General features: G+C 59.9%; 116 protein-coding genes and 1 other RNA gene (1 of these 117 running past the window's edge). 63 read left to right on the plus strand and 54 right to left on the minus strand.

Features of this window, described 5'->3' with window-relative positions:
* The 4 genes from Q0837_RS08645 to smc form a co-directional block, all read left to right on the plus strand.
* Positions 1-146, plus strand: partial view of a DUF721 domain-containing protein gene (locus Q0837_RS08645; protein WP_298467661.1) — the 3' portion only. Its footprint begins 415 nt before the window's first position; the window shows 146 of its 561 coding nt (coding positions 416-561); its start codon lies beyond the left edge, outside the window; its stop codon occupies positions 144-146.
* Positions 143-910 (plus strand): thioredoxin domain-containing protein, encoded by a 768-nt coding sequence (locus Q0837_RS08650; RefSeq protein WP_298467664.1) that lies wholly within the window; start codon positions 143-145, stop codon positions 908-910. The genes Q0837_RS08645 and Q0837_RS08650 overlap by 4 nt, the downstream gene beginning before the upstream one ends.
* Before the next feature lie 114 nt (positions 911-1,024).
* Positions 1,025-1,789, plus strand: coding sequence for a thioredoxin domain-containing protein (locus Q0837_RS08655; RefSeq protein ID WP_298467667.1), 765 nt, complete (start codon positions 1,025-1,027; stop codon positions 1,787-1,789).
* A 28-nt stretch (positions 1,790-1,817) separates the two neighbouring features.
* Positions 1,818-5,240, plus strand: coding sequence for a chromosome segregation protein SMC (smc, locus tag Q0837_RS08660; protein WP_298467670.1), 3,423 nt, complete (start codon positions 1,818-1,820; stop codon positions 5,238-5,240).
* 6 nt (positions 5,241-5,246) lie between these two features.
* Here smc and Q0837_RS08665 read toward each other — a convergent pair whose 3' ends face one another.
* The 5 genes from Q0837_RS08665 to rpmF all read right to left on the minus strand — a co-directional run bounded on the left by Q0837_RS08665 (position 5,247) and on the right by rpmF (position 8,389).
* Positions 5,247-5,675: a MerR family transcriptional regulator gene (locus Q0837_RS08665; RefSeq protein ID WP_298467674.1), complete on the minus strand. Its 429-nt coding sequence runs from the start codon at positions 5,673-5,675 to the stop codon at positions 5,247-5,249.
* A gap of 5 nt (positions 5,676-5,680) precedes the next feature.
* Positions 5,681-5,983, minus strand: a complete 303-nt coding sequence (locus tag Q0837_RS08670; RefSeq protein WP_298469865.1) for an integration host factor subunit alpha — start codon at positions 5,981-5,983, stop codon at positions 5,681-5,683.
* 122 nt (positions 5,984-6,105) lie between these two features.
* Complete coding sequence (locus Q0837_RS08675; RefSeq protein WP_298467677.1) at positions 6,106-7,083, minus strand: beta-ketoacyl-ACP synthase III; 978 nt, start codon at positions 7,081-7,083, stop codon at positions 6,106-6,108.
* Positions 7,080-8,177 carry a phosphate acyltransferase PlsX gene (gene plsX, locus Q0837_RS08680; RefSeq protein WP_298467679.1) on the minus strand — a complete coding sequence of 366 codons (1,098 nt, stop codon included), beginning with the start codon at positions 8,175-8,177 and terminating at the stop codon, positions 7,080-7,082. Before plsX ends, Q0837_RS08675 begins: the two co-directional genes overlap by 4 nt.
* A 32-nt stretch (positions 8,178-8,209) precedes the next feature.
* On the minus strand, positions 8,210-8,389 hold the full coding sequence (gene rpmF / locus Q0837_RS08685) for a 50S ribosomal protein L32 (protein WP_160753059.1): 180 nt from the start codon (positions 8,387-8,389) through the stop codon (positions 8,210-8,212).
* Between the two features lie 223 nt (positions 8,390-8,612).
* On the opposite strand from rpmF, the gene Q0837_RS08690 reads away from it, so the two are divergent.
* Positions 8,613-9,008 carry an MAPEG family protein gene (locus Q0837_RS08690; protein WP_298467686.1) on the plus strand — a complete coding sequence of 132 codons (396 nt, stop codon included), beginning with the start codon at positions 8,613-8,615 and terminating at the stop codon, positions 9,006-9,008.
* Here the strand turns inward: Q0837_RS08690 and Q0837_RS08695 are convergent.
* The gene (locus Q0837_RS08695; protein ID WP_298467688.1) at positions 8,953-9,921 is read right to left on the minus strand and encodes an acyl-CoA desaturase; all 969 of its coding nucleotides are present in this window, start codon (positions 9,919-9,921) and stop codon (positions 8,953-8,955) included. The two genes, Q0837_RS08690 and Q0837_RS08695, sit on opposite strands and share 56 nt — an antisense overlap.
* 84 nt (positions 9,922-10,005) lie before the next feature.
* Here Q0837_RS08695 and Q0837_RS08700 point away from each other — a divergent pair, with 84 nt between their 5' ends.
* Entirely contained in the window at positions 10,006-10,320 is a 315-nt protein-coding gene (locus tag Q0837_RS08700; protein WP_298467691.1) for a metalloregulator ArsR/SmtB family transcription factor, read from the plus strand.
* Positions 10,321-10,407: 87 nt separating this feature from the next.
* On the opposite strand, the gene Q0837_RS08705 is transcribed toward Q0837_RS08700, so the two are convergent.
* Complete coding sequence (locus Q0837_RS08705) at positions 10,408-11,076, minus strand: MBL fold metallo-hydrolase (RefSeq protein ID WP_298467693.1); 669 nt, start codon at positions 11,074-11,076, stop codon at positions 10,408-10,410.
* A 127-nt stretch (positions 11,077-11,203) separates the two neighbouring features.
* On the opposite strand from Q0837_RS08705, the gene Q0837_RS08710 reads away from it, so the two are divergent.
* Complete coding sequence (locus tag Q0837_RS08710) at positions 11,204-11,992, plus strand: phytanoyl-CoA dioxygenase family protein (RefSeq protein WP_298467696.1); 789 nt, start codon at positions 11,204-11,206, stop codon at positions 11,990-11,992.
* 19 nt (positions 11,993-12,011) lie between these two features.
* Here the strand turns inward: Q0837_RS08710 and Q0837_RS08715 are convergent, their stop codons facing one another.
* A complete protein-coding gene (locus Q0837_RS08715) occupies positions 12,012-12,686 on the minus strand; it encodes a LexA family transcriptional regulator (RefSeq protein ID WP_298467698.1) in 675 nt (224 codons plus the stop codon).
* Positions 12,687-12,797: 111 nt separating this feature from the next.
* On the opposite strand from Q0837_RS08715, the gene Q0837_RS08720 reads away from it, so the two are divergent.
* Both Q0837_RS08720 and Q0837_RS08725 read left to right on the plus strand, forming a co-directional pair.
* A complete protein-coding gene (locus Q0837_RS08720; protein WP_298467701.1) occupies positions 12,798-13,007 on the plus strand; it encodes a hypothetical protein in 210 nt (69 codons plus the stop codon).
* Complete coding sequence (locus tag Q0837_RS08725) at positions 13,001-13,402, plus strand: hypothetical protein (protein WP_298467703.1); 402 nt, start codon at positions 13,001-13,003, stop codon at positions 13,400-13,402. Before Q0837_RS08720 ends, Q0837_RS08725 begins: the two co-directional genes overlap by 7 nt.
* 102 nt (positions 13,403-13,504) lie before the next feature.
* Here Q0837_RS08725 and Q0837_RS08730 read toward each other — a convergent pair whose 3' ends face one another.
* The 3 genes from Q0837_RS08730 to Q0837_RS08740 form a co-directional block, all read right to left on the minus strand.
* On the minus strand, positions 13,505-14,938 hold the full coding sequence (locus tag Q0837_RS08730; RefSeq protein ID WP_298467706.1) for an aldehyde dehydrogenase family protein: 1,434 nt from the start codon (positions 14,936-14,938) through the stop codon (positions 13,505-13,507).
* Between the two features lie 85 nt (positions 14,939-15,023).
* Positions 15,024-16,676, minus strand: coding sequence for an acetolactate synthase large subunit (locus Q0837_RS08735; RefSeq protein ID WP_298467708.1), 1,653 nt, complete (start codon positions 16,674-16,676; stop codon positions 15,024-15,026).
* 94 nt (positions 16,677-16,770) lie between these two features.
* Positions 16,771-17,721, minus strand: a complete 951-nt coding sequence (locus tag Q0837_RS08740; protein WP_298467710.1) for a D-2-hydroxyacid dehydrogenase — start codon at positions 17,719-17,721, stop codon at positions 16,771-16,773.
* A 62-nt stretch (positions 17,722-17,783) separates the two neighbouring features.
* On the opposite strand from Q0837_RS08740, the gene Q0837_RS08745 reads away from it, so the two are divergent.
* The gene (locus tag Q0837_RS08745; RefSeq protein ID WP_298467713.1) at positions 17,784-18,380 is read left to right on the plus strand and encodes a 2OG-Fe(II) oxygenase; all 597 of its coding nucleotides are present in this window, start codon (positions 17,784-17,786) and stop codon (positions 18,378-18,380) included.
* 2 nt (positions 18,381-18,382) lie between these two features.
* Here the strand turns inward: Q0837_RS08745 and cysS are convergent, their stop codons facing one another.
* The 4 genes from cysS to fsa form a co-directional block, all read right to left on the minus strand.
* Complete coding sequence (gene cysS / locus Q0837_RS08750; protein ID WP_298467715.1) at positions 18,383-19,879, minus strand: cysteine--tRNA ligase; 1,497 nt, start codon at positions 19,877-19,879, stop codon at positions 18,383-18,385.
* Between the two features lie 133 nt (positions 19,880-20,012).
* Entirely contained in the window at positions 20,013-20,672 is a 660-nt protein-coding gene (locus tag Q0837_RS08755; RefSeq protein ID WP_298467717.1) for a nitroreductase, read from the minus strand.
* A 104-nt stretch (positions 20,673-20,776) separates the two neighbouring features.
* Positions 20,777-22,615 (minus strand): cobaltochelatase subunit CobT, encoded by a 1,839-nt coding sequence (gene cobT, locus Q0837_RS08760; RefSeq protein WP_298467719.1) that lies wholly within the window; start codon positions 22,613-22,615, stop codon positions 20,777-20,779.
* A 33-nt stretch (positions 22,616-22,648) separates the two neighbouring features.
* Positions 22,649-23,302 (minus strand): fructose-6-phosphate aldolase, encoded by a 654-nt coding sequence (gene fsa / locus Q0837_RS08765; protein WP_298467721.1) that lies wholly within the window; start codon positions 23,300-23,302, stop codon positions 22,649-22,651.
* A 180-nt stretch (positions 23,303-23,482) separates the two neighbouring features.
* Here fsa and Q0837_RS08770 point away from each other — a divergent pair, with 180 nt between their 5' ends.
* Positions 23,483-24,157, plus strand: coding sequence for a DUF2490 domain-containing protein (locus Q0837_RS08770; RefSeq protein WP_298467722.1), 675 nt, complete (start codon positions 23,483-23,485; stop codon positions 24,155-24,157).
* 9 nt (positions 24,158-24,166) lie between these two features.
* Here Q0837_RS08770 and Q0837_RS08775 read toward each other — a convergent pair whose 3' ends face one another.
* Positions 24,167-24,874 (minus strand): DUF4197 domain-containing protein, encoded by a 708-nt coding sequence (locus Q0837_RS08775; RefSeq protein WP_298467723.1) that lies wholly within the window; start codon positions 24,872-24,874, stop codon positions 24,167-24,169.
* A 58-nt stretch (positions 24,875-24,932) separates the two neighbouring features.
* Here Q0837_RS08775 and Q0837_RS08780 point away from each other — a divergent pair, with 58 nt between their 5' ends.
* The 6 genes from Q0837_RS08780 (at position 24,933) to Q0837_RS08805 (ending at position 32,840) form a co-directional block, all read left to right on the plus strand.
* Positions 24,933-27,098, plus strand: coding sequence for a primosomal protein N' (locus Q0837_RS08780; protein WP_298467724.1), 2,166 nt, complete (start codon positions 24,933-24,935; stop codon positions 27,096-27,098).
* Positions 27,095-28,600, plus strand: coding sequence for a tetratricopeptide repeat protein (locus Q0837_RS08785; RefSeq protein ID WP_298467725.1), 1,506 nt, complete (start codon positions 27,095-27,097; stop codon positions 28,598-28,600). Before Q0837_RS08780 ends, Q0837_RS08785 begins: the two co-directional genes overlap by 4 nt.
* Before the next feature lie 45 nt (positions 28,601-28,645).
* Entirely contained in the window at positions 28,646-30,214 is a 1,569-nt protein-coding gene (locus tag Q0837_RS08790; RefSeq protein ID WP_298467726.1) for a cryptochrome/photolyase family protein, read from the plus strand.
* 12 nt (positions 30,215-30,226) lie between these two features.
* Positions 30,227-30,859 (plus strand): glutathione S-transferase family protein, encoded by a 633-nt coding sequence (locus Q0837_RS08795; RefSeq protein ID WP_298467729.1) that lies wholly within the window; start codon positions 30,227-30,229, stop codon positions 30,857-30,859.
* Entirely contained in the window at positions 30,856-31,656 is an 801-nt protein-coding gene (locus tag Q0837_RS08800; RefSeq protein WP_298467731.1) for a hypothetical protein, read from the plus strand. Before Q0837_RS08795 ends, Q0837_RS08800 begins: the two co-directional genes overlap by 4 nt.
* A 158-nt stretch (positions 31,657-31,814) precedes the next feature.
* Complete coding sequence (locus Q0837_RS08805; RefSeq protein WP_298467733.1) at positions 31,815-32,840, plus strand: fatty acid desaturase; 1,026 nt, start codon at positions 31,815-31,817, stop codon at positions 32,838-32,840.
* Here Q0837_RS08805 and Q0837_RS08810 read toward each other — a convergent pair.
* From Q0837_RS08810 to Q0837_RS08820, 3 genes are read right to left on the minus strand one after another with little or no spacing between them, the layout of a single operon-like run.
* Entirely contained in the window at positions 32,837-33,583 is a 747-nt protein-coding gene (locus Q0837_RS08810) for an isocitrate lyase/phosphoenolpyruvate mutase family protein (protein WP_298467735.1), read from the minus strand. The genes Q0837_RS08805 and Q0837_RS08810 overlap by 4 nt on opposite strands.
* 1 nt (position 33,584) lies before the next feature.
* Positions 33,585-34,622: a bifunctional transcriptional activator/DNA repair enzyme AdaA gene (locus Q0837_RS08815; protein WP_298467737.1), complete on the minus strand. Its 1,038-nt coding sequence runs from the start codon at positions 34,620-34,622 to the stop codon at positions 33,585-33,587.
* A complete protein-coding gene (locus Q0837_RS08820; RefSeq protein ID WP_298467739.1) occupies positions 34,619-35,095 on the minus strand; it encodes a DUF1203 domain-containing protein in 477 nt (158 codons plus the stop codon). The genes Q0837_RS08815 and Q0837_RS08820 overlap by 4 nt, the downstream gene beginning before the upstream one ends.
* Before the next feature lie 103 nt (positions 35,096-35,198).
* Between Q0837_RS08820 and Q0837_RS08825 the strand changes: the two genes are divergently transcribed.
* Together Q0837_RS08825 and Q0837_RS08830 are read left to right on the plus strand one after the other, a co-directional pair.
* Positions 35,199-36,770 (plus strand): trypsin-like peptidase domain-containing protein, encoded by a 1,572-nt coding sequence (locus Q0837_RS08825; RefSeq protein ID WP_298467741.1) that lies wholly within the window; start codon positions 35,199-35,201, stop codon positions 36,768-36,770.
* 87 nt (positions 36,771-36,857) lie between these two features.
* Positions 36,858-38,384, plus strand: a complete 1,527-nt coding sequence (locus Q0837_RS08830) for a serine protease (RefSeq protein ID WP_298467743.1) — start codon at positions 36,858-36,860, stop codon at positions 38,382-38,384.
* A 193-nt stretch (positions 38,385-38,577) separates the two neighbouring features.
* On the opposite strand, the gene Q0837_RS08835 is transcribed toward Q0837_RS08830, so the two are convergent.
* A complete protein-coding gene (locus Q0837_RS08835) occupies positions 38,578-39,405 on the minus strand; it encodes a TauD/TfdA family dioxygenase (RefSeq protein ID WP_298467745.1) in 828 nt (275 codons plus the stop codon).
* A gap of 165 nt (positions 39,406-39,570) precedes the next feature.
* On the opposite strand from Q0837_RS08835, the gene Q0837_RS08840 reads away from it, so the two are divergent.
* The 7 genes from Q0837_RS08840 to Q0837_RS08870 all read left to right on the plus strand — a co-directional run bounded on the left by Q0837_RS08840 (position 39,571) and on the right by Q0837_RS08870 (position 45,444).
* Positions 39,571-39,963: a DUF1304 domain-containing protein gene (locus Q0837_RS08840; RefSeq protein WP_298467747.1), complete on the plus strand. Its 393-nt coding sequence runs from the start codon at positions 39,571-39,573 to the stop codon at positions 39,961-39,963.
* Between the two features lie 174 nt (positions 39,964-40,137).
* Positions 40,138-40,692: a F0F1 ATP synthase subunit delta gene (locus Q0837_RS08845; RefSeq protein WP_298467749.1), complete on the plus strand. Its 555-nt coding sequence runs from the start codon at positions 40,138-40,140 to the stop codon at positions 40,690-40,692.
* A 12-nt stretch (positions 40,693-40,704) separates the two neighbouring features.
* Positions 40,705-42,234 carry a F0F1 ATP synthase subunit alpha gene (atpA, locus tag Q0837_RS08850; protein ID WP_298467750.1) on the plus strand — a complete coding sequence of 510 codons (1,530 nt, stop codon included), beginning with the start codon at positions 40,705-40,707 and terminating at the stop codon, positions 42,232-42,234.
* 7 nt (positions 42,235-42,241) lie between these two features.
* Entirely contained in the window at positions 42,242-42,511 is a 270-nt protein-coding gene (locus Q0837_RS08855) for a hypothetical protein (protein ID WP_298467751.1), read from the plus strand.
* Complete coding sequence (locus tag Q0837_RS08860; RefSeq protein WP_298467753.1) at positions 42,512-43,381, plus strand: F0F1 ATP synthase subunit gamma; 870 nt, start codon at positions 42,512-42,514, stop codon at positions 43,379-43,381. It begins immediately after the preceding gene.
* 342 nt (positions 43,382-43,723) lie between these two features.
* The gene (gene atpD / locus Q0837_RS08865) at positions 43,724-45,181 is read left to right on the plus strand and encodes a F0F1 ATP synthase subunit beta (RefSeq protein ID WP_298467755.1); all 1,458 of its coding nucleotides are present in this window, start codon (positions 43,724-43,726) and stop codon (positions 45,179-45,181) included.
* Positions 45,182-45,186: 5 nt separating this feature from the next.
* Positions 45,187-45,444, plus strand: coding sequence for an ATP synthase F1 subunit epsilon (locus Q0837_RS08870; protein WP_298467756.1), 258 nt, complete (start codon positions 45,187-45,189; stop codon positions 45,442-45,444).
* A 75-nt stretch (positions 45,445-45,519) separates the two neighbouring features.
* On the opposite strand, the gene Q0837_RS08875 is transcribed toward Q0837_RS08870, so the two are convergent.
* The gene (locus tag Q0837_RS08875; RefSeq protein ID WP_298467758.1) at positions 45,520-45,876 is read right to left on the minus strand and encodes a hypothetical protein; all 357 of its coding nucleotides are present in this window, start codon (positions 45,874-45,876) and stop codon (positions 45,520-45,522) included.
* A 224-nt stretch (positions 45,877-46,100) separates the two neighbouring features.
* Positions 46,101-46,589, minus strand: a complete 489-nt coding sequence (locus tag Q0837_RS08880) for an Rrf2 family transcriptional regulator (protein ID WP_298467760.1) — start codon at positions 46,587-46,589, stop codon at positions 46,101-46,103.
* A 63-nt stretch (positions 46,590-46,652) separates the two neighbouring features.
* On the opposite strand from Q0837_RS08880, the gene Q0837_RS08885 reads away from it, so the two are divergent.
* A complete protein-coding gene (locus Q0837_RS08885) occupies positions 46,653-47,279 on the plus strand; it encodes a hypothetical protein (RefSeq protein ID WP_298467763.1) in 627 nt (208 codons plus the stop codon).
* Between the two features lie 68 nt (positions 47,280-47,347).
* Positions 47,348-49,522, plus strand: coding sequence for a prolyl oligopeptidase family serine peptidase (locus Q0837_RS08890; RefSeq protein WP_298467765.1), 2,175 nt, complete (start codon positions 47,348-47,350; stop codon positions 49,520-49,522).
* A gap of 70 nt (positions 49,523-49,592) precedes the next feature.
* On the opposite strand, the gene Q0837_RS08895 is transcribed toward Q0837_RS08890, so the two are convergent.
* On the minus strand, positions 49,593-50,894 hold the full coding sequence (locus tag Q0837_RS08895; RefSeq protein WP_298467768.1) for a hypothetical protein: 1,302 nt from the start codon (positions 50,892-50,894) through the stop codon (positions 49,593-49,595).
* Between the two features lie 252 nt (positions 50,895-51,146).
* Here Q0837_RS08895 and Q0837_RS08900 point away from each other — a divergent pair, with 252 nt between their 5' ends.
* The gene (locus tag Q0837_RS08900; protein WP_298467770.1) at positions 51,147-51,395 is read left to right on the plus strand and encodes a DUF1153 domain-containing protein; all 249 of its coding nucleotides are present in this window, start codon (positions 51,147-51,149) and stop codon (positions 51,393-51,395) included.
* Positions 51,396-51,420: 25 nt separating this feature from the next.
* Here Q0837_RS08900 and Q0837_RS08905 read toward each other — a convergent pair whose 3' ends face one another.
* From Q0837_RS08905 to glmU, 4 genes are all read right to left on the minus strand, one after another.
* Entirely contained in the window at positions 51,421-52,068 is a 648-nt protein-coding gene (locus Q0837_RS08905; protein WP_298467772.1) for a heme-binding protein, read from the minus strand.
* Positions 52,069-52,138: 70 nt separating this feature from the next.
* Positions 52,139-52,411, minus strand: coding sequence for an HNH endonuclease (locus tag Q0837_RS08910; protein ID WP_298467775.1), 273 nt, complete (start codon positions 52,409-52,411; stop codon positions 52,139-52,141).
* Positions 52,408-53,034 carry a hypothetical protein gene (locus Q0837_RS08915; RefSeq protein ID WP_298467778.1) on the minus strand — a complete coding sequence of 209 codons (627 nt, stop codon included), beginning with the start codon at positions 53,032-53,034 and terminating at the stop codon, positions 52,408-52,410. The genes Q0837_RS08910 and Q0837_RS08915 overlap by 4 nt, the downstream gene beginning before the upstream one ends.
* Positions 53,031-54,380, minus strand: a complete 1,350-nt coding sequence (gene glmU / locus Q0837_RS08920) for a bifunctional UDP-N-acetylglucosamine diphosphorylase/glucosamine-1-phosphate N-acetyltransferase GlmU (RefSeq protein WP_298467780.1) — start codon at positions 54,378-54,380, stop codon at positions 53,031-53,033. The genes Q0837_RS08915 and glmU overlap by 4 nt, the downstream gene beginning before the upstream one ends.
* A gap of 88 nt (positions 54,381-54,468) precedes the next feature.
* On the opposite strand from glmU, the gene Q0837_RS08925 reads away from it, so the two are divergent.
* Positions 54,469-55,164, plus strand: a complete 696-nt coding sequence (locus Q0837_RS08925; protein WP_298467784.1) for an HAD-IA family hydrolase — start codon at positions 54,469-54,471, stop codon at positions 55,162-55,164.
* Here the strand turns inward: Q0837_RS08925 and Q0837_RS08930 are convergent.
* Entirely contained in the window at positions 55,122-55,619 is a 498-nt protein-coding gene (locus tag Q0837_RS08930) for a VOC family protein (protein ID WP_298467787.1), read from the minus strand. The two genes, Q0837_RS08925 and Q0837_RS08930, sit on opposite strands and share 43 nt — an antisense overlap.
* Positions 55,620-55,828: 209 nt before the next feature.
* Between Q0837_RS08930 and Q0837_RS08935 the strand changes: the two genes are divergently transcribed.
* From Q0837_RS08935 to Q0837_RS08945, 3 genes are all read left to right on the plus strand, one after another.
* Positions 55,829-56,758 carry an SDR family NAD(P)-dependent oxidoreductase gene (locus Q0837_RS08935; protein WP_298467790.1) on the plus strand — a complete coding sequence of 310 codons (930 nt, stop codon included), beginning with the start codon at positions 55,829-55,831 and terminating at the stop codon, positions 56,756-56,758.
* A 187-nt stretch (positions 56,759-56,945) separates the two neighbouring features.
* A complete protein-coding gene (locus Q0837_RS08940; protein ID WP_298467793.1) occupies positions 56,946-57,455 on the plus strand; it encodes a DUF4328 domain-containing protein in 510 nt (169 codons plus the stop codon).
* Between the two features lie 84 nt (positions 57,456-57,539).
* A complete protein-coding gene (locus tag Q0837_RS08945) occupies positions 57,540-58,712 on the plus strand; it encodes a hypothetical protein (RefSeq protein WP_298467795.1) in 1,173 nt (390 codons plus the stop codon).
* On the opposite strand, the gene Q0837_RS08950 is transcribed toward Q0837_RS08945, so the two are convergent.
* From Q0837_RS08950 to Q0837_RS08965, 4 genes are read right to left on the minus strand one after another with little or no spacing between them, the layout of a single operon-like run.
* Positions 58,709-59,077: a DUF2794 domain-containing protein gene (locus tag Q0837_RS08950; protein ID WP_298467798.1), complete on the minus strand. Its 369-nt coding sequence runs from the start codon at positions 59,075-59,077 to the stop codon at positions 58,709-58,711. The genes Q0837_RS08945 and Q0837_RS08950 overlap by 4 nt on opposite strands.
* Entirely contained in the window at positions 59,077-59,793 is a 717-nt protein-coding gene (epsC, locus tag Q0837_RS08955; protein WP_298467801.1) for a serine O-acetyltransferase EpsC, read from the minus strand. Before epsC ends, Q0837_RS08950 begins: the two co-directional genes overlap by 1 nt.
* A gap of 54 nt (positions 59,794-59,847) precedes the next feature.
* Positions 59,848-60,501 carry a DnaA/Hda family protein gene (locus Q0837_RS08960; RefSeq protein WP_298467804.1) on the minus strand — a complete coding sequence of 218 codons (654 nt, stop codon included), beginning with the start codon at positions 60,499-60,501 and terminating at the stop codon, positions 59,848-59,850.
* Positions 60,502-60,516: 15 nt separating this feature from the next.
* Positions 60,517-61,770 (minus strand): heavy-metal-associated domain-containing protein, encoded by a 1,254-nt coding sequence (locus Q0837_RS08965; protein WP_298467807.1) that lies wholly within the window; start codon positions 61,768-61,770, stop codon positions 60,517-60,519.
* 137 nt (positions 61,771-61,907) lie between these two features.
* Between Q0837_RS08965 and purM the strand changes: the two genes are divergently transcribed.
* From purM to Q0837_RS08990, 5 genes are all read left to right on the plus strand, one after another.
* Entirely contained in the window at positions 61,908-63,005 is a 1,098-nt protein-coding gene (purM, locus tag Q0837_RS08970; RefSeq protein WP_298467810.1) for a phosphoribosylformylglycinamidine cyclo-ligase, read from the plus strand.
* The gene (purN, locus tag Q0837_RS08975) at positions 62,998-63,963 is read left to right on the plus strand and encodes a phosphoribosylglycinamide formyltransferase (RefSeq protein WP_298467812.1); all 966 of its coding nucleotides are present in this window, start codon (positions 62,998-63,000) and stop codon (positions 63,961-63,963) included. Before purM ends, purN begins: the two co-directional genes overlap by 8 nt.
* Complete coding sequence (locus Q0837_RS08980) at positions 63,963-65,165, plus strand: sulfotransferase (protein ID WP_298467815.1); 1,203 nt, start codon at positions 63,963-63,965, stop codon at positions 65,163-65,165. The genes purN and Q0837_RS08980 overlap by 1 nt, the downstream gene beginning before the upstream one ends.
* Positions 65,166-65,240: 75 nt before the next feature.
* The gene (locus Q0837_RS08985; RefSeq protein WP_298467818.1) at positions 65,241-66,656 is read left to right on the plus strand and encodes a metallophosphoesterase; all 1,416 of its coding nucleotides are present in this window, start codon (positions 65,241-65,243) and stop codon (positions 66,654-66,656) included.
* A gap of 10 nt (positions 66,657-66,666) precedes the next feature.
* A complete protein-coding gene (locus Q0837_RS08990) occupies positions 66,667-67,404 on the plus strand; it encodes a hypothetical protein (protein ID WP_298467823.1) in 738 nt (245 codons plus the stop codon).
* Between the two features lie 54 nt (positions 67,405-67,458).
* Here the strand turns inward: Q0837_RS08990 and ndk are convergent, their stop codons facing one another.
* From ndk to Q0837_RS09015, 5 genes are all read right to left on the minus strand, one after another.
* On the minus strand, positions 67,459-67,881 hold the full coding sequence (gene ndk / locus Q0837_RS08995) for a nucleoside-diphosphate kinase (RefSeq protein ID WP_298467825.1): 423 nt from the start codon (positions 67,879-67,881) through the stop codon (positions 67,459-67,461).
* Positions 67,882-68,002: 121 nt separating this feature from the next.
* Positions 68,003-68,530, minus strand: a complete 528-nt coding sequence (locus Q0837_RS09000) for a hypothetical protein (RefSeq protein ID WP_298467828.1) — start codon at positions 68,528-68,530, stop codon at positions 68,003-68,005.
* Between the two features lie 71 nt (positions 68,531-68,601).
* On the minus strand, positions 68,602-69,033 hold the full coding sequence (locus tag Q0837_RS09005) for a DNA polymerase III subunit chi (protein WP_298467831.1): 432 nt from the start codon (positions 69,031-69,033) through the stop codon (positions 68,602-68,604).
* A 100-nt stretch (positions 69,034-69,133) separates the two neighbouring features.
* Entirely contained in the window at positions 69,134-69,280 is a 147-nt protein-coding gene (locus Q0837_RS09010; RefSeq protein ID WP_298467832.1) for a DUF2256 domain-containing protein, read from the minus strand.
* A gap of 11 nt (positions 69,281-69,291) precedes the next feature.
* A complete protein-coding gene (locus Q0837_RS09015) occupies positions 69,292-70,752 on the minus strand; it encodes a leucyl aminopeptidase (protein WP_298467834.1) in 1,461 nt (486 codons plus the stop codon).
* 139 nt (positions 70,753-70,891) lie between these two features.
* Here Q0837_RS09015 and Q0837_RS09020 point away from each other — a divergent pair, with 139 nt between their 5' ends.
* The 5 genes from Q0837_RS09020 to Q0837_RS09040 all read left to right on the plus strand — a co-directional run bounded on the left by Q0837_RS09020 (position 70,892) and on the right by Q0837_RS09040 (position 77,326).
* Positions 70,892-73,273 (plus strand): LPS assembly protein LptD, encoded by a 2,382-nt coding sequence (locus Q0837_RS09020; RefSeq protein ID WP_298467837.1) that lies wholly within the window; start codon positions 70,892-70,894, stop codon positions 73,271-73,273.
* Positions 73,274-73,598: 325 nt separating this feature from the next.
* A complete protein-coding gene (locus Q0837_RS09025) occupies positions 73,599-74,909 on the plus strand; it encodes a peptidylprolyl isomerase (protein ID WP_298467838.1) in 1,311 nt (436 codons plus the stop codon).
* Positions 74,906-75,940, plus strand: coding sequence for a 4-hydroxythreonine-4-phosphate dehydrogenase PdxA (gene pdxA, locus Q0837_RS09030; RefSeq protein WP_298467840.1), 1,035 nt, complete (start codon positions 74,906-74,908; stop codon positions 75,938-75,940). The genes Q0837_RS09025 and pdxA overlap by 4 nt, the downstream gene beginning before the upstream one ends.
* Positions 75,933-76,760 carry a 16S rRNA (adenine(1518)-N(6)/adenine(1519)-N(6))-dimethyltransferase RsmA gene (gene rsmA / locus Q0837_RS09035; RefSeq protein ID WP_298467844.1) on the plus strand — a complete coding sequence of 276 codons (828 nt, stop codon included), beginning with the start codon at positions 75,933-75,935 and terminating at the stop codon, positions 76,758-76,760. Before pdxA ends, rsmA begins: the two co-directional genes overlap by 8 nt.
* 95 nt (positions 76,761-76,855) lie before the next feature.
* Positions 76,856-77,326 (plus strand): SRPBCC family protein, encoded by a 471-nt coding sequence (locus tag Q0837_RS09040; RefSeq protein ID WP_298467846.1) that lies wholly within the window; start codon positions 76,856-76,858, stop codon positions 77,324-77,326.
* Positions 77,327-77,375: 49 nt separating this feature from the next.
* Here Q0837_RS09040 and Q0837_RS09045 read toward each other — a convergent pair whose 3' ends face one another.
* The 3 genes from Q0837_RS09045 to Q0837_RS09055 form a co-directional block, all read right to left on the minus strand.
* Positions 77,376-78,407 (minus strand): bacteriocin class II family protein, encoded by a 1,032-nt coding sequence (locus Q0837_RS09045; protein WP_298467848.1) that lies wholly within the window; start codon positions 78,405-78,407, stop codon positions 77,376-77,378.
* Complete coding sequence (locus Q0837_RS09050; RefSeq protein ID WP_298467851.1) at positions 78,404-78,784, minus strand: hypothetical protein; 381 nt, start codon at positions 78,782-78,784, stop codon at positions 78,404-78,406. Before Q0837_RS09050 ends, Q0837_RS09045 begins: the two co-directional genes overlap by 4 nt.
* A gap of 137 nt (positions 78,785-78,921) precedes the next feature.
* Positions 78,922-81,018, minus strand: a complete 2,097-nt coding sequence (locus Q0837_RS09055; RefSeq protein ID WP_298467853.1) for a malate synthase G — start codon at positions 81,016-81,018, stop codon at positions 78,922-78,924.
* A 122-nt stretch (positions 81,019-81,140) separates the two neighbouring features.
* Between Q0837_RS09055 and Q0837_RS09060 the strand changes: the two genes are divergently transcribed.
* The 4 genes from Q0837_RS09060 (at position 81,141) to Q0837_RS09075 (ending at position 84,975) form a co-directional block, all read left to right on the plus strand.
* Positions 81,141-82,334: a hydrolase gene (locus Q0837_RS09060; RefSeq protein ID WP_298467856.1), complete on the plus strand. Its 1,194-nt coding sequence runs from the start codon at positions 81,141-81,143 to the stop codon at positions 82,332-82,334.
* Complete coding sequence (locus tag Q0837_RS09065) at positions 82,331-83,347, plus strand: arginine N-succinyltransferase (protein ID WP_298467858.1); 1,017 nt, start codon at positions 82,331-82,333, stop codon at positions 83,345-83,347. Before Q0837_RS09060 ends, Q0837_RS09065 begins: the two co-directional genes overlap by 4 nt.
* On the plus strand, positions 83,344-84,594 hold the full coding sequence (locus Q0837_RS09070) for an N-succinylarginine dihydrolase (RefSeq protein WP_298467861.1): 1,251 nt from the start codon (positions 83,344-83,346) through the stop codon (positions 84,592-84,594). The genes Q0837_RS09065 and Q0837_RS09070 overlap by 4 nt, the downstream gene beginning before the upstream one ends.
* Positions 84,595-84,714: 120 nt before the next feature.
* Positions 84,715-84,975, plus strand: coding sequence for a hypothetical protein (locus Q0837_RS09075; RefSeq protein ID WP_298467862.1), 261 nt, complete (start codon positions 84,715-84,717; stop codon positions 84,973-84,975).
* Between the two features lie 203 nt (positions 84,976-85,178).
* On the opposite strand, the gene Q0837_RS09080 is transcribed toward Q0837_RS09075, so the two are convergent.
* From Q0837_RS09080 to mscL, 4 genes are all read right to left on the minus strand, one after another.
* Positions 85,179-85,652, minus strand: coding sequence for a hypothetical protein (locus tag Q0837_RS09080; protein ID WP_298467866.1), 474 nt, complete (start codon positions 85,650-85,652; stop codon positions 85,179-85,181).
* A gap of 100 nt (positions 85,653-85,752) precedes the next feature.
* Positions 85,753-86,220 (minus strand): GNAT family N-acetyltransferase, encoded by a 468-nt coding sequence (locus tag Q0837_RS09085; RefSeq protein ID WP_298467869.1) that lies wholly within the window; start codon positions 86,218-86,220, stop codon positions 85,753-85,755.
* 175 nt (positions 86,221-86,395) lie between these two features.
* Positions 86,396-86,740: a transfer-messenger RNA gene (ssrA, locus tag Q0837_RS09090) on the minus strand.
* A 359-nt stretch (positions 86,741-87,099) separates the two neighbouring features.
* Positions 87,100-87,528 (minus strand): large conductance mechanosensitive channel protein MscL, encoded by a 429-nt coding sequence (gene mscL / locus Q0837_RS09095; protein WP_298467872.1) that lies wholly within the window; start codon positions 87,526-87,528, stop codon positions 87,100-87,102.
* A 179-nt stretch (positions 87,529-87,707) separates the two neighbouring features.
* On the opposite strand from mscL, the gene Q0837_RS09100 reads away from it, so the two are divergent.
* From Q0837_RS09100 to Q0837_RS09140, 9 genes are all read left to right on the plus strand, one after another.
* Positions 87,708-88,310 (plus strand): LemA family protein, encoded by a 603-nt coding sequence (locus Q0837_RS09100; RefSeq protein WP_298467875.1) that lies wholly within the window; start codon positions 87,708-87,710, stop codon positions 88,308-88,310.
* Positions 88,311-88,315: 5 nt separating this feature from the next.
* Positions 88,316-88,837, plus strand: coding sequence for a TPM domain-containing protein (locus Q0837_RS09105; RefSeq protein ID WP_298467877.1), 522 nt, complete (start codon positions 88,316-88,318; stop codon positions 88,835-88,837).
* Positions 88,834-89,616 carry a TPM domain-containing protein gene (locus Q0837_RS09110; RefSeq protein WP_298467879.1) on the plus strand — a complete coding sequence of 261 codons (783 nt, stop codon included), beginning with the start codon at positions 88,834-88,836 and terminating at the stop codon, positions 89,614-89,616. The genes Q0837_RS09105 and Q0837_RS09110 overlap by 4 nt, the downstream gene beginning before the upstream one ends.
* Complete coding sequence (locus Q0837_RS09115) at positions 89,616-90,485, plus strand: TPM domain-containing protein (protein WP_298467881.1); 870 nt, start codon at positions 89,616-89,618, stop codon at positions 90,483-90,485. Before Q0837_RS09110 ends, Q0837_RS09115 begins: the two co-directional genes overlap by 1 nt.
* 8 nt (positions 90,486-90,493) lie before the next feature.
* Positions 90,494-91,426: a TPM domain-containing protein gene (locus Q0837_RS09120; RefSeq protein ID WP_298467883.1), complete on the plus strand. Its 933-nt coding sequence runs from the start codon at positions 90,494-90,496 to the stop codon at positions 91,424-91,426.
* Positions 91,426-92,223 (plus strand): TPM domain-containing protein, encoded by a 798-nt coding sequence (locus tag Q0837_RS09125; RefSeq protein WP_298467886.1) that lies wholly within the window; start codon positions 91,426-91,428, stop codon positions 92,221-92,223. Before Q0837_RS09120 ends, Q0837_RS09125 begins: the two co-directional genes overlap by 1 nt.
* A gap of 4 nt (positions 92,224-92,227) precedes the next feature.
* Positions 92,228-92,902 carry a hypothetical protein gene (locus Q0837_RS09130; protein WP_298467888.1) on the plus strand — a complete coding sequence of 225 codons (675 nt, stop codon included), beginning with the start codon at positions 92,228-92,230 and terminating at the stop codon, positions 92,900-92,902.
* Between the two features lie 153 nt (positions 92,903-93,055).
* On the plus strand, positions 93,056-93,577 hold the full coding sequence (locus Q0837_RS09135; protein ID WP_298469867.1) for an NUDIX hydrolase: 522 nt from the start codon (positions 93,056-93,058) through the stop codon (positions 93,575-93,577).
* A gap of 2 nt (positions 93,578-93,579) precedes the next feature.
* Positions 93,580-94,362, plus strand: a complete 783-nt coding sequence (locus Q0837_RS09140; RefSeq protein ID WP_298467891.1) for an SDR family oxidoreductase — start codon at positions 93,580-93,582, stop codon at positions 94,360-94,362.
* A 208-nt stretch (positions 94,363-94,570) separates the two neighbouring features.
* Here Q0837_RS09140 and Q0837_RS09145 read toward each other — a convergent pair whose 3' ends face one another.
* The 4 genes from Q0837_RS09145 to Q0837_RS09160 are packed head-to-tail and all read right to left on the minus strand — an operon-like array spanning position 94,571 to position 95,227.
* Positions 94,571-94,786: a PspC domain-containing protein gene (locus Q0837_RS09145; RefSeq protein ID WP_298467894.1), complete on the minus strand. Its 216-nt coding sequence runs from the start codon at positions 94,784-94,786 to the stop codon at positions 94,571-94,573.
* Complete coding sequence (locus Q0837_RS09150) at positions 94,783-94,917, minus strand: hypothetical protein (RefSeq protein ID WP_298467897.1); 135 nt, start codon at positions 94,915-94,917, stop codon at positions 94,783-94,785. Before Q0837_RS09150 ends, Q0837_RS09145 begins: the two co-directional genes overlap by 4 nt.
* A 45-nt stretch (positions 94,918-94,962) precedes the next feature.
* The gene (locus Q0837_RS09155) at positions 94,963-95,076 is read right to left on the minus strand and encodes an enoyl-CoA hydratase (protein ID WP_298467900.1); all 114 of its coding nucleotides are present in this window, start codon (positions 95,074-95,076) and stop codon (positions 94,963-94,965) included.
* Between the two features lie 37 nt (positions 95,077-95,113).
* A complete protein-coding gene (locus tag Q0837_RS09160) occupies positions 95,114-95,227 on the minus strand; it encodes an enoyl-CoA hydratase (protein WP_298467904.1) in 114 nt (37 codons plus the stop codon).
* Positions 95,228-95,458: 231 nt separating this feature from the next.
* On the opposite strand from Q0837_RS09160, the gene recF reads away from it, so the two are divergent.
* Positions 95,459-96,547: a DNA replication/repair protein RecF gene (gene recF / locus Q0837_RS09165; RefSeq protein ID WP_298467907.1), complete on the plus strand. Its 1,089-nt coding sequence runs from the start codon at positions 95,459-95,461 to the stop codon at positions 96,545-96,547.
* Here recF and Q0837_RS09170 read toward each other — a convergent pair.
* Entirely contained in the window at positions 96,544-97,281 is a 738-nt protein-coding gene (locus tag Q0837_RS09170) for an arylesterase (protein WP_298467909.1), read from the minus strand. The genes recF and Q0837_RS09170 overlap by 4 nt on opposite strands.
* Before the next feature lie 58 nt (positions 97,282-97,339).
* Here Q0837_RS09170 and Q0837_RS09175 point away from each other — a divergent pair, with 58 nt between their 5' ends.
* Together Q0837_RS09175 and Q0837_RS09180 are read left to right on the plus strand one after the other, a co-directional pair.
* Positions 97,340-98,056 carry an ABC transporter ATP-binding protein gene (locus tag Q0837_RS09175; protein WP_298467913.1) on the plus strand — a complete coding sequence of 239 codons (717 nt, stop codon included), beginning with the start codon at positions 97,340-97,342 and terminating at the stop codon, positions 98,054-98,056.
* Between the two features lie 17 nt (positions 98,057-98,073).
* Positions 98,074-100,602 carry an FtsX-like permease family protein gene (locus Q0837_RS09180; protein ID WP_298469869.1) on the plus strand — a complete coding sequence of 843 codons (2,529 nt, stop codon included), beginning with the start codon at positions 98,074-98,076 and terminating at the stop codon, positions 100,600-100,602.
* Positions 100,603-100,605: 3 nt separating this feature from the next.
* Here the strand turns inward: Q0837_RS09180 and Q0837_RS09185 are convergent, their stop codons facing one another.
* Together Q0837_RS09185 and Q0837_RS09190 are read right to left on the minus strand one after the other, a co-directional pair.
* Complete coding sequence (locus Q0837_RS09185; RefSeq protein ID WP_298467916.1) at positions 100,606-101,451, minus strand: hypothetical protein; 846 nt, start codon at positions 101,449-101,451, stop codon at positions 100,606-100,608.
* A gap of 218 nt (positions 101,452-101,669) precedes the next feature.
* On the minus strand, positions 101,670-104,282 hold the full coding sequence (locus Q0837_RS09190) for a TonB-dependent receptor (protein ID WP_298467919.1): 2,613 nt from the start codon (positions 104,280-104,282) through the stop codon (positions 101,670-101,672).
* Between the two features lie 390 nt (positions 104,283-104,672).
* Here Q0837_RS09190 and typA point away from each other — a divergent pair, with 390 nt between their 5' ends.
* On the plus strand, positions 104,673-106,505 hold the full coding sequence (gene typA / locus Q0837_RS09195; protein ID WP_298467922.1) for a translational GTPase TypA: 1,833 nt from the start codon (positions 104,673-104,675) through the stop codon (positions 106,503-106,505).
* Positions 106,506-106,541: 36 nt separating this feature from the next.
* On the opposite strand, the gene Q0837_RS09200 is transcribed toward typA, so the two are convergent.
* The 3 genes from Q0837_RS09200 to Q0837_RS09210 form a co-directional block, all read right to left on the minus strand.
* Positions 106,542-106,832 carry a DUF3303 family protein gene (locus tag Q0837_RS09200; protein ID WP_298467925.1) on the minus strand — a complete coding sequence of 97 codons (291 nt, stop codon included), beginning with the start codon at positions 106,830-106,832 and terminating at the stop codon, positions 106,542-106,544.
* Between the two features lie 93 nt (positions 106,833-106,925).
* On the minus strand, positions 106,926-107,411 hold the full coding sequence (locus tag Q0837_RS09205; protein WP_298467928.1) for a hypothetical protein: 486 nt from the start codon (positions 107,409-107,411) through the stop codon (positions 106,926-106,928).
* A 60-nt stretch (positions 107,412-107,471) separates the two neighbouring features.
* Positions 107,472-107,810, minus strand: a complete 339-nt coding sequence (locus Q0837_RS09210; protein WP_298467931.1) for a hypothetical protein — start codon at positions 107,808-107,810, stop codon at positions 107,472-107,474.
* A gap of 199 nt (positions 107,811-108,009) precedes the next feature.
* Here Q0837_RS09210 and Q0837_RS09215 point away from each other — a divergent pair, with 199 nt between their 5' ends.
* The 3 genes from Q0837_RS09215 to Q0837_RS09225 all read left to right on the plus strand — a co-directional run bounded on the left by Q0837_RS09215 (position 108,010) and on the right by Q0837_RS09225 (position 111,215).
* Positions 108,010-109,575: a winged helix-turn-helix domain-containing protein gene (locus Q0837_RS09215; protein ID WP_298467934.1), complete on the plus strand. Its 1,566-nt coding sequence runs from the start codon at positions 108,010-108,012 to the stop codon at positions 109,573-109,575.
* Positions 109,576-110,060: 485 nt separating this feature from the next.
* Positions 110,061-110,462 (plus strand): thioredoxin family protein, encoded by a 402-nt coding sequence (locus Q0837_RS09220; protein WP_298467936.1) that lies wholly within the window; start codon positions 110,061-110,063, stop codon positions 110,460-110,462.
* A 33-nt stretch (positions 110,463-110,495) separates the two neighbouring features.
* The gene (locus tag Q0837_RS09225) at positions 110,496-111,215 is read left to right on the plus strand and encodes a cytochrome c biogenesis CcdA family protein (protein WP_298467938.1); all 720 of its coding nucleotides are present in this window, start codon (positions 110,496-110,498) and stop codon (positions 111,213-111,215) included.
* The last annotated feature ends 96 nt before the right edge of the window (positions 111,216-111,311 follow it).

Below are 111,311 nucleotides of genomic sequence, written 5' to 3' on the forward strand. Positions count from 1 at the left end.
AAGCTCCGCCTTCGCTCAAACCGATCCCAATGGAATTGGGAGACAGCTTGCGCGATATCGGCGATCCGGAGCTGCGCACGGTGCTGGAATCGCTGGCGCGCAGTTTTGATGATGCTGATTCCAAAAAGGACGACACGACCAAGTGATTTCGAAATTCGCCAAGACCACCGCGCTCGCCGCGGCGATTTTGTTCGCTCCGCCGATCGCGGCGCAGGAGCGTGAGCAGGATCTCAGCAATCCTGACAGCGCGTTTGTGGACACTACCCGCAAAGGCAATTGGCAATCGGTGATCGAGCCGACCGAACGCGGCCATCTGATCGGCAATCCCCGCGCCGATGTGCAGTTGATCGAATTCGTGAGCTACACTTGCGGCCATTGCGCGAACTTTGCTGTCGAAGGGGAGCCTGCGCTCGATCTTGTTTTGCTGATGCCCGGTAAGATGACGCTGGAAGTCCGCCCCGTCATCCGCAACGCTCTCGATCTGATCGTGTCAATGCTTGCCGCCTGCGGCGATCCGGCACGGTTCAAGGATCGTCACCGCGCATTCATGACCACCCAGTCGAAATGGCTGGAAAAGGCGCGGCAAGCTCCGGCCAGCCAGCAGGCGATTTGGGGGCGCGGCGACCGCAATGCGAGGATCAACGCCGCCCAGGCGCTGGACCTTGACGATGTCCTGACCGATCGCGGTCAATCGATCGCAGAAGTGACTGCCTGCTTGATGGACGACAAGGCTGCACAGGCCCTGATCGATAATGGCAGAGCCGATTCCGCCGAGTTCAAGGTTCCGGGCACGCCCAGCTTCGCGCTCGACGGGGAATTGCTGGACCGTGTGCACACGTGGGACGCGCTATATGCCGTCCTGTCAGAGCGCTTCAAAACTAGCAATTCGAGCGGAAATGCAGGCGAATAGCCGCCATACCGCAACCTTATTGACACATTTGTGCACAAGCAGGGCGAATACGGTTTTGCCACGCCCTTTCCTCCCCGTATAAACCGATCAACACGACCAAAGGATCACTCCGAGATGAATGCTTCACGCAATCCTCTGACTTCACGCTTCGCAGCCTTCGCTGTGGCCGCTCCACTTGCTCTGACGCTGGCTGCGTGCGGCGATTCCAACGGTGAAGACGGCCCGCCTGCTGGCGAGCCGATCGCTGCAATCCCGGCTCCCGAAGGCACGTCGTGGGCTGACACGGTCACGATCACCGAAGAAGACGGCTACAAGATCGGTAATCCCGATGCGCCGCTGAAGCTGATAGAGTTTGCGTCACACACTTGCGGCGCCTGCGCCAACTTCTCGGCGACTGGCAAACAGCCGCTGAAGGATCAGTATGTTGCCAGCGGCGTCGTCAGTTTCGAACAGCGCAATCTCGTGCGTGACCCGATCGACCTTAGCATCGCTGCATTGGTGCGCTGCGGTCAGAAGGAAAACATGCAGCCTCTGTCAGATCAGGCATGGGTCGCGCTCAATGACTTTTTCGGCAACGTCCAAACCAATGCAGCGCAATACGAAGCATCAGCGGAACTCCCGGTTGATCAACGCTTTGTCGCAATCGCAGAGGCTGCTGGCTTGATCGAGTTCTTCTCCGCGCGGGGTCTCTCTGCGGATCAGGCACGCAGCTGCCTCGCCGACACGGAAAAGATGGAGTCGATCAGCGAAAACTCGACGACGCAAGCCGACGAACTCAATGTGACCGGCACGCCGACCTTCTTCCTCAACGGTGCCCGGATCGAAGGCATCACGTGGAACGAGATCGAGCCCGCTCTGCAGCGCGCAGGCGCTCGCTAAGCGGACCTCGGCAGGAACACGCGCGCCCATGCAGATCAGCAGGCTAAAGCTCAGCGGTTTCAAGAGCTTTGTCGAGCCTGCTGAATTGCGCATTGAGCCCGGACTAACCGGGGTTGTCGGGCCGAATGGCTGCGGAAAATCCAACCTTCTCGAAGCGATCCGCTGGGTGATGGGCGAAAACTCGCCCAAATCGATGCGGTCGGGCGGGATGGAAGACGTGATCTTCGCGGGCACTTCAACCCGGCCGTCTCGCGGCTTTGCCGAGGTTGTGCTGCACGCTGCCGATGATGAAGGCGAAGAGCTGGTGGTTACCCGCCGGATCGAACGCGGGGCGGGCAGCGCCTACCGCGTGAATGGCCGCGATGTTCGGGCCAAAGATGTGGCGCTGACCTTTGCTGACGCCGCCACAGGCGCGCATTCCCCGGCGCTCGTAAGCCAGGGGAAGATCGCCCAAGTCATCGCCGCCAAGCCCACCGAACGCCGCCAAATGCTCGAAGAGGCAGCGGGCATCGCTGGCCTGCACGTCCGCCGCAAAGACGCTGAGAGCAAGCTCCGCTCGACCGAAGCGAACCTTTCACGGCTCGAGGACTTGATGGCGGGGTTGGACTCGCAAATGGCTTCGCTCAAGCGGCAGGCCAAGCAGGCCGAGCGCTACACCAAGCTCACCGAGCAGATCCAGCTGGCCGAAGCACGTCTGGTTTTCGCGCGTTGGCGCGATGCGGCCCACGCGGCCAAGGAAGCGCGGGCTGCGGCAGAGGGTGCCGAGGCCAAGGTCGCGACGGCAAAGCAGGCCGTTGATGCGGCGCAAAAGGAACAGGCGGCGCTTGCTGCTAAGCTAGCCGAAGCGCGCGAAGAACTCGCCGACCGGCGCGACGATGCCAGCGCGCACGGCCACCGGATGGCGGCTTTATCGGAAAAACTGGAAGCGGCAGAAACACGGCTTGCCGATCTGACGCGTCAGCAAACGCGGCTCGAAGAAGACCGAATCGCAGCGGACCGGCTGACTTCGGATGCAGCGGATGCGCTCGCCAAGCTTGAAAGCGAGCTCGCGAACAATCAGGAAGCTCTGAGCAAGGCCGAGGCCGCGCGCCCGGCCCTTGCTGACCGCAGCGAAGACAGCGAACGCGCCAGCCGCACGGCCGAACTTGCCCTGGCCAAAGCCACCGCCGACCATGCCGGGGTCGAAGCTGAATGGCGCGTTGCCGAAGCAGCCATCGAGCAGGCTGAAGCGCGCCTTGAACGGCTGAACCGAGAGCAGGACCGGATTGCTCAAATCCGCCGCGAACTTGAAGGCGGCGAAGATGCCGAACAGGCAGTGATTGCTGCGCGCGAAGCCGCCGATGACGCCGCAAGCGAATTGGCACGCCTCCGCACGAAACTGGAACAGGATCAGGCGCGCAAAGCCGAGCTGCAATCGGCGCGCGACGATGCTTCCTCCGCATTCGCCACTGCTAAGGCAGAGCTCGCCGGGATCGAGCGTGAGTATTCGGCCCTAGTCCGCGACCGCGATGCGCGGGCGAAAAGTGCTTCTGCACGTCAAGGTCTGCCAACAGCGTTGGATAAGGTTCGTGTTGCCAAGGGCTATGAGCGCGCCCTCGCAGCGGTGCTTGGACGAGACGCCAAATCGCCGCTGGGCGCTCCGTCTGCGCCAACCGACGGCCGATTCTGGACCGGCAGCAGCACTCCGAACACGGTCGCCGACAGCCTGCTCGATCACATCACCCATTGCCCAGAAGAACTGCGCGCTCGCCTGGCACTGGTGCATTGCGCGGATGAAGACGATGGCCGCAAGCTTGGTCCGGGCGAATGGCTGGTAACCCTTGGCGGCCACCTCCGGCGCTGGGACGGTTTCATTGCGCGCGGCGAAGGATCGGCGGAAGCGGCCAAACTCGAAGCAGCGAACCGCCTGACCGAACTTGAAGGCGTGCTGCCCGATCTGCGCGGTGCCGCAGAACTGGCCGAGAGCAAGGAACGCGCTGCCCGCGAAGAACTCTCCGCGCTGCAATCGGCATTGGTGGCGCAGGAACGCGACATCGCTGGTGCGATCGAAGCCGAACGCCATGCGCTGCGTAGCCTTGATCAGGCGGAGGCCGCCAAGGAGAGGTTGGCTTCACGGCTCGAAGAATTGGCTCAATCGACTGAGGAGTTGGGTGAGCAACTTACGACGGCAGAAGCTGAGCTGGCTTCGGCAAAGGAAGCCCGCGCTGCCCTCCCCGCACCCGACGCCGGGCGAGCCTCACTTGAGGCCGCGCAAGCAAAACACGAAGCCGCCAAGTCCGCCGTGCAAGCGGCGCTGGCCGAACTCGCTGCGCATGATCAGGGACTGGCCGTCACTCGTGAGCGTTTCGCCGCGCAACAGGCCGACCGCAACAATTGGCAGGCCCGCTCCAGCGAAGCGACCCAGCGCATGGCGGAAGCCGCACGGCGGCTCGAGGAGATCGAGGAAGAGCGTTCTGTCGTCGCGGCCAAGCCCGCCGGCCTGATTGCCGAGATCGAGCAAGGCGACGCGATGCGTGCGCGGCTCACCGAAGAATTGGAAGCCGCTCAGAAGGTTGTCACCGAGTGCGAGGCCGAGATGCGCACGGCAGAGCGCACGCTGGCAGATGCCGGGGAAGCGCTCGCGCAAGCCCGCGAAGGCCGCGCGACGCTCGCCGCCCGCGCCGAGAACGAAGAGGAACGTCGCGGCGAGATGGCACGCATCTCCGGTGAGCGCTTCCAATGCCCACCGCCGCTGCTCGCCGAACGGTTCGAATTCGACGAAGAAAGCGTCAAACCGGCCACTCAGGAATCCGAAGAGATGGACCGGTTGACCGCCAGCCGTGAACGGATCGGACCGGTCAACCTTGTCGCCGCAGAAGAACTTGCGCGGATCGAGGAAGAGCACGGCACCAATGCAAGCGAACAGGCCGAACTCGCCGAAGCGGTAAACCGGCTGCGCGGATCGATCGGCAATCTCAACCGCGAAGGCCGCGAACGGCTTCGCGCAGCATTCGAAGAGGTCGACGGCCATTTCCGTGTGCTCTTCACCCGGCTATTCGAAGGCGGGCAAGCACATCTGGCGCTAGTCGACAGCGACGATCCACTCGAAGCGGGCCTTGAGATTTACGCCCAGCCGCCAGGCAAGCGTTTGCAATCATTGTCGCTGCTGTCGGGCGGCGAGCAGGCGCTGACAGCTACCGCGCTAATCTTTGCGCTGTTCCTGACAAATCCCGCGCCAATCTGTGTGCTCGACGAGGTCGATGCACCGCTCGATGATGCGAATGTCGAACGGTTCTGCGACCTGCTCGATTCGATGATCCGCACCACCAAAACGCGCTACCTGATTGTCACGCATAATGCGGTGACGATGAGCCGGATGCACCGATTGTTCGGTGTGACAATGGCGGAAAAAGGTGTTTCGCGGCTGGTCAGCGTGGACCTGGGCGAAGCCGAATTGCTGGCGGCGGAATAACGCCGATCAGGCTTCGATCGCTCGCGCCAACCGTGCGCGGATCGACTTCAACTGGACCAGCGCTTCTTCCACCTTCGGCCTTAGATCAGGCACCGGTGCTGCGATGCCACCTTCAGGCTCAGCAGCTGCACGGCGATCACCTTCACGGCGATCATCCTTGCGCCGGTCGGCGCCAGATGCGCCCGAAGAGCGCAGAACTGCCTCCGCGCCCTTGAGCGTGTAGCCTTCCTGATTGACGAGCTGATTGATCCGTTCGACCAAGATCACATCGTCCGGGCGATAATAGCGTCGCCCACCGCTGCGTTTGAGAGGCTTCAGCAGCGAAAACTGCTGCTCCCAATAACGCAGCACGTGCGGTTTGATCTTCAACGCTTCGCTGACTTCCCCGATCGTGCGCAGAGCGCCGTCTTCTTTTCCGTCTTCGAATTCAGCCATCGCGTTCAGTCACCCTTGGCAATCCGTTCCTTGAGCAATTGGCTCGCGCGGAATGTCATCACCCGGCGGGGGGTAATCGGCACTTCGATTCCCGTTTTCGGGTTACGGCCAATGCGTTCGTTCTTGTCGCGCAGGACAAAGCTGCCGAAGCCTGAGATTTTGACATTCTCACCATCGGCGAGCGCATCGCACATCTTATCCAGAATGGCCTCGACCAAGTCGAGCGACTCAGCCCTGCTGAATCCCATCTTGCGGTTGATCGTCTCTGCGAGATCGGCTCTCGTGAGTGTGCCCACCGAACGCATCATGTGCATTTCTCCCATGTCGGCGCGACCCTTCGCCAAAGACAGTAGTCTACGGTTTTCAAATGACTTTCGCAAACGGCTGTAATCATCATGTGCATTTTTTGCACATGAGCGCGCTGAGCTGGTTAAATTCGTAACAGGCTCGCGCCCCAGGTAAAGCCGCCGCCCATCGCCTCCAGCATGACGAGATCACCGGGTTTGATCCGCCCATCGCGGCGCGCGACATCGAGCGCGAGCGGCACCGAGGCCGCCGACGTATTCGCATGCTGATCGACAGTAACGACCACTTTTTCAGCCGGAATTCCAAGCTTGCGCGCGGTCGCGTCGAGGATGCGAGCGTTTGCCTGATGCGGCACAACCCAGTCAATTTCGGCGGCTGAAATACCAGCATCTTCAATCACTTCGTTAAGCACGCTTGCAAGGTTCACCACAGCATGGCGGAACACTTCGCGCCCTTTCATGCGCAAATGACCGACTGTCTGCGTCGTCGACGGCCCACCATCGACATAGAGCAGATCGTGCTGCGCTCCGTCGGCATGGAGCCGTGTCGCGAGGATACCTGGCGCAACGGATGAAGTGGGTGCGCCAGCCTCGGGCGCTTCGAGCACAACTGCGCCTGCGCCATCGCCAAACAGCACACAGGTTGTGCGATCTTCCCAATCGAGAATTCGGCTGAAAGTTTCGGCACCTATCACCAGTGCACGCTTGGCCATGCCGGTCCTGAGCAGCGAATCGGCAGTCGCAATCGCGTAGAGAAAGCCCGAACACACCGCCGCAACATCAAATGCGACGCCGCCATTGCAGCCCAAGGCATTCTGAACCTTGGTTGCGGTCGCAGGGAAGGTATTATCGGGGGTCGCGGTCGCAACGATGATGAGCCCGATATCGGCAGGTGTCAGGCCTGCGTCCTCAAGCGCCGCGCGTGCTGCGGCTGTCGCCAGCGATGCAGTGGTTTCACCCTCGCCCGCAATATGCCTTTGCCGGATGCCTGTGCGTTCGACGATCCATTCATCGCTGGTGTCGATTTTCGCCGCCAGTTCGTCGTTCGACAAAACCCTTTCAGGCAGCGCCGATCCGGTCCCCAGCAAGCGCGAACCTGTCACTCTGCCGCCTCGCAGCTCGGCGTAGCGGCTGGTGCCGACTTTCCGTTGTCGCGCAGTGCACCCTCACCGAGTTCGGCGAGGTCATTGGCAATGCGCTCCGTCAGCTTGTTCTTGAGCAGGCTTGCCGTGACGGCCACGGCATTCGCAACACCAGCGGCCGTGGCGCTACCATGGCTTTTCACGACTACGCCATTGAGTCCGAGAAACACTGCCCCGTTGTGATTGTTGGGGTCGAGATGGTGGCGCAGCAACTCGGTCGCAGGACGCGACACGAGGAAGCCGATTTTGGATCGGATCGAGCTGGTAAAGGCCTGTTTGAGCAGATCGGTTACGAACCGAGCCGATCCTTCAATCGCTTTCAACGCGATGTTGCCTGAGAAACCATCGGTCACCACGACATGCGTTTCGCCGCGGTTGATCTTGTCGGATTCGACAAAGCCCGCGAAATCGAGCGCCAGGCCGCCCTCTTCCTTGCTGGATGCTGCTTGCAACATTGCAGCGGCATCCCGCAGCGCATCGGTGCCCTTGATCTGCTCGGTGCCGATGTTCAGGAGGCGGACGGTCGGGCGTTCGAAGCCATTCACGATCCGCGAATAGGCCGCGCCCATCACGGCAAACTGCACAAGGTTGCGCGCATTGGCTTCGGTGTTTGCGCCGAGATCAAGCATCACAACGTCATGCGGCTCGAGCGTCGGCATCAGTGCCGCGAGTGCCGGACGATCAATGCCGGGCATGGTGCGCAGGGCCAGCTTGCTCATCGCCATGAGGGCACCGGTATTACCCGCGCTCACAGCGGCGCCAGCGGCGCCTTCTTTGACGGCGTTGACCGTCAGCCCCATCGAGGTGGTCTTTGCGCGGCGGATAGCCTTGCTGGGCTGCTCGTCACCGGCGATTACATCATCGCAGTGAAGGATTTCCGACGCTTCGCGCATGCCAGGATGGCTTTCAAGAGCGCTTTCAATGCGCTTCTGATCACCCACCAGCAGGAACTTGAAGCCTTCGTGACGGCGGCGGGCCAGCGCCGCGCCTTCGACCATGACTCGTACGCCATCGTCACCGCCCATCGCGTCAACTGCGATACGCGGCAGGTCCATCACACTCTCTCCAATTGCGGTCGCTTCACGCCTTACAGGCCGACTGCGACAACCTCACGCCCGTTGTAATAGCCGCAATGGGGGCAAAGGTTATGCGGACGCTTCAATTCACCGCAATTGTTGCATTCGTGGAATGCCTCAACCTTCAGCGAATCATGCGCCCGGCGATTGCCGCGACGATGCGGGGATACTTTTCTCTTTGGGACAGCCATGGCGGCACCATTTCCTCGAATAAATACGTGTATTTGCGCCGTTAGACGCATGATCTCGGAGCCGCCCTTAAGCCAAGGCCCGTCCCCGCACAAGCTTTTGCCTGCGCGCGCGTCCTGGCCCGAAGTGGCGGGAAGCCGCGCGCTATAGCGAAAAAATCGTCCGTTGCAAGGCAATCTGGGTGCGACTAGCAGTGCGCGCAAGGATAATTCGAGGGGATCCAGCATGACACTTCTTCCGGTAACGCTCGCAGCGGCGGCTGCGGCGGCCATTCTCAACGTGTGGTTGATGATCAGGATCGGACAGGTTCGGGCGGCTGAGAAGATCTTTGTCGGTGATGAAGACAATGAAAATGTCATCCGCCGGATGCGCGCTCAGGCGAACTTTGTCGAGAACGCTCCATTCGTGCTGATCCTGCTAGCGGTGATCGAGCTTTCCGGCAAAGGCGAACCTTGGCTGGCCTATGTCGCTGGGCTGTTCATCCTCGGACGTGTTGCGCATGCATTCGGCATGGATGGCGGCTCGCTCAGCAAAGGGCGGATGATTGGCACGATTATCTCGATGCTCACTCTGCTGGGCCTGGCTGTGGTGGCTGCATTGATTGCCGGGCGGGTGCTTTGAAGGTTTCTGGAGCGACTTTTTGAAGGTGCCTCGACCGCGCAACCACATGCGCTGGTAGGCAGATATCCCAAGCAAACCCTGCCCGTTCGAGTAGCTGAATGAAGCGATAGCCCCAGTCGCTTTGGCCCGGCTGCAACCCGATGCGCGCGCTGCCTGGGTAGGCGTGGTGGTTGTTGTGCCACGCCTCTCCCATCGTGATCAGGCCGGCCCATGGAACGTCATGCGCCTGCACGCCAGCATCGCGAACCAGCCAGCTTTGCGGGCCACGCCGATGGGCCAGATGCCCGACCAGCCAATGTCCGTGGACGGTAAGCGCAACACGGACGAAAACGCCCCACACCACGAAAGGCCATCCGCCCAGCCAGAATAGAAGCGCAGCAACCGGCAATTGTTGAAGCATCCAAGTGCGTTCCAGCCAGCGGATGAAGCCGCTTTGCTCTAGCTTTGAAAGGTCAAATTGCGGCGGGTGATCAAGCTCGAGCGTGCAGTGGAGCTGCCACCACGCATCGTGCATCATTCGACGGCGATGCGCGAGATAGTCATGGCAGTCGCTTTGCCGCTGCGCCCAATCGCGCAAATCATGGGTGCGCACAATCCAGATCGGACCACTCATCCCGGCAACCGTGCCGCACCAGATGAGAAAATCCCGCAGCCATGGCGTGGTCTGGAAGCTTCCATGGATCAGCAGACGGTGGAAGCCGACCGAGTGGCCGAGAAGCAGCATCGCTCCAGTCAAGAGCAAGCCCACCGCAACCGCCGCAGGTGTGGTGAAGAACGGCACAAGGATAAGCGATGCGGCCAGCATTCCGCCATTCCAAAGACTGTGCGCCGGGTCCCATCGCACTTGGCCCTGTGCGGGGTCCGCTTCTGGGGTTTCGACGATCCAGTTTACTTCACAGCGGTCGCGACTCATAATGCACCTCATAGGTAATTAATGAATGCCTTAATTATTCATGCCCACTGGTAAGCGATTAAGCAAGTGCTTATATAGCCCAGCATGCAGAAAGTGTTCGAAGCCCTCGCCTCTACGGTGCGCAGAAGGATCCTTGCCTATCTATCGGAGTCCGAACTGACCGCCGGGCAAATTGCCGAACGGTTCGACATCTCCAAGCCAGCGGTGTCGCAACATCTGAGTGTGCTTCAGAATGCTGGTTTGGTCGAAAGCGAAAAGCGCGGGCAATATGTGCACTACCGGTTGGTGCGCGAAAACCTGACCAACACGCTCAATGGCTATGTGCAGGAAGTGTGCCCCGTCTCACGCCCACTAAAGCGCGAAAGCAAGGCGATGGGTGAGGCGAAGGACGACGCTTGAAATCGTCATTGCGAGCGAAGCGGAGCAATCCAATCCGGCTCTATCTGGATTGCCGCGTCGCTTCGCTCGTCAAAATGACGAAATAGGTCAGCTCAGCGCATAGTCCGAGACAAACGCGTTGGTCTTGCGCTCTTGGCCAAAGGTGCTGGTCGGGCCGTGGCCGGGGATGAACATGACGTCCTCGCCGAGCGGCCAGAGGCGCTGGGTGATGGCATCGATCAAATCCTGATGATTGCCGCGCGGGAAATCGGTTCGCCCGATTGAACCCTGGAACAGCACATCGCCGACAATCGCAAAGCGGCTCGGTTCGTGGAAGAACACGACATGGCCGGGTGTGTGACCGGGGCAATGGATCACATCGAGCGTCAGTTCGCCCACTGTCACTGTATCGCCATGCTCGAGCCAGCGGGTCGGCTCGAAGCTCTTCGCTTCCATCCCGTAACGCGCGCCGTCATTGTCGAGTTGCTCGATCCAGAACAAGTCGTCCTTGTGCGGCCCCTCGATCGGCAGGCCAAGCTCTTCCGCTAGCATCCCTGCCTGACCGCAATGATCCAGATGACCGTGGGTAATGAGGATCTTCTCAAGCGTCACACCCGCCTTCGCGACGCCGTCTTTCAGCTTGTCGAGATCACCGCCCGGATCGGTCAGTGCAGCCTTCATGGTCTTGGTGCACCAGATAAGCGAGCAATTCTGCTGCAGCGGCGTCACCGGAATGATGGCAGCGCGCATTGGAGGTGTTGGTTTGACTTCGGTCATAAGCGGGAAATGGCGCGCATGAGCGATGAATGCAAGCAGCGCGAACACAGGTCGATCCTGCCTTTGCGATTTGATTGGCGCGCTGCCAATTGCGACTCATTGGTTTCAACTATACCGACGTATCGGAATGGTAAGTCTGAGCGATCATGCGCATGAATTTGAGCAGAGGGGCATAGTCAAGCTCGAGGGAGTTATCGCGCGCGACCAAGCCATAGCGGCGCGCGACATAGTTAGAAGCTTAGCAAAAGAGTACGGGCTTTTGACCTCTGGGAGGTGGATGCATTCTCCAAGTCGATTTGGTTATCCGAAGCCATTTCGAAACGCACTCAACAATTTGAACCGTTCAGAGTGCTTTCCCGACTTGTTGAATGAAGAATTGGTCGCTTTTGCACAGAACTTGGTCGGCCAGCCGTTGGCACCAATGCCGCCGGGACAGCAAATCCTGTTTTCGCTCCCGAGTAAGGAACCTTGGTCAGTCCCGAACGATCTCTGGCATATCGATCTACCGAAACTGGGGGAACAAGCCAGTCCGGGGCTGCAATTGTTCACTTTTCTTGATGGTGTTGAGCCACAAGGCGGGGCGACGCTGGTAGTTGCAGGTTCGCATCGATTGTCGAACAGCATTGCGGGCCAGTCATCAAAACTGCTCAAGCAAAGACTGAAGAAGGAAGGCTACTTTCGATCGTTATTCGATCCCTCTCGATCCGCAATCGTTTGCCTCGAAGAAACCAAAGGCCAAGTAAACGATGTTGATCTGGAGATCGTCGAACTCACAGGTCGTGTTGGCGACGCATACCTGATGGATTTGCGAGTCCTTCATTCGCTGGCACCGAACAGCTCTGACAACGCTCGCATGATGCTTACCTGCAGACTTCCCCGCTCAACGATCGCTGCAAAATACAGCAATCCGGCTTAGTGCCAGCGAAAAGCTACGGTCATATCCGCCCTCCCTTCCAGATCACGCGCCCGACAATCTCAATATCCTCCGCCTCCACATTCACAGGCGGATAGGCGAGGTTTTGCGACAGCAGAGAGAACCGCCCTCCCCCAGCACTCGCAACGCGTTTTACCACCAGCGTGTCACCCATGCGGACGACATGCACACCGTCGCGAAACGGCCTCGGCGCGCGGTCGACCAGGATCTCATCGCCGTTGTTAAGCAGCGGCTCCATCGAATCGCCTTCCACGGTGATTGCCGAAAGCTGCGCGCCTTCGAAGCCCTGCTCCACCAGCCAGCGGCGTGAGAAACGAAACGCATCGAAGGCCGCTTCGCTGTCCGGCAGCGCGCCGGGCCCTGCCGATGCGCCAATGTCGAGGCGCGGAACTTCCACCCAGTCACCCTCGCGACTCGGCGGCGGTGTGGGGTCAATATAGGATTTTTCCTTAGGCGCTCCAAGCTCATCCTCCGACACGCCAAAGAACCGCGCAAGCGTGCGGCGGTCCTGCTCCTCGAGCTTCTTCGGCGAGCCTTTACGAATGAATTGCTGGAGATAGCTCGGGTTTCGCCCAAGCAGTTCCGACAGGCTGGCAAGGCTGGCACCACGCTCCTGTGACAGTGCAAGCAGCCGCTTACGCGGGTCTTCGAGTGAGTTTTCTGCGGGTTTCGTCATATTTCCTTCCTACATGAAAGATATTTCCTAGACAAGTAGGATTTCGCATGGAACATTTCAGGAACACCGGGCGATTCGCTGGCCCGGCAAACCGGACAACAGGGAGTTCACATGCTGATCCGAGATGTCGAAAAATTCATGCGGGAACACGAAATGCCCGCGACCAAGTTCGGGCGACTGGCCGCGCACGATCCGCGCTTTGTGCTCGATTTGCGCATGGGCCGCATTCCCCGCCCGTCAACCGAAGCGCGCACGCGGCGCTGGATGAGCGACTTCGTCCAGAGCCTTCAGTCCAAACAAGGGGAGCCAAATCCATGCTGACCAACACCATGCTCGAAACCAAATCCGCTGACCCGGTCGACGCCCCCTCACCTGCGCTGCGCGGCCGTCGCTATCGGCCCAAGCGGACGACCGCCGATCGCGTGCGTGAAGCGCTGCTCATGCTCGCCGAAGGGCGCGCAAGCCTGCTCTCACACGAAGAGAAGGCATGGTCCTCGATAACCTTCACCGGCACGCGGCATGAAATGATGCTCGACTTCGACGGGGCCGAAGCAGTGGCAGTGGGGGAAGAGTTCATCGCAAACCTACCCGACCACGAATTCCGCATCCCCGGGCAACTGGTCGCAGACGCGACCGTGCGCGAAGTGGAACACCGATTTGGCGAAGATGAGAGGATGGTCGTGACGGCGGAGCTGCTCCTGTTGGAGGAGAGCTAGTTGGATCATCCGTCATTGCGAGCCGCAAAGCGGCGCCGCAATCCAGAGCGGCTTCGCGCTAGGCTCTGGATTGCTTCGCTTCGCTCGCAATGACGAGCGGGATCACGTCCGCCGCACCACCAGGTTCCGGATCTCGCTCATGTCCTCCATCGCAAAGCGGATGCCTTCGCGGCCAAGGCCCGAATCCTTCACGCCGCCATAGGGCATGTTGTCCACGCGGTAGCTCGGGACATCGTTGATCACGATCCCGCCAACATCGAGCCGGTCCCAGGCATCGTACATCTGGAACAGGTCGCGGGTGAAGATGCCCGCCTGCAAACCGAAGGTGGAGCGGTTCACTTCGTCCAGTGCCTCATCGAAGCTGGCGAACTTTTGCAGGATTGCCAGCGGGCCGAATGCTTCTTCGTTCAGCGCTTTGGCATCGGGGTGGACATTCTCCAGCAATGTTGCCTCAAGCATGTTGCCGTTTGTCAGTGCTCCGCCGGTCAGCAGGTCCGCCCCGCCCTCCACGGCCTCATCGATCCAGTCCTTGAGCCGGGTCGCCTCGCCTTCTGAAATCATCGGGCCAACGAACGTGTCGCGGTCCTTGGGGTCGCCCGCGATCAAAGTCTTGGTCTTCTCGACCAGCATCGGCTTGAACGCGTCGTAGACATCCTGGTGGATCAGGATGCGCTGCACGCCGATGCAGGACTGGCCTGACTGGTAGAACGCGCCGAAGATGATCCGCTCCAGCGCGTCTTCGAGATCAGCGTCCTTGTCGACGATCACCGCCGCGTTGCCGCCGAGTTCGAGCACAACCTTTTTCTTGCCCGCCTTGGCCTTCAGCGCCCAGCCGACACCGGGCGATCCTGTAAAGCTCAGCAGTTTGAGCCGCTCATCCTCAGTGAACAGGTCGGCCCCGTCACGGCTGGCGGGCAGGATCGAGAACGCGCCTTCGGGCAGCACGTCACATTCCGACAGCACCTCACCCATGATCAGTGCACCGAGCGGGGTCTTGCTGGCGGGCTTCATGACGAACGGACAGCCCATCGCGATGGCGGGCGCGATCTTGTGCGCCGCCAGATTGAGCGGGAAGTTGAACGGCGAGATGAAGCTGCACGGACCGATTGGCACGCGCTTCCACATGGCCGAATATCCCCGCGCGCGCTCAGATATGTCGAGCGGCATGACTTCACCGTAATTACGCACCGCCTCTTCGGCAGCAATCCGGAACGTGTCGATCAGGCGGGTGACCTCGCCTTCGCTGTCATTGATAGGCTTCCCCGCCTCGACGCACAGGGCATAGGCGAGCTCGTCGAACCGCTCCTTGAAGCGGCTGACGCAGTGCATCAGCACATCCTGCTTTTCGAAACTGGCAAGCTTCGCCATCGGTTCCGCTGCACTGACAGCGCCTGCAATAGCCTTGTCGATGGTTTCAGCATCCGCCTTGGCAGTGCGGAATGCGACCTCGCCGGTGTACTTGTCCGTCACCTCCAGATCGGTGTTCGGCTGATATGCTTTGTTGTTGAGATAGAGCGGGTAGGTGTCTTTTAGCATGGGTTCGTCATCCCGGCGAAGGCCGGGATCCAGGCCCGGCAGTTGACTGGACCCCGGCCTTCGCAGGGGTGACGGCAAAGTTTCTCTAGAGCTTCGCGCTCAGTTCCTTGATGTCGTGGTTCAGGATCTGATCGTTCTCGGTGTAATCGACCGGGCAATCGATCACGTGGACACCGGGCGTGTTGCCGGTCTCGGCAAGCACATCGGTGAGGTGTTCGCTGCTGGTGATACGGTGACCGATCGCGCCATAGCTTTCGGCGTATTTCACGAAGTCGGGATTGCCATAGGTCAGCCCGTAATCCTTGAAGCCCATATTCGCCTGCTTCCAGCGGATCATACCATAGGCATCATCGCGCAGGATCAGCACGGTCAGGTTCAAGCCCAGGCGAACCGCCGTTTCCAGCTCCTGCGAGTTCATCATGAAACCGCCGTCGCCGCAAATCGCCATCACCCGCCGATCAGGATAGAGCATCGCGCTCATCATCGCGCTCGGCAGGCCCGCGCCCATCGTCGCGAGCGCATTGTCGAGCAGCACGGTGTTCGAAAGATAAGCGGTGTAATTGCGCGCAAACCATATCTTGTAGACACCGTTATCGAGGCAGATGATCCCGTCATCGGGCATCGCCCCGCGAACCTGGCGCACCAGATGCGGCGGGAATATCGGGAACCGGGTGTCGGCTTCCAATGGGTCCGAATGCGCCACATCGGCAGCGCGGTATTCCAGCATCCGTCCGCATGACCATGTGTCTTGCGGCGTGATCGCTTCCTTGATCTGCCACACCGCGTTGGCGATATCGCCGATCACTTCGATTTGCGGGAAATAGACCGGGTCCACCTCGGCAGTGGTGTTGGAGATGTGGATCACCTTTGCCCCGTCCGCGTCCATGAAGAACGGCGGTTTTTCGATCACATCGTGGCCGACATTGATGATCAGATCGGCATCTTCGATGGCGCGGTGACAGAAATCTCCTGCAGAAAGCGCTGCGCAGCCGAGGAACAGCGGGTGACGTTCATCGAGCACGCCTTTGCCCATCTGTGTCGTCACGAACGGGATACGGGTCTTCTCGACGAACTCGCCCAGCATATTGCTTGTCATGCGCCGGTTCGCTCCGGCGGCGATCACCAGCACAGGCGACTTCGCTGCTTCGATGGCTTCGACCGCTTGCCGCACCGCCTTGGTTTCAGCCGAGGGACGCCGCGCGACGCTCCGCGCGATCGGCTGGGTAAACGCATCTTCGGCGGCAATATCTTCGGGCAGTTCGAGATGCGTCGCGCCGGGCTTTTCTTCCTCCGCCAAACGAAACGCCTCGCGAACGCGGCTGGGGATGTTGTCGCCCGAATGCAGTTGATGCGCGAACTTCGTCACTGGCTCCATCATGGCCACGACATCGAGGATCTGGAACCGGCCCTGCTTCGAATGCTTGATTGGCTTCTGTCCGGTGATCGCAAGCGTCGGCATCCCGCCAAGCTGCGAATAGGCGATCGCCGTCACCATATTGGTCGCACCCGGGCCCAGAGTTGCGAGGAAAACACCGGTCTTCCCGGTATGGCGGCCATAGGTTGCGGCCATAAAGCCTGCACCCTGTTCGTGGCGGGTCAGCACCAATTTGATCGAACTGTCGGAAAGGCTTTCGAGAAGGTCGAGGTTCTCCTCACCCGGAACGCCAAAAATGTACTCAACGCCTTCTGCTTCGAGACATTCCACGAACAGGTCCGAGGCTTTCTTGGGTGTAGTCATTGCGGGTTCCTCCTGAATCGGCCTGCCCAAAGACAATGGGCGAGCATGATGTTGGTTTCGTGGCAGAGTCGCCCGAGGTTACTGTGGCAACTGGTTAGTAACCGCGAATGGGGTCGAAAACGGGCGCAACCGGCTCTCCGCGCCGAAACTTGTCGAGATTGTCGAGAAAGCGCTCAGCGCTGCGAATGAACATTTTGTCCTGCGCACGGCCCGACAGGTGCATTGAGATATGGGCATTGTCGAGCGTCCAGAGTTTGTGGTCTTCTGGCAGAGGTTCGGGCGTGGTTACGTCGAGAAACGCTCCGCCGATTTTCTTGCTCTCCAGCGCCCCAATCAAAGCCGATTGGTCGATCACACTGCCGCGCGCGATATTCACGATCACCGCGTCAGATTTCATCGCTGCCAGCTCGTCCGTTCCGATCATGCCTTCGGTTTCAGGCGTGGCGGGGACGGCCAAGACCACCCAATCAAATTCACCGAGCTTGCCGCGCCATTCGTCGGGACTAAGCACTCCTTCACCGCCGCTGCGTCGAACGACGGTGACATCGACATCGAACGCTTCCAGCCGCGGCTGGATCAATTTCCCGATTGCACCATAGCCCAGCAGAAGCGCCTTTGACCCTGCCAGTTCGCGCTTACCCGGACTGTCGAGCAACCATTCGCGCCGCTCCTGCGCACGCACCACCTCGCGATAGCCTTTGGCGATGTTGAGCATCCCCATCACCACATATTCAGCGATTGTAATCGCATTGATGCCTGCGCCGTTTGTCACAGTAATCCCGCGTTCGATCAGCACGTCCATCGGCAGGAAATCGAGGCCCGCATAGATCGAATTGAGCCATTTGAGCTTGGTCGCTGCGCGCAAGGTCGCCGCCATCGCCTCCTGCTCGTACATATCGAACCACCCGATCTCGGCCTCGGGCACAGCTTCGAGCGCCTCCTCCTTGGTCATGAACCAACGAATGTCGAGATCGTCTGGCAGTCGCGGTTCGAGCAGCGGGCGGATCAAGCCGGAAATTGCGACGATGGTCTTGGGATTGGTCACTGTCGACATGCTCCGCGTTTGCTGCGCTTGACTTGCTTCGATGGCGCTGCACTAGTCGCCGCATGCTTGCAAGCCACTGCGTAATTGATGGGTTTCTAGGAGTAGAGGCCTCGGCCGAATTGCTCGATTTTGCGTTGTCGAACGAAGCGGGCTTCGAACCGACCGCCGTGTACAATTCTGACCATGGCTGGGGCGTGCGGAGCAAGAGCCGCAAGTCGGTCCGTTTTACAGGCGACTGGAAACCTCGGCGCAAGGCATTTCGCAAGGTCATCGAAGATCGCCTCGAAGAGGTCGTTGACGGTGCGGGATGCGCAGGCTTCCGGCCCGACAAGATGGAGTTTGAACTGGTCGCGACGGGCGACGGGGGGCATTTCATCCGCCATATCGACACGCTGACCAACCGAAAGGAGTCGGAGACCGATCGAATCGTGAGCGCCGTCTATTACTTCCACCGCGAACCGCCGCGCTTCAAGGGCGGCGAGCTGATCATGCACGCGCTGGCGGGGGACGAAACTTTGCTGATCGAACCGAAGCACGACAGGCTGGTCATCTTTTCCTCGATCGCTCCGCACGAGGTGAACCTAACCACGGTTCCCAGCGATGCCTTCGAAGACTCGCGCTTTTCGGTCAATTGTTGGCTGCACCGCGACCGGGTGTAGACCTAGCTCTGCGCGAGCTTCCACTCCCAACCGAGCGGATCGCCGTCCATCACTTCGACGCCCTTCGCCGCGAGCTCGTCACGGATCGCGTCTGAGGTGGCGAAGTCCTTTTCGGCACGAGCAGCCTTGCGGCGAGCGAGCGCCTCTTCGATCTCTTCCTCGGTGATCTCGGCGGTCTTCGGGCGAATCCGAAGGTCTTCACGATAGATGGGAAAGAGCCCAAGACCGAGAACGCTGTCCATCACGGCCGTTAGCCTTGCCTTCTTGAATGGGTCGACCTTCTTCATCCCGAGCACATCCTCCAGAGCGGTCAATGCAATGGGAGTGTTCAGATCATCGAACAACGCTACCTGAAATTTGTCGAGCGGAGCCTGCAATCTGCCCCATTCTTCATCTTCGACATCTCGCACAGTCCAGATCACAGCTGGATCTTCATCTGGTTGAAAGACTGAAATCGACCCAAGCTCAACTTCGCGTGAGCGCAAAGTGGTCAACTGCAAAACCATCCGCTTAAGCCGCGTGAGCGCCGCATCGAGGCCCTGCCAAGAAAACTCCAGCTCGCTGCGATAGTGCGCCTGCAAGCACATCATCCGGTAAGCGAGCGGGTGATAGCCCCGGTCCACCAGCGTCTGCAGCACCAGAAACTCGCCGGATGACTTCGACATCTTCCCGCGCCGGTCGATCAGGAAATTGTTGTGCATCCAGATCGTCGCCGCGCTGTCGGCTGAGCAATTGTGCGCCTGATTTTGCGCGATCTCATTGGGGTGATGAATTTCGCGGTGGTCGATCCCGCCCGTGTGAATATCGAACGGGTGGCCGAGCAGTTCTGCGCTCATCACCGAGCATTCGAGGTGCCAGCCGGGAGCGCCCTTCCCCCACGGCGAGTCCCATTCCATCTGCCGCGTTTCACCCGGAGGCGTCTTGCGCCAGATCGCAAAATCGGCGGCGTTGCGCTTGCCTTCGACCGTGTCGATCCGTCCCTCCCCGTCGTCAGTCACGGCGCGGGCCAAACGGCCATATTCCGGCACGGTGGACACGTCGAAGTACAGGCCGCTGCCGAGTTCGTAGCAATGCTTGTCCTGCATCGCCTTGCCCCACTCGATCATGCTTTCGACATAGTCGGTGGCGCGCGGGTGCGCGGGTTTGCGGACGTTCAGGCGGTCCAGGTCGGCTTCGAACACTTCCTGATAGTAGCGCGCGATATCCCACGCGCTTTTGCCCTGCGCAGCGGCGGCCTTCTCCATCTTGTCATCGCCCGCATCGGCGTCCGAGGTCAGGTGACCGACATCGGTGATGTTGATGACGTGGGACAGCTTCAGCCCCTTATGGCTCAGAGTCCGGCCGAGTGTATCGGCGAAGATGTAGGCGCGCATATTGCCGATATGCTGGTAATTGTAGACCGTCGGCCCGCACGTATAGACCCGCGCCTCACCCGGATGGATGGGTTCGAACGGCTGGAGTTCGCGGGTGAGCGAATTGAAGAGTTTGAGGTCGGTCATTGTGGGGGGCGCTTTGGCGAGCCTTGAGCACGCCGTCAATTCTATCGTCATTGCAAGCGAAGCGAAGCAATCCAGAGCCTAGCGCGAAACCGCTGTGGATTGCCGCGCCGCTTCGCGGCTCGCAATGACGCAGCTAGAAACCCAAAAACTTAACATGCTCATCGAGCGGCACACGCTCACGCTCAAAACTGTTCACCGGGGCATCGGGGTCGCGATAGCCGATCGCCATGCCGCAAAAGAGCATGTATCGCTCGTGGTCCAAGCCGAGATGATCGCGGATCACGTTCGCATAATACGCCATGAATTCCTGAAAGCAGCTGTCGAGCCCTTCCTCACGCAGCAGCAACGCGACCGTTTGCAGCCACATGCCGGTGTCGGACCATTGCGGCTCTTTCATCAGGCGCGGGAAATAGACGAACATGACTGCGGGCGCATCAAAGCTGGTGGCGTTGCGCCCCATCGCAGCCATGCGCGCCGCTCCGTCATCGCGCGCAATGCCAAGCGCGTCGAACATGCCCTTCGACACACCGTGGAGCCGCTCTTTGTAGGCGTCCTCGCTCTTTGGCGCATCCCAGTCATATTCGAGCTGTTGCGGAGGCGTGGTGGTGATCTTCGCCTGCAAATCCTTGAGCGGCTGGCCAGTGACAACAGTGGCTTCCCATGGCTGGTAATTGCAGCCAGAGGCCGCCCAGCGAGCTGTATCCATCACTCGGCGTATGATTTCGAGATCGACGGGTTTGTCGAGGAATTCCCGCACAGAGCGGCGGCTGGTAACGGCTTCGGTTACGTTCATATTTTACCTCGTCATTCCCGCGAAGGCGGGAATCCAGAGCTATCCGGCACCGCTTCGCATAAACAAGCTGGATCCCCGCCTTCGCGGGGATGACGAATTGAGTGCTATCTTCGCTTCACGCCCTTCTCATCCTCGAACAGTTCCGCCAACTGCTCCATGATCGTGCCGCCGAGTTGTTCGACATCCATGATCGTCACCGCGCGGCGATAGTAGCGCGTCACATCGTGCCCGATGCCGATGGCGACCAGTTGGACGGGCGAGGCTTTTTCGATCCACTCGATCACGCCGCGCAGATGCGCTTCGAGGTAACCGGCTGAGTTCACACTCAAGGTCGAGTCATCCACCGGTGCACCGTCTGAAATCACCATTAGGATGCGGCGTTCCTCGGGGCGATAGATCAGGCGGGAATGTGCCCATAGCAGCGCCTCGCCGTCGATGTTTTCCTTCAGCAGCCCTTCGCGCATCATCAGGCCGAGATTGCGGCGCGCGCGGCGCCATGGCTCATCGGCCTGTTTGTAGATGATGTGGCGCAGATCGTTGAGGCGGCCGGGCCCTTGCGGTTTTCCATCGGCGAGCCATGCCTCGCGCGACTGCCCGCCCTTCCAAGCGCGGGTGGTGAAGCCGAGAATCTCGGTCTTGACCCCGCAGCGTTCCAGCGTGCGCGCCAGAATGTCGGCGCTGATCGCAGCGATGCTGATCGGGCGACCGCGCATCGAACCCGAATTGTCGATCAGCAGCGTGACGATCGTGTCCTTAAACTCGATATCGCGCTCGACCTTGTAAGACAGCGCCGTGCCGGGTGAGACCACCACGCGCGAAAGCCGCGCCGCATCGAGCACGCCCTCTTCCTGATCGAAATCCCAGCTGCGGTTCTGCTGCGCCATCAGGCGGCGCTGCAGTCGGTTCGCGAGCCGCGTAACGACACCTTGCAAGCCCGTCAGTTGGCTGTCGAGATAGGCACGCAAACGGTCCAGCTCTTCGGAATCGCACAATTCCGGCGCTTCGATTTCTTCATCGAACCGCTCGGCAAAGGCGTTGTAGTCGAGCCCTTCGGGAATGTCGGCTTGCGGTCGGTTCGGACGAACGGGCGCGTTGGAAGCATCGCCTTCTTCGCCCGGCTCGCCATCCTGCATATCGTCATCCGGCGCGAACTCGCTGTCGGCATCGCCCTCGCCTTCGCCCTCTGCCATTTCGCCGGCCATCTCGGAGCTTTGCGGGTCGGCATCGCCTTCCTGCTGCTCATCGCCGGATTGTTCGTCGTCCGCGCCGTCCTCCTCATCGCCGTCATCATTGTCGGCTTCGTCGGGCGCATCGGTTGGGCGAGTAAGGTCGAGCTCACGCAGCATGTCGAGCGCGAGCTTCTGAAAAGCTTCCTGATCATCAAGGCTGTCGCCAAGCGCGGAGAAATCCTTGCCGACCGTCTCTTCGATGAAGTCGCGCACCAGCTCGATACCGGGCTGCGCTTTTTCAGGGATCGGCTCCCCGGTCAGCTCTTCGCGCAGCATAAGCGACAGCGCGGTTTGCAACGGCACCTCGCTGGAATTCTGCGCGCGGACGATCTGATCAGTCGCGGTGCGCATCTCGGTCGCCGCGTCGAGATTTCCCTTCATGCCGTCGAAGCTGTTCGCACCCAGCGCCTCATAGCGCACCTGCTCGATCGCATCGTAGCAAGCGCGGGCCACCGGCTCTGGCGGCGCCCCGACCGCGTGCAATCCCGCATCGTGATGGCGCAGTTTGAGCGCAAACGAGTCTGCGAAACCGCGCGCCTCGGTCACCTGCTCGAATGGCAGGTCCCGTCCGGGTAGCGGCACGCGAAACCGGTTGCCCGAGGCTCCAGGTACGTCCGCGCTCCACGCCACCTCAACCTCCGGATCACTCGCAATGGCGCGAGCTGCTCCAGTCAGAGCGTGTTTGAACAGGTCGAGAGGGGATTCTTCAGCCATTCAGTCTCAGTTAGGGACTTATCCGCCGCCCCGCTAGCCGATAGTTTGACCAGTTTTTTCCCAGTCTTTGAGGAAGCCTTCGATCCCTTTGTCGGTCAGCACATGCTTGAACAGCCCATGGATCACCTTGGGTGGTGCCGTCATGACGTCGGCGCCGATCTTCGCGCTTTCGAGTACGTGGGTGACGTGCCGGACACTGGCGACGAGGATTTCGGTTTCGTAGGCGTAATTGTCGTAGATCAGGCGGATATCGCTGATCAGGTCCATCCCGTCGAAGCCATTGTCATCATGCCGGCCAACGAAGGGCGAGATGAATGTCGCGCCCGCTTTCGCCGCAAGAAGGGCCTGATTGGCCGAGAAGCACAGAGTGACATTCACCATCGTGCCATCTTCGGTCAGCGCCTTGCAGGTCTTCAGACCGTCGACCGTTAGCGGCACCTTGATGCAGACATTGTCGGCGATCTTGCGAAGGACTTCGGCCTCTTTCATCATTGTCGCGTGATCGAGCGCGACTACCTCGGCGCTAACCGGGCCATCTGTGAGACCGCAGATTTCGCGGGTCACTTCCATGAAGTCGCGGCCCGATTTCGCAATCAGTGACGGGTTGGTCGTAACGCCATCGAGCAGGCCGGTCGCGGCCAGATCCTTGATCTCGTCAATCTCGGCAGTGTCGGCAAAGAATTTCATGGGTGTTGCGCTCCCGTGGCTGGCTCGAATCGTTCGCCATCGGGATGGCACAGCGGCGCATCTGAAACCAGATGGCCATCCCCATCAAAATGACCGGGAACCGCCTGCCGGTATCGGGATTGATGTTATCACATTGCACGAAACACAATGATCGAGGTTTACAAACTACGGGATCAAATCATGCGAATTCTGGGATGCATCGCGGCGGCGATTGCGGCCATTTCTGCTACTCCGGCGGCAGCCACTGAAGAAGACTTCAACATCTGGGCGGGGCAGTTCGTGTTCGTCGATCTGGACGAGGAAGGCGACTGGTATGTGCGCGGCGAAGCACAGGAGCGTTTCACAAATGACGCTGACCGCCTCGGCCAATTGCTGCTGCGTTCCTTCGTCGGTTATCGCATCAACAAGGATGTGAATGTCGGCGGCGGCTATGCCTACATCCTGACCGATCCGGTTGGCCCGGTCGAAGTGAACGAGCACCGCATCTATCAGGAACTGAACGTCACGCTTCTCGACAATGATCAGGGGCTGAAGATTACGTCGCGCAACCGGTTGGAGCAGCGATTTTTCGAAGAAAGCGATGCGACAGGCTGGCGATACCGCAATCTGGTCCAACTGACTGTGCCGATCAGCGAGAACAACAATCTGGTGCTCTACACCGAGCCGCTCATCGGCCTCAACGATGTTGCCTTCAACCGCGATGGCGTCGCGAACTGGCGCAACTTTGTCGGTGTGACCGTACCGATTGCGGAGGGCTTCACCCTGACACCTGGCTACCTCAACCAGTATGCTGTGCGCGATGGCGAGGACCGGATTGATCACATCGCCAATGTCGGGATAACCGCTCGCTTCTAGAGCACGCGGTTAGAGCACGCGGTCAGCCGCGAACACGCCGATTAGCAGGGGATCACCCGTCGCTTGCGGGTCGCGCCGAATTGCAGCCTCTTCTGCGCCAATCTCGGTCCAGATCGCGTCGTCGACATTGCCAGCCAGCCTCTGAGCAATGCCGCCGACATCGGTGCCGGTGGCAGCGTTAATAAGCTCTGCGACAAGCGGGTCCGAGGCGATTTGAATCGCTTCGCCCAACTCCGGCACCATCGCGTCGATCAGCCTTCCACCGAGCTCTCCGCGCAGGGCCTGTGTGGCGGCATCCGGGCCGCCACGCACCAGCTCAACCGCGTTTGCAACTCCAATTACACGAACCGCGTCAGCAACTAGCGGTGCTGCGCGCTCAGACCCTTCGATCGCGATGTCGGCGAAGGCGTCCTCGAGCCGGTCCTTGAACAGCGCCGAAGTCAGAATCCGCGATAGCACATCGCCGCGCGTGCCGATTAAATTGCCAAGACCAAGCCGCCCGACCTGTTCGTCCCAATAGCCATCCGGTGCAGTAAGCCGTGCGAAGGCGCGCTCGCTGGATAGCAAGAGCAGGCGCCGGATCGCATCGGTAAAACTCAGGCCCGGAATCGTTGCACACGCCGGTAGCGCCAGGATCAGCGCTCCGCCTGCCCCCGCTTTCAAAAACCGCCGACGTTCGATTGTTTCGGCGAATGCCGTGCTCTCGTGAGCGTTCATATCCCTCTCCCCTTCTCTTGTGGTTTTGTGCGACCTGCACCCATATTGCGGACAGCTCATGAACCGCGTCCGACTCCTCGTCCTCAATGCAGCACTAGGTGCGCTCGATTACAAGCTGCCAGACGGTGTGCGGGTCGAGCCGGGTAGCGTCGTCATTGCGCCGCTCGGCCCCCGCAAGGTGACCGGGATCGTTTGGGACGAAGGCCGTTTGCCGGGTGCTGAGGTAGACGCGAGCAAGCTGCGCGCGATCCTCGAAGTTGTCGACGTCCCGCCATTAGCCAAGCCACTGCGCAGGCTGATCGAATGGACTGCCGACTATTACTGCGCGCATCTCGCCAGCGTCGCTCGCATGGTCCTATCAAGTGGCGGTGCCTTGGGCGGCCCGACCACGACGACCGAATACCGGTTGAGCGGCGGCGCACCCGAGCGCATGACCCCGCAGCGCGCAGCGGCTATCGAAGCGCTTGATGGTGAACAGGCGACCATTCGAGAGCTCGCCGGGATTGCAGGGGTGTCCGAAGGGGTGCTGCGCGGCCTCGTCAACCAAGGCGTGATTGAGCCGGTCACGGTTTCGATCGACCGCCCCTACCCCCCAGCCGATCCCGACTATCATCAACCGGCATTGTCATCGGATCAGATGGCGGTAGCAAAGCAATTGGTGAAGGCGGTCGAGGCTCAAGCGTTCGAGCCATTCCTGCTCGACGGGGTGACGGGCTCGGGCAAGACCGAGACCTATTTCGAGCCGGTAGCCGAAGCCATCAGGTTGGGACGGCAGGTGCTGGTCCTTCTGCCGGAAATCGCACTGACCGAGAACTTCCTGCACCGGTTCGAGCAACGCTTCGGCACGCCGCCAGTTCTATGGCACTCCTCGCTCAAATCCACCGAACGGCGGCGCGCATGGCGAGCGATCTCGGAGGGGTCCGCGCAGGTCATTGTCGGCGCGCGTTCGGCCCTTTTTCTGCCCTATGCCAATCTCGGCCTGATCGTCGTCGATGAGGCCCATGAGATCAGCTTCAAGCAGGATGATGGCGTGCGCTACAATGCGCGCGATGTGTCCGTGATGCGCGCTCGGTTCGAAAGCATTCCCGTGGTCCTTGCCAGCGCGACCCCGGCGCTGGAGAGCCTGCATATGGCCAATAGCGGGACCTACACGAAGCTGGATCTGCCCAGCCGATTTGGCGGTGCGCAGCTGCCCAGCATCAAACTGATCGACCTGACACAGGAAAAGCCCGCCAATGGGCGATGGCTAGCTGCGCCCCTGATCGCAGCGCTCGAACATCGGCTGGCCGAAGGCGAGCAATCGCTGCTGTTCCTCAACCGCCGCGGCTACGCACCGCTAACACTGTGCCGCAATTGCGGGCACCGGTTCCAGTGCCCGAATTGCAGCGCATGGCTGGTGGAGCACCGACTGTCCGCACGCCTCGCCTGCCACCATTGCGGGCTCGAGACGCAGCCACCGGAAAAATGCCCCGATTGCGGCGAAGGCGATTGCCTTGTCGCGTGTGGCCCGGGTGTCGAGCGCATTGCTGATGAGGTCGCCGAGCTATTTCCCGAAGCGCGCGTCGCGGTCGCGACTTCGGACACGCTTGGTTCGCCGGAACGCGCGGCGGAGTTTATCGCGCAGGCCGAAGCCAAGGCAATCGACGTGATTGTCGGCACACAGCTGGTGACGAAGGGATTCCACTTCCCTGAACTTACATTGGTCGGTGTGGTCGATGCCGATCTGGGCCTTGAAGGCGGCGACCTGCGCGCTGCCGAACGCACCTATCAGCAAGTTGCACAGGTTGCCGGTCGCGCTGGGCGCGGCGCAAAGCCGGGCGAAGTCTTGATCCAGACCCGCCACCCTGAGGCACCGGTTATTGAAGCCTTGGCCAATGGCGACCGCGACGCGTTCTACGAAGCCGAGACGGAAGCCCGCCGCGACGCCGGTGCTCCGCCTTTCGGACGCTGGGCGGCAATCATCCTGTCGAGCGAAGACGAAAAGGAAGCGCGGCAAGCGGCGGCACGGCTCGGCGACGCACGCCCGCATCTGGATGATCTCTACATTCTCGGCCCGGCCCCCGCCCCGCTGGCACTGCTGCGCAACCGTTATCGCTACCGCTTCCTTGTCAACGCTCGGCGTTCAGCGAACCTTCAGCAGGTTTTGAACCAATGGGTTGGCACGCAAGAATTCGCACCCGGTGTTCGGATCGGGATCGATATTGACCCGTATAGCTTTGTATGACGCACATTTTTTCCCGGATACGCTACGCCACTCAGACGCTCCTATCGGCGGTCGTGCTTCTTTTCGCGGGTGCCACGCCAGCGCTCGCCTCGGACTGGAAACGGGCAGAGACGCACAGCTTCATTGTCTATTCGGAGGGATCGACAACGCAGCTCGAGAAATATGCAAGAGACCTCGAACGGCTGGACGCGCTGCTGCGCAAGTTATGGCGCAAAGATCCAATCGAAGACCCCGCGAAACTGACTGTGTACTTGCTCGAAGATGCGCAGAATGTCAGCGCACTTGCCGGACGCGACGCCAGAAGCGGCTTGATAGCTGGCTTCTACACCGCACGGGCTGAAGGCTCGTTTTTCGTAGGTAATCGGCGCCGGTCAAAGTTCGCGGAGCGCCTTACCGGCAGGCAGGTGCTCTACCACGAATACGCCCACCATTTCTTCTTTCAGAACTTCTCAGTCCCCGCCCCGGCCTGGTTTGCGGAAGGCTATGCCGATTTCGTTTCGACAGCGGAGTTCCTTCCGAATGAGCAATGGACGATTGGGAAATACGCCAATCGCCATCTTTCGACCCTCGCCTACAATCGTAGCTACGATTTTGGCGCCCTTGTCAGCGGGGCCAAACCCAAGAAGAATGCGTCGCTCTTCTACGCATGGTCGTGGGCCCTGACCCACTACCTCTATTCGCAGCCGCAAGGTTCAGGCAAAAAGATCACACGATATCTGGCCGACCTCAATGACGGCATCGAGCCAGAAAAGGCAGCGGCAAATGCGTTTGGTGATACGGAGGCACTTGCGGAGGCGGTCAGGGCCTACATCAAAGAGCCAATCACCTATCAGAAATCGACCGAACCGCTGATCTATCGCAGCGCTGTTCAGATCGAAGAGCTGGAAGATGTGCCATCGCAGCTGGTTGAGCTCAGACTTCAACGGCTGATGAATTACGATGCTAAGGGCGCACAAAAGGATCTTGAGAAGCTGGTCGATCGCGGCAAAGCCAATGCCGATGTGTGGTCGGAACTCGCCATTCTGCGTTATGTGAGGCAAGATCAACGCGAGGCTCACGACGCAGTCGAACGCGCGCTTTCGCTTGATCCAACGCATACGGAAGCGCTGGTGCTGCGCGGTCGCATGGCGGTTGAGAAGTACCAGCAGGAGGGAGCGGAAGACAACGCTCTGCTCGAAACTGGGCTTGCCGATTTGGAAGCTGCCGTCGCGGCAGAGCCAAACAATCCATGGGCGCTGACCAACCTGGCACAGACGCTCCAGATGAGCGGTCAACAAGCCGATCGACTGGGAGAATTATCGGAGCGCGCATTCGAACTCGCGCCAGAGGTTGTACCGATCCGGTTTCAGTACGCCTTCGTATTAACGGCGCAGGGTCAATACAGCCGCGCGATCCGGCTGATGGAAATCATCGCCAACAACCCGCATGGCGGCGGGGAAAATGCGGAAAAATTCATCGAGTCGCTCAAGGGTCTGCGCGATGAATATGGCGACGAGAATTAGCGCATTGAATTCGGCACTTATCTGAGTGTCGGACATTGATGCCGCATGACCGATCAACCAATCCTCGTTCCCATCCTCGGCGATCAGCTGACACGCACCCTCGCCAGCCTACGCGGGCGAACCAAGGACGATACTGTCATCCTGATGATGGAGGTCTGGGACGAGGCGACCTACGTCAAGCATCACAAGCAGAAGATCGTGCTGCTCTTCTCGGCCATGCGCCATTTCGCTGACGAACTGCGCGAGGCTGGTTGGACCGTCGACTACGTCAAACTCACCGATGAAGAAAATTCCGGTAGCTTCACTGGAGAGGTGGCGCGCGCAATTGAGCGACACGATCCGCGCGAAGTCCATATCACCGAAGCCAGCGAATGGCGGGTGCAGCAGGCCATCGAGGAATGGCCCGGCAAGTTTGCTTGCACGGTCGAAATCATGCCCGACGACCGCTTCCTGTGTTCGCATGCCGAGTTCCAGGAATGGGCTGACGGTCGCAAGCATCTCACGATGGAGCATTTCTATCGCGAGATGCGCAGGAAAACCGGTCTGCTGATGACAGATGACGGCAAACCGAAAGGCGGCGACTGGAACTATGACAAGGACAATCGCGAACCGCCCAAGGGTGAGATGGATGCCCCGCCGGCACCGAATTTCGAGCCCGATGATATCACGCGCGAAGTGATCGAGTTGGTAGAGGAAAAGTTCGCGGACCATTTCGGCAATCTCGACAGCTTCGAATGGCCCGTCACAAGCGATGAAGCCGCGCGCGCTGCCGACGCGTTCTTTGCCGAGCGGATCGAGAAGTTCGGCCCTTACCAGGACGCGATGGTCCATGGGTCGGACGACCTCTTTCACTCAATGCTATCGACCAGCATCAATTGCGGACTGCTCGACCCACTCAAACTGTGCGAACGCGCCGAGCAGGCTTACGAAGATGGCAAAGCGCCGCTCAATTCGGTCGAGGGTTTCATCCGCCAGATCATCGGCTGGCGCGAATATATTCGCGGGTTCTACTGGCTCCACATGCCCGATCTCGAAACGGCGAACGAACTTGAAGCGACCCGTCCGCTGCCTGAATTCTTCTGGACCGGAGCAACCGATATGCGGTGCCTGTCAGATTGCATCCGCTCCACGCACAACAACGCGCACGCGCACCATATTCAGCGGCTGATGGTGGTTGGCAATTTCTGCCTGCTCGCCGGGATCGACCCGCGCGAGGTGCAGGACTGGTATCTCGCCGTCTATGCGGACGCGTATCAATGGGTCGAACTGCCCAATGTCAGTAGCATGATCCTCTATGCCGATGGCGGAAAGCTCGCGACCAAGCCCTATGCGGCGAGCGGAAACTACATCAACAAGATGTCCGATTACTGCAAAGAATGCTCGTATTCGGTCAGCAAAAAGACCGGCGAAGGCGCATGCCCGTTCAACCCGCTCTACTGGCATTTCATGGACCGCCACCGCGATCGGCTGGAAAGCAATCACAGGATCGGCCGTATCTTCGCGACGTGGGACCGAATGGGGGACGAGAAAAAGCGCGACTATCTGGAAAGCGCGGAAAAAGTCCTCGACAGCCTCGAACCGGCCAGCAAAGGGTGGGCGCGAAACGAGAACTAGGAGAGCCCCCCAATGTTGACCGTCCACCACCTTCGCATTTCGCAGTCCGAACGCATTGTCTGGCTGTGTGAAGAGCTGGGCCTCGACTACGATCTGAAGCTCTACAATCGCGATCCCGACACGCGGCTGGCCCCTCCTGAGCTCAAAGCCTTGCACCCAATGGAGGTCGCTCCGCTGATCGAGGATGGCGATACTCTGCTGGGCGAGAGCGGTGCAATCGTCGATTATATCATCGGCAAATACGCGCCTGACACCGATCTGGTGCCCGGCCCTGACAACCCCGATTTTGCCGATCACCTTTATTGGTACCACTTTGCCAATGCGACGTTCATGACAAACGGCATGATGCAGATCGCTGTTGGCGCGCTCGGCGGTGATATGCCTCCCCCGCTGGCGAAACGTGTCACCAATGCATGGAAGCAGATCGAAACGCGGCTGGGCGAGGCAGACTATTTCGGCGGTTCGCAGCTGACCACAGCCGACATCATGATGGTGTTCCAACTGACCACCAGCCGCGCGTTCAACGGCATGACGATCGATCACCTGCCGAACCTCAAGGCATATCTGCAGCGCATCGGCGGACGAGAAGCGTATCAGACCGCGATGGCAAAGGCCGAACCGGGTTTCCCGCCAAAGTTGGATTGAGCGACACGCAAATGGGGCGCCACTCTCGAAAGAGCCTGCGGGAACCGGGCGCCAAAATTGCACATGGGCACCCTTTCTACGATCTGATCGAGGAAGCCTACCGCGCTTTCGATACTTACAAGCCAATCAACGTCGACGTGTGCACCGACTGCTGCATGCCAAAGGACGTCGAAGCCGACTTCTTCCGCTCAAACATCGAGGAATTGCCTTTCCATTATTTGAGGGAATGGTTCTCGGCCGCCTGCGCAACCGATGGGGTGCGCAAGGACATCTGGGCTTACCTCTTACCGCGAGTTCTCGAAGTTCTGGCCGTTGGCGAGGAACCGAAAGATGTAGGCATCGAGTCGTCGCTCTCTAGATTTGATACCGGCAATCCCAGCCACTGGTCGACCGATCAATGGAGTGTGCTGGACCGGTTTCAGCGCCGGTTCCTGCAAAGCCGCTTTCAGACGCCCGACAGATGGCCCGGCCAATTGCTCGACGACATCGTCTGCATGTTCAGCCGTGGTGGGTGGCCATTGGACGATTTGCTCGCGCAGGTCATGGCCGTGCCCGACAAGTTACTGGCTCAGAGACTGTGGCAGGATTGGTGCGCCGAACTTGGCGAGTTCGGCGACTACGGGCATATTTGGATCACCGCATTTTGGGACAAAGCCGAAAAGGCCCGAATGATGGCGTTCTATACCTCCGAACCCTTGCGCCAGAGGATGCAGACACTGGCTCTTTCAGACATAGCGAAGCCAGAATTCTGCTCAAAGGCCTCAGCAGTCTTCAGTGTAATGGAGCGATCTGCGTGAAGCCGGTTTGGCGGCAAGCAATTCATGCCGGGCCGACTTGCCGTTCTGGCGTTGGTCGGACAGCGCGGTGCTTACGTGGAGAAACCGGCTGATAATTCTCGCCTTTGCAATATTGCGGACCTACGTTAATCGCGTCGCAGCCTCCCCTAAGGAACAGAATGACTCAGCAAGCTCAAAGCGAAACCGCGCTCGATCCCAAGCAATTGATGCGCGATCTTGCTGCTTTTCGTGACCCGAAGCTTGGTCGCAGCCTGTGGGAATTGGCGATTACGCTGGTCCCATTCATGGCGGTGTTCGGCGCGGCGCTATTCGCTATCGACGCAGGCTTCTACGCTGGGCTTGCGCTCATCCCTGTGGCGGGTTTGCTCCTGCTGCGGCTCTTTATCATTCAGCACGATTGCGGGCATGGCGCATTCCTTTCCAGCAAGAAGGGTAACGACTGGATCGGCAGAGCGCTGGGGGTTCTGACATTCACTCCCTATGATTGCTGGAGACTGTCGCATGCCCGCCACCACGCGCGCACAGGCAATCTGGATAAGCGCGGCTTTGGCGATGTCGACACCCTGACTGTGCGGGAGTTTCAAGAAGGCTCGCCAATTCAGCGCTTTGGCTATCGCTTGTACCGCCACCCGCTGGTGCTGTTCGGTTTCGGGCCGATCTATCTGTTCATCATTCGCCACCGTTTGCCGGTTGGCCTGATGCGCGAAGGTTCGCTGTACTGGATCAGCGCGATGGCCACCAATGCCGTTCTCGCTGCGATCATGGCGGGACTGATGTTCGTCTTCGGGATCGGGACGACACTGCTGGTGGTGGTGTCGACCCTGCTGATTGCGGCCTCCACAGGTGTGTGGCTGTTTTATGTCCAGCACCAATATGAAGACGCGCATTGGGACCGTCAGGAAAACTGGTCTTTTCAGGAAGCTGCATTGCACGGCAGTTCCTATCTGACCCTGCCCCAACCGCTACGCTGGTTTACCGGGAATATCGGCATCCACCACGTCCACCATCTGGCCAGCAGCATCCCGTTCTATCGTTTGCCCGAAGTGCTCAAGAAGTACCCGGAGCTTGAGGATCTCAACCGCCTGTCGATGCGCGAAACGCTGCGGCCGATGGTTTTGGCCCTATGGGACGAAGACAGCCGGAAACTTGTGAGCTTTCGTCAGGCTGCGCAAGCCAGCGCTTAGGCTGAGAACGCCGCCTTCGCCGCTTCGGTTACGCCGGCCATCGCCTCACGCCAAGGTGCCGGGCCATAGCTGATGCGTGCAACGCCCAGCTCCGCCAATTCCGCATTGCTGACCATGCCAGGCAAACGCATCACGTTAACTGGCATATCGACGCTTTCACAGATTTGCGCGATCATGGCCGGGTCGCTCAGTCCGGGGATGAAGAAACAACCCGCTCCCGCCGCGCGATAGGCTGCCGCACGTTCGATTGCGGCATCGACCAGCTCGGCGCGGTTGGGGTTTTCACCCGCCATCAGCGGCCCGAGAAACAGATCGGTTCGGGCGTTTACGAATAGGCCGGCACCGTCGACCGCTGCGATCCGCTCCGCCTGTTCGTCTACTGGCCGCAGATAGCTGGTCCGGATCAAACGATCTTCAAGATTGCAGCCGGTGATTTGAACGTCGTACAGCGCTGCTGCGACCCTGCTGAGACCTTCTAGATCCTCCGCAAAACCCGCTTCAATATCAACTGAGATCGGCAATTCGACTGCCTCGGCGATTTGCCTCGCGGTTTCGACAAGCCTCGGGAACGGGATGCGTTCTCCGTCTTCATAGCCCTGCGCTCCTGCCAGCGAGAGACTGCCCGTTGCAATCACTTTCGCGCCGGCAGCGGCGACAGCTATGGCGCTGCCTACATCCCACACGTTGTACAGGATCAACGGATCATCACTGCGGTGAAGCGCGGCAAATATCTCTTTAGCCATGTCAGAACAGTTCCTTCTGGTCGGCGCCTTCGCGCTTCAGCAATTCCGCCTTGATCTCCGGCCCGTAGGCATAGCCGCCCACACCTCCGCTGGCAGGGACCACCCGGTGACACGGAATCAGTACGGCGATGTTGTTCGCGCCATTCGCGCTGCCAACCGCTCGGCTCGCCTTGGGGTTACCTAGCATCGCAGCCTGTTCGCCATAACTGCGGGTTTCGCCCGCCGGGATTTTGCGCAAGGCCTCCCAGCAGCGCTGCTGAAACGCGGTTCCCTTCACATCCAAGGGAATGTGCGAGCTATCGAGCGAAGGCTCTTCCACCACCACCACGACCTGATCGAACAGGGCGCGGAATTCTTCGCCACCAGCGACCAGTTCTGCCTTTGGGAAACGCCTGTGCAGCGCATCTTCACCTTCGTTGAAGCTCAGACAGCACACGCCCTTCTCAGTCGCGGCTACGAGCATCTCGCCGAGCGAAGTCGGCACCACGCTCCAATAAATCGTCCGGCCCTTGCCGCCATCGCGCCAGTCACTCGCTTGCATGCCAAGCTTCCCTTTCGTGTCTGAATAAAAGCGCGAGGGAGCCGAATACCCCGCTTCATAGAGCGCGTCGGTCACGCTTGCTCCGCCTTCCAGAGCTTCTCGCACACGCTCCTCACGCAATGCCCGCGCAAAGGCTGAAGGGGAAAGACCGACCGTCCGTTTGAACAGGCGCTGGAAATGTGTCGGTGAATAGCCGGTCAGTTCGGACAGTTGATCGAGAGTCTTCGCGCCGTCAGCGCGGATAGCCGCAATCGCTGCCAAGACGCAGGCTTCTTCGGCGCTTTGAGTGTTGGGCGAGCACCTTTTGCAGGCACGCAGACCGGCAGCCTCGGCATCGGCCGACGTCGCATAGAATCGGACGTTCTTGCGATGCGGCATTCGAGCAGGGCAACTCGGGCGGCAATAAATGCCGGTGGAATGGACGCCGGTCACGAACGCTCCATCGAAAGCGCGATCCTTGCGTTGCACCGCTTCCCAGGCTTGAGTGTCGGAAATCATACCGTCACCTCATAGCGCTCAATCCGCGCGGCGAAACAGCCATGCATAGCATTGTGCGCATCGATATAGGCGATTTTGGGGTCGTCGAGCAGCGCCTGAACGAGCGTTTCGACATCGTCCGATAGCGAAAGCCCCGCGCGGTGGAGATTGCCCTGCGCATCGTAGCACCTGAGCGCTATCGGCCGGGCGCGCAGGATCGGCGGAACTGCATCGACGTAGTCGGCAGCTTCGTGCGCATCCTTACGAACATAAACTGCAAAAGCGCTGCGATACGGTGTTTCGACCGCGTGGTTGGTATAGTGCGTGAGCAACAGCTCCTCACCCTCCGCTGCATCTTCGAGACTGACGCGGCAAGGAAAGCGTCCCTCGCCCGCTACCTCACGGCGCGCACGCCGCCTTTTGAGCGTGTCTTCGCTGGCATCGAAAAGCGGGGCAAACTGGTCTGGGTCTAGTCCGCGAATTCTGAAGGTCATGCTTCGGTCTCCTTGTTAGGCATGACCGGCAATTGAACGATAACGGGCAAAGCCTCATCCCGAAGCTTGCGGTCAATGTGATTGGGGGTCAAACAGCGTGGTCATGAACCGTTTCGTCATGGCGCTGCTTGTTGCCGTTATCTTCGTTTTGCCGATTTCGGCTCAGGCCGATCCCGGCGATGTCGATGCCGCTGCGCGCGGCGTGGTGCGGGTGGTTCTGATCGGCCAGGACGGGGAGGAACTGACACCGATCAGCCATGGCAGCGGATTTGCGGTCTCTCCGACCAAGATCGTCACCAACGCGCATGTCATCCGCGAAGCGTTGCAGGATGACACTCTTCGCATCGGCATCGTGCCAAGCGAAGGCGCGGACGCCGCCTTTGCCCGCCCAGTTGCCGTCAGTCCGCGTAATGATCTCGCGCTGCTCGAATTCGTGGAAGCGGATATGCGCCTGCCTCCGCTCACCATCGCCGGCGGGGTCAGCGGTGACATGGGTGAGGTTTCCGCTGTCGGCTATCCGATGAATGTCGACCTCGCGCAGGGGCTGGAGATCAGCGACATCTTCCAGGCGCAACCTCCGGTGAAGAGCCGCGGGTTTCTCTCAGGCGAGCGCCCGAGCCGCCAATTCGATACGATCCTGCACACGGCCCCGATTGCACGCGGCAATTCCGGAGGACCGCTGCTCGATGGGTGCGGGCGCGTGCTCGGGGTCAATTCCTTCGGGGCGGACTCGGATGGATCGGATGCTGAGTTCTATTTCGCGGTTTCCTTGCGCGAATTGCTCCCATTCCTGCGCGACAACGACGTCGAACCGCGTACCAATGCCCTTCCCTGCCGCTCGATCGAAGAGTTGAACGCAGCCGAGCGCGACCGCTTCGAACAGCAACGCGCCGAAGCGCGCGAACGGCTCGAAGCGCGCGAGGCGGAACTACGCGAAAAGCGCGCCGCTGCGATGGTCAAAGCGCAGATGGAAGTGCTGGAAGCGCGTGAAAATGCGATGGCATTGGCGATGGTGCTGCTGCTGGTTGCCATCGGCTGCGGCTACGCGGCGTTGCAGCAGCGCCAATCTGAGGAAACGCGCACTCGGGCCATGCTGCTTGCCGGTATCGGCGGCGCAGCGCTGATTGGCGCAATCCTCGCATGGCTGACGCGTCCCAGTTTTGCTGAGATCGAAGAGCGGGTCGAAGCGGCGATGGCTGGTGACGATGACACGAGCGGCGACGGTCCGACCAATGCAACAGCGAGCGATGGCACGCTGATCTGCACCTTGGTGCCCGAGCGCAGCCGCATCACAGGCGCGCGAACCGACGATGTCGAATTCGATTGGTCCGCCGATGGCTGCGTCAATGGCCGCACGCAATATGGCATGTCCGGCGGCACATGGTCGCGGGTCTTCGTGCCTAACGATGAACAAGCTGTCTCCGTCAACACATACGATCCGCAGACGCGGGTCTTCCAGACCGACCGGTATCTGCTGCGCCAGTCGGGAATGACTGAAGCACGTGCAGCCCGCCGCGAATACTCACCGCCAGCCTGCGGCGTAAGCGATGCAGCGCGGTTGCTGGGCGAGCAGCAATCGAAGGTGATCTCACTGTTGCCCGACCGCCCGAATGAACGTCTGGTCTATACCTGCGAGGCGAAAAGTGTCGCCGGAGGTAGTGGCGGCGAAGAATAGGGGCGGCAAAGAATAGTCAAGTAATCCGTTGAACTGACCCGATTTGCAGTGTCATAAGCGGGCAAGGCGAACAGGGGAATCCAAGCGGTGCATTTGATCACGAGACTGTTGCTGCTGTTCGCGCTGGTTTTTGCGGCATTCTCCCCCGCACAGCTTCTCGCCGATCAGAAAGACATCGATGTTGCCGCGCGCGGCGTGGTGCGGGTGGTCATCATCCAGATGATGCCGGACGGCGCGCGATATGTCGGACACGGTACGGGTTTTGCCGTCCAGCCTGACAAGATCGTCACCAATGAGCATGTCATCAGGCAAGTGCTCAGAAGCGACAATCTGGTCGCAGTCGTGGTGCCATCCGAAGGCGATGACTACACCGCTGCCAAGGTGCTGCGTGCCGATGCGCGGCGCGATCTTGCCTTGCTGGAGATTGTTGGCGATCTGAGGCTTCCCCCGCTCACTTTAATGACCAATTTCATCCCTGCCGACAAACAAGTGGCGGCGATGGGGTATCCTGGCGTGGTCGAGTTTCCGACCATTCGATCTCAGGGAGAACTCATCAAGAGCGCGGTTCCGATCACAACACGAGGCTCGGTTTCTGCCGAGCGCGAACGCAATGGTGTGAGCCTCTATCTGCATCAGGCCGATATTGCAGGCGGCAATTCAGGCGGACCTCTGGTCGATGATTGCGGACGCGTGCTGGGCGTAAACAGCGCGGTCACGATGTCCGGTCAGGGCGAAGGTGAATTCTACTTCGCTGTCCAGAACCGTGAGTTGCTACCGTTCCTGCGCGCCGCCGACGTGAATCCCAAAACCACCGACCTACCTTGCCGCTCGCTAGCTGACGTGCAGCGCGAACAGGATGCGAGGAGCGCTGCCGTTGAAGCCGAACAGCGCGCCGAGGCGGAACGGCGCGCCGCAGAGGTGGCGGCGGAGCGCGAGAGGATCGAGGTCGAAGTTCGCGAAGAACGCGAGAATATGATGGCGGTTGCTGCGGTCTTGCTGGTTGTCGCGGCGGGCATCGGTGTCTTTGCGGCCATGAACCTGCAGAACCAGCACAGCCGTCCGCGCGGGTTTATCCTCAGCGCCATTGCCGGTGTTGCAGCCATTGGAGCAGCCGTTGTCTGGATTGCTCGACCAGGAGATTCCGATGTGGCGGATCGCCTCGCGAACGGCAGAGACGATGGATCATCAGGCGATCCAGCCCTCGCGACTGGGTTCCAGGCTGGTCCCGTTATCTGCGCGCTTGACCTTGAACGCAGCCGGATAACCGGCGCGCCAAAACGCGATCACGAATTTGAATGGGGTGAAGCTGGCTGCCACGGCACCACCCAGTATGAGCTGCGCGGTGACGCCTGGCAGCGGATCTTCGTCCCTCAAGAAGACTATATGGTCCGCACCGCCTCGATCAATCCGGCAACCGGAGAGTACCGGGTGGAACGCTACCTCCTCCCGCGCAGCCAGTGGCAGATCGCACGCGACACCCGGATGAGCTACGAACCGCCCAGCTGCGGCGCGCTGAACGGTTCGGAAAGGCTCGGTGACTTGCAGGACAAGGTGTTCGACCTGCTGCCAGACGAGCCGGACGAGCGGCTCGTCTACGCCTGCACGAACAAGTGATTTTTCGCCCTCAGCGGCGCTAAACTCATTTTTGTCATTGCGAGGAGCCGAAGGCGGAGTCGAAGACGGCCAAAGGCCACCCGGCAATCCATGGCGCAACAGTAGCACGTTATTGCGACAGCCTTGACGCTTGGGAACTTGCACCATGGATTGCCGCGCGGCTTCGCCGCTCGCAATGACGAAATTAGTAGAGTTACGCCGCCAAAGCTTCCCCGCTTAGCGTGATGCGGTGCATCTCGCGGCGGTGACCGGCGTAGTCATTGATTGCGTTGTGCCAGCTGGTCCGGTTGTCCCAGATCGCGACCGTGCCCGGTTTCCATTGCAGGCGGCATTGGTTGTCTTCGGTCAGCGCAGCATCGCACAGGCGCTGAAGCAGCGGCAGGCTTTCCTCGCGCGTCTGACCGACAAAGTTGATCGTGAAAGCAGTGTTCACATAGAGCAACCTGCGCCCGGTTTGCGGGTGGCGGATCACCACCGGATGAACCGCGCCGGTCTTTAGGTCCTGCCCGCGCAGGCTCTTACCCATGTCGGTCTGCGCATAGAGCCCGTCGGCCTTATATACGTGGTCGGCTGTGTGAAACGCCTCGAGATTGTCGATCTCGGCCTTCAGATCATCGGGCAGCGCATCATAGGCCGCGCCCATATGTGCCCATTCGGTGTCCCCGCCTTGAGGGGGTAGATCGCGCGCAACCAGCACCGATCCCATCGCGGGAATTTGATCGTAGGAATGGTCGGTATGCCACGCCCCGCCAATGTTGGTAGACTGGTCAGCCTCTTTCTTGACCACTGCGATCTCGTTGTAATCGTCTTGCAGCGGGAAATAGTTGTTCACATCGATCCCGCCCCAGCGGCGGCCGAACTTGATGTGATCCTCTGGCGAGAATTCCTGATCGCGAAACACCGCAACGCCGTGCTCGTAGATCGCCGTTTTGATTTCCTGCATTTCGGCATCGCTGCAATCTGCGAGCGAAACACCCGAAACCTCGACCCCGCATTTGGGCGCCATCTTTGTGAATTCCATCGTTCCTCTCCCCTCGGCGTTTTCCGCCGTTACCGGTCAATCTGCCGAGACTCATGATCTTTGACAAGAGCAGACCTCTGATCCCGATGCGCCTCGCCGAAAGCGGGAGAATGTGCGATTGAGCGGTGCGTCAGGCATTTTGCGCCAGCGCCTTAGGAGAAAGCCATGCGGATCATCGCCAACATATTGGTCGGCCTAATTGCAGCACTCCATCTCTATATTGCTTGGTTTGAGATGTTTGCATGGACCACTCGGGGGCCTGCGGTATTTCCGACCATACCAGCCGAGATATTCCCGCAAACCATATCGATGGCAGCGAACCAGGGCCTCTATAACGCATTTCTGGCGGCGGGCCTGATCTGGGCACTCACAATCCGTGACCGAATGTGGAGTAGGAATGTGGCTTACTTCTTTCTTCTTTGTGTCGCCGTTGCTGGGATCTTCGGCGGACTCACGGTCACGCCCAGAATTGCCCTGATCCAGACCTTGCCGGCTGTCATTGCGATGGTTTTCGTGTGGAGCTCAGGCCGTACACCCAGCCAATCATTGCGCGCATAGATTGCAGGCGTGCAAAAGTCGCAACTGTTGCCGGTTGATTCACAGAGGACTCGGCTTGCAAACCCCCTACCCCGATGCTAGGCGCGCGCCAACTTCGCCGGGAGCCCCTTTTGTGTGCCCGGAATTCCGAAGCCAAGCATCGTTATTTCTTCGATCCTAGAGGACAAACAGCGCGTGGATATTTCCGCCGGTATTCAGGCTAGCCTGGCAGGGCGTTACGCCTCGGCACTTTTCGAACTCGCCAGCGAGAATGGCACCGTGACCGCGGTCGAATCCGACCTCGAAACGCTCGGTGCCGCACTCAGCGAGTCAGAAGACCTTGCCGCAGCAACGACCAACCCGCAGCTATCGCGTGCCGATCAGGGCCATGCGATCGCTGGCGTGGCAAAGCATCTTGGCCTCTCGGACCTGACCACCAATTTCCTTGGCGTGCTGGCCGGCAATCGGCGGCTGTCGAAACTGCCGGACATGATCCGCGCATTCAAAACTATTGCAGCGGCGCAGCGCGGTGAAGTCACCGCCAACGTGACCAGCGCGCATCCGCTCAGCGATGAGCAGCTGGCAACGCTCAAAACCAAGCTTACCGCTCGTGAAGGCCGCACGGTCATGCTCGACTCGACAGTCGATCCTGATCTGCTCGGCGGCCTCGTCGTCACCATTGGATCGCAGCGCATTGATGCCTCGATCCGCACCCGTCTCAACTCGCTTGCCCAGGCAATGAAGGCCTAAAGGACTACAAACATGGAAATCCGCGCCGCAGAAATCTCAAAGGTCATCAAGGACCAGATCGCCAATTTCGGCACCGAAGCCGAAGTCAGCGAAGTCGGCTCCGTGCTCAGCGTGGGTGACGGTATCGCCCGTATCCACGGTCTCGATCAGGTTCAGGCTGGTGAGATGGTCGAATTCGCCAATGGTGTTCAGGGCATGGCTCTGAACCTCGAAGCTGACAATGTCGGCGCCGTGATCTTCGGCTCAGACGCCGAGATTAAGGAAGGCGACGTCGTTAAGCGGACCGGCACCATTGTGGACGTTCCGGTTGGCAAAGGCCTGCTCGGCCGCGTGGTCGATGCGCTTGGTAACCCGATCGATGGCAAGGGCCCGATCACCGACACCACGCGCCAGCGCGTCGAAGTGAAAGCGCCAGGCATCATCCCGCGCGAGTCGGTCAGCGAACCAGTGCAGACCGGCCTCAAGGCTGTCGACGCTCTCGTCCCGGTTGGTCGCGGTCAGCGCGAGCTGATCATCGGTGACCGTCAAACCGGTAAGACCGCTGTCGCTATCGACACATTCATCAACCAGAAGACGGTCAACGAAGGCGACGACGAGAAGAAGAAGCTCTACTGCGTCTATGTCGCCGTCGGCCAGAAGCGCTCGACCGTCGCTCAGATCGTGAAGCAGCTCGAAGAAAACGGCGCGATGGAATATTCCATCGTCATCGCCGCAACCGCTTCGGAGCCTGCTCCGCTGCAGTACCTCGCGCCCTACACTGGCTGCGCGATGGGTGAGTTCTTCCGCGACAACGGCATGCACGCCGTGATCGTGTATGATGACCTTTCGAAGCAGGCTGTGGCCTATCGTCAGATGTCGCTGCTGCTGCGTCGTCCTCCAGGCCGTGAAGCCTATCCGGGCGACGTGTTCTATCTCCACAGCCGCCTGCTAGAGCGCGCCGCGAAGATGAATGAAGACAACGGCCACGGTTCGCTGACCGCTCTGCCGATCATCGAAACGCAGGCGGGCGACGTGTCGGCCTATATTCCGACCAACGTGATCTCGATCACCGACGGACAGATCTTCCTTGAAACCGACCTGTTCTATCAGGGCATCCGTCCCGCGATTAACGTGGGTCTGTCAGTGTCGCGTGTGGGCGGTGCCGCTCAGACCAAGGCGATGAAGAAGGTTTCGGGCTCGATGAAGCTCGACCTCGCGCAATATCGTGAAATGGCTGCGTTTGCGCAGTTCGGCTCGGACCTCGATGCCGCCACGCAAAAGCTGCTTAATCGCGGCGCGCGCCTGACCGAGCTGCTGAAGCAGGCTCAGTTCTCGCCGATGCCATTCGAAGAGCAGACCGTGTCGATCTTCGCTGGCACCAACGGCTATATCGATGACGTCGCTGTCGAGCGCGTGGGTGAGTATGAAGAGCAAATGCTCGCACACTTCCGCGCCGAACACGCCGACATTCTCGGCGACATTCGCGAAAGCAAGAAGTTCGAAGGCGATGTGAAGGACCGCACCGTCGCGGCTCTTGAAGCATTCGCCAAGCAGTTCGCATAAGACAGGTATGGATCGCGTAGCCAAACTGGTCGGTGACGAGCCTCATTCACGGATCGTCCACCTACCCGAAAGACGTTTCCCAGGAGTAGTCTTTCAAGGCGATACGCTACACAGCATGGTCTCGATGGTTCGAGGCGCGATGAAGGAAAAGGACGAAGAGGAACGGTACTACGCGTTGAAAGATCTTGAAGAGATCCTTGGACTCGCATTGGAGGACTACAAGGCAACCCTTTCAGGACTCGGCATGGAACTACCGTTTTTTGAGGAAACAGACTGAATGCCCTCATTGAAGGAACTCAAGGATCGGATCGGGTCGGTTAAGTCGACCCAGAAGATCACCAAGGCCAAACAGATGGTCGCCGCGGCGAAGCTTCGCCGTGCGCAGGCTGCTGCCGAAGCCGGCCGTCCCTATGCTGAGCGTCTGGGCGCTGTCATGGCGTCACTCGCTGGCAAGGTTTCGGGCGACAGCGCTCCGAAACTGCTCGCTGGCACCGGATCGGACCAGCGCAACCTCCTCGTGGTGGTCAACACCGACAAAGGTCTGTGCGGTGGTCTCAACTCGAACCTGGTCAAGGCTGCCAAGGCCAAGGCGGAAGATCTGCTCGCGGCAGGCAAAAGCGTCGAGTTTTATCTCGTCGGCAAGAAAGGCCGTGCGCCGCTCAAGCGCGAATACGCAGACAAGATCGGCGCAGGCTTCGACACCTCGACGGTGAAGACGCCCGGTTTCGAAGAAGCCGACGCGATCGCTGCCGAGCTGATCGGCATGTTCGACGAAGACAAGTTCGATGTCGCGCATCTGATCTATCCGACCTTCCAGTCGGCACTGGTGCAGAACCCGACAGTCAACCAACTGATCCCTGTCCCCTCGCCCGAAGCATCGGACGATGGCGGTGCGGTGGTCGAATACGAGCCGGGCGAAGAAGAAATCCTCGAAGAGCTTCTGCCGCGCTATGTGAAGACACAGCTGTTCGGCGCGCTGCTTGAACGTGAAGCATCGGAGCAAGGCGCTTCGATGACCGCGATGGACAACGCCACGCGCAACGCGGGCGACCTGATCAACAAGCTGACGATCCAATACAACCGCAGCCGCCAGGCCGCGATCACCACCGAACTTATTGAAATCATTGCTGGCGCTGAAGCGCTTTAGATGAAGACATTTGCATCCATCTTCGCGTTAGTAGCGCTTAGTGGGTGCGCAACAATTAAGGAGAACAGCAACTTACCGGAAGAATGGGAATTCATGCGAGCGATGGCGTATCACGCAGACGTTGATCCAAGCACTGGGCTTTCGCGAGCCAATTGTTTTAGGATCAGACGTTACCGTGCCGAACCCACATCAAATGAAGATGCATTCATTAGGTATGAGCAGTTCAACGGAGAAAGCTGGTCACGTAAGTCGGCTACCGTACGTCGAGAAAAAGACGGATGGGTATGGCAGGACGGTGACGAGCCAAAATGTAGTATTTATTTTCTAGGCTAAGGAATAACCATGGCTACCGCACCCGTCCTCAACCAGACCACCAATGGCGTGATCGCCCAGGTCATCGGCGCTGTCGTCGACGTGCAGTTCGAAGGCGAACTGCCCGCGATCCTCTCGGCGCTCGAGACCAAGAACGGCGACAAGACGCTGGTTCTCGAAGTTGCCCAGCACCTCGGTGAAAACACCGTCCGCACCATCGCGATGGACGCGACCGAAGGCCTCACTCGCGGCAGCGAAGTGATCGCCACCGGCGCGCAGATATCGGTCCCGGTTGGTCCGAAGACACTCGGCCGTATCATGAACGTCATCGGTGAGCCGATTGATGAACTCGGCCCGGTCGGCGCAGACAAGTCGATGCCAATCCACGCGGAAGCCCCTCCCTTCGTCGACCAGTCGACCGAAGCGGCGATCCTCGTAACCGGCATCAAGGTGATCGACCTGCTCGCTCCTTACGCAAAGGGCGGTAAGATCGGCCTGTTTGGCGGTGCCGGCGTGGGCAAGACCGTGCTGATCCAGGAACTGATCAACAACATCGCAAAGGGCCACGGCGGCGTGTCCGTGTTTGCCGGTGTTGGTGAGCGTACCCGTGAAGGTAACGATCTCTATCACGAGTTCCTCGACGCAGAGGTCATCAAGAAAGACGAAAACGGCGTTGCGACGCCAGAAGGCTCGAAAGTGGCGCTGGTGTTCGGCCAGATGAACGAGCCTCCCGGCGCACGTGCCCGTGTTGCTCTGTCGGGCCTCACCATGGCGGAATATTTCCGCGATGAAGAAGGCCAGGACGTGCTGTTCTTCGTCGATAACATCTTCCGCTTTACGCAGGCGGGTTCGGAAGTGTCGGCCCTGCTCGGCCGTATTCCTTCGGCTGTGGGCTATCAGCCAACCCTGTCGACCGACATGGGTAACCTGCAGGAACGTATTACCTCGACCACCAAGGGTTCGATTACTTCGGTTCAGGCCATCTACGTGCCTGCCGATGACCTCACCGACCCTGCGCCAGCCACCTCGTTCGCTCACTTGGATGCAACGACCACGCTGAACCGCGCGATTTCGGAGCTGGGCATCTACCCGGCGGTTGACCCGCTCGATTCCACCAGCCGCGTTCTCGAACCGCGCGTTGTCGGCAACGAGCACTATGAAACCGCGCGTAAGGTTCAGGAAACGCTGCAGAAGTACAAGTCGCTGCAGGACATCATCGCCATTCTCGGCATGGACGAGCTTTCGGAAGAAGATAAGCTCACCGTGGCCCGTGCGCGTAAGATCCAGAAGTTCCTGTCGCAACCGTTCCACGTTGCCGAGGTCTTCACCGGCATCAGCGGCGTGTTCGTGCAGCTTGAAGACACCGTGAAATCGTTCAAGGCGGTTGTCGAAGGCGAATACGATCACCTGCCAGAGCAGGCATTCTACATGGTCGGCGGTATCGAAGACGTGGTCAAAAAGGCCGCTGAAATGGCCGAGGACGCGTAAGCGACATGCCACTCCACTTCGAACTCGTAACCCCGGCCAAGCAGGTCCGAAGCGAAGACGTCCATATGGTCGTCGTTCCCGGCGCTGAAGGCGAATTCGGCGTGCTGGAAGGCCATGCGCCTTTCATGTCGACCATCCGCGATGGCGCGGTGCAGGTCTTCAAAAGCGAAGGCGCTGAGCCGGAACTGATCGAAGTGCGCGGCGGCTTTGCCGAAGTCGGCGAGAATGGTCTCACCGTTCTCGCGGAACATGTAGAAGCCTGATCTGGCTGACAAAATGAATTAGAAAGGGCGGCCAAGCACGGTCGCCCTTTTTACGTTCAAACCTTGTCTCGGTCTTCAATCAGGATTCAACAACCCGGTCGCAATTCTGCTCCGGTCCGCCGGACATTTGGCCCTGAGCCTCGACCTTGGCCAACTTGTGGGATCGTTTCCATCGACGGACGACTCTGCCTTTTTGACCATAGGAACGGCTGAGCCAATACTGGCTGCCAGGACTTTTCCGCTCGCAAGTGTTTGGACCGATGGGTGCGGCTTGTTTTTGTAGGAGAGGAGCAACTCATCCCCGTTGCGATCCTCGATCTGCATCGGGATGCTCATGAACTCGCCAAGTAGCAGCGCGATCGTGCCGCTTGGTCGGGTGTCGACGCCCTCCGGGATTTCAACAAGGGCATGCTCACCGGAGATTTCGAGCATCAGGCAACAATGGCGTGAAGCATTGATCCAGAGCGCAACTGGAGCTCCTGGACGAACGTCAAATGTGTTGGAGGAAGTCATCGTTTCTCTTATTTTTTTGGCCACTATCGTGCGTGACCGCTTTGCCCTCCAATCGTTAAACGACGATCACGTTTGGGTGTAAACTGATGTAACATAGTGTTTTTTGGGTTGAACAGGAGGTCATCTGGAAGCCCGTTGCACCTTCAACTGACTTGCCGCTGCACCCAACCTGCGATTTCCATCATGTGCTCTGGCGTCGAATTTGCCGCTGCCTCCTGCATGATCGACGCGAGCGTCTTTGCAGCCAGCGCAGCGCGATAGGTCTGCTCAGCGTCAGCAAATGCCGACGCGATTTCGCAAGGGCGTTTGCAGTCCTTGCGTTTCAGGCCGCACGGGCCGTTTTGCCGGATCTCGGAGCAGCGGAAAGCTGGCATCGGGCCTTCGATGGCGAGGACAATGTCCAATAACGTAATCTCGTCCACCGCCTTCGCCAAACGGTAGCCGCCGCCCTTTCCGCGGACCGACTGCACAATCCCTGCGCGGCGAAGCAATTGCATTTGCTTAGCAAGATAGGCCGACGGCACCTCGAAAAACTCCGCCAGTGCATCGACACTTAGCCCGCGCTTCGGCGGTACGATCGCCAGGATCGTGCAGATATGCGTCGTCCATTCAATGCCTTTGCCGAGCTGCACACTTGACTCCTTAACCGGATATTCTTTATCCGGATAACATATATCCGATTAAGGAGTCGTGCCATGAAGCCAACTGCCAAGCAAGCGCATCGCAAGCTTGCGCTGTTCATCGGACTGTTCGTGCTGATCCACTTCGTAGCGCATCTCGCCGCTCCATTCGGGATTGCGGCGCAGGACAGCGCCCTGCAGGCTGGCCGGGCAATCTATCAGTTTCCGCTAGTCGAAGTGGCGCTCGTCGCGGCGCTCGCCGCGCAAGTCGCACTTGGTATCAAGCTGCTCCGACAGATACAGGCACGAAAACGCAAAGGGTTCTGGCACCGCGTTCAGTTCGCAAGCGGCGCGTATCTTGCGTTGTTCATCGTGATGCACACCAGTGCAGCGGTTGCGACACGGCTCGTCGTGGGTCTCGACACCAACTTCTATTGGGCGGCCGGAACGCTGGTGCTCGCCCCGCTCAAATACACCTTCGCGCCGTACTACATACTCGCCGTCACGGCGTTGGTGAGCCATGCGCTCGCCGCGCTGCATTTTCGCAGGCCAAGGCAATGGCACGCTCCCATGCTGGCTTTGGGACCGATGCTCGGCATTGCTATTGTCAGTGCTTATGGCGGCGCGTTCTATTTGGTAGAGTTGCCGCAAGAATATCGCGACTATTTCGCGATCTTTCCCGGTGTCGGCGAACAGGACTGATTCCCCCTTCACAACTGCGCTCCAGACCGCCACAAACTCTCCAGCAAATCCCCCATAGGAGAGGACACTTGAAGCTTGTCTCTACACTCGCACTTGCTGGCGCGCTTGCCATGACCACCACGCCAGCGCACGCCGACGGCCACGGCGACCACTCTGACACCGCTGAAGCGCCAGCAGACGGCGTTCCCGGCCCTGAGCAAGACCCGTATATCTGGCTTGAAGAAGCGCGCAGTGACGAAGCGCTGGAATGGGTCGAGAACGAAAACGAACTCACCCTTGCCAAGATGGAAGCAGATCCCCGCTTCGAACAGCTGAAGAGCGAAGCGCTGGCGATCTTCGACAGCGAAGACCGCATTCCCTACGTCTCGTTCCGCCCGGATGGCCTGTACAATTTCTGGCAGGACAAGGAGAACCCAAAGGGCCTGCTGCGCCGCACGACACTGGAAAGCTATCAGACCGACGAACCGGAATGGGAGATCATTCTCGATGTCGATGCTCTGGCAGCCGCTGAAGGCAAGGAATGGGTCTACAAAGGCTCGACTTGCCTGCCGCCTGCACTGAACATGTGCATGATCGCGCTGAGCGATGGCGGCGAAGACGCGACGATCATGCGCGAGTTCAACACCGCGACCAAACAATTCGTCGAAGGCGGCTTCGCGCTCGAAGAGAAGAGCCAGGGTAGCGTGCAGTGGATCGACAAGGACACGCTGCTCGTCGGCCGGGACTTTGGCGAAGGCACACTCACTGAGAGCGAATATCCCTTCACCTCGCGCGTCTGGAAGCGCGGGACCGATATCGCCGATGCTGAAGAGATCTTCCGCGGGGAGGCCGATGACGTCTGGGCTGGCGCAAGCCTGCTGCGCGACAACACCGGAACCGTGCACGCCCGCACCGCTTTCCGGGGCGTCAGCTTCCATGAGAGTGAATACTTCGTCCAGAAGGATGGCGAATGGGTGAAGCTGGACATCCCGAAAAAGGCCTCGCCCTATGGTATCGTCGATGGACACTTGCTCTATTCGACCGATGTCGATTGGGAAACGGATGGCCAGACCTTCCCGGCTGACAGCCTGATTGCGGTCGATCTGGAGGAATGGAAGGCCGACCCCAACGGCGCGGCCAAGACGCTCGTCTGGGCGCCTGCTGAGCGTCAGACGAAGCGCGGCGGGGCGATCACTGGGAACGCCTTGTTTGTGACAATGCTCGACAATGTGGTTGGCAAAGTGTTGCAGTTCAATTTTGCCGACGGCGAATGGGTAAGCGAACAGGTCGAACTGCCTGACAATGCGACGCTCGGTATCGCAACTGCGTCGGACGAGACTGACCAGATCATGTTCACGGTCACCGACTTCCTCAATCCGACGACTTTGTACTACTCCGATGGCAGCGGCGCGCCGCAAGTGCTCAAGACTTCGCCGAGCCGCTTCGACAAGACCGGCATGTCGGTCGAACAGTTCGAAGCGACCAGCGCCGACGGGACCAAGATCCCGTATTTCGTGGTCAAGCCCAAGGGCATGGAAATGGACGGCAGCACACCGGTCCTGATGAGCGGCTATGGCGGCTTCCAGATCCCGCGCCTGCCCGGCTACATGGGCAGCACTGGCAAGTTGTGGCTTGAAAAGGGCGGAGCCTATGTGCTCGCCAACCTGCGAGGCGGCGGCGAGTTCGGGCCGAACTGGCACCAGACTGCAATCCGTGAGAACAAGCAGCGGACCTGGGACGATTTCATCGCCGTAGGTCAGGATCTGGTCGACAAGGGTATCACCAGCCCCGAGCATCTTGGCATTCAGGGCGGCTCACAAGGCGGCCTGCTGGTCGGCACCGCGATCACCCAGCGCCCGGACCTGTTCAACGCCGCGATCGTTGCGATCCCGCTGTTCGATATGCTGCGCTATCACCTGATCGGGCGCGGTGCCTCGTGGATCGGCGAATATGGCGACCCACGCATCGAAGAGCAGCGCAAGTGGATCGAGGGTTACTCACCCTACCAGAAGATCGTCGAGGGTGTGGACTATCCCACCCCGTTCCTGTGGGCCTCCACCGCGGATGACCGGACCCACCCGGCGCACGCGCGCAAGGGTGCAGCGAAGCTGAAAGAGCTTGGCCAACCCTATTACTACTTCGAGGATATGACCGGCGGCCACTCAGGCGGTGTCGACAACGAGCAGCGCGCCAAACTGCAGGCGCTGCAATATGTCTATCTGATGCAGCAGCTGATGGACAATGCAGCGTCAGACGGCGAATAAGCCTTCGCCGACAAGTGTCTGAAAAAAGGGGCGTTCGCAAATAGCGAGCGCCCCTTTTCAATTGCGGCAGTCAGGATACCCACCAGCTGATTTCCTTCAGGCATCGATCCGGCCGATTGCGGGCCACGATGCAGCTCTTGCCGGAATAGTCTCCTGTATCGAAGCTGGCTGTCTTGCAGGTGCCGACGAAACCGATTGACTTAAGGGAGCAAAATCCGTCGCGGAACTCGCCTCCGTGACCTTGCGGGCCAAAGCCGGCGACCCGACCAACAAAGACATCCTCTCCGCCGAGATGAACAACGCCCTCGCCATCTTGATGGTGCGAGCCCTCGTAACGCACCACGCGGGAAGAGGAGTATCCGGTGCTGCGGTTCTCCAGCATCTCGATCACGGTCCCATAGCCGGTGAACTGACCTTCAAAGCGGCCCTGCTCGAAAGTGATACGCGCGCTGTCGCCTTCGCGATCCTCGCGGACCATGCGGCCTTCGGAGAAGCCCCCGTTCCGGAATTGACCAATTTCGGTCTTGGTTTCGGTCCTGCCACCGATGTGCTTCTTGGTCTCGTAGCGATGGCCTTGGCCGTAACGTTTGCCGCCCTTCCAACTCCCGGCATAGCCGCTTGTGGCACCAGCGAACGCACCATCGAGAAATTCGCTCACCTCACCATCGGCGCCGATCCCCGAGCGCTGACCGTCCAACCAGGTCCCAGTCTTTACCGTCCGGTCGACAACATTCGTATAGCGGTCGACCTGTTCCCAGCGACCGATCCCGTGCAGCTTGCCCTCGCGCAAAGTGCCGCTGAATGTCACTTCATGAACCAAACTGTTCTCTACGCTCTGCTGCCAGCGGATAGTTCCATTGCCTTTGGCGAGGCCTTCTACACAACTGCCGGTCCACGACAGCTCACCTACAGGGTCGTCAAGGACAGCGAACCATACCCGGCAGCCTGTCTTGGCGTCCTCGTACCAACTGCCAATTAGGTTGCTGCGCTCCCATAGTCCCGGAATGCGCTTGCCATCCGGAGAAATGAACGCACCTTCGCCATGTTGGTAACCTTCCTGCCAGCCGCCCTCGTAGCCTTCGCCCCAGGATTCCATCCAGACGCCTTGCCCGTGTGGTTCGCCATCGCGCAATCCACCGACATAGGTGGCTCCGCTACCGAAACTGACCTTCACTTCACCGACGGGAACACCTGCGTCGAATTGTCCGGTGACTGTCTCGGCCCCACCAGTTTGGAAAGTCGCCGTGCCTTCCCCCTCGGCCTTTCCAAGCGGACAGGAGCCGCTCCACTTGGCATATCCCATGTCGGTCCAGCAGCCGCCAATAATCGGGATGTCTTCAGGCAAGGGACGATCGCAACCTAGAACACTCAAGCATGCAGCCATCAGAAATAGTCGAGCGAACATGGCAAAAGGACTCGCGCGTCGACGTCCTGCGGTCAACTCTATCGAGCGAAAAAGCAGGCGCCTTTTGTTAGCTGTAAACCAGCCCGACAGTTTTGCTTCGCTTCACCGCACGCTGAGCACGGCGGGGTTCGCTAACGCCGAATTAACCATGCTTGGTAGCTCCGGGTTAAGTCTGAAAATCGACTGTTTGCCTGCAACAGGGCGAATAGGAGACGAAAAATGGCGTACCCGAGCGACATTTCTATCGCAGAAGCGATCAAGCAATACGGTCTACCAAAGTCGCACCGCATCCACTGGTCGAAATCCAAAAAGGCCGACGTGGTTCGTGCCGTACGGGATGAGATCATCAGCTTCGCCGAAGCGCGTGATCGCTATCTGCTGAGCCGCAAGGAATTCGAGCAATGGGAGCTCGATCTGGGCGGAACTCCGCAGCCAGTTCAGCGCAGCCGAACGCTTGAAGATGCGTAAGATGTGAGAGTGGCGACCGCTTGGTTCAGTCGGTCGCCACCTCGATCATCACTTCATTACGGCGCAGAGAGCCGGGCACCATCGGCGCATCGTATGAAGCATATTCGAAGTCACCAATCGGTGTCAGATCCTGCTCAGCGATCCATTTGCCGAGCTCCTTCTCCATTAAGGCCGTTTCAGAAGGACGCGCATAGCCGTTGAAACGTACGGTCGCGACGCGGCGGGCTTCAACTTCGGTCAGAGAGATATCTGAGGGCGCCGGTGGCAGCGTTTCCAGAGTGTATTTGGCGGGCATCACGAAGCGCATGCGCCAACGATCCTTGCTCGTTTCTTCCTGCACAACAGGTGCGGTCATGGCGATCTTTTCATCGCGTTTCACGCGATCTTGGATCACCGGCGTCGTCATCGCGATTTCTTCGCCTCCCTCAGGCCGGTCTTGCGCGAAAATGTAAGCTGCCAGCCGGCGAAAGCTCGCTCTGCTCGCTTCCCTACGGCTACCGGAATGCGTGACTTCAGCGACAATGATTGTCGGATAGTCGCGCAGCTGAAATGCCTGCTCCTCTTTCACGACTGTAAAATCAGGCTCTTCGGTGTTGCGAGATTGTGCGTAAACGGTGGCGGCCCCGATCGCGGCGATTCCTACCCCACCGGCGATCCATTTTGCGATACCCATCTTTGCGTGCTCCGATGCTGCTTTGACCTACCAGCAGTTACGCGCGGCCTTGGTTCCCGGATGCGGGACCCTATCGCCGCGTTGGCGCGTGGAAGTCGGGTGGTTTGGTTGCGATCCAGCTGACGAACTTCGCCACAAAGGGATTGGCGCGAACAGCGCAAGCATCATCACCAATCCGCGCGAGTTCGGTATTGGTGAAATTGGCATGGATCGTCTTGTGGCAGATCGGATGGACCGGAACAGTGCCCCGCCCTTTCTTCGATTTGGGCACCGGGTGATGCCATTGGATCAGCGTCTCGAACGGGCGCTCACACAGCCAGCAGGTGAGACCTTCGTCGCTCAAAACGGATCAGCGCGGCCTGTTTCATAGGTGAAAAGCTCATTGCGGCTCTGCGGCATCAATCGTTCAGCCACGTTGTAGTCGACCGGTTTCAGATCGCCTGCGCCACAAGCTTGCATATTCAGGAGCTTTTCGCCGCGTTGGACAATCACGCCATCGGAGATTGCCGGATTGTTCGGCTCACCCGGTTCGAAATTGGTGCGGACTATGCGACTGAAGACGATGTACCTGGTATCACCGTTGGTGAACGCGATTTGAGCCTCACCGCCGCCCGAATACGGCACGCTCGCCCATTCCGGATCAGCCAGCACCAGCTCGGCGTCGCCTTTGCCATAGCGATACTCGATCCTGCCTTCGCCTGCGGCACATACCGCAATCTGCTTCCCGTTCGACGCGGTGCAGGAGAACAGCGTTTCTTCTTTGGCCGAACACGCGGCGCTGCTGTTGGCAGCCACTTTGGTCGCGCTGGGTCCAGCTGGTTCCGCCGCCTCTTCAGTGTCGACCTGACCGGCAGCAGGCTCGGCCTCATTCTCGGCTTGCTCGGACTGAGGTGCCGGAGATTGCGTGCTTTCGGACTGGCAAGCGGAAAGCACCAGGGCGACGCCAAGGAAGGCCACTCGTCTCATTTCTTCGAAGCCGCCTTCTTCTTTTTCATCGTGTCGTGAAAGCGGTCGGCCCAACCCTGTTTCACCAATTGTTCAGCCCGGACCATGCGCAGTTCTCCGTCACCGACATCCCGGCTGACCGTGCTGCCGGCTGCGACGATGGCATCGGCACCAATCTTAACCGGAGCAACAAGCGCGGAATTCGAACCGATAAACGCGCGGTCACCGATCACCGTCTGGTATTTGAAATAGCCATCGTAATTGCAGGTGATCGTGCCCGCGCCGATATTGGCACCCTCGCCTACGGTGGTGTCACCGATATAGGACAGGTGGCTGGCCTTGGAGCCCTTGCCCAGCGTCGCCTTCTTCATCTCGACAAAATTGCCGACAAAGCTGTTCTCTTCGAGCACCGCACCGGGGCGCAGACGCGCAAACGGGCCGACCTGCACGCCGCTGGCGAGCGTCGCGCCTTCGAGGTGCGAATAGGCCTTGATATGCGTGCCATCGGCGATGGTGACGCCGGGTCCGAAGACCACGTGCGGATCGACAGTCACATCCCGGCCCAGCTGCGTGTCGTGGCTGAAGAACACCGTGTCGGGCGCCCGCAGGCTCGCCCCGTCCGCCATCGCCTGTTCGCGCCGCACGGCCTGCCAGCGCTGCTCGGCAGCTGCGAGTTCGGAGCGTGAATTGATCCCGGCGACTTCATCCGCATCGGTTTCAACCACCACGACCTTGTCGCGCCGCGCAATCGCGTTGGTGGCTACATCGGGGAGGTAGTACTCTCCCTGAGCGTTGTCGTTTCCTACACTATCGAGCAGCGGCCACATATCGTCCGAATGCGCCACGATAAGTCCAGAATTGCACAGACGAGTCTTCTTCTCTCGCTCGGTCGCATCCTTGTATTCGACCATTTTGCGCACCGTTCCATCGTCGTCAGCGATGATCCGGCCATATTGCAGCGCATCGTCCGGTCGGAAGCCGAGCACGGCGACTTTCGCATCGCCGTCCAGCGCCTCATTCAAGCGTTGCACGGTCTCGGCCTTCACCATCGGGACGTCACCAAAGCAAACGAGGATGTTTCCGGAGAACCCTTCCAGCGCTTCTCTCGCCCGCAAGGCAGCGTGCGCAGTGCCAAGCTGCGGATCTTGCAGAGCGGTCTTGATATCGCGCCCTTCCAGTGCCGCGTCCAATTGCTCACGCCTATCGCCGGCGACAACCACGATGCGATTGATGCCCAGCAATACGAACGTATCCATCAGGTGCATCAGCATCGGTTTGCCCGCTATCGGGTGGAGCACTTTATGCAGGTCGCTCTTCATGCGGGTGCCTTTGCCCGCGGCCAGGATGATGGCGGCAAAATCGGTCATGAAAGTTCCTATAGCACTGAATTCGCTTTGATGGGTCGCTTGCCAGCAAATGCTTGCGGTTTGAAGTCGCTTCGCGCACTCCGCCCCAATGACAGACTTTCCATTCGATGCAGTCGGCTTCGATCTCGACGGCACTTTGCTCGATACGTTTCAGGACCTTGGCGCGGCGGTCAATCACGCATTGTCGCTTGGCGGATACGCGCCGGTCCCGGTCGACAGTTCAAAAGATCTGATCGGTGGCGGGGCCAAGATCATGCTCGCGCAAGCAGTTCAGGCACAAGGCGGGATCGCCGGCGGTTTGGAAGGTGACGACTTTCGCGGCCTCTACAAAGCGATGCTGCGATATTATTCGGAGAACAACGCGGTGCACTCCGCGCCCTACCCCCATGCCCGTGAGGTAGTGGCGGAACTGGCAGAGCGCGGCGTCAAGATGGCGGTTGTGACCAACAAGTTCGAGGAGTTCGCGCGCTCGATCCTGACCCAGCTCGATTTCATCGCTCCGTTCGAAACGGTGATCGGCGGCGACAGTATGGGCAAAGGCGCGGACGGCAAGTTTCTGTCCAAACCTCACCCGCAGCCGGTGCTCGAAGCGCAAAAGCGTTGCGGCGCCGGGCGGTTCGCCTTTGTCGGCGACTCAACCTACGACGTGAAAGCGGCCAAGGCTGCCAATGTTCCGGTGATCGGCGCCGCCTACGGCTATTGCGACAAACCGCCGCGGGAGCTTGGCGCAGATGCTGTGATTCAATCGCTAGATGAATTGGTTGCCGCGCTCGAAAGACTGTAGAACTCGACCAAATTTCCCTCGGGATCGCGCAGTTTGATCAGCGCTATTGGTCCTTCCCTGATGACTTCGTCTGACACCAGCCGATCAGGAGCAATGGCTTTCAAACGGGTGAAAGTGGCGTCGATGTCCTTTACGCGCAAATAGGGGACGGTCCGATCGCCAATCTCGGCATCGGGCGCAAATTGCGCGCGCGATGCAACAGCGAATAGGCCGCCTTCAATGTAGAAGCCAACGAAGACCGGATTTTCAAACACCGGATCAAGCCCCAGCAATTCGACATAAAACGCCTTCGCTGCGGCAAGATCATCGACGAGCGTGTAAACGCCTGCTTGCTCGAATTCGATCGCGGGAATCGCTTCGGGGATATCTTCGGCAAGAGCTGTTGTCGGTGCGACAATCATCAGCGTCATAGCGGACGCGATAAGTAGGCGAGGCATCGCAGTTAGCTTCATCATGCGCACCACTATAGCCGCAGTCAGGCGCTTGGCGAATCGACGTTTGCGAAAGAGATTTTGACCTTTGCCCAATTCGAGCCGCGTTGTGCCCTTACGGCATGGCGGGATCAGTGTCCGCGGTGTTGCAACGCAGCACAGAAAGTGCCACCCAGCGCCCACAAAAGTTTACGCACGCGTAAAGCGCGGCGAGCAGGACGGAAGGAAACAACATGAGCATCGATTTCAAAGATAAAGTCGCAATCGTAACCGGAGCTGGCGGCGGTCTGGGCCGGGAATACGCTCTTGAGCTGGCACGGCGCGGCGCGAAGGTCGTCGTCAACGATCTTGGCGGTTCGCGCGACGGAACCGGCCATTCGGACATGGCGCTGAAGGTCGTCGAAGAAATCGAGGCCATGGGCGGCGAAGCCATGTCGAATGGCGGCTCGGTCACCGAATACGAGCAGATGGAAAAGATGGTCGCCGACGCCAAACAGAAATGGGGCGGCGTGCACATCCTCATCAACAATGCGGGCGTGCTGCGCGACAAGACGTTCCACAAGATGACGCCGGACGATTTCGAATTCGTCCTCAAGGTTCACCTTACCGGATCGGCCTTTGTGACCAAGGCGTGCTGGGAAACCTTCCGCGAGCAGGCCTATGGCCGCGTTCTTATGACCGCTTCGTCGACTGGCCTGTTCGGCAATTTCGGCCAGGCGAACTATGGCGCTGCGAAGCTGGGCCTTGCCGGTCTGACCAAGACGCTCCAGCTCGAAGGCGCGAAGTACAATATCCGCGTGAACTCGCTTTCGCCAGTTGCCGGCACGCGCATGACTGAAGACCTGTTCCCCGAAGAAGCGTTCAAGCTGTTCGATCCGGTGAACGTGGTTCCGGCCGCACTCTACCTCGTCAGCGAAGACTCGCCGACCAACGCCATCATCGGCGCGGGTGCAGGCGGATACCACTCTTCATGGGTGGTGATGAACGACGCCGTGTGGCTGCCCGATGGCCAGCGCACGGTCGAAGGCTTTGCTGATCGCTGGGACGACATCAGCTCTTTCACCAACCTAGTCGCCCCGCAATCGGGCAGCGAGCAGTCCGGAGCCATCCTGAAAGCGATGCAAAAGGTAACCGGCACGGGACCGGATAGCGCGCGGGGTTAAGTCTCGGGCAAGTAAACCGCGACGAAAAATTCACTTGCATATCAGAAGCCCCCGTTCAGAAATGAACGGGGGCTCTTCTCTAGGGGCTGCAGAAATCGACACTGAATTCGAAAGAGGTCTCGCCCAGGCGAGAACGCTTGGTTTAGCCGCGATATTCACGGCCGGGTTCGTAGCCTTCACAAGCGTATTGTCAGCGTTGGGCATTGCCGCGTTCCTCAACGACTTATGGCCCGCTGCCCTGATCGGAACCTATGAGTGGCACGGTCTGGACATCCTGGTGCTGACCGACCTTACGGTGCTCATTTTGAGCTGGTTCGCAGTCGGCAGCTGGATTTACCGGGCTCACGCCAACTTCGATCTGATCGACGGACCAGCAAAGACATTCACGCCGGGTTGGTCGGTAGGTTGGTTCGCAATTCCATTTGCGAATTTTGTCATGCCATTCAAGGCCATGAAGGAGTTGTGGCAGGCGAGCCACGCGATGCCAGTCGACAGCGAGCAAACGGCACCGGGCCTTCTTTGGCTGTGGTGGTTGAGTTGGCTCGGCGGAAGCGTGGCGCAATATGGAGACTACTATGGCTGGCTCGACATCGTTGGGTACGCAGCGACCAGTGTGTCGGCCGCGTGTCTCATAGTGATCGTTCATCGCATCAATCGAGCTCAACCATCCATGTCGATCGCGAGCACGTTCGAATAGATCAAAAATCAACAGACCTCAGACAGGCGTATTGACACAGTAACACACCTCCCATAGCTTCGCCGCATATTGGAGGGGTTCGCCATGTACAGCGAAGACGATATCAATTCCGCCGTTGCCGCAGGGGCGCTCAGCGCTGAATCTGCCGCCGGTTTCCGCGCCTATATGTCGAAAGTGCGCGAGCTACCGCGCGGCTCGGAAGAGAACTTTCGACTGATCAACAGCTTCAACGACATCTTCGTCGCCATCGGTATTGTCATCCTGCTGATCGCGGTCGGCGCGATTGGCCAGGCGATTGGTGGCCTTGTCTTCCCCGCTGAAACCTGGTCGGAAATGGTTCAGCGCGATGCGACGGAAGCAGATTTCGAGGCGTGGCGCGACGCGCGCAACGTGGCTGACGCAATACAATTCTCGCTTGCAGGTCTGTTCGTTGCCGCGACCGCATGGCCACTTTCCGAGTTCTTTACCCGCAAGCGGCGCATGGCGCTTCCGTCCATCATCCTGCTGCTTGCTTTTGTCGGCGGAGTGTTTGCCACCATTGCCGCATCAAGCGTCGCCGTCGCCGAGGACGGAAATGAAGTTCTGGGTGCTGTCCTGATCACGGGCGCAGGTCTATTTGCTGCGGGCGCTGCCTATCTGCACTGGCGCCGTTTCCAGGTCCCGATCACGGTTGCGGCAGCGACTGGAGTGGCCGTTTTATCGCTGGTCATTGCGATCCTCGGCGTTGCCCAGATTGAGGGTGATTCGACGCCGTTCCTGGTCATCTTGTTCGTTGCAGGCCTGTGTGTCTTTGCCTTCGCTATGCGCTGGGACATTTCAGACCGCGAACGGATCACCCGTCGCAGCGATGTCGCGTTCTGGCTTCATTTGCTCGCGGCACCGCTGATCGCGCATCCCGTATTCGCCCTGATCGGGGTCACCGATGGCGACAATATTGGCATTCTCGCCGCAGTGGCCGTGCTCATCGTCTATGTCGCCTTCGGCCTGCTCGCACTGGCGATCGATCGCCGGGCGCTGCTGGTCTCCGCCCTCGCCTACGTTCTGTTCGCGCTTACATTCCTCTTCCGCGAATTTGGTGCAGTGGAGCTCAACTTTGCTCTGACGGCGCTGGTCATTGGTTCGGCGTTACTGAGCCTGTCGGCCTTCTGGCAGCCAATCCGCCGCTCGGTGGTGTCGGCCTTGCCCGAGGGTATCCAGGCGAAGCTACCCGCTACAGAGGATGTGGATGTGCAGCTGGCTGCGGCGAGCCCCGCCTAGTCGCCGTCCACAGCCTTCAACAACCGCCGCTCCATTGGGGCGAGGACGCCTGCGAGTTCGTGCCCGCGCTTGAGCACTTGGCCATGCTCACCGAATAGGGTCCACATACCCTGCTTGTTGCGCAGCGCAGGACGCTTCTCAACCCGGGCTTGCGGGCGTTCAGCGGTGCGGCGAAAGGCGGCGAAGCTCGCGGCGTTCTTATCGAAATCCATCGCGTAATCGCGCCATTGCCCGGCGGCGACCATGCGGCCGTAGAGATCGAGAATGCGCTGCAGCTCTTTACGTTCGAACCCGATTTGACCGCGTGCACGACCGGGAAAGGATACAACCTGACCGGACGTTCCGGCCCCCAGACCCGCTGCCATCAGTCGTCAGTTCCACTTTTTTGGGCGATTTCGCGGTCTTGCTCAGAGGGTGCCGGCAGCCTGTCTTCCTTCAGATTGGCAATCTCGGCCTTCATCGCCGCAAGTTCGCCTTCGAGCTTTTCGATGCAATCCACCCGATTGCCTTCTGAATCTTCGCAAGGCGCACCATAGGGAATGAATTCCTTGATCCACTCTTCCGCTGGGACAAGTGTCGAACGAGCTTTGAAGCCGACCATCGTCGCCCCGCCTGGAACATCTTCCATAACCACTGCATTCGCGCCGATACGCGCCCGCTCGCCGACCGTGATCGGGCCGATGATCTGCGCGCCGGACCCGATTATGACATTGTCCGCAATTGTCGGGTGCCGTTTACCCCCAACGCCATTGGTCGGATTTGTCCCACCAAGAGTAACACACTGGTAAATCGTGACATTGTCGCCGATTTCAGCGGTCTCGCCGATGACGGTAAACCCATGGTCGATGAAGAAATTCTTCCCGATGGTCGCGCCAGGGTGGATATCAATAGCGGTCAGCAGTCGGCCAAAATGGTTCACGAACCGCGCGAGGAAATAGAGCTTCGCGTCGAACAGCCAGTGTGCCACGCGGTGGAAACCGAGTGCCCAAACACCTGGATATAAAAGGATTTCCCAGCGCGATCGGGGGGCCGGATCACGCGCATGGATGGAGTCCAGATAGGCTTTGAGCCGGTCGAACATGGCAACTTTCTCCCACCAAACGCTTTGGAATGCAAATCGCGTTCGAGCGCAGACCTAAATCAGCCGCTGCTGTTCTGGCCCTTGCAAGGCCTCTAACGCAGCACGCCAAACCGACATGGTGGCGGGCACCTGTCGTTCAAGGCTGATGCGATCGATCGTCGCAATCAATTGCTCAAGGTCGGCGACACTGCGCTGCGCGCGCGGCACGAGATACTCTGCGGCTCCCTCTGCAAGCGCGAGGCCGCGCTGGGCCGCAATCGTCTCGATCAATTCCGCCGTCATGGCGTCATCGGGGTCGCCAATCTCTAGCTGCAGCGACCCGCCCAACCGCGAGCGAAGATCAGGCAATTCGATCTCCCACGGCCGCGTATCCGCGATCAGCAGCAGTTTGCCGCCCGATTTCGAGCCACCTTGCTGGACCGCGTTCCAGCGGTGGAACAGTTCCGTTTCATCGAGTGCATCCGCCCCGTCGATCACTTCGACACGTTGAGTAGCGAACTCGCCTGCAACCCAACGCCCGAGCAGCGATTTTCCTGAACGTGGAGGCCCGGTCAGTATTGCCGTGCCAAAGGGCCAACTCTCCGGATCGCGCAACGCTTCGATCACCGCGGCATTGGCATTGCCAACCACGATCCGCTCCGGCGTATCGCTCCCGCCCGGTTCGAGCGGAAGTGCAATCTGGGAAACAGGTTTCCGAGTGTCAGGCAATGACTTGGCCCTCACTCAGCGGCTGATGGCGAGCGCGTTGGCACCCTGACGCACTGTGAAGCCGCGTCCACGCAGGGCGCCCGCCAGCTCTTCCAGCGATCCGGCAAAGCTCACGCTCATGACGGAAGTTCCGCCCATGGCGGTGCTGGTTACGGACAGCGACCGCACGCCCGGCGTTCCGCGCACACCCGAAAGCGCTGCGTCGAAGGCCATCGGGTCCGGGGTCGTGAACTGCACCACGATATTGCGCACCGCCATCGCTGGAGGCGCTGTCGGTGTGGTGGGATCAGCGGCTGCTTGCGGATTCGATGCGGCCTGTTGAGCGGCGGCGGCAGCAGATTCGCGGGCGCGAATAGCGCGGCCGATTTCAATCAGGCGCGCAATCGCCGGATCAGCACGGCCAGCGCCGCCAGCAGTCAAAGTGGGGTCTGGCCGCAATTTCCCGTCCGCCAGAGCTTGCGAGAAGATCCCGTCCATCCGTTCAACCGCTTCGGTTAGCATCGCGGGGAGTTGCTCTGGGCCGTTCGCAGTGAGTTCGAAACTATCGAGAACTTCGCTGTCCGGGCCGTAGCGCGCGGTGAATTCTCCGGTGATTGGGCCGCCCGGAAACTGATGCTCCAACCGGGCAATCGGGACGAGCGCGTCAGCCGCCCCATACTGATCGAGGATGCTGCGCCACCATGCGCGGCTGCGCCGTCCAGTCTGTCCGTAATTGAGCAGCAGCGAATCGCCCCCTGCCCCGCTCGGCCGCACATAGTCGATCCGGCTGGTGCCGGGATTGAACTCGGCCCAGGCAACTTGCCATGGATTGCGCACTTCGAACGTCGTGTAGGTCCCGGCGCTGGCGGTAACTGGCAACAACAGCATTGGCGCAGAACTGCGTTGGCGAGCAGTCCCGCCGAGGTAGCGCCCTGCGCGCTGGCGATCGAACACCACGCCCAATGTCGCAATATAGCGCTTCGGGCCGATCCGTTCGCGCTGGATCACGATCGCGGACACCATCGATTGCAGCTGCGCATCGGAGATTGCCGGACCGTTGACCTTCCGCCAAGCCTCACGCTGCGCGTCCTGCCACGCCTTTTGCCGAGCTGCCTCGCCCGTTTCAGCGCGAACATCGACTTCGATCCCGCGCACCTCGATATCGGAGCTGGAAGCGGTCGGCGCGACACCGCGTTCTCCGGATATCTGCGCCAGAACCAGTGCATAGCCACCGCCAAGCAGCGTTAGCGCCAGCAAGGCAGACACAATCCACCGCACGCGCGCCGACATAAATGCGCGCGGTACCGCTGGAGAAAGGGCCTCGGCAACCGGGCCTGGAAGGGTATTCGTCACCGTCATCGGGGAAATCGAGCGCCTTTTGCCCAAAGGCGAGTGGAATTCCAAGCGTGAATGGCTAAACCCGCCTCATGAGCGCGAAGAACTCCCCATATACTTACGAGCAAGCCGGTGTTTCGATCGAAGCCGGCAACGCTTTGGTCAAAGCAATCGCGCCCTTGGCGAAAGCGACCGCCCGGCCCGGTGCAACCAGCGAGCTTGGGGGATTCGGAGGATTCTTCGACCCGAAAGCAGCGGGATATACAGACCCGCTTCTGGTTGCGGCCAACGATGGTGTTGGCACGAAACTGAAGCTCGCCATCGATTACGATAGGCACGACAGCGTCGGGATCGATCTCGTCGCGATGTGCGTGAACGATCTGATCGTTCAGGGCGCTGAGCCGCTGTTTTTCCTCGATTACTTCGCGACCGGTGAGCTGGAGAACGGCGTCGCCGAGCGCGTGGTCGCGGGAATCGCCGATGGCTGCAAGCAAGCGGGCTGCGCGTTGATCGGGGGCGAGACGGCGGAGATGCCGGGCATGTATGCTGATGGAGATTACGACCTTGCCGGATTCTGCGTCGGCGCGGTCGAGCGCGGCGAGCAGCTGACGGGGGACAAGGTCGCTCCGGGCGACGTTTTGCTGGGCCTTGCCAGTTCAGGCGTGCATTCGAACGGCTATTCGCTGGTGCGCCGGTTGGCTGCCGACTTCGACTGGCAACTTGACGCGCCGGCTCCCTTTGACGCTGACCGCTTGCTCATCGACGCGCTGATCGAGCCGACCCGGATCTATGTCGCGAGCCTGCTGCCACTGATCCGCGACGGAATGATCAATGGCCTGGCCCACATTACAGGCGGCGGATTGCTGGAGAACATCCCGCGCATCCTGCCAGAGGGCGCTCATGCGATGGTCGACGCCGATGCTTGGGATCAACCCGGCCTGATGGCGTTTCTGCAAGCGCAAGGCAGCATCATTCCGGAAGAAATGGCACGCACATTTAATTGCGGCGTTGGCATGATTTTCTCTGTTACCCCCAAGAACGCGGAAGCTGTTTCTGAACGCCTTGAAGCGGCAGGAGAAACTGTGGTGCGAGTTGGAGCTGTCGATGCTGGGACGCGCGGCTGCACTGTGCGCGGTTCACAGGGAACATGGAGCGCCGCCACGGACTGGGAGGCCACGCACCTTGGCTGAGAAGGCCAAAATCGCGGTCTTCATTTCGGGCACCGGCACCAATATGGCGGCGCTGCTCTACGCCAGTCGCTTGGAAAGCTCGCCCTTTGAAATCGTGCTGATCGCGAGCAACATAGCGAGCGCAGACGGCTTGGCGTTGGCCGAATTAGAAGGCATTCCCACCTTCGTTCATTCGCACAAAGGGCATAGCCGCGAAGATCATGACACGGCGATGGAAGCTGCAGCCAAGCAGGCCGGCACGGAGTTCATCGTACTAGCTGGCTATATGCGCGTCCTGTCCGACGCATTCGTGGAACGCTGGGATGGCCGCATACTTAACATCCACCCCTCGCTGCTGCCCAAGTACAAAGGCCTCGACCCGCATGCGCGGGCAATCGAAGCCGGAGACAGCCACGCCGGCGCAAGCGTGCATCTGGTGACGCCCGAACTCGACGCAGGTGAAGTACTCGCGCAGGCCAAGGTCGCAATTGCGCCTGATGACACCGCAGAGACGCTGCAAGCGCGGGTCAAGCTCGCCGAGCACCAGCTCTACCCCCGAGCCGTTGCGGACTATGTCGCGCGGGGCAACGATCCCGATTGTCTCTTCGGTCAATTGCGCAGCCTCGCCCTCGCCTTGCCCGAAACACACGAACGCGAGAGTCACGGCTCGCCCGGCTTCCGCGTCGGCAGTGAGAAATCGGGCAAGTTCTTTGCCTATTTCAGCGACCGCCACCATGGCAGCGAGCACATAGCCCTGCTCGTGAAAACGAGCGGCATGGACGAGTTATTGAATCTCGTCGAAGCGCAGCCAGATATCTACTACAAACCCGCCTTTTACGGCGCGAGCGGCTGGGTCGGCGTGATCCTCAACCGGCCGAATATCGACTGGGACCACATCGAGGAATGGCTTGGCCGGAGCTGGCGCGCGGTTGCACCGGCGCGGCTCACGAAACTGCTCGATGCGGCGGACATGTTCTGATGACTCCTCCGCGCGAACACCTGCTTGCACGCGCGCCGACGGCTGAGCGTGCCAATGCCTTTCTTGGCAAGGCATGGGGCAGAGGGTGGCTCCCTACCCCCGCGCTTGATCCGGAAGAATTGTGGGCCATCGCTGCCAAGGGTCTTGGCGAGCGTGCCAAAGATGCCGAGATCGGCGGGCGCCGCCCCGAGGATGTCGCCGATTTCAGACTGCGCCTGCATGTTCTGACCGAGGCTATCAACGACGAAGCCAAGCTCAATTCGCTTGGCCGCGCGATGGCGCATGGGCAATTGACGCGGGTGATCCGCTCCCGGCTGCAACTCGGCGATCTGTGGACGCGCCGCCCCGAATTGCTGGCGACGAAGCTCGCGCCGCCAATCATCGTCATCGGGCATATGCGCAGCGGAACCACCCGCATTCACAAGCTGCTCGCAGCCGATCCGGCGCATTCGCACACGCGCTACTGCGATGCGTGGCACCCGGTGCCGGGCAATCGCGGCATGCGGCGGATGAAGGGCGCGTTCGATCTTGCCATGCTCGGGTGGCTCAATCCGTGGCTGCAATCGATCCACCCAATGGCGAGCGGCGAAGTTGAGGAAGAGCTGGCATGGCTGGCCGCTGCGCTCAACCATTCGATCTACGAATCGCAGTGGCACATCCCGACCTATTCGGCATTCAGCGAAGCGCGCGATCCGGCTCCGATCTACCGCGAGTTTTCCCGCGTGCTCCGCACCGACGCTGCCCACCGCGATATTGCTGCGAAACCCCGCGTGCTCAAGGTCCCGCAATTTTCTGAAGATCTCGCGCGGCTGCTCGCAGAGTTTCCCGATGCACGCATTGTCCTCGCCGAACGCGATGGCGACGCCGTGCTGCGCAGCGCCGTTTCGCTGGCCGCCAACCAGATGGCTATACAGTGCGACGCCTGCGATCTCGAACAGATCGAAGCTCTGTGGCGGCACAAGATCGCACTGCGCGAACAGCGGATCGCGGCGGCGCTCGCCGGTTGGAAGGGGCCGGTCGCACGGCTTGAATTCGACGCACTCAACGCGGACTGGGAAAGCCAGATCGCGCGCGCCTATTCAGATCTCGGCCTTGAACTGACAGGCCCTGCGCTCAGCGCGATGCGCGCCACCATGGCGATGAGCGAATCCGGCCAACACCATGGTCATTCCGAACAATTGGCTCGGTTTGCAGCGAGTTAATCGGCACAATTTCGTGAATCCGTAAATACTGTGATAGTCCTTGACCCGACAATACTCAGGTGGGGGAGTACGGGTATGAGTTTCAGGAAATCACTAGGCGTCGCTTTGGCGACGTTCAGCGCAGCAATTCTTGCCAGTTGCAGCGGCGGGAACGATGAAATGGCCGTCGAAGGCCTGCTCGATGAGACCGAGGTTGAAGCCGCGAGCGCACCCACACTGACCGGAAAGTTTCTTCACCTCAGCGATATCCACTTCGATCCGACCGCCGATGGGTTCGGGCCGAAACTCGCCAAGGCCAAATCAGTCGATGAATGGAAGACAATCCTGAAGCCCGCTGAGGCTTTCCCGATGTCGAACAACAATTCGGGACGGCGCGATTCGAACTATGGTTTGATGATCTCCGCGCTTGACGAGGCCAAGAAACAGGGGCCGTATGACTTCATCGTTTATACAGGCGATTACCTCCCTCATTATTTCATTCAGGGAAAGCCCAGCGACATCAGCGATACCGACTTCAAGGCTGGGTCGATCGCCTTGGTCAACGGACTGATAAAGGACCGGTTTGGAGACACGCCGCTGATCGCAGCGCTAGGCAACAACGACGCTGCTCCCGGAGACTATCTGCTCCAGCAAAACAGCGATTTTCTCGACCAGGTGGGTCAATCGATCCCGGTCGTGAAAGGCGACGCGGCAGCGACGAAGAGCTTCAAGGCGGGCGGCAATTACCTCGTCAGCCCACCAAACCTGCCGGTCGATTTCCTGGTGCTCAGCGTGTTCTGGTCGCACGAATATCCGGGTCAGACCCGGCATTGCGGCAGGCATCCAGCGACCGCTGGCAACGCGCAAATGAAATTCCTGACCGATACACTCGGCAATCGCACCGATACGGATCGCCCTCTGATGCTGGTCACGCATATTCCGCCGGGCATGGACGGGTTCTCCTCCCGCAAAAACAGCGAAGCGCGGCATCAATGGTGCGAAGACCACGATTATCTGAGCGATTTTCTGAGCGCTGTTTCAGGCAGTAAAGACGATTTTGCGATGGCCTTTGCCGGGCATACGCACATGGACAGTTTCCGGGTGCTGAGCGACCAGAGTTCGCCCTATCTCGCCATGCGTATCGGCCCGGCGGTCACGACCTGGAATGGCAACGCGCCGTCATTCACGGTGATGGATTACAATACGACCGACGGCGCTGTTTCCGATTACAACGTCTACACGCTCACCAATGTCGACGACAACGTCCCTGCGGCCAAGGCGACTTGGTCGAAGGAGTACAGCTTCGCCAGCGCCTATGGGAGCGGCGGCTACACCGCCAAGAAACTCGCCAGCGTTGCCGATTCCATCGAGACGGGCACCGGCTCGGACTACACCGCGTTCACAACCTACTACAAAGCGGAACCGGGCATGCCGAGACAGTGGCGCTACTTCGCCTGCGCCACCAACGAATTGAGCGATTCTGCCTACAACAGCTGCGCAACCGGTCGATAAGGAGACGAGCATGACACAGGAATATTTGAAGTGGAGCGACCTTGCGGCGCTGGATTCAAGCCCAGAGGAAGTGCGCGCCGGGTTCGAAAAAATGTTTCTGCGACAGCCCAATGGTATCGCGCTCAACAAGACCGTCTATTTCGATGAGAACCTGCCGTCTTGCACACAGAGAGACGGGTATTGGTGCTATAAAACGCTTGGCGAAATCGCATTCTCGCCGGGTCCTGACGGATCTCTACCCAACCCGGTTGTGGGTTCCAATCTTGCCATCAACAAGAGCGAAGAAACTGCCACGATCACCGTTGAAGTCGACTGCAGCTGGCAGGAGTCGACCAGCTGGTCGAGCTCTGTGACGGAGGGCATGAGCTACTCCGAAGAGATCAATCTTGCCGGTAGTTTCAAGTCGGGCACGTCGTTCAACATTTCGACGACAACCGGAGGGTCAAGTTCTCACTCTGTGACTAAGACGGAGCTGGCTTCGGTGTCCGTCAAAGTGCCTCCACGATCCAAAATCAGGGTCGACATGGTCGCAAACTTTGCGACCGAAACGATGAACTTCACCGCTCCGATCCAAGTCACCGGATGGATGGGGTGCAACTACGACCCACCGCTCAACGATCACTATTTCTATTACAGTGAGGTAGAGGCGTTATTGCCAAAGACTTCGGCGCTCTTGAGCGGCAAAATCACCAATACCTATTCGATGCAAATACAATCGGTAATCGGTCGAGTTGAGCCAATTGACTAACTCGTACCGGTGTGCCGCGTGGGAGTCGGCGCTCCCACGCCTCACAGCTTTCGCCTAACCGACGATTTCGTCGTCGTTGAAGAAGAAGTCGATTTCGATCGCGGCGTTTTCGTCGCTGTCCGAACCGTGGACGGTGTTTTCGCCGATCGACAGCGCGTGTTCCTTGCGGATCGTGCCAGCGTCGGCTTCTGCCGGGTTCGTTGCGCCCATGATATCGCGGTTGCGTTTCACGGCGTCTTCACCTTCGAGCACCTGCACGACAACCGGTTCGCTCATCATGAATTCGACGAGTTCACCGAAGAACGGGCGCTCACTGTGTACTGCGTAAAAGCCTTCGGCCTGCTCTTTGCTCATGTGGATGCGCTTGGAAGCGACGACGCGCAGGCCAGCTTCTTCCAGCATCTTGGTGACGGCACCGGTCAGATTGCGGCGCGTGGCATCGGGTTTGATGATCGAAAAGGTGCGGGTGACCGCCATGATAGTTTCCTTGAGAAAAGAGATCGAAGAGAAAGCGCGGACCTGCCGCGCCGGGGGAATGATTCCGGCGCGCCTCTAACGCTGGCGCTCTTTCAGTTCAAGTCTTGGTCGGCGCGATCGCCTATTGGTCCGGTTTCGATCCGATCATCAGCTGCGCAGTAGTCGCAGAATCTCCGTCCTTGCTGGCATTGACCATGAAGCTGGTGCCCTGCGCTTCATTCTCACCTGCGATCATCTTGTTGCCGTTCATGTCGGCGTCGATCTGGATCGTGATCCCGGCCTTTTCAGCCTGACCGCGATAGAATTTCGCGATCTTTTCGGGGCTGTCTTCGCTTTCGAACAGGATCATGCTTCCAGTGCCTTCGGTGCTGTTCGTGACCGAAGTGTTCGAAACGATCTTGGCGCCCGGATACAGGCTAAACCCGTTGGGCAGCTCCGCCACCAATTCGCCGCCGGTTCGCGCCACGACCTCTTCGCCATCGGGGCCGGTGATCCGGGTTGTCATTCCCTCATCGCTGTCACCGTCGCCGTCGACCGAATATTCGATCGTCTCACCGTCTTCGCCGGTGATGGTGCCCGATTGTTCGGAACCGCACGCAGACAGCGCCAGCGCGCTCGCACAGGTGATGGAAGTCAGCACAAACCGCATTTCGGATCTCCCCTGATGTTGGGTACGATCATCACTGATTGGCTGGCATAGTGCAACCGCAGCGCGGGAAATCAGGCAACCTTGACCCATTTGCCGCCGTCCTGACGGAAGAACGCGCGTTCAATCTCCGCACCGTCAAGCGAGCGCCAGGTTGCGCGGGCCTGCTCCACGGTCCCATCGTCAAACAACAGGAAAGTCCGGTCGAAGCCGTCCGCCTCGCGGTAGTTGCCATCGGCGTAGATGACATGGCTCGCCTTGTTTGCCGGTTCGGGGACCTCTGAAAGCAGGATCGGCTGCGCTTCGGGCTGCGGCCCACTGGCGTCACCATTGGCGAGGAAACTATCCGGCCCGGCGCGCCACAAGCCCTGCGAAATCGCTTCTCGCTGCTCATGACTGTCGCTGACCACCAGTAGGCGTTCACCAGAATCGAGCACGCGCTGTGCGATCAGAGCGACGACCTTTTCAACCGGATCGCGAGAGAGTTGCCAGAAATCGACTTTCATACTTGACCATTAGCCAAAGCCACCCGCGCCCTCCACCCTTCCACCCGGAATACTTTCGGATACGATCCGGGTGGAAGGGTGGAGGGCGCGGGTGGCCCGGTCACTTCGAACGAGACCTCTTACACCGCTCAGAGCAATAGCGGACGTTGTCCCAGTCCCGCTCCCACTTCTTGCGCCAGGTGAACGGCAGACCGCATGCGGCGCAGGTCTTGGACGGCAGGTCCGACTTGCGCCGCATCTTTGGCACGGTGCGCGGCCTTATCCTTCGAAGTTTTCCGAGACCAACTGGTCGATCAGACGCGCGCCATAGCCGGTCGCGCCTTTGTCCCAAGTGTGTCCGGGCTTGTCGGCCCAGACCATGCCCGCAATGTCACAATGCGCCCACGGCGTGCCCTTCTTGATGAAGCGGTGTAGGAACTGTGCGGCCGTGATCGAGCCTGCCGGACGCGGCCCGACATTCTTGATGTCGGCGATCGGAGAATCGATCAGTTTGTCATAGGCCGGACCAATCGGCAGGCGCCAGAGCTTGTCACCGGTCGTCTTGCCTGCGCCCAGCAGCTGCTCCGAAAGATCATCGTCGTTAGAAAAAAGCCCGCCATGTTCGTGGCCCAGTGCGATGATCATCGCGCCAGTCAGCGTGGCGAAATCGATGATGCGCGCGGGATCGTATTCTTCCTGAGCCCAATGCAGCGCGTCGCACAGCACCAGCCGCCCTTCGGCATCGGTGTTGAGCACTTCGACCGTCTGGCCGCTCATGGTGGTCACAACATCGCCAGGACGCTGCGCTTTGCCATCGGGCATGTTCTCGACGAGGCCCATCACCGCGACGACATTCGCCTTGGCCTTGCGCGAAACCAGCGCGAGCATGCCGCCCGCGACCGCGCCTGCGCCGCCCATATCCCACTTCATGTCTTCCATACCGGGAGGCGGCTTTAGCGAGATGCCGCCGGTGTCGAAGGTGACGCCCTTGCCGACAAACACGGTCGGTTGTTCGTCAGGCTTGCCGCCATTCCAGGAGATCGCCAGCAGACGCGAAGGCCGCTCGGAGCCCTGCCCCACGCCTAGCAATGCGCCCATGCCAAGTTCAGCCATTGCGTCATCATCGAGCACTGTGATTTCCGCACCGGTGCCTTCGAACGCTTCTTCGCACAAAGCGACAAAGCTCTCCGGATAGACGATGTTGGCAGGCTCGGCGACGAGCATGCGAGTGAACTCGACACCCTTGGCGATGGCAGATGCTGTTTCCCACGCGTCTTCGGTCCCGGCTGGCGCGCCGATGACATGGACCTGCTCTAGCGATGGGCGCTTCTCAGCGGCGAGTTTGGTGCGATATTTGTCGTGCCGCCATGCGCGTAGCCGCACACCGAGCAAGACAGCGGCCGCTTCCTCGCCCGACAGATCGGCATGGCCGAGATCGAGCACCATAGCGGTCTCGCCGGAAGTCAGGAACTTCGCGGTCAGCGCCGCGCCAGCCTTTTCAACATTCAGCCGACGGTTCGCCGCTGCGCTTTCACCGGCACCGGTCAAGGCAACCCGCTTTAGCGAGCCTTCGTCCATGGCAAACCCTTCGAACACCTGACCGGTGCGCCCGGCAAAGCGCGCGGCGTGCGCGCCATCTGTCAGCGCCGCATCAAGATCGGCCAGCGCATCCCCCTGATTCACGACCCGGGCAACTAGCCGGACATTGGCAGGGGATGTTTCGGTGAATTGGATTTGCATGCTTTCTCCGCAATTGGCTGACAGCTCTGGGGGCCGCTGGGGACAGATTTAACGAACGCACGAAACGGCTTGTCGGTGCCGAGAAACGGGCATTGGAATGGCGATTGCGATTAGGCGCGAGCGGTGCGATAGGCAAGGCATGTCGGGAGGTTCAAAGGTAGCTGTTTTACTGGTTACCGCTGCAAATGTGCGCGCATCATCGCAGCTGGCCTCCGCTCGGGCGGCGCTGGCCGCTGCGCTTGTGGCTGCGCCAATGGTTTTGGCAGCTCCCGCTGCAGCCCAGTCCGAAACGCCGAGCGAAGAAGAAATCGAGGCTATCGAGCGGGCAATGGAGCAAGAGGGCTCCGGCAATCCGACCGGCTTGTTAGATACGCCGCCCGAACCGATCACGCTGGATGAGGCGCTGTTAGAAAGTTCCGGCGAGCGGATCGACTTCGAAGCCGATCAGCTCGCTTACGACAACGTGGCTGACGTCATAACAGCACGCGGCAATGTTGTTCTGCGCAGCGATGATCGCTCGGTCGTCGCAGATGAAGTGGTGTGGGACCGCAAAAGCGGCATGATCTTCGCAAATGGCAATGTCCGCTTCGTCGATGAGCGCGGCAATCAACTTTTCACCGATTCGATAGAACTCACCGACAAGTTCGAAGCAGGCGCAATGGAGGAATTGCTCGTCGCGCTGCGTGCAGGCGGACGATTGGCGGCACGATCTGGCGAGCGCGGTGAAGATGGCACAGTCATCTTGACAGATGCCGCCTACACCGCCTGCGCTGTCACAGGCGAAGATGACTGCGCCAAAGATCCGAGCTGGCGGATCACCGCCGACCGGGTCACCTATGACCCCGAAGAAAACCGGGTGCAGTTCGACGGCGCGATGCTGGAACTGTTCGGCGCGCGTATCCTGCCTCTGCCCGGCCTCGCCTTGCGCACCGACGGGAGAGCCGAGTCCGGCTTCCTTGTACCGAACATCCGGGTCTCCAACGTCAACGGTGTCGAAGTTTCGAGCGAATATTACTGGCGCCTGGCCGATAACAAGGATCTGACGCTGGGTGCCTTTGTCTTCTCCGAAGTGGCTCCGATGGTCTCCGCCGAGTGGCGTCACCTGACGGAGAAAGGAGCGTACCAGATCACAGGATACGCCACTTCCAGCAGCCGCGTCGCCGATTTCACCGGTGTCCCGACCACCGAGAGCGATCCGCGCGGGTATCTGTTCGCCAACGGGAAGTTCCAACTGACGCCCGAATGGAGCCTGACCGGATCAATCCGCGCTGCCAGCGACCGGACCTTCCTGCGGCGCTACGATCTCAGCCGCGATGACCGTTTGCGCTCGACCATCAATCTGGAGCGGATCGACGACAAATCGTACCTGTCACTCGCCGGATGGGCTACGCAGACGCTGCGGATCAATGCCGAGCAGGGTCAGATCCCGGTCGCACTGCCCGCTTTCGATTACCGGCGCCTGATAGACGACCCGGTTTTGGGCGGTGAGATCCAATTGCAGGCGAACACGCTCAGTCTGATCCGCACCGAGGGGCAGGATACCCAACGCGCTTTTGCCGGGGCGACATGGAACCTCAGCACTCTGACCAATTTCGGTCAGGTCGTGACCCTGACCGCCCTCGTGCGCGGCGATGTCTACAACACCAACGATACGCTTTCGACGGTGACCGAAATCTATCGCGGCAATGAAGGCTTCACCGCTCGCGGCATCGCGACGGCTGCGGTCGACGTAGAATGGCCATTCGTTGGTGAAGCCTTTGGCGGGACGCAGATATTCACGCCGCGGGTGCAACTGGTTGCCAGCCCCAAGATCCGCAATCTCGCCGTGCCCAACGAAGACGCGCGCGCCATCGACCTGGAGGATTCCAATCTGTTCGCGCTTAACCGCTTCCCCGGATACGACCGGGTCGAAGACGGAGTGCGGGTGACGTGGGGGGTCGACTGGGAACTCAACAAACCGAGCTGGCGTGTGAAGGCCAATGTCGGCCAATCCTACCGGCTTGAAGCGCAGGGCGACGAGTTTCCGGACGGCACCGGACTATCCGGACGGGTATCTGACTTCGTTGGTCGCGCGGAGGTGCGCTATCGCGATTTCCTGAAATTCACGCACCGATTCAGGCTCGACAAAGACAATCTCGCCATCCGCCGCAATGAAATCGACGCCACTATCGGATCACGCCGCACCTATATGGAAGTCGGTTACCTGCGCCTCAACCGCGACATCACCACCGTTGAGGATTTGCAGGACCGCGAGGAATTTCGCGCCGCTGGGCGGGTCGCCGTTACCAACAATTGGTCGGTGTTCGGGTCCGGCGTGTTCAACCTGACCGGTGCCGATGAAGACCCAACCTTTTCCCCGGACGGATTCGAACCGATCCGCACCCGGCTTGGCGTCGCCTACCAGGACGACTGCATCGAATTCGGCCTGACATGGCGGCGTGACTTTATCACCGCAGGTGACGCCGAGCGCGGAAACACCTTCCAGCTTTTCTTTGCGCTACGGAACCTCGGGTTCCGGTAGACGCGGGCCAGCTGTTCTTTGCGCTACGGAACCTCGGGTTCCGGTAGACGCGAGCCAGCTGTTCTTTGCGCTCCGCAATCTGAGCTCCCGCTGAGCCGCCGGAAACCATCCCCAGCCGCCGATTGGCACGGCAAATAAAAGTGGCTAATGGGTGCGGGACGGGAAAAAGCCGGACTCAGCCGCGGTTAAGCCGCGCTCGGGCATTCGGCGACAGACAAAAGCGAAATGCCACGGTCGAGGGAAAGCGTGGTACTCCAGTTTGATAAAATCGGGATTGATTACAGTGACATTCAAGGCGTTTTCGAAATCGTGCGCAGCAATAGCCATGGCGGGTCTGTTTGGCCTCGCCTCAGCACCTGCCGCTGCACAAACCACTGCTGTTCCGACTGCGGACAATCCGTTTGGACTGCCGGAAAGCATCAACATTCTCGGGCCCGAAAACCCGAACGAACGTTCCGCAACCGCTGTCGTGAACGGGTTTGTCATCACCGGTACTGACGTCAATCAACGCGTGGCACTAGTCACGTCGGCGTCAAATGCAGAAGTGACAGAAGAAGAGCTGAACCGGCTTCGCGTGCAAGTGCTGCGCAACCTGATCGATGAAACCCTCAAAATTCAGGCCGCCGAGGCGCTGGAAATGCCGGTGACGCGCGCCGAAATCAATCAGACCTACAATCAACTCGCAGCGCAGAATTTTGGTCAAGAACCCGAAAAGATGGACGAGTATCTCGTTTCGGTCGGGTCTTCGGCAAACGCGCTCAAGCGCCAGATCGAAGGCGAAATCGCCTGGGAAAACCTGCTTCGCCGCAACATCACGCCATTCGTCAATGTCGCGGCAGAGGAAGTGAACGACGTGCTCGCCCGGCTCGAGGAATCACGTGGGACGGAAGAGTATCGGCTCGGCGAGATCTATCTTTCGGCAACCCGTGAAAACCGCGAAAGCGTGCTTCAGAATGCCGAGCGGATTATGGAGCAATTGCGCGGCGGCGGCAGTTTCGTCGCCTATGCACGGCAGTTCTCCGAAGCGACCACTGCTGTTGTCGGCGGCGATCTCGGCTTCGTGCGCCTCGGGCAATTGCCCCCGGCCCTCGCCACCGCAGCGCGCAATCTGCAGCCCGGACAGCTTGTCGGACCGATCGAGATTCCGGGCGGATTCTCGATCCTTTACCTGATCGACAAGCGCCAGGTTCTGATGGCCGACCCGCGAGACGCAGTGCTCAGCCTGAAACAGATCTCGATCAGTTTCGATCCGGGCATGGAACAGGCTGCAGCTGAAGCGAAGGTCAACGAATTCGGCACTTTCGTGCAGAACCTGCGCGGCTGTGCGGATGCAGAGGCAGCAGGTGCCCGGATCGGCGCATCGGTCGTTTCGAATGACCAGATCCGCGCACGCTCGCTCCCAGAGCAATTGCAAGGGATCATACTCAACCTGCAAATCGGTCAGACCACTCCGGCTTTCGGTTCTGTCGAAGAAGGCGTCCGGGTCCTGATGCTCTGCGGACGTGAGGAGCCCGAGCAGGCGGGCGGTCCGACCTTCGCAACTGTAGAACAGCAGATTGAGCAAGACCGTATCACCAAGCGCGCTCAGCGTTATCTGCGCGATCTGCGCAACGACGCATATATCGAATACAATTGAGCAGCCACGCCCCGTCCGATTTCCCGCTCGCAGTCAGTTTGGGCGATCCGGCGGGGATCGGGCCAGAGATTATTTGCGCCAGCTATGACCGCCTGAAGGGCGATCGGACCACGCGGCCTTTCTTCGTAGTTGGCGGCATGGAAGTGTTGCGCGCCGCTGCAGACACGCGCGGGATCGACTGTCCGCTTGTTCCGATTGCCGAGGCACATGAGGCCGAATTCGCCTTTCACGCGGGCCTTCCGGTCCTCGCAGGCCTCGATGCGCCTTACACCCCGGGCGAGCCGAGCGCCGCTGGAGCGCAGCTTGCACTGACTTCACTGCAATGGGCGACCAGGCTTGTGCTTGCTGGCGAGGTTTCCGGCATGGTGACCGCACCGGTGGCCAAGGCGCAGCTTGCTTCGGTTGGTTTCGACTACCCCGGACAGACGGAGTGTCTCGCGGGTGCATGCGGTCTCACAGTGCATGATGCGGTGATGATGCTTGCCGGGCCTTCTTTGCGCACGGTCCCGCTAACTGTCCATGTCGCGCTCGCCGAAGTTCCGGGCAAGCTCTCGCAAGACTTGATCATTCACAAGGCTCGCATCACCGCCGCCGCATTGCGCGGCGACTTTGGTGTTGAAAGCCCGCGACTGGCCATCGCTGGCCTCAACCCCCATGCCAGCGAAGGCGGCCAGTTCGGTGACGAAGAAGCACGGATCATCGAACCAGCAATTGCGGCACTGAAAGCAGAAGGCATCGACGTAGTTGGGCCAGTCCCCGGCGACGCGCTGTTCACCCCCCGCGCCCGCGAAACCTACGACGTAGCGCTTTGCATGTATCACGATCAGGCGCTGATCCCGCTGAAAGCGCTCGAATTCGCCGAAGGCGTGAATGTCACACTCGGCCTCCCGATCATCCGCACTTCGCCCGATCACGGGACCGCGTTCGACATTGCGGGAAAGAACATCGCCGATCCCGGTGCGATGCTGGCCGCCATCCGGATGGCGAGCGAGATGGCCACCGCGCGCGCGGCGACAGGTCCAAATGACTGAGCTTCCACCTCTGCGGGATGTTATCGCCCGCCACGGCCTCAGCGCGTCCAAGGCACTCGGCCAGAACTTCCTGCTCGACGAGCAATTGCTTGACCGCATCGTTGCGCTTCCGGGTGATCTTGCGGGCAAAGCCGTGCTGGAAGTCGGACCCGGTCCCGGCGGGCTAACCCGCGCGCTTTTGCGAGCGGGCGCTCGGGTCACGGCCATCGAAATGGATCGCCGCTGCCTGCCAGCGCTCGAGGAACTGGGCGAAGCGTTTCCCGGTCGGCTTTCGGTGATCGAAGGCGATGCGATGAAGATCGACCACGGAGAACTGATGAACGGCGAGCCGTTCCACATCCTCTCCAACCTGCCCTACAACGTTGGCACCGCGTTATTAGTGAAGTGGCTGAGCGGCGAAAAATGGCCGCCGCAATGGCAATCCCTTACGCTGATGTTCCAGCGCGAAGTGGCGGAGCGGATTGTCGCCAAAGCAAACTCCGGCGCTTACGGGCGGCTTGCGGTGCTTGCCCAATGGCGGGCCGAGGCGAAGCTTGCGATGAAAGTGCACCGCAGCGCCTTCACCCCGCCGCCTAAAGTGATGAGCGCAATCGTGCATGTTACTCCGGATGAAGCGCCTAATGGTGTGGCGGCGAGGACGCTTGAGCGCTTGACGGAAGCCGCGTTCGGTCAGCGGCGGAAGATGCTGCGCCAAAGCCTAAAGGGGGTGCCGGAAGCTCTGGATGCCCTGAAATCGCTCGGCATCGATGAAACCCGACGCGCCGAAACGGTGAGCGTGGCGGAATTCGTCCAGCTCGCCCGAGCGCTAGCCAAACCTTAACCAAACGCTGCTACGCCTCCTCGCAAATTAGCGCAGGTGGACGCGGTATGTTGGGATTGTTCAAACCGAAAATGGCCCCCGAAGGGCCCGTTGAAATGGGTTCGGAGGTCGAAATCGACCGCTCGGTCGAGGAAGTCTACGCCCTGATCGACTGGGCTGATCCGCGCAATGCCAAGCGCGCCACAGGCAACGAGGTCCGCGAAGTGCCCGGCAAGCCCGGCCAGTTCGAAATGGTCATGCCGTTCATGGACGATGTTGTGTTCGAATTCCTCGTGACCGAGGCCGTGCCCCATCGCAAGTACGCCTTTGGCTGCGTGATCAAGCCGTCGATGGGCAATCTGGCATACAATCACGAGACCTACGAACTCGAGCCGCTGGGCGACGACAAGTGCCGCCTGACACTCACATGCGAGACGACTTTCTTCGACGGGCTTCGAATGGGCGAGTTCACTCAGGAAGTCGCGACCATGGCCGCATCGGTGCAAAGCTCGCTGCAGAAGTTCAAACTGCAGGCAGAACACGGCGCGGAAGTGGCCAAGGCAGTCGAAGAAAACACGCTGCTGTAAGAGAAATTCGGGGCTTTACACTCAGGGCCCTTGTCACGGGCCTTCTGCGTCATCGGAGCGCACGCAGCCGCGCCATCATCTGGCGTTCTTCGCTTGTGGTCCACCCTTCGTCCATCACTCGGATTAGCGTATTTCGCAGGTCGCTGTTCAGCCGCAGGGCCTGCAATACGTTGCCGCCGCCCCGCAACACACGCTGCGAATAGAGCAGCGCAATCTCGTCGACATCGCTGGTGTAGCTTTCATCGAGGGCGAGGAAGATTGCGTGCACCCGGTCGAGGTCGATTCCGATCTCCCGGTACATCGCGCGCGCCAGCCCCACCTCGTCGGTACTCCAGAAGCTTGTGAACCGATCGATGAATGCTCCAGCCTGCTGGTCCGACGGGCCAACCGCCGCGACATAGGCCTGGTCGGCGAGCAATGCTCCGGCCACACCGCCGACAAATGCGCCGACGGCAACACCTACCGGGCCCAGCCAGACACCCGCTAGCGCGCCCGCTGCGATACTGCCACCCAGGCCGCCGGCAATGTTCGACACCTCGCGGCCGGTTTGCCACGCGGGGTCTTCTGCATTGGCGATGTTGTAGACCGCAATGCCGATCCCGATCAGGAACAACGCTCGTCCTGCCGCCCCGGCCCTCGCCGCGAACCGGGTCGCACTTGCCCGCGGTCGCCCGGCGGATTCGACCACTTCGAGATAGACCCGCGTCTGCTGCGCGTTGTCGAGCTGAGAGAACGTCTTCCCGTCGTACAATCGCCGCGACAGACGCTCCAGCAAGTCATCCAATGCCAAGCCATTGGCCTTGAGATTTCTCGCAAGCGCTCTCCCGAGCGAAGCGGAACGCGCGCGCTGCACATCCAGAAGCTTGTTGCGCATGCCATGTGCGGATTCAGCAGCTGCACGCGCCGACATTTCTCCACTCCGGTAGGCGTTGCGTAGAGATTCGCTGATCTTCTGCGCTTCCTGGATGTATCGTGAGCGGACCGATGAGATGTTGATGAACTGGTACGCGAAATTGATGGCTGAGCTTTCGAGCGCACGGATCGCCTGTTCCGTATTGGGATCCATCTGTCTCTGAGTCACACAACCTCTCCGTATTCGAGAAACAAATGGCGGCGGGCGAAGAGGCCGCCACGCCTGCGCGCGCCGCGCGGTAGCCCGCCAAAGACCCTGCGACCCGCAGAATCGATCGACAAAGACCATACCGCGTCGCTTTCAAAGCGAAACCGCAAAGTGTTGTTTGCTGCGCCTACCTCTTTGAAAATACCGCTCGAATAGATTGTGCCGATTACGATGTGATCGAGGATTCTGTTCTTGCGAACGAGCACAAGGTGCAGCTGCTCCTCATACGGCGTGTCTTCATCGAGGACGAGCAGCGTGTCCGCAACATCGATGGCGTATTGTTCAATCAGAATTGCCGCATCGATGGTGATGCGCTTGCCGTCGTTCCGCGACCGCAAGACAATTTTGGGAACGGGCTCCCGCTGGCTTTCAAGAGCTTCAAAACGATCTGTCGGGGTCACCTGAAAAAGGTACGAAGGTCGCGGTCCAACGTCAAACGCGAATGGCCGATCCCAGAGCAATCGTGTTGAATGCTCTAACCCGCTTTCTTCACCTGCCGCCATTGGTGCAACAGCGGCTCAGTATAGCCGCTGGGCTGCTCTACACCCTTGAAGATCAGGTCTTTCGCCGCGCTGAAGGCTGCGCCATCCTCGTTGCCGATCAGCGGAACGTAGCTCGGATCGCCAGCGTTCTGCGCGTCGACCTTCGCCGCCATGCGGGTGAGCGATTCCATGACCATCTCCTCGCTCACGACGCCGTGATGCAGCCAGTTGGCGATATGTTGTGAGGATATGCGCAGAGTCGCGCGGTCTTCCATGAGGCCAACGTCATTGATGTCGGGCACCTTGGAGCAGCCTACCCCGGCATCCACCCAGCGCACGACATAGCCAAGCAAGCCTTGCGCGTTGTTATCGAGTTCATCGCGCAATTCGTCTTCTGGCCAATTGGTGTTCTCGGCCAGCGGGATGGTGAGCAGTGCATCGAGGTCTGCCGGTTCGGGGAGCCCCTTCTGAATATCGAAAACGTTCTCATGGTGATAGTGGAGCGCGTGCAATGTCGCTGCTGTCGGCGACGGCACCCATGCTGTGTTGGCTCCGGCGCGCAGGTGACCGATCTTTTCGACCATCATCCGCCCCATCAGATCGGGTGCGGCCCACATGCCCTTGCCGATCTGCGCCTTGCCTGAGAGGCCGTGCTTAAGACCAATGGCGACGTTGCGCGCTTCGTAAGCTTGGAGCCAAGGCGACCCCTTCATCGCGCCCTTGCGCATCATCGGCCCGGCTTGCATCGAGGTGTGGATTTCATCCCCAGTGCGATCAAGAAATCCGGTGTTGATGAACACAATCCGGTCTTTCACAGCGTGGATGCACGCGCCGAGATTCGCGCTAGTGCGGCGCTCTTCGTCCATGACGCCAACCTTGATCGTGTGACGGTTCAGGCCAAGCAAATCCTCGACCGCATCGAACAGATCGTTGGTGAAGGCGCATTCTTCCGGCCCGTGCATCTTGGGCTTCACGATGTAGATGGAACCGTTCTTGGAATTGCCGTATTTCGCGTGACCCTCGACATCGAGCGCGCTGATCGCGCTGGTAAAGACCGCATCCATGATACCTTCTGGTATCTCTCTGCCATCGGGGAGCCGGATCGCCGGATTGGTCATCAGATGACCGACATTGCGCACGAACATCAGGCTGCGGCCTGACAGCTGATGCTCGGCGCCTGAGCCATCCTTGTAGGACTTGTCGCCAGCCAGCTTGCGGGTAAGTGTCTTGCCGCCTTTCTCGAAGCTCTCTTCCAAATCGCCGCGGATCACACCAAGCCAGTTGGTGTAAGCGAGCAGCTTGTCCTCGGCATCGACCGCCGCAACGGAGTCTTCGCAGTCAGCGATTGTTGTCAGAGCGCTCTCGATAACAATATCGGCAATGCCAGCCTTGTCGTCGGCTCCCACTGGCGTCGACCGGTCGAACACCACCTCTATGTGCAATCCGTTGTTTCGGAACAGCAGCCCATTCTCGGTGAAGCCCACCCACTGGCTTTCATCCTGAAGTGTGCCATCGTTTTCGTCTTTGAGGTCGGCCCAGCTCTGGTCCACCAGCGGTAGCGCCTGGTCCAGAAATTCGCGTCCTCGCGCGATCACGGCGTCCCCGCGCGCCTTGTCGTATCCGCCCGGTTTAGCTGACGGTGCATCGAGCGCATCGGTGCCGTAAAATGCGTCGTACAGGCTGCCCCAGCGCGCATTGGCGGCGTTGAGCAGGAACCGTGCGTTGAGGATCGGCACCACCAACTGAGGCCCGGCCATGGTGGCAATTTCGGGATCGACGTTCTGGGTGCCGATCTGGAAGTCGCCCGGTTCCGGGACGAGATAACCGATTTCGCGCAGGAACGCCTCGTATTCGGCCGCATTGTGCGGCTGCCCACGGCGCTCTACATGCCAGACATCGATCTGCGCCTGTAGGTCTTCACGCTTGGCGAGCAGTGCGGCATTACGGGGGGCGAAATGGGCCAGCAGCGCCGCAAAACCCTGCCAGAAGCTGCCAACATCTCGGCCAAGCGGAGCGAGCACTTCAGTTTCAAGGAAAGTCGCCAGCCGCTCATCAATGTGCAGCCCGGCGCGATCAACATGCATGGTCATTAAGGTCCTCACGACACCATTTGAGTTGGGCCTGGGGAGGAGGACGGGTGCGATATGGCGAAACACTCCGGCATTTGCAACGGGTTGGAACGCCCGAAATTGCAGTCTAGAGATAGTCGCTAATGAAATCCGAAACTCTCGACAGGTTTGACGCTACTGCGATGCTGGATCAGGTCCAGTCATGGTGCGCGATCAACACCGGTACCGGCCATCTGGAAGGTCTGGAAAAACAGGCCGTCGCGCTTGCCGATGCGTTTTCCGCTCTGCCGGGAGAGGTCGAGATGGTCGATCCGGCCCCCGTGACGGGAATCGCCGCCGATGGCAGCGAGTTCGAGAAAGCCAATGGCCAGCACCTCGTCTTGCGTGTCCGCCCGACCGCCAATCGCCGCATCCTGCTGACCGGGCATATGGACACGGTGTTTCCCAAGGATCACCCGTTCCAGCAGCAGACTTGGCTGGAAGACGATGTGCTGAACGGCCCCGGCGTCGCCGACATGAAAGGCGGCATCGCGGTGATCCTGCATTCGCTATTGGCGTTTGAGGAGACCGCTTCCGCCGGATCGCTCGGCTACGATGTGCTGATCAATTCCGATGAAGAAACCGGCTCGCTCGCCAGCTCCGATCTGATCGCAGAAATGGCGCAGGGTAAACTGGCAGCGCTTACTTACGAGCCAGCTGCCCTGCCCGACGGCACCTTGGCCCATGCTCGCGGAGGCACTGGGAACTATTCGATCACGCTCAAAGGCAAATCCGCGCATGCCGGGCGCAATCCACATGAGGGTCGCAACGCGCTTGTCGCCGCCGCCGATCTGATCCTGCGCCTCAAAGCGATGGAGCGGGAAGACATCACCGTGAACCCGGCCAAGCTCGAAGGCGGAGGGCCAAACAACGTGGTCCCTGATCACGTAGTGTTGCGCTTCAACATCCGCCCGAAGAGCACCGAAGCGATGGAAGGTTTTGATAACAGTCTCAATGCTTTGCTGCGCAGCATTGAAAGCGACCACGAGATCACTGCCCATCGCCATGGCGGCGTCACTCGTCCACCCAAACCTGTTGATGATCGCGCGCAGAAACTGTTCGATCTCGTACGTGAATGCGGCGCGGAACTGGGGCAGCAGATCAACTGGAAATCGACCGGCGGCGTATGTGACGGCAACAATATCGCTGCCTGCGGGGTGCCGGTGGTCGACACAATGGGCGTGCGCGGAGGCTCTATCCATTCCGCCGATGAGTTCCTGATTGTATCCAGCCTTGCAGAGCGCGCGGCTTTGTCTGCGCGCGTTATCGAACGTCTTTCTCAGGGGGCACTGACTTGACCTTTCGCCTGCGCGCCGCGCGCATCTCCGATCTCGAACATCTCTATGAAATGGCCAAACTCACCGGCGGCGGCTTCACCAATCTGCCTCCTGATCGCAAGGCGCTTGGCGGCAAACTTGAACGCGCGGCAGAAGCCTTTGCCAACACCCAAGACGAGCTGGTCGATGAGCAGTTCGTACTCGTGCTCGAAAACCTCCAGACCAAAAAGGTCGCAGGCACTTGCCAGTTGATGACCAAGGTGGGGCAGCAATGGCCGTTTTATTCCTACCGGCTCAATACGTTGACCCAATATTCGCAGGAACTCGACCGCACGGTCCGCGCCGAATTGCTGAGCCTCGTCACCGATCTCGAAGGGTCGAGCGAAGTTGGCGGGCTCTTCCTCCACCCCAACGAACGCGCCGGGGGCCTCGGTCTGCTCCTCGCGCGATCGCGGTATCTGTTCGTCGCGATGCACCGCCAGCGTTTCGCCGACAAGATCCTCGCAGAGCTGCGCGGTATTATCGACGAACGCGGCGGATCTCCATTCTGGGATGGGGTTGCCGGGCGTTTCTTCGGCATGAGCTTTCAGGATGCCGACTATTTCAACGCGATCAACGGCAATCAGTTCATTGCTGACTTGATGCCCAAACACCCGGTCTATGTCGCCATGCTGAGCGACGATGCGCGCAGTGTAATCGGCGTGCCCCACCCCACCGGCCGCGCCGCAATGCGAATGCTCGAAAACGAAGGCTTCCGCTACGAAGGATATGTCGACATTTTCGACGGCGGCCCCAGCATGATCGCGCGCACCGACGATGTGACCAGCGTGAAAGGCAGCACGTCGGCAACAATCACCGATGTCGATCTGCCAGAGGGCGAGCGCGCCATCCTGGCTACCGGTAAGCTGGAAACATTCCGCGCCTGCTATGGCGCGCGCAAGTTTGACAGTGATGGCGGGATAGCAATCGACGCCGTGGCTGCAGACGCGCTAGATGTGAGCGCTGGTGATACGGTTTGGAGTGTCGGACGATGAGCCTCACCGAAATCAACTTCGACGGGATCGTTGGCCCCTCGCACAATTACGCCGGTCTCAGCCTCGGTAATATCGCCAGTGCCAGCCACAAAGGCGATCCGTCCTACCCGCGCGCCGCTGCGTTACAGGGGCTGGAGAAGATGCGCGGCAACCTGGCGCGGCTTGGTCATCAGGGCTTTCTGCTGCCCCTGCCCCGGCCCAACACCGCGCTCACCGAGACTCTCGCCTATGACGGCACTGAAGCCGCGCAATTGCGCGCAGCGCCGTGGTCGGCTTCGAGCATGTGGACCGCCAATGCGGCTACCGTTTCACCCGCGCCGGACACCAAAGACGGCAAGTGTCATCTCACTCCCGCCAACCTCGTAACCATGCTGCACCGCGCGCAGGAATGGCCTGACACCAAACGCATGCTCGAAGTGGCGTTCGGCAATCGCGACCACTTTACCGTGCACGACATCGCGCCAATGACGTTCGGCGATGAGGGTGCAGCCAACCACATGCGTCTATGCGAAGGCCATGGCAGCGCCGGGGTCGAAGTGTTCGTCTATGGTCGCCCCGGCGGCAAATTCCCGGCTCGCCAGCATGAACAGGCCAGCCGCCTCGTCGCCCGCGCGCATGGCCTTGACCCGGCACGCACTGTCTTCGTCGAACAGAACCCTGCCGCTATCGAAGCAGGTGCGTTCCACAACGACGTCGTCTCGGTCGCCAATGAGCGGGTGTTGTTCACCCATGCCGAAGCGTTTGCCGATCAGCAGGGTGCCTATGATGCCATCCGCGCGGCGTTCCCTTCGCTCGAAGTGGTCGAAGTGCCGAGCGATGCGGTCAGCATCGAAGAGGCGATCCGCACCTATCTGTTCAACGCGCAATTGGTCTCGCAGCCCGATGGGACCATGGCCCTGATCGTGCCCGAGGAATGCCGCGAGAGCGCATCGGTCTGGGCCTATTGCGAGCGGATGATGGCCGGAAACGGGCCGATCAAGCACATCATCCCGGTCGATGTCCGTCAGAGCATGGCCAATGGCGGCGGCCCCGCCTGCCTGCGCCTGCGCGTTGTGTGCGATCCTTCGACCGTCGATCCGCGCTTCCTGCTCAACGAGGCCACGGCGGACACAATCGCAGGCATCCTGTCGCATTATTGGCCTGAACAGATCGACCCAGCAGACATCGGCTCAGAAACGCTCGCCAAAACGGTGATCACCGCGCGTGCAGCACTGCTCGCCGCGCTTGACCTCGCCCAATTGGGTTAACGCGTTTGGCATAGCCGTCGGAGGCGCTTACACTCCATCCAACGTTAACCAAGCAGACCCGCACCAACCCGCCGTTGGCATAGGCCTTGCTACTCAAGAGGTTAACGCAAAGGAGACCGCATGCTGCGCAAAATTGGAAGGCTGTTCGTAATCAAGAACCGGTTCGAAGCCTTCGTGATTATCTACGCGCTGGCACTCGGCGCGATGACGCGCGGCGCGGCCTACCTGACCGATTATCCCGGCATCGGAGGCCAGCTGCTGTTCCTAGCGACCAGCGGGGCGGTATTCCTTGGCGGCGCAGCAATCCTCGACGGCCTGAAAGCCAAACAGGAACTGGCCGAAGTGAAGGCGAAAGACGCGGCGGTCGCCGAATTCGAGTAACGTGGCAAAGGTCGAGCAAGGTCGCCTATTCGGGCTGCACGGTATGGGCAGCTACACATTTGAGGAGCTGGACAAACTCGCCGACGGATACCTCGCCAGAGTCCACGATCCAGACAATAAAGATGACCCCAAGTGGCTCAAGCGACGAGCTTCACGGCTAAGAAAGCTGGCCAGGCAAAAAGAGAAGGCGCTGGAGCACAAGCTCAGATCGTCGAGATAGCCTGCTCCTGTTCCTGAGGCGTTTCAGGCGGCTTGATCTTTACGGTCATGGTCGGCCCTACAACAAAGGTCAGGCACCACTGGACTGCCCGCCATGCCGCTGCATCGCCGGCAGTCGGTTTGTGGACACGGCAGACATACGGTTTTGTGTCGTCCACCTGCTCTGCACGGCGAATAATTGCCGTCTTTTCATCGCCTTCCGGTTCGGACAGTCCCGTCATCGCGACCTCAACATCGCGTTCGTCGAACGTGATCTCGGATTCGATCGGCTTGCCTTCTCTCTCAATGAAGGCATTGACCAGCCCCTCCGCATCTTGCCCTTCACAGGGAAGGTAAACCTCGGCGGCGATGTTCTCGTCCGGCTCGGTCGTCATCGAGAATTCTGGGTCAGGGATGGTGCACGCGCTGGCAGAAGCCTGAAGCACGAGCAAGGGAGCCGCGACAGTTAAGGTCAGCATTTCAATACCCCTTCTTTCTAATGAAGCTGATTCGTAGACCGACCAAAGCGGATTGAACAATGATTGCGGGCCGAGATGCTTCGATCCCGACCCGCAATGGTTAGATCAACTCCTTTCGGAAGATGATCTTGTCATCACCATCCGCATAGTAGTCTCTGATGCGGGCCTCACGCTCGTAACCAAGCATGTCGTAAAACCCCCGCGTCCGTTTAAATTCGCGAGTGCCCGAGGTTTCGACCAGCAAAATCCGAACAGCTTGACCACCCAGTTCAGCCTCGACGAAATTCATAAGCGCGGCACCTATACCGTTGCCGTGCACATCAGGATCGACGGCGATCAACAGCAGATTCCAAGTCCCTTGAGTGAGTTGTTCCGGGGCATAGTACGCGACACCGTCCACGCGGTTCTCATCGAAAACCAGCCAGCGATGCTCGTCGGTTTCTCCGCCGAGATACGGGCCAGTCATTTCCTGCAGCATGGCGGAAGGAAACATCTCATTGCTGTCGACCAGATGGGCGACACGCGCCAAATCACCCGCCAATAGCGGTCGTATATGTGAGGTTGTCATTGTAAGTCTTTCGGTGAATCTTGATCGCAAAAACCTGCAAGCAGAAACAATCGTTCTGCAGCAGGCAGTTCAGCATTGCCGATCGTCTTAGTGATCAGCGTTTGGGAGCAATTGTGATCAAAAAACCTCGAAATATGTTGGTGGGGGTTTCTGTTGCTAGCTACCCCCGGAGCCCCGGAATCCGCTTCTGTTGCCCGGTGGGTCCAACCGCGCTTTAGCTTTGTAAATTCAGGCCGTTAGGCCATCAAATTACGCTGCGAGAGCGAGTGCTTCGTTATCGTTTGCACTTATGAGTTTTGAACATTTTTACGGGGTACTCAGCCCGGGCAAAAACTACGCTTTTCAGCCCACGTCGATCCTAGTTCGGCCCCGTCATTTCCCCCGCGAAAACCGAGGGAGGTGGTGGAGCCGCCGGGTACTGCCCCCGGGTCCGTTGTGCCTATTGCACGCAGCAATTTATCACCATAGTCGGTTGCCCGACGCTCCTTACATAGCGCTTCCTTGCTAAATTGGAAGTGAACATAGCTCTAGTGCCAGACTCCAAGGTTGCACCCAGCCAACAGAGCTTCTTTGTTTTGCGCACCCCATCCGGGGTGCGATCTCCTCGGCCCGTTTGGGCCTGCGGACGGGCGGTCGCCCTTGCGGGCCGCTTCGCGACCCGTGCTCCGCGACCAAGCCATCTAGGTCGCGCTGGGTCGACGCCGCAGGCGTCGCAAGGGCGACCGCCCGTCGCCGCTTATGCGGCGGAGCCAAGCGAGCCGGGAAGCGAAGCTGAACGAGCGAAGCGAGGACATCGCTCGCGCCCGGCAATTGAGGGCGCAAAACAAAAAACACCCGCCCCGCAGCTGTGCGAGACGGGCGTTTCCTTTTTCTTTGAACTTACTTCTTCAGCGCATCCCGGATTTCGGTCAGCAGCTCGATTTCGGTCGGGCCTTCTGGCTCTGCCGGTGCTTCCTCTTCCGACTTTTCGAACTTCGCTTTCGCCTTTTCAGCGTAGCGAACCAGCAGGAAGATGATGAAAGCGAGGATCACGAAGTTGATGATCGACGTTACGAATGCGCCCCATGCGAGGACATTGGCACCCGCTTCGCGCGCCGCCTCAAGGCTGGTGCCCGCTTCGACTTCGCCTGACAGGACGATGTATTTGTTGCTGAAATCGACATCGCCGAAGATCATACCAACAATCGGCATAATCACGTCAGCTGTAAGCGACGCGACAATAACAGCAAAAGCGCCTGCGATGATGACCGCGACGGCCAGTTCCATCACATTGCCCTTGGCGATAAATTCCTTGAATTCTGCAAACATTACGATCCCTCCAGTTTGTCTCGTTAATGCGCTTTTTACAGCCACATGGCGCAATGCCAAGCTTCCACAGCGAGCCTGTGGACTTCTTGAAAGCGGGCAAAGGTGTGCTATATCAACAACACAGGACAATTCGCGCGCCGCATTTCTGCGTGGCCAGCGCGTCTTCAGGAGGGATATCAATGAATTTCAAGTCGATGACTCGCGCCGTCATGGTGGCAGCCGCTTCGCTCAGCCTCGCCGCATGCGGGATCAACTCGGTTCCGGCAGCGGAGGAAGAGGCGAAAGCCAAATGGGGCGACGTCGAAGTACAATTCCAGCGGCGTGCAAACCTGATTCCGAACCTTGCTGAAATCGTCCAGGGCGCGGCTGAGAACGAGCAGACGATCCTGCGCGAAGTGACAGAAGCCCGCGCCAAGGCGACTTCGGTGAATGTGACGGCCAGCGACCTCGACGACCCCGACAAGATGGCTGAGTTTGCAGCTGCTCAGTCGCAGATGAGCGCAGGAATTGGCCGGCTTCTGGCAAGCTTCGAAGCGTATCCGGACATCAAGTCGAACCAGAACTTTATTGCGTTCCAGAGTCAGTTCGAAGGCACGGAGAACCGCATTGCGGTGGCGCTGCGCGATTACAACGAAGCCGTGCGCAAATATAACACCACGATCCGCACCTTCCCCGACACGATTGGCGCGAACATCATTCATGGTGCCGAACCGCTGGTGCCTTACTCCGCCGTAACCGAAGGTGCCGAGGCCGCTCCCGAGCTCGACCTGACGTCGAACTGATCGGGGTGTTTCGGCCATTCCTGCTCACTTTCGCTGCGCTGCTGATTGTAGGCTGCGCGGCGGAAGCGGAGGAAGTTGAACTTCCGCCGCCCACTCCTGCGCTCGAATTGACCGGTCGCGTTGTTGACGCGGCTGATCTGTTCGATGCGCAGTATGAGGACGGTTTGACGCGCAAACTCGGACAGTTGGAGCAGGATACGCAGGTGCAATTGGTGGTCGCCACCACGCCCGATCTGAAGGGTCAGACGATCGAACAATACTCGCTCGATCTGGCGAACGCCTGGGGTATCGGCAGCGTTGAACGCGATGATGGCCTGCTGTTGCTGGTTGCGCCCACTGAACGGAGGGTTCGGATAGAAGTCGGCTATGGACTCGAAGCGTCTGTCAAAGACGAAGAAGCTGCACAAATTATCCAGGACGACATCCTGCCGCACTTCCGCAAGGGCGACTTCGAGGTTGGCGTTGCAGAGGGCGTCGACAGCCTTATCCGTGAAGTGACGCCGATCGAGCTGAAAGAGGCCGCGTGACGACGGTACTCCGCCTCCTTTGCACCGTGCTTGCGCTAATCGCCGCGCCCCTCGCCGCGCAGCCGGAATTCCCCGAACTGACCGGGCGCGTAGTGGACAATGCCGACATCATACCGCCCGAGACGGAAGGGCAATTGACTGTGCAGCTCGAAACGCTTGAAACTGACACTCAGCGGCAGCTTGTGGTCGCCACAGTGCCCGATCTTCAGGGCTACGAAATTGCCGACTTTGGCTACCAACTGGGCCGCGCATGGGAACTGGGTGATGCCCAGCGGAATGACGGCATGCTGCTATTGGTAGCACCCAATGAGCGTCAGGTTCGGATCGAGGTGGGCTATGGATTGGAGGGCGTGATGACAGACGCATTCAGCCAGCACATCATCGGCGACAATATCCTGCCCCAGTTCCGCAACGGCGATATGCCCGCCGGGATCGTGGCCGGAACCAATGCGCTGGTATCGCACCTTCAGCTAACCGATGAGGAAGCCTTGAAAGCCATGGAAGACCAGAAAGGCGACAGATTCACGGCCGCTCTTTTGCTATTGCCGTTCCTGCTGTTCAGCCCGGCTCTCTTCATTTTCGGGATCTACTTCATCTCGCGAATTTCCGGGGGCAACCGGACGTCAAGCTATAGCGGCGGACCCAGCGGCTCGAGCATTTCGACCTACTCGTCATCAAGCTCGTCCAGCAGCAGCTCCTGGAGCAGCAGTTCATCGAGCAGCAGCTTTTCCGGCGGCGGTGGGTCGTTCGGCGGCGGCGGATCGAGTGGGAGTTGGTGATGCGGTCGATTGCAAACATGCTGGCATTGCTTGCGCTGCTTTTTGCGGCGCCCGCCCTTGCACAGCCGGAATTTCCTGCGCTTGACGGGCGCGTCGTCGACAACGCCAATATCATCCCTGACAACGTCGAAGCGGAACTGACCGCCAAGCTCGCGGCGCTGGAAACGCAATCGCAGCGTCAGTTGGTGATCGCCACAGTCCCTACCCTCGATGGCTATGAAATTGCCGATTACGGTTATCAGCTGGGCCGCGAATGGGGCCTTGGCGATGCGACCCGCAATGACGGCGCTTTGCTGCTGATCGCTCCCAATGAGCGCCGCGTTCGGATCGAAGTCGGCTACGGCCTCGAAGGCTACATGACGGACGCGCTATCTGCACTGATCATCCAGAACCAGATCCTGCCGCGCTTTCGCGAGGGCGATTTCCCAGGTGGGATTGTAGCGGGCACTGACGCCATCGTCGCGCAGCTCCAGCTCCCGCCAGACGAAGCGGCGCGCGTTGCGCAAGAAGCGAGCGCTCAGCAACAGAGCAGCAGCAGGGATGGCGGCTTCCCAGTCGGCTGGCTGATCTGGCTCGGCTTTATCTTCTTTTTCTTCATCCTGCCCGTGCTGCGATCTCGCGGACGAAGCCGGAAATACCGGGCCAAGGGCAAAGGCCCATGGGGCAAGCGCGACGATGACGATGATGATGACGACCACGATGGCTGGGGCCGCACGACGCGCGACATCATCCTTTGGGAGGTCGGCAGCGCCATCGTCCGCGGAGCCATGTCCGGTGGTGGCGGCGGCGGAGGAGGCTTCGGCGGAGGCGGAGGATTCTCCGGTGGCGGCGGATCATTTGGTGGCGGCGGCGCCTCAGGAGGCTGGTAGCCATCGGCTTGGGGGGACGGAATCTGACGCGGGCGTGGCAATTGCTTTTCCTGGCAATCGTCAGCCTGTGTTCGCTGTCTTCTCAACCGCTCTTTGCGCAGGATTTTCCGCCCCTGAGCGGCCGGGTGGTCGATCAGGCTGAAGTCCTGTCCGTTGATCAAGAAGCAGAACTTGTCGCCAAGCTCGAAGCGATTGAGCAGGCTACGACGCGGCAATTGGTGATCGCCACGGTCAATGACCTGCAAGGCCTCTCCATCGAAGTTTACGGCTATCAGCTGGGCCGCGCGTGGGAAATCGGTCAAGGCGCCAAGACCGCCGGAGACGAAGGCGAGAAAGATAATGGCGTTGTCCTGATCGTCGCGCCCACCGAGCGGAAGGTTCGGATCGAGGTCGGATATGGCCTCGAAGGCGTGATCACCGACGCTATCGCCAGCCGGATCATCCGTGCCGACATCGTGCCGAAATTCAAGGACGGCGATCTGCCCGGCGGGATTGCAGCGGGAACCGATCGACTCGCTGCGCTCCTGCTCGAGGACGGCACCGGCCAAGTGGTCCCTGCTGCTCCTTTCCTGGAGATTGAGCCGCACTACGAGGAGCATTACGATCTGCTGTGGGAAATCGAGTTGGCCCTTGAACCGTACATCCCGATGCTGGGTGCTTTTTTCATAATCACATTCATCCTCGTCACCATCATCTCGCTTATCGGAGCGATCACGGGCCGGGAGGAGATCATGCTGTTTCACCGGCTTGAAGAAGCCGCATGGAGAAAGTTCGGCGGCAAACCGGGAGGCTCTGGCAGAGGTCGCTCGTCCTACCGATCCAGCTCTTTCAGCAGCGGCTTTTCAAGCGGCGGTTTCAGCAGCGGCGGCTTTTCCGGCGGCAGCAGCTTTTCGGGTGGCGGCGGCAGTTTCGGCGGCGGCGGAGCGTCGGGAAGTTGGTGATGAACAGCGGTAACCATCTGGCGCGGCACCCTGCCTTGCTGGGCATTCGGTCTTTCGCACTTCTGTGGGGCTTATGCGCGATCGCGTTGGCAGCTGCTTCCAGCGCGAGCGCACAGGAATTCCCGGAACTCACCGGGCGCGTTGTCGATCAGGCGAACATCCTCACCGACGAAGACGAAGCAGAAATCACCGCACAGCTCGAAGCACTAGAGAAATCCACGACGCGCCAATTCGCGGTCGCAACTATCAGCACGCTGCAGGGCTACGAAATCGCTGATTACGGCACTCGCCTCGCCCGGCATTGGCAGTTGGGACAAGCCGCGAATGGCAGCGCGGAGAAAGACAACGGCATCCTGTTGCTGATCGCTCCGAACGAGCGCCAGATGCGGATCGAAGTGGGATATGGCCTTGAGGGCGTGATGACCGATGCACTGGCCTCGCATATCATCGGTGAGACCATCCGCCCGCATTTCCGCGACAATTACATGGCGCGCGGCACCAAAGCTGGCGTTGCACGGATCATCACACAGCTTGAACTGCCGCCGGATGAGGCTCAGAGAGTGCTCGACGAATTGGCAGAAGACGAACTGTATGAGACAGCAAGCATGATCGTGCTCGCGGTCCTGATAATCGGTTTTGGCATTTGGACTGCTACACTCAGCCCGTCGGGTGGCAATAGGCGCGGTCGCAAAGGCATCACGACCAGAAGTGGTGGGTCATCAGGTGGTTCGCGCTCCTCCAGCTTTAGAGGTGGCGGCGGCAGTTTCGGAGGCGGCGGCGCCTCAGGGGGATGGTAAGAGAATGAGTTATCTGACGAGCGAACAGCACAAGATCGTGTCCGATGCGGTCGGTGAAGCCGAACTGACAACGTCGGGCGAGATCCTGACCGTCCTTGCCGATCGCAGCGATGGCTACACCGATGTGGCGCTGCTGTGGGCGGCAGCGGTCAGCTTTACGATGATGAGCGCCTTCGCGGCCTTTCCGCAGATCTTCCTCGATTTCTGGGACGGGATGACAGGCGGCTGGGGCCATGTCTGGACGACTGGCGAGCTCGCAAGCATGACCATCGCGCTTGGCCTGATCGCCTTTGTCGCGACCTGGTGCGCGCAATTGTGGCAGCCGGTGAAGTTCGGCCTCATCCCTGGCCCAGTCAAAATGTCGCGCGTCCATGATCAGGCCGTGAAACACTTCAAGGTAGGTGCGGAACGCCGCACGCGCGGCAAGACCGGCGTGCTGATCTACCTTTCCATGCGCGAACACCGCGCGGAAATCGTCGCCGACGACTCCATCGCCGAGAAAGTCTCCGCAGAAGTCTGGGGCGAAGCGATGGCGGACATGCTGGGTGAAATCAAACAAGGGCACATTGCCGAAGGCATGGCCAAGGGTGTGCTCGATGTCGGCTACGTCTTGTCAGAACACTTCCCGCGCGACGAAGATGATGAAAACGAGCTTCCCGACAGGTTGATCGAGGTTTGACCGGCAGTCTCTTGAAATTCTCTTGACCCGCTCGTCCTGAGCCTGTCGAAGGGCGGGCGTTTGACCAGCCGTACTTCGACAGGCTCAGCACGAGCGGAGTTCTCCTTGACGCAGTTCATCAAAGATGCCGATGCCGACAAGCCTGAAGAGGTTATGTGGGAAGGCCGCTTCATAACCGCCAAGCGCCGAGGGCGCTGGGAATATGTCGGGCGCTCGCGCGGCATTCGCGCAGCTGCGATCATTGCGATCGATACCGATGACGACGGCACCAAACACGTTGTCCTCGTCAGCCAGTACCGCGTCCCGCTCGGCTGCTTCACTCTAGAGATCCCTGCCGGTTTGGTCGGCGATCATGCCGAAAGCGCAGACGAACCCGCAATCGAAGCCGCCGCGCGCGAGCTAGAGGAAGAAACCGGTTACAGCGCAGGCGAGCTTGAAGTGCTCGGCGAGTTCTACTCCTCACCCGGCATGGTCTCGGAGTGCTTCACACTGCTGCGTGCCCGTGACCTTACCAAAGTTAGCGAAGGCGGCGGCGTCTCGGGCGAAAACATCAACGTACATCGCGTCGCGCTCACCGACCTGTCTCGCTTTGTCGCCGAATGGCGCAAAGCCGGGCACGGCGTCGATGTGCGGATCGCGATGCTGCTGACACCGGAATATTTGGGAGAGAATTGAACATGGCAAAACGCTGCGAAGGCAAACTCGCATTGGTAACCGGGGGCGCCCAAGGGCTAGGCCGCGCGCATTGCATCCGGCTAGCGCAAGAGGGCGCACGGGTGCTGGCGACCGACATCAATGGCGAAGGCGCAGCCGAGACTGCCGAAATCGTCAACGCCGAAATGGGCGCTGGCACGGCTTTCAGCATCGCGCATGACGTCACCGACCCCACTCAATGGGAAGCTGCTGTCGATGCAGCGCGTGAGCAGATGGGCGGCCTCAACGTGCTGGTGAACAATGCCGGGATCGGCGTCGCAGGCAATATCGAAACCTGCAAATTTGAAGACTGGCAGCGCTGCTTTTCGATCAATGTCGATTCCATCTTTCACGGCTGTCAAAAGGCCCTGCCGCTGATGCGCGAGCACGCGCCGGGATCGATCGTGAATATCAGCTCGATTGCTGGACTGATCGCGAGCGACACGATGCCGGCCTACAACGCTTCCAAAGCGAGCGTTTGGATGTTGTCTAAGTCGATCGCGCTGCACTGTGCGAAGATGAACATGCAGATCCGCTGCAATTCGGTTCACCCGACCTTTGTCGATACGCCGATCCTGGACGGAACGGCGAAAGCGCATTCGCTCGACAAACAGGTTTTGCTCGACAAGCTGGCTAGGCAAATCCCGCTCAAATTCGTGGGCGAGCCCAATGATATCGCCAATGCGGTGGTTTATCTGGCGAGTGATGAAAGCCGCTTCATGACCGGAGCCGAGATCAAACTCGATGGCGGAATAAGCGCGATGTAGTCTCTCGCGGCAAATCGCTTCGCGATTGCCTCCGAGGGGGCGGCTTTGCGGTCGGCGCGCGGTCGCGCTTGCGTACCGTTACGGGCCCGACCCGCGCGTTTCACTTGCTCCGGAATCAAGAGAGGGGCCAAATGGCCCCTCCCGGTTTTCCTGATCTGTAAGGCGTGGCTGGCCCGAAAACCGGGTTCAGCTTTGAGGTGCCACGTCTTCAGTCGGCGATCAGTGCGATGGCGAGGTAGATTAGTGCGGCAGTGCCGAGGCTGACAAATGCGCCAACAACAAAGCCCACACGAACGAGCATCGGATCGATATTGCTATAGTTTGCGATACCACCGCAGACACCGGCCAGCTTGGCGTTGGTCTTGTCGAGACGGAAGCTATTGCTCGGCGGGGTGCCGTTTGGTTTGCGAGTTACGTTGCTCATGCGAGGCCTCCAATAAGAAGCGAGGTGGTTGGGCTGGCCGGGACAATCGCGGTGGCCATGGCAATTGCGGTCACGACCAAAGCCGATGCTGCAGCCAGCATGCGGGAGCCAAGGTCAATCGAAGCATTCATTTGTCTAAGTCCTTTCGTGTGTAGTTTGAAGCGCAATCTGAGCGCTTATGCGGTCAAGCCGGGGCTTGCTGGGATGATGGCGTAGGCAAAGAATGCTGCCGATACGACGATCGAGAAGCCAGCGGAGAAGAGGCGAATTCCAGTGTCAGAGCCAGGCATTTTCGGGGGTTCCTTTGATTGAAGTAGTTGGGGTAGATCAGGCCATCAGCGAGGGGCTGGCGGGGATGATTGCGTAAGCGAATGCTGCTGCCGAAAAGATCACCGAGAAGGCGGCGGCGGCGAAGCGGTTCGAGAAGTCGGTGGCGTACATAATGTGGTCTCCGTTAAGTGTTGTTCGTTTCCTTGGGGCTGATCCCTTCGGTTACCCAACACTCTGCAGGAGGTGTGCCAAACTCGAAAAACGGCGGAATTCTGCGGTTTTGTAACAAAGTGTAAAATCGACTTTCGTTCATCAATCCGAAAGGTTGGTAAATTTTCCCACCTATTGGGATTGATGAATTTGATGGCCTTGCGAGCGCTGCGTGCTAACCCGCCCGAAACCATGGCGCTGGCAAAAATCACCCTCCAAAACTTCCGCAATCATGCTGCGAGCGAGCTGGCGGAAACCGCGCATTTCAACCTGTTGGTGGGGGAGAATGGCGCGGGGAAAACCAATGTCCTCGAAGCTTTATCCTTGCTCAGTCCGGGACGCGGACTGCGGCGAGCGAACCTTGCCGATCTTGCGCGCTCCTTGCCGGGCAGCGAGCAACCCGGTGCTTTCGCGATCGGAGCCAGCCTTATCGAACAAGGCCAGACTTCGGCCCGGCTTGGCACGTATACAGAGGCAGAGCGCCCTACCCGCCGCCTTGTGCGCATCAACAGCGCCGAAGCCAGCGCCAGCTCGCTTTCCGAATGGCACGCCGTTTCGTGGCTCACCCCTGCGATGGATGGGCTTTTCACCGACAGCGCAGGCGCGAGGCGCCGCTTTGTCGACCGAATGACGCTGGCGATTGAGCCTGGGCACGCGAAGAACGTCTCTGCCCTCGAAAATGCGCTGCGGGAGCGCAACAAGCTGCTGGAGACCGGCGGCGACGCACGCTGGCTCGATGCGATCGAAGCGCAAGTGGCCCAGCATGGAGCGGTCGTGTCGCAGAACCGTGCGCGGCTGATCACAATGCTGGCAGACGAGCTGTCCGCCTTGCCGCCGGAGCCATTTGCCCGTCCGATCCTGACCTATCGCCCCGGCGGGCCGACCCATGTCGCCGACCTGCTCGCCAGTTTGGCCCGTGAACGCCCGCGCGACCGGGCAGCAGGTCGCGCTCTAACCGGACCGCACCGCGACGAGCTGGAGGTCGTCATGGCCTCATCGGGGCAGGCGGCGGCGAGCTGTTCGACCGGAGAGCAAAAGGCGATGTTGATCGCGATCACGCTCGCGCACGGGGTTCTGGCATCGTCAGGCCGCCCCAGCGTGCTTTTGCTCGATGAAGTCGCCGCGCATCTCGACCCGGTACGCCGCGCTGAACTGTTCAAGCGCCTGCGTCAGGGCAAGGCACAGGTCTGGATGACCGGGACTGAACTCGCACCATTCGCAGAAATCGAAGACGAAGCGGCGGTGTGGCGTGTTGCGGGCGGCGAACTGAAAAGGCTTTAAGCCTTTTCCTCTTCAGGCAGCGCTTCCTTCACCTGATCGAGCGTGGAGGCGACCAAGGCCTCGATCCCTTCGGCTGTCGGATGGATGCGGTCATTCTGGAACAGGCTTGGATCCTGATAGATATCGTTAAGCCAGAACGGGATAAGGGCCGTGCCGTATTCCTCCGCCAATTCCCCGTACATCGCATCGAACTGCGCCTGATACTCGCCGCCATAATTCGGCGGCGCGCGCATCCCCATGAGCAGCACGGGGATTTCGCGGGCTTTCAGCTCATTGAGCATGGCTTCGAAATTGGCGCGCGTTTCCGCCGGAGACAGCCCGCGCAGCAGGTCGTTGCCGCCCAGCTCCAGGATGAACAGATCGGGCTTTTCCTCCTGCGCGTCGAGCGTGAAGACCAGCCGTTCGCGCCCAGCCGCGCTGGTGTTGCCTGAGATACCGGCATTGGTCATCACTGCGTTGATGCCTTGCGCGCGCAGGGCCGCTTCGAGCTTTGCCGGGTAGCTTTGCTCTTGGCTAAGACCGTATCCGGCGAACAAACTGTCCCCAAACGCAAGAATATGCCGCTCCGGCCCCATTACCGGGATTGCCGGCAAATCGCCTTCGCTTGCTGTTTGTGAAGCTTCGCTTGTGGGAACCGTAGCGGTGTCCCCGGCATTCTCGCTACAAGCAGCGAGCGCCATCACGGCCACGCCGCCTATGAGTGCTCGCCAATTCGACCAAACGCGATCCTGCATCTATCAGCCTTTCGGTGGGTATCTTGATTGCAACCCACCTCTATCCCATCTGGTGCCAGTGACAAATCATTCTCCTGCCATATCCGCCCGCAATCTGACGCTAACCCTTGGTAGCGCCGATGCACCTGTCGACATCCTGCGTGGGATCGACCTCGACATCGAACAGGGTGAGGTCGTCGCGCTGCTCGGCCCATCCGGTTCGGGCAAAAGCTCGCTGATGGCTGTGCTATCGGGGCTGGAGCGCGCCACGGGCGGCACGCTTACCGTCGCCGGGCAGGATTTCACCAATCTCAACGAGGATGGCCTGGCGGCCGCACGGCGCGGACGGATCGGGATCGTGCTGCAGGCCTTCCACCTGCTGCCGACCATGACCGCCGCCGAGAATGTCGCGACACCGATGGAGCTTGCCGGAGCGGACGACGCCACTCCGCGTTCGATTGCCGAGCTGGAAGCCGTCGGGCTTGGCCATCGCACCGGCCACTATCCCACCCAGCTTTCGGGCGGCGAACAGCAACGCGTTGCCATCGCCCGCGCCACAGCGCCGCGCCCTGCCCTGATCTTTGCCGACGAGCCGACCGGCAACCTCGATGTTCACACTGGCGAGGAAATCGTGGAGCTCCTGTTCGCCCGCCGCGCTGAGACCGGCGCGACCCTGCTGATCATCACCCACGATCCCGGTCTTGCCGAACAGTGCGAGCGCGTGCTGACGATGGCGGATGGCGTGATCGTCTCGGACACCAAGACAGCGACACCAGCCACAGAGGCAGCCGAGTGAGCGCAGACGCACCAAGCATGGGCGGCCTTTCCTGGGGCGCGGCGTGGAAAATCGCGCGGCGTGACCTCAACGCCCGTTTTCGCGGGCTGCGGTTGCTGCTGGTGTGCATATTCCTTGGCACAGGGGCATTGGCGGCCATTGGCACCCTGACCTCCGCCATTGAACGCGAGATAGCGTCCAGCGGGCAGGAACTGCTCGGCGGCGATCTCGAAGTCGAAGTGTGGCAGCGCGACCTCAACGAGGACGAAAAGGCTGCGCTTGCCGAATATGGCGAAATTTCCGGCGGTACGCGCCTTCAAGCGATGGCTAGCACAGACAACGCCGCCGCGCCGGTTGAACTCAAGGCCATCGACGAGAAATGGCCGCTCTATGGCACTCTGACGCTGGCCGACGGGACTGAAGCAGCCGCGCCAACGGGCTCCGACGCATGGCTTGCCCAAGGCGCGATTGACCGGCTCGATATCGAAGTCGGCGATACTTTCACTGTCGGCACGGTCACGCTGACTGCCGCCGGGATCATCGGCAACGAGCCCGACCGACTGTCCGAAGGTTTCCAGCTCGGTCCGACCGTGCTCGTCGCCGAAGATGTGCCGATGCGCGCCGGACTGATCCAGCCGGGTTCGCTCTATCAGAGCAAGTACCGCGTCGCGTTTGACCAGACCTCGCAAGACCCCGAAGTGGTCGAAGAGGCACTAACCGATGCCTTCCCCAATGCCGGATTCGACTTCCGCGACCGTGACCGTGCCTCACCCGGTGCCGACCGGTTTGTGCGGCAGATGAGCGATTTTCTTACGTTGGTCGGACTCGCCGCTTTGGTGATCGCCGGGATCGGGATCGCGGGCGGAGTCTCGTCCTATCTCGATGCACGCCGCAATGGCATCGCTACGCTCAAGGTCCTCGGCGCTTCGTCGCGCGATATTGTGCGCATCTATGCCCTGCAGATCGCCGTTGCGGCCTTGATCGGCAGCGCAGCGGGTCTTGCTGTCGGTATCCTTATCACGCCCGTTCTGGGGGCCGCTCTGGAGGGTCTGCTGCCGGTCGAGAGCGGTTTCGTGATCGAGCCTGCCCCGTTGATGCTTGCGGGTGCCTACGGCCTGCTTGTGGCGTTCGCGTTCGCCGCCGCGCCATTGCTGCGCGCGCGTTCCTTCCCGGCGATGGCGCTGATGCGCTCACGGATCGTTCCTCTCGCTCGCGACAAGCGAGCGCTGGCTTGGACCGCTGCAGGGATCGTGGCGATTTGTGCGTTGGCGCTGCTCACCACGGCGCAGCCGCTTCTGTCAGGCGGTTTCCTGATCGGTGCCGGGGCTGCGCTGATCGCGCTTGCTGGGCTTGGGCTGCTGATCCAGTTCATTGCCCGCCGCATCCCGCGCCCTTCGAACCCGTTGCTACGTTCCGCTCTGTCCAACATCCACCGGCCCGGCGCGCCGACTGGCTCGCTGGTCACCGCGCTTGGTTTCGGCCTTGCCGCTTTCGTGCTGCTCGCCGCGATCCAGAGCGCGCTCGACGGCAACATCCAAAGCCGCGTCCCGGCAGAAGCACCCGACTATTTCGTGCTCGACGTGCCCCGCGATGGCGAAGACACCTTTACCGGCCTGATCGAACAACGCTTCCCAGAGGCTAATGTGCGCGCCGTACCGACCCTGCGCGGCGCCGTGCTCGCTTACGGCCCAGAAGGCGACATGATCCGCGTCGCAGACTTGGAAGAGCTTCCCGACGGCGCGTGGGCGCTGCGCGGTGAACGCGGGCTCACCTACGCCGACGAGCTCCCAATCGGAAACAGCCTGACCGATGGCGAATGGTGGGATGAAGAAAGCGGGGCCGAGTCTCTCGTTTCAATCGATTCCGAGTTCGCCGATGCCGTGGGCCTCGAGGTCGGCGACTATCTGACAATCGGCATTCTCGGCGTCGAACGAACCGCGCGGATCGCCAATATCCGTGTGATCGATTGGGAGAGCATGGGCTTCAACTTCACGCTCGTCTTCTCGCGCGGGGCGCTTGAGGATACGCCGCATAACCTTTCCGCCATGGTCGAACTGCCCGACAATCCCGACACCGAAGCCCGCGGCGAGTTGCTGCGTGCGCTGGTGCAGGAATTCCCCTCCAGCTCGGTCATCGAGGTAGGCGACGTGCTCAAGCAGGCGCGCACAATTCTTGAGCAAGTGGGCCTCGCTACGCTTGCTGCTGCGGCCGTGGCAGTTCTGGCGGGCCTCGCCGTCCTTATGGGTGCGATCGCCGCCGCTCGTGCTGCCCGGATGTACGACACCGTCGTGCTGCGCGTGCTTGGCGCAAGCCGGCGTCAGATCCTGATGATGCAGCTTGCCGAATATGGACTGATCGCGCTGGCTCTCGCTCTGGTCGCACTCGGCCTCGGCTCAGCGCTCGGCTGGGTGATCATCACGCAGCTGTTCGAATTCGACTGGCTGCCCGACTGGGGCGAAGTTCTTGCCGTGCTCGGCCTGGGCCTCGCTATGGTGCTCGCATTCGCGCTGGGCGGCTCGCTCCCGTTACTAAGAGCAAAGCCAGCCCAGGCGCTGCGCGAACTCTAAGCCTTATTCGAAGGTCTCGCTGAGGTCTTCGACATGGGTGTCGCTGATCTCGGCATGCAACGATGCGATCATCGACGAGCTCACCAGAGTGAACCCGATGAAAATCGCGATCATGATCAGGAAACCGAACACCATCGTCAGCACGCCGGGCTCGCCCCCTGCTCCCATCATACCCCCTAGCAGAGCGAATGGGATCCCGATGGCGATCAACGCGAGTACCGTAAACCCGACATAGATCAGGAAAATCCCCAAGACGTTGCCCCGGGTGGTCGCCCAAGTCTGGGTTATCGCCTTGATTGGGTTGAACACGCGGTCGACCACAATCACCGGCACCAGCACCGACATCCGGCAGGCGAGATAGATCGCGACCGGCAGGATCAGGATCGCGAGAATAACCGCGCCCGCTTCGCCCAAAATTGCCGCGAGGCCCGCCCCGAGAAGCAGCACGACGACATAGGCAATCATCAGCAGTACGATGACACCCAGAAAGCTGAGGCCGCCCTTGAGCCCTAGCGTGAAGGCTTCACCGAAGGTCACATTCTGGATTGGCGATGCCATGGCGATCATGGCCCCCTGCTGGCCGAGCGCGATGGCGATATAGCCGATGTAAAACACGACCATCATCAGGATAAAGCCAATGCCCATGCCGCCCAATGCGGCAGGATTGTCGAGCGAACCGCTGAATGCTGCCCCCATCGCCACGGCGGAGCCGCCAAGCACACCGCCAAAAACCATCGCGTAAAGGAGTAGTGCGCCAAAGAAAGTCGCCCACAGACCCAGCATGGGTCCCCAGCGTTCCTTCACCATGGCGAAGGTGTTCGAAAAGACCCGGCCGATATCAAAGCTCATGATTGCCCCCGTTTGATCCCCTGCGCGGCGCTAGAGCCAGTCCCTTTGCCCCGCAAACGGGTCAAACCTGCACATCGACGCGCAAAGGGCAATCGCAAAGCGCCGAACCGTGCCGTCAGAGCACAATTTGTCCCCCATCAACCACCAACAGCGGGCAAACGAAAAGGGCCCCGCCATGATGGCGAGGCCCCTTTGTTAGGCTGTTGATCGTTTGAGGATCAGAACTTGAAGCGAACAACGCCGCCATAAGTGCGCGGCTGGTTCGGATAACCCGAAACCGTACCGGCCTGTGCAACGCCATCAAAGACGGTCGTGATGAACTGATCATCAAGCAGGTTACGCGCAAATGCACCGACTTCGAACCCGTTGTTGAGCGCCAGTGTCATCGACGCATTCACCAGATTGACTTCGCGGTCGAAAATCTGGGTGTTGCCAAGCGCCGCATTGAAAGTTGGCAGACCGTTATTGATCGGCGTGTTGCTTTCATGATTGTAGTCCACGCGGGTGATGAGGCGCGTGCCGCTGTCCCATTCATGCGTGTAGGTGGCGCTGGTCGCAATCGCGATTTCCGGGATTCCAGCCGGGCGAACACCCGACAGATCGCCCAGAACACTGCCGGGGAAATCGTCGAACAATGGATCGAGATAAGTCAACGCAAACGTCAGGACGAGGCCGTCCGTCGGGTTGATCGTCGAATCGAACTCAAAGCCTGTGACCGACTGACTACCGGCATTTTGCAGGGCAAAGCCGGTGCCGGTGAAAGCGAGGCTCTGGAAACCATCGATCGTCTGGTCGAACACCGCGATGTTGAAACCGACGCCATCGAACTGTGCCTTCAGACCGATTTCATAGACTTCGGCCTCTTCAGGTCCGGCAAAACGCGAGCCTGAACTCAGGTTCGGAAGGGCCAAACCGGCGTCCAGGATAGGCGACGATGGAGCCGCGAAAGTCGACCCGCCTGGTCCAGCAACGAAGTCTGCACTCGATGGACGACTGTCACGCGACAGGTTTACAGAGCTTGCCTTGAAGCCGGTCGCATAGCTTGCATAGACATTCACATCAGGTGTGACCTCCCATGCAGCACGCAACAGGTAAGTCAGCTCATCGTCATTCGTCCGGCCATCTTCGACAGAGTTCGGAATGGTGAGGAATGGCGGCTGGAACTGGAAGCCTCCAAGCGGCAGGAGCTGGTTCACTGCTGGATTGGTTGCTGCTGCGAGCAATCCAGCCTGCACAGCTGCTGGCAAAGCCTGGAACTGGTCGCGAGTTGTCACGAGTGGCAGGTTCGGATCAGCCGCGGTTGCGCCGGTGATGAAGGCATCGACAAAGTTGACTTGCGCCAGCGGATCGAACGACGTCTGGCTGAGTGCGAAGTCCTTCGAATCGTCGGTGTAGTTAAACCCGGCAGTGACTACGAAGCCATCGAACGCTTCGAAATCGACCGTACCGAAGATTGAGTAGGAGGTGTTCTCCATCTCGAACACTTCCTGCGTCAGCAGCGGCGTGTTGAAAATGCTTTCCTGCGGGAAGCCAAAGCTTTGCTCAAGTCCGTTGAACAGGGTCGGCTGACCAGTAAGCACCGCGACAGGATCGGCACCAGCGAGAATTTCGAAGAAATCCCGGATCTGCGTACCGTTCTGGATCGCGCTGTCCTGCCGGATGGACTCATCGAAGTAGTAGCCGCCAAGCAGGAAGTTGATCGGGCCATCAAAGTCCGAAGCAATGCGGAATTCCTGCGTAAAAGTCTTTACTTCCTGATCGCGCGTTTCCGTCGCGATGCTCGCGCTTGTGTAATCGATATCCGACAGGAAGAAGTTCTTCAGCTCGCGATACGCGGTAATCGATGTGATGCTGATTGGACCAAGGTTCCAATCGGCCTGGATCGAACCGCCGTAATTGTCGACTTCGTTGGTCGGGACAAAGTTCAGGAACGCATCGTAGTCGAAGAACTCGTTTGGCGCACCGATCTGGCCGCCGACAGCAAGGATACCTGGTACAGTCGGACCCTGGACAAGCGTGCCGACCTGGCAGCACACTTCATCAATGCGCGAATAGTCGGCAATTGCGCGGATTTTGAAGTCCGGACTTGGCTCGATGAGCAATTGGCCGCGAGCCGACCAACGATTGCGGTTATTCTGCTCTTCATCGAGATTAACGATGGTGGAATAGCCGTCACGGCGCTGATAATTGCCGTCGATCGAGAACGCGATGTTCTCAGAGATAGGCCCGGTGATGTCACCCTTCAGGACGACCGTGTTGAAGTTGCCGTAAACAGCTTCGACGCTGCCGCCGAATTCAAACTGCGGCTCACGCGTGACGACCGAGATAACACCGGCAGATGCGTTCTTACCAAACAGAGTTGATTGCGGGCCGTTCAGGACTTCGATGCGCTGCACGTTGGGCAAATCGCCCAGTGCCGCAGCAGAGCGCGAACGGAACACGCCGTCAATGAAGACGCCAACCGAAGGCTCGATCCCGAAGTTGTTATCGCCGTTACCGAAGCCGCGAATGATGAAGGTTGATGCAGACGAGGTTTGCAGCTGGCTGACGCGCAGCGACGGGGTGACCGTCTGCAAGTCGAGCACGTCGCGGATTTGTGCGTTCTGAAGCGTTTCACCGCTGGTCACAGAGACCGAAATCGGCGTTTCCTGCAGCGTTGTTTCGCGCTTCGACGCGGTGACGATAATGACGTTGCTGCTTTCGGGCGCCTCAACCTCAGGATCTCCATCCTGGGCGAAAGCGACACTTGGCGCAGTAAAGGCAATGGCCGTTGCACCTGCAAGCAGGGTGAATCGGTACGACCCGGCAAAGCCGGCTTTATTAGAAAGCATGGAAGCTCCTCTCCTCAATCCCTCGATCCGAAGCATCCTGGAACAGGCCGTATCCCCAGATACGTTCTACCCCGGCCGATTAGCGATAGTAATAGGCTAGCGCCCTCTATGCGACAAGTTGCAAACCCGCAGAAAGCCGGGGGGAATCGCCCTGTGTTGCATGTCCGTAACACCCATGAGTCACTTTGCTGCAACGCGGCATAGCAGCAACAACGCTTGCCGTAGCGAAAGCTCTGCGCTAACCGCGCGCCAATGCTGCAATGCAGCAAGTTCGCTCGGTCGAGAAATCGCCCCACCGACTTGCCGTTTCACGCAACTCTTCTATGCGCTCACTCGCATCTATTTACCCTATTCCGGCCCGAATGCGGCTGGCCAAGCGAAAGTTCCGTCATGTCCTCCTCTTTGCGCAATGTCGCGATTATTGCCCACGTTGACCACGGCAAGACCACGCTGGTTGACCAGCTGTTCCGCCAATCGGGCACCTTCCGAGAGAACCAGCGGATCGAAGAGCGCGCCATGGACAGCGGCGATCTGGAGAAAGAGCGCGGGATCACGATCCTTGCCAAATGCACCAGCGTCGAATGGGAACACGAAGGCGAAACCACCCGTATCAACATCGTCGACACCCCAGGTCACGCCGACTTCGGCGCCGAGGTGGAACGTATCCTCAGCATGGTCGACGGTGTCATCCTGCTGGTCGACAGCGCCGAAGGCGCGATGCCGCAGACCAAGTTCGTGACCGGCAAGGCGCTGGCGCTCGGCCTCAAGCCGATTGTCGTCGTCAACAAGATCGATCGTCCCGATGGCCGCCCGCAGGAAGTGCTCGACGAAGTGTTCGATCTGTTCGCCTCGCTCGATGCGACCGACGAACAGCTCGATTTCCCTTCACTCTGGGCTTCGGGCCGCGACGGCTATGCCAGCGACGACGAAACCGCGCGCGAAGGCACGCTGGAGCCGCTATTCAAGCTGATCACAAGCCACGTCCCTGCCCCCGGCCTCGACACGTCCGGCAAGTTCAGCTTCCTCGCCACACTGCTCGACCGCGACAATTTCATGGGCCGCGTTCTGACCGGACGCGTCCAGTCGGGCACGATCAACGTCAACGATCCGATCCACGCGATCGATATGGACGGCAAAGTGGTCGAAGTCGGCCGCGCGACCAAGCTGATGAGCTTTGACGGGCTGGAGCGTGTCCCGGTTGAAACCGCACAGGCGGGTGACATCATCGCGCTGGCGGGTCTGGAAAAGGCGACCGTTGCCAACACGATCTGCGACCCGTCTGTCACCGAACCAATTGCCGCGCAGCCGATTGACCCGCCCACGCTCGCAATGCGCTTTTCAGTCAACGATTCCCCGCTCGCCGGACGCGAAGGCAGCAAAGTCACCAGTCGCATGATCCGCGACCGCTTGCTGCGCGAAGCGGAAACCAACGTGGCGATCCGGATTACCGAAAGCGTCGACAAGGACAGCTTTGAAGTCGCAGGTCGCGGCGAATTGCAACTCGGCGTTCTGATCGAGACAATGCGCCGCGAAGGGTTTGAACTCGGCATCAGCCGCCCGAAAGTGCTGTTCCGCGAAGAAGACGGCCAGCGCATGGAGCCGTATGAAACCGTCGTCATCGACGTGGACGATGAGCACTCCGGCACCGTCGTCGAGAAGATGCAGAAGCGCAAAGCCGACCTCAACGAAATGCGCCCATCGGGCCAGGGCAAGACCCGCATCACCTTCTCCGCTCCTTCACGCGGGCTGATCGGCTATCACGGCGAATTCCTGTCCGACACGCGCGGCACCGGGATCATGAACCGCCTGTTCGAGAAATACGGCCCGTACAAAGGCGCCGTCGGCGGCCGGAACAACGGCGTGTTGATCTCCAACGGCGATGGCGAGTCCAACGCTTATGCGCTCAACATGCTCGAAGAACGCGGCGAAATGTTCGTTGGTCCGACCATGAAGGTCTATGAAGGCATGATAATCGGCGAGAACGCCAAGCCAGACGATCTCGAAGTGAACCCGATGAAGGCCAAACAGCTTTCCAACGTGCGTTCCACTGGCAAGGACGACGCGATCCGCCTGACCCCGCCCCGCCGGATGAGCCTAGAGCAGTCGATCGCCTATATCGACGACGATGAAATGGTCGAAGTAACCCCGCAGAGCATCCGCCTGCGCAAGGCCCTGCTGTGCCCGCATGAGCGGAAGAAGGCGAAACGCAAGAAGGAGGGGTGAGCGCCTCGCCCCAGCGCGTTGCCTCCACGCTCAGCCTCAGCTCTGGAGCGTGGCTCCGATTGCCTTGATTTCGCTATCGCCGACCACTGGCGTCAGCGTTATGTCCATCGTCGTCGCCCAGGCCATGGCCCACCGGGCGACCGTGGCGGGATCATCGCATTCGAAGATCGCAACGCCGGTGCGGCCATCCAGACCATGCCAGCGGCCGATCAGGTTGAGCTGGTCCCCGCCATCGCCCGCTTCATCACCCGCAGGCATCTTGGCAAAGGCCAGTAGATTGCTGTGACGGTAATCGGCATGCGTGACGTAGTGGCTCATGAACAGCATGGGATGTCCTTTGGCAAAGGGGTTCTGTGAACAGCGGCGATCTGAATAGAAAAATGGGGCGGCTCACACGCAGCCGCCCCATTTGAATGTCCGTCAATTGTACCACTGCCCCGTGCCGGTGCCGGCACCGCCGACGGTGCGATTGGTGAAGGTTCCGCGCCGCCCGACATAGCTCCCGCTCTTGCCGTACAGCCCGCCGACACAGCTGAAATCTTCTCGCGCCGCATCGAGGATGGTGCACCCCATGGTCGCCGAATAGGTGCCATCGCTGTCGGTCGCATCGCAAAGCATGTGCATGTCGAACAGCTTGCCATGCGGCGGCTGAGTCATGCTGACGCAGGTGTAATTGGCAGACTTCTTCGATCCGTCGGCAAAGGCGGTCTCGATAGTCCCGGTCACGAACGTTCCCACATAAGGGTTCGGCCCGGTTCCATCGCTGCCGACTACGGTCTGCGCGGTCGCCTGCGATTGGAAGATGAAGGTCTCCGCCGCCGGCTGTGCATGGGCTGTAGAGAGGCCTGCGCCAGCGGCAGCTATGGCGATTGCGATGGCAAGTGGGCGTGATTGGAAGTGTGTCATTGTCTTATTCCCCTGTCTGGATGGATTATCGCGAAAATTTGTGCGTCTGGACGGGCCGGATCAGCGCGCAGCGATGGCGGCACGCGACTGCGAAACGGGCTTGCCATGCATTGCGATCAGCGCCGGACGCCCTGTGGCGGCGACAGCCTTGGTCAGCAGCGATTCACGACATTCGCTGCGTGCCTTGCGACCGAAGACCGATGAGACAACCGCGTTTCCAGACCGGCACGCGCGGCGCACTTCACCGCGCAGTTCGCGATAGTTTTGCTCGGTCGACGCATTCGCATCGTAAGTGAAGGCAACCGACACTTCCTGCGCGGTGTCCTGAGCGGAAACGGGCGCGGCGAGAACAGCCAGGGTTCCGGCGGCGATGGCGGCAGATTTCAGAAACATATTCATGGTGAGAACTCCGATGTGAACCAACAGCGGGTCGTGCTGCGATCACTGTTGTGCGCAGAGACGCGGATCGAAGTCCTGTGGGGCACCTTGGGAAGTTCTTAGGTTTTTCTGATGCCCCGTTTTCCGTAACGGAAATAAGTGTATAGGTAAGAAAACAACAATCCGGATCGCGCTCAATCACCGCCAAAGGACTTCCACTTTGCAGCAGAGACGCGTCGGCAATGCCCGGGTGAACTTCAGCAGCCTCATTATCGAAGGCGATGCCGGGCGCTATTCGATGGAGCCGAAGGTTCTCGAAGTGCTCGACGCGCTGATCGAGAGTCACGGCGAAGTCGTCAGCCGGGACAATCTGATCGACCGGGTGTGGGGCGTCGATTTCGGCGGGGATGAGAGGTTGTCGCGCGCGATCTCGCTGTTGCGCAAGGCGCTGGGCGACCGGCGCGGCGATCACCAGCATATCGAGACAATATCCAAGCGCGGTTACCGCCTGATCGCGCCCGTCGATGATATTGCACCTTCAGGCGCCAGACCGACGCCGACACTCGACAACAAGTTGGCGATACTGCCCTTCGCCAATATCGGCGGCGATCCTGACAGTGCCTTTCTGGCCGAGGGGCTGTGCCTTGACCTGACCAACCTGCTGTCGCGTGTCCCCGAACAAAAGGTCGCCCCGCACAGCTCCGCGATCCAGTATCGGGAAAGCGAGCTTTCGGTGGTGAACATCGCGGGCGAACTGGGTGCGCGCTATGTGGTCAGCGGGGCGTTCCAGCGCAGCGACCGCGACATTCGCCTGCGCATCCAGCTGACCGATGCGGTGAGTGGCGATATCATCTGGTCAAACAAATACGACACAAGGCTCGATGCCTTCTTCGAGCTTCAGGATGACATCATCCGCTCGATCGCGACAACGATCAACAGCGAGCTGAGCGCTTCGGCGTTCAAAACGGTTCTTGATCGGCCTGACTTCAATCTTTCGGTCTATGAACATATTCAAGCGGCCGAGGCCGAGCGCTGGACTTACAACCGGGCGGCAGCCGAGCGGATCGTGGCGCATCTGAGGGCCGCGCTCGCAATCAAACACGACAATGTGATGGCCCTTGCCGGGTTGATCGGGCAACTGTCTCAAAACCTCGTAAGCCGATGGACAGATGACCCGGCGGCGACGGTCGCGGAAATCCAGCAACATCTGAAAAAAGCTCAGGCGATCGATCCCAACCATCCCGAAATTCTTTTGGCGGCGGGGATATGGGCCACCATGTCGGGTCGCCCTGACAATGCCGTACCCTATCTGGAGCGGGCAGCGGAGATAGACCCCAACAATCCGCATACACGGGCGCTCCTCGGCTGGCAGCGCTGCGCGCTCAACAAGGATACTGCATCGATCGACCTTATCCGGTCGGCGGAACGGGACGCACCGCATCACCCCCGCTTTGCGATCTGGGCCCACTACCGAGGCAATGCCGAATGTACGGTCAGCAATTTCGAGGCATCATTGGCGGCTTTTGAGGAAAGCAGGATACGCAACCCCAACTATTTCCTCAATCTCATCCTGCGCGCGCATCCCCTTGTTATGATGGGGTGCATGGATGAAGCCACCACAGCAATTCAAGAGGGGCTCAAGCTTGAGCCCGGCTATACGTTCGATCAGGCTGTGGCGAGGATCGAGCTGCATGCTTTTTGGCTGCCGCAGGGCTACACTACGGACAAGTTCATCGCCCTTTTGCGCCGAGCGTGGCCGGAACCAGCGGATGCGGCGGATCGATAATCTGGCATTGGGCCGAGAAGGTATGGGCCTTGTGATAATCTGGCAGAAGTTCGGATGGCCTACGATGGCTAAGCCCCATTCCGGAACCGACGGTTCCAGCCGTCAATTTACGGTGGTTTAGCGCAGCGGGCGTCCGAGGCTGAACGCGACGGACCACGATCCGCACGCGCCGTCCCCGTTTTCCTACTTCCCCTGCCCCCGCTATCGTCGCATCGGCTCTTTCAATTCGTCGATCCCACCGCTGTTTCAAGTTGGAGAAGTGTCAACTTCGCCTCTCGCGCCAATTCTCGCTTAAAAACAGCGGCCTAACTCAGAAACCAGCCATGAAATCCGCCTGACAGCCTGTCAATTGTGTCAACTTCGCCGCGCCCTGCCCTCACCCTCACAAAAAGCTCACAAAGCCTGTAACCGCCCGCACGTCGTCCGCGAACACTTCATGACTCGTCGGCAGCCTCGCCGATGAACACCATTGGAGTACTAAGTACATGTTTCGCCTCTTCACCCTTATCGCAGCCATCGGCGCGCTTGTTGTCGGCGCCATGCAGCTTTCCGCGCAGTCAAGCGCGTCCGGTTGGCAGACCTATAACGAAGCCGAGTTCGTGATGGCGCAAGGCAAGGGCAAGACCATTGTGGTCGATGTCTATGCCGATTGGTGCCCGACCTGCCGCGCGCAGGCGCCGATCCTCGATGAACTGCGCAAAGAACGCCAGAACGGCAACACGCTGTTCGTGAAGGTTAATTTCGATGACGAGAAAGCGTTTCTGCGCCGCCACCGCGTCCCGCGCCAGTCGACCGTACTGGTGTTCAAGGGCAAGAAGGAAGTCGCCCGTTCGATCGCTCAGACCAACCGTAGCGCCCTGCGTAGCGCGGTGCTGAACGCGCTCTAAGCGCGCTTTCCTCTCGGTCAGGCTAACCCCATCATGCTCGGCAGCATTGCCCTCTCTTTCGTCGCGGGCCTCGTGACGATCCTCAACCCCTGCGTGTTGCCGCTGGTGCCGATACTGGTCGCCTCGGCACTGGGTAAGAGCCGCATCGGCCCGCTGGCGCTGGCTGCCGGGCTGGTGACAAGCTTCACGCTGTTCGGCTTCACGGTGATCGCGTTCGGCTATTCGCTCGGGATCAACGAACAACTGGTGCGGACGCTGGCGGGCGGACTGTTGGCAGTGGCGGGCGTGGTCCTGCTGGTGCCGCAAGCACAGGCGGCGCTGTCGGCGGCGGCGGCTCCGATTGCAAATGCGGGCAACAGGCGGCTCGCGCAGATCAGCGGAGACGGTGCTGGCGGACAATACGCGATTGGCCTGCTGCTCGGGCTGGTCTGGGCTCCGTGTGTCGGGCCGACCTTGGGCGTGGCGATTGCGGCAGCGAGCACGGGCGAGAACCTGCTCAGCAGCTTCGTGATTTTCCTCGTCTTCGGGCTGGGCGTGGCGACCTCGATCCTCGCCTTCGCCTATGGCTCACGCAAGGCGCTGGGTGAACGCCGCACGGTGCTTCAGACGCTGGCGAAGTATGGCAAGCCTCTGTTCGGAGCGGCGTTGCTGGTGGTGGGTCTGATGGTGCTGACTGGATTCGACAAGGTGATCGAGATCGCCCTGCTTGATACGCTGCCACAGGGTCTCATCGAGTTCACAACGCGTTTTTGATCCGCCCACCCCCTTTCCTACCTCCCCTCGATCCGCCACATTTGGTGCTGGGATCGCAACCGGGGGCCGAGTCGTCCCGCGTCATTGGAGGGAAAG

Source organism: uncultured Erythrobacter sp. (assembly GCF_947499705.1).
Classification (GTDB): domain Bacteria; phylum Pseudomonadota; class Alphaproteobacteria; order Sphingomonadales; family Sphingomonadaceae; genus Erythrobacter.

What these genes read in the sequence shown, in the direction of transcription:
- Q0837_RS08655 (WP_298467667.1), top strand. Translation starts at nt 1,025, where the DNA reads ATGAATGCTTCACGCAATCCTCTGACTTCACGCTTCGCAGCCTTCGCT.
- smc (WP_298467670.1), top strand. Translation starts at nt 1,818, where the DNA reads ATGCAGATCAGCAGGCTAAAGCTCAGCGGTTTCAAGAGCTTTGTCGAG.
- Q0837_RS08665 (WP_298467674.1), bottom strand. Translation starts at nt 5,675, where the DNA reads ATGGCTGAATTCGAAGACGGAAAAGAAGACGGCGCTCTGCGCACGATC.
- Q0837_RS08670 (WP_298469865.1), bottom strand. Translation starts at nt 5,983, where the DNA reads ATGATGCGTTCGGTGGGCACACTCACGAGAGCCGATCTCGCAGAGACG.
- plsX (WP_298467679.1), bottom strand. Translation starts at nt 8,177, where the DNA reads ATGGACCTGCCGCGTATCGCAGTTGACGCGATGGGCGGTGACGATGGC.
- rpmF (WP_160753059.1), bottom strand. Translation starts at nt 8,389, where the DNA reads ATGGCTGTCCCAAAGAGAAAAGTATCCCCGCATCGTCGCGGCAATCGC.
- Q0837_RS08690 (WP_298467686.1), top strand. Translation starts at nt 8,613, where the DNA reads ATGACACTTCTTCCGGTAACGCTCGCAGCGGCGGCTGCGGCGGCCATT.
- Q0837_RS08695 (WP_298467688.1), bottom strand. Translation starts at nt 9,921, where the DNA reads ATGAGTCGCGACCGCTGTGAAGTAAACTGGATCGTCGAAACCCCAGAA.
- Q0837_RS08700 (WP_298467691.1), top strand. Translation starts at nt 10,006, where the DNA reads ATGCAGAAAGTGTTCGAAGCCCTCGCCTCTACGGTGCGCAGAAGGATC.
- Q0837_RS08705 (WP_298467693.1), bottom strand. Translation starts at nt 11,076, where the DNA reads ATGACCGAAGTCAAACCAACACCTCCAATGCGCGCTGCCATCATTCCG.
- Q0837_RS08710 (WP_298467696.1), top strand. Translation starts at nt 11,204, where the DNA reads ATGGTAAGTCTGAGCGATCATGCGCATGAATTTGAGCAGAGGGGCATA.
- Q0837_RS08715 (WP_298467698.1), bottom strand. Translation starts at nt 12,686, where the DNA reads ATGACGAAACCCGCAGAAAACTCACTCGAAGACCCGCGTAAGCGGCTG.
- Q0837_RS08720 (WP_298467701.1), top strand. Translation starts at nt 12,798, where the DNA reads ATGCTGATCCGAGATGTCGAAAAATTCATGCGGGAACACGAAATGCCC.
- Q0837_RS08725 (WP_298467703.1), top strand. Translation starts at nt 13,001, where the DNA reads ATGCTGACCAACACCATGCTCGAAACCAAATCCGCTGACCCGGTCGAC.
- Q0837_RS08730 (WP_298467706.1), bottom strand. Translation starts at nt 14,938, where the DNA reads ATGCTAAAAGACACCTACCCGCTCTATCTCAACAACAAAGCATATCAG.
- Q0837_RS08735 (WP_298467708.1), bottom strand. Translation starts at nt 16,676, where the DNA reads ATGACTACACCCAAGAAAGCCTCGGACCTGTTCGTGGAATGTCTCGAA.
- Q0837_RS08745 (WP_298467713.1), top strand. Translation starts at nt 17,784, where the DNA reads ATGCTTGCAAGCCACTGCGTAATTGATGGGTTTCTAGGAGTAGAGGCC.
- cysS (WP_298467715.1), bottom strand. Translation starts at nt 19,879, where the DNA reads ATGACCGACCTCAAACTCTTCAATTCGCTCACCCGCGAACTCCAGCCG.
- Q0837_RS08755 (WP_298467717.1), bottom strand. Translation starts at nt 20,672, where the DNA reads ATGAACGTAACCGAAGCCGTTACCAGCCGCCGCTCTGTGCGGGAATTC.
- cobT (WP_298467719.1), bottom strand. Translation starts at nt 22,615, where the DNA reads ATGGCTGAAGAATCCCCTCTCGACCTGTTCAAACACGCTCTGACTGGA.
- fsa (WP_298467721.1), bottom strand. Translation starts at nt 23,302, where the DNA reads ATGAAATTCTTTGCCGACACTGCCGAGATTGACGAGATCAAGGATCTG.
- Q0837_RS08770 (WP_298467722.1), top strand. Translation starts at nt 23,483, where the DNA reads ATGCGAATTCTGGGATGCATCGCGGCGGCGATTGCGGCCATTTCTGCT.
- Q0837_RS08775 (WP_298467723.1), bottom strand. Translation starts at nt 24,874, where the DNA reads ATGAACGCTCACGAGAGCACGGCATTCGCCGAAACAATCGAACGTCGG.
- Q0837_RS08780 (WP_298467724.1), top strand. Translation starts at nt 24,933, where the DNA reads ATGAACCGCGTCCGACTCCTCGTCCTCAATGCAGCACTAGGTGCGCTC.
- Q0837_RS08785 (WP_298467725.1), top strand. Translation starts at nt 27,095, where the DNA reads ATGACGCACATTTTTTCCCGGATACGCTACGCCACTCAGACGCTCCTA.
- Q0837_RS08790 (WP_298467726.1), top strand. Translation starts at nt 28,646, where the DNA reads ATGACCGATCAACCAATCCTCGTTCCCATCCTCGGCGATCAGCTGACA.
- Q0837_RS08795 (WP_298467729.1), top strand. Translation starts at nt 30,227, where the DNA reads ATGTTGACCGTCCACCACCTTCGCATTTCGCAGTCCGAACGCATTGTC.
- Q0837_RS08805 (WP_298467733.1), top strand. Translation starts at nt 31,815, where the DNA reads ATGACTCAGCAAGCTCAAAGCGAAACCGCGCTCGATCCCAAGCAATTG.
- Q0837_RS08810 (WP_298467735.1), bottom strand. Translation starts at nt 33,583, where the DNA reads ATGGCTAAAGAGATATTTGCCGCGCTTCACCGCAGTGATGATCCGTTG.
- Q0837_RS08815 (WP_298467737.1), bottom strand. Translation starts at nt 34,622, where the DNA reads ATGATTTCCGACACTCAAGCCTGGGAAGCGGTGCAACGCAAGGATCGC.
- Q0837_RS08820 (WP_298467739.1), bottom strand. Translation starts at nt 35,095, where the DNA reads ATGACCTTCAGAATTCGCGGACTAGACCCAGACCAGTTTGCCCCGCTT.
- Q0837_RS08825 (WP_298467741.1), top strand. Translation starts at nt 35,199, where the DNA reads ATGAACCGTTTCGTCATGGCGCTGCTTGTTGCCGTTATCTTCGTTTTG.
- Q0837_RS08835 (WP_298467745.1), bottom strand. Translation starts at nt 39,405, where the DNA reads ATGGAATTCACAAAGATGGCGCCCAAATGCGGGGTCGAGGTTTCGGGT.
- Q0837_RS08840 (WP_298467747.1), top strand. Translation starts at nt 39,571, where the DNA reads ATGCGGATCATCGCCAACATATTGGTCGGCCTAATTGCAGCACTCCAT.
- atpA (WP_298467750.1), top strand. Translation starts at nt 40,705, where the DNA reads ATGGAAATCCGCGCCGCAGAAATCTCAAAGGTCATCAAGGACCAGATC.
- Q0837_RS08855 (WP_298467751.1), top strand. Translation starts at nt 42,242, where the DNA reads ATGGATCGCGTAGCCAAACTGGTCGGTGACGAGCCTCATTCACGGATC.
- Q0837_RS08860 (WP_298467753.1), top strand. Translation starts at nt 42,512, where the DNA reads ATGCCCTCATTGAAGGAACTCAAGGATCGGATCGGGTCGGTTAAGTCG.
- atpD (WP_298467755.1), top strand. Translation starts at nt 43,724, where the DNA reads ATGGCTACCGCACCCGTCCTCAACCAGACCACCAATGGCGTGATCGCC.
- Q0837_RS08870 (WP_298467756.1), top strand. Translation starts at nt 45,187, where the DNA reads ATGCCACTCCACTTCGAACTCGTAACCCCGGCCAAGCAGGTCCGAAGC.
- Q0837_RS08875 (WP_298467758.1), bottom strand. Translation starts at nt 45,876, where the DNA reads ATGCTCGAAATCTCCGGTGAGCATGCCCTTGTTGAAATCCCGGAGGGC.
- Q0837_RS08885 (WP_298467763.1), top strand. Translation starts at nt 46,653, where the DNA reads ATGAAGCCAACTGCCAAGCAAGCGCATCGCAAGCTTGCGCTGTTCATC.
- Q0837_RS08900 (WP_298467770.1), top strand. Translation starts at nt 51,147, where the DNA reads ATGGCGTACCCGAGCGACATTTCTATCGCAGAAGCGATCAAGCAATAC.
- Q0837_RS08905 (WP_298467772.1), bottom strand. Translation starts at nt 52,068, where the DNA reads ATGGGTATCGCAAAATGGATCGCCGGTGGGGTAGGAATCGCCGCGATC.
- Q0837_RS08915 (WP_298467778.1), bottom strand. Translation starts at nt 53,034, where the DNA reads ATGAGACGAGTGGCCTTCCTTGGCGTCGCCCTGGTGCTTTCCGCTTGC.
- glmU (WP_298467780.1), bottom strand. Translation starts at nt 54,380, where the DNA reads ATGACCGATTTTGCCGCCATCATCCTGGCCGCGGGCAAAGGCACCCGC.
- Q0837_RS08925 (WP_298467784.1), top strand. Translation starts at nt 54,469, where the DNA reads ATGACAGACTTTCCATTCGATGCAGTCGGCTTCGATCTCGACGGCACT.
- Q0837_RS08930 (WP_298467787.1), bottom strand. Translation starts at nt 55,619, where the DNA reads ATGATGAAGCTAACTGCGATGCCTCGCCTACTTATCGCGTCCGCTATG.
- Q0837_RS08935 (WP_298467790.1), top strand. Translation starts at nt 55,829, where the DNA reads ATGAGCATCGATTTCAAAGATAAAGTCGCAATCGTAACCGGAGCTGGC.
- Q0837_RS08945 (WP_298467795.1), top strand. Translation starts at nt 57,540, where the DNA reads ATGTACAGCGAAGACGATATCAATTCCGCCGTTGCCGCAGGGGCGCTC.
- Q0837_RS08950 (WP_298467798.1), bottom strand. Translation starts at nt 59,077, where the DNA reads ATGGCAGCGGGTCTGGGGGCCGGAACGTCCGGTCAGGTTGTATCCTTT.
- epsC (WP_298467801.1), bottom strand. Translation starts at nt 59,793, where the DNA reads ATGTTCGACCGGCTCAAAGCCTATCTGGACTCCATCCATGCGCGTGAT.
- Q0837_RS08965 (WP_298467807.1), bottom strand. Translation starts at nt 61,770, where the DNA reads ATGTCGGCGCGCGTGCGGTGGATTGTGTCTGCCTTGCTGGCGCTAACG.
- purM (WP_298467810.1), top strand. Translation starts at nt 61,908, where the DNA reads ATGAGCGCGAAGAACTCCCCATATACTTACGAGCAAGCCGGTGTTTCG.
- Q0837_RS08980 (WP_298467815.1), top strand. Translation starts at nt 63,963, where the DNA reads ATGACTCCTCCGCGCGAACACCTGCTTGCACGCGCGCCGACGGCTGAG.
- Q0837_RS08985 (WP_298467818.1), top strand. Translation starts at nt 65,241, where the DNA reads ATGAGTTTCAGGAAATCACTAGGCGTCGCTTTGGCGACGTTCAGCGCA.
- Q0837_RS08990 (WP_298467823.1), top strand. Translation starts at nt 66,667, where the DNA reads ATGACACAGGAATATTTGAAGTGGAGCGACCTTGCGGCGCTGGATTCA.
- ndk (WP_298467825.1), bottom strand. Translation starts at nt 67,881, where the DNA reads ATGGCGGTCACCCGCACCTTTTCGATCATCAAACCCGATGCCACGCGC.
- Q0837_RS09000 (WP_298467828.1), bottom strand. Translation starts at nt 68,530, where the DNA reads ATGCGGTTTGTGCTGACTTCCATCACCTGTGCGAGCGCGCTGGCGCTG.
- Q0837_RS09005 (WP_298467831.1), bottom strand. Translation starts at nt 69,033, where the DNA reads ATGAAAGTCGATTTCTGGCAACTCTCTCGCGATCCGGTTGAAAAGGTC.
- Q0837_RS09015 (WP_298467834.1), bottom strand. Translation starts at nt 70,752, where the DNA reads ATGCAAATCCAATTCACCGAAACATCCCCTGCCAATGTCCGGCTAGTT.
- Q0837_RS09020 (WP_298467837.1), top strand. Translation starts at nt 70,892, where the DNA reads ATGTCGGGAGGTTCAAAGGTAGCTGTTTTACTGGTTACCGCTGCAAAT.
- Q0837_RS09025 (WP_298467838.1), top strand. Translation starts at nt 73,599, where the DNA reads ATGGCGGGTCTGTTTGGCCTCGCCTCAGCACCTGCCGCTGCACAAACC.
- rsmA (WP_298467844.1), top strand. Translation starts at nt 75,933, where the DNA reads ATGACTGAGCTTCCACCTCTGCGGGATGTTATCGCCCGCCACGGCCTC.
- Q0837_RS09040 (WP_298467846.1), top strand. Translation starts at nt 76,856, where the DNA reads ATGGGTTCGGAGGTCGAAATCGACCGCTCGGTCGAGGAAGTCTACGCC.
- Q0837_RS09055 (WP_298467853.1), bottom strand. Translation starts at nt 81,018, where the DNA reads ATGACCATGCATGTTGATCGCGCCGGGCTGCACATTGATGAGCGGCTG.
- Q0837_RS09060 (WP_298467856.1), top strand. Translation starts at nt 81,141, where the DNA reads ATGAAATCCGAAACTCTCGACAGGTTTGACGCTACTGCGATGCTGGAT.
- Q0837_RS09070 (WP_298467861.1), top strand. Translation starts at nt 83,344, where the DNA reads ATGAGCCTCACCGAAATCAACTTCGACGGGATCGTTGGCCCCTCGCAC.
- Q0837_RS09075 (WP_298467862.1), top strand. Translation starts at nt 84,715, where the DNA reads ATGCTGCGCAAAATTGGAAGGCTGTTCGTAATCAAGAACCGGTTCGAA.
- Q0837_RS09080 (WP_298467866.1), bottom strand. Translation starts at nt 85,652, where the DNA reads ATGCTGACCTTAACTGTCGCGGCTCCCTTGCTCGTGCTTCAGGCTTCT.
- Q0837_RS09085 (WP_298467869.1), bottom strand. Translation starts at nt 86,220, where the DNA reads ATGACAACCTCACATATACGACCGCTATTGGCGGGTGATTTGGCGCGT.
- mscL (WP_298467872.1), bottom strand. Translation starts at nt 87,528, where the DNA reads ATGTTTGCAGAATTCAAGGAATTTATCGCCAAGGGCAATGTGATGGAA.
- Q0837_RS09100 (WP_298467875.1), top strand. Translation starts at nt 87,708, where the DNA reads ATGAATTTCAAGTCGATGACTCGCGCCGTCATGGTGGCAGCCGCTTCG.
- Q0837_RS09115 (WP_298467881.1), top strand. Translation starts at nt 89,616, where the DNA reads ATGCGGTCGATTGCAAACATGCTGGCATTGCTTGCGCTGCTTTTTGCG.
- Q0837_RS09125 (WP_298467886.1), top strand. Translation starts at nt 91,426, where the DNA reads ATGAACAGCGGTAACCATCTGGCGCGGCACCCTGCCTTGCTGGGCATT.
- Q0837_RS09130 (WP_298467888.1), top strand. Translation starts at nt 92,228, where the DNA reads ATGAGTTATCTGACGAGCGAACAGCACAAGATCGTGTCCGATGCGGTC.
- Q0837_RS09135 (WP_298469867.1), top strand. Translation starts at nt 93,056, where the DNA reads ATGTGGGAAGGCCGCTTCATAACCGCCAAGCGCCGAGGGCGCTGGGAA.
- Q0837_RS09140 (WP_298467891.1), top strand. Translation starts at nt 93,580, where the DNA reads ATGGCAAAACGCTGCGAAGGCAAACTCGCATTGGTAACCGGGGGCGCC.
- Q0837_RS09145 (WP_298467894.1), bottom strand. Translation starts at nt 94,786, where the DNA reads ATGAGCAACGTAACTCGCAAACCAAACGGCACCCCGCCGAGCAATAGC.
- Q0837_RS09150 (WP_298467897.1), bottom strand. Translation starts at nt 94,917, where the DNA reads ATGAATGCTTCGATTGACCTTGGCTCCCGCATGCTGGCTGCAGCATCG.
- Q0837_RS09155 (WP_298467900.1), bottom strand. Translation starts at nt 95,076, where the DNA reads ATGCCTGGCTCTGACACTGGAATTCGCCTCTTCTCCGCTGGCTTCTCG.
- Q0837_RS09160 (WP_298467904.1), bottom strand. Translation starts at nt 95,227, where the DNA reads ATGTACGCCACCGACTTCTCGAACCGCTTCGCCGCCGCCGCCTTCTCG.
- recF (WP_298467907.1), top strand. Translation starts at nt 95,459, where the DNA reads ATGGCGCTGGCAAAAATCACCCTCCAAAACTTCCGCAATCATGCTGCG.
- Q0837_RS09170 (WP_298467909.1), bottom strand. Translation starts at nt 97,281, where the DNA reads ATGCAGGATCGCGTTTGGTCGAATTGGCGAGCACTCATAGGCGGCGTG.
- Q0837_RS09180 (WP_298469869.1), top strand. Translation starts at nt 98,074, where the DNA reads ATGGGCGGCCTTTCCTGGGGCGCGGCGTGGAAAATCGCGCGGCGTGAC.
- Q0837_RS09185 (WP_298467916.1), bottom strand. Translation starts at nt 101,451, where the DNA reads ATGAGCTTTGATATCGGCCGGGTCTTTTCGAACACCTTCGCCATGGTG.
- Q0837_RS09190 (WP_298467919.1), bottom strand. Translation starts at nt 104,282, where the DNA reads ATGCTTTCTAATAAAGCCGGCTTTGCCGGGTCGTACCGATTCACCCTG.
- typA (WP_298467922.1), top strand. Translation starts at nt 104,673, where the DNA reads ATGTCCTCCTCTTTGCGCAATGTCGCGATTATTGCCCACGTTGACCAC.
- Q0837_RS09200 (WP_298467925.1), bottom strand. Translation starts at nt 106,832, where the DNA reads ATGCTGTTCATGAGCCACTACGTCACGCATGCCGATTACCGTCACAGC.
- Q0837_RS09205 (WP_298467928.1), bottom strand. Translation starts at nt 107,411, where the DNA reads ATGACACACTTCCAATCACGCCCACTTGCCATCGCAATCGCCATAGCT.
- Q0837_RS09210 (WP_298467931.1), bottom strand. Translation starts at nt 107,810, where the DNA reads ATGAATATGTTTCTGAAATCTGCCGCCATCGCCGCCGGAACCCTGGCT.
- Q0837_RS09220 (WP_298467936.1), top strand. Translation starts at nt 110,061, where the DNA reads ATGTTTCGCCTCTTCACCCTTATCGCAGCCATCGGCGCGCTTGTTGTC.
- Q0837_RS09225 (WP_298467938.1), top strand. Translation starts at nt 110,496, where the DNA reads ATGCTCGGCAGCATTGCCCTCTCTTTCGTCGCGGGCCTCGTGACGATC.